General features: G+C 64.0%; 104 protein-coding genes, 1 tRNA gene, 1 pseudogene and 2 riboswitches (2 of these 108 only partly in view). Of the genes and pseudogenes, 63 read left to right on the top strand and 43 right to left on the bottom strand.

What is annotated here, in order from left to right:
* The 3 genes from ACP2YO_RS05720 to ACP2YO_RS05730 all read left to right on the top strand — a co-directional run.
* Positions 1-129: the final stretch of a cell division protein FtsX gene (locus tag ACP2YO_RS05720; RefSeq protein ID WP_426439863.1), read on the top strand. It extends 843 nt beyond the left edge of the window; 129 of the gene's 972 nt are visible here — the last part of the coding sequence; the start codon falls outside the window, past its left edge; it ends in the stop codon at positions 127-129.
* 139 nt (positions 130-268) lie between these two features.
* The gene (locus ACP2YO_RS05725) at positions 269-979 is read left to right on the top strand and encodes a YdcF family protein (RefSeq protein WP_426439865.1); all 711 of its coding nucleotides are present in this window, start codon (positions 269-271) and stop codon (positions 977-979) included.
* Positions 980-992: 13 nt separating this feature from the next.
* Positions 993-1,760: a lysophospholipid acyltransferase family protein gene (locus ACP2YO_RS05730; protein ID WP_426439867.1), complete on the top strand. Its 768-nt coding sequence runs from the start codon at positions 993-995 to the stop codon at positions 1,758-1,760.
* A gap of 23 nt (positions 1,761-1,783) precedes the next feature.
* On the opposite strand, the gene ACP2YO_RS05735 is transcribed toward ACP2YO_RS05730, so the two are convergent.
* From ACP2YO_RS05735 to ACP2YO_RS05745, 3 genes are all read right to left on the bottom strand, one after another.
* Positions 1,784-2,932 carry an ABC transporter substrate-binding protein gene (locus ACP2YO_RS05735; protein WP_426439869.1) on the bottom strand — a complete coding sequence of 383 codons (1,149 nt, stop codon included), beginning with the start codon at positions 2,930-2,932 and terminating at the stop codon, positions 1,784-1,786.
* A 154-nt stretch (positions 2,933-3,086) separates the two neighbouring features.
* Positions 3,087-6,365, bottom strand: coding sequence for an efflux RND transporter permease subunit (locus tag ACP2YO_RS05740; protein WP_426439871.1), 3,279 nt, complete (start codon positions 6,363-6,365; stop codon positions 3,087-3,089).
* 228 nt (positions 6,366-6,593) lie between these two features.
* Entirely contained in the window at positions 6,594-7,205 is a 612-nt protein-coding gene (locus ACP2YO_RS05745; protein ID WP_426439873.1) for a gamma-glutamylcyclotransferase, read from the bottom strand.
* A gap of 110 nt (positions 7,206-7,315) precedes the next feature.
* Here ACP2YO_RS05745 and ACP2YO_RS05750 point away from each other — a divergent pair, with 110 nt between their 5' ends.
* Positions 7,316-8,503, top strand: a complete 1,188-nt coding sequence (locus tag ACP2YO_RS05750) for a DUF2125 domain-containing protein (RefSeq protein WP_426439875.1) — start codon at positions 7,316-7,318, stop codon at positions 8,501-8,503.
* A 759-nt stretch (positions 8,504-9,262) separates the two neighbouring features.
* On the opposite strand, the gene ACP2YO_RS05755 is transcribed toward ACP2YO_RS05750, so the two are convergent.
* A complete protein-coding gene (locus ACP2YO_RS05755; RefSeq protein WP_426439877.1) occupies positions 9,263-10,225 on the bottom strand; it encodes a LysR substrate-binding domain-containing protein in 963 nt (320 codons plus the stop codon).
* 118 nt (positions 10,226-10,343) lie between these two features.
* Here ACP2YO_RS05755 and katG point away from each other — a divergent pair, with 118 nt between their 5' ends.
* Positions 10,344-12,515, top strand: coding sequence for a catalase/peroxidase HPI (katG, locus tag ACP2YO_RS05760; protein ID WP_426439879.1), 2,172 nt, complete (start codon positions 10,344-10,346; stop codon positions 12,513-12,515).
* A gap of 99 nt (positions 12,516-12,614) precedes the next feature.
* On the opposite strand, the gene ACP2YO_RS05765 is transcribed toward katG, so the two are convergent.
* The 3 genes from ACP2YO_RS05765 to ACP2YO_RS05775 all read right to left on the bottom strand — a co-directional run bounded on the left by ACP2YO_RS05765 (position 12,615) and on the right by ACP2YO_RS05775 (position 14,721).
* Positions 12,615-12,815, bottom strand: a complete 201-nt coding sequence (locus ACP2YO_RS05765) for a hypothetical protein (protein WP_426439881.1) — start codon at positions 12,813-12,815, stop codon at positions 12,615-12,617.
* A 361-nt stretch (positions 12,816-13,176) separates the two neighbouring features.
* Positions 13,177-14,193 (bottom strand): aldo/keto reductase, encoded by a 1,017-nt coding sequence (locus ACP2YO_RS05770; RefSeq protein WP_426439883.1) that lies wholly within the window; start codon positions 14,191-14,193, stop codon positions 13,177-13,179.
* Between the two features lie 102 nt (positions 14,194-14,295).
* Positions 14,296-14,721 (bottom strand): PaaI family thioesterase, encoded by a 426-nt coding sequence (locus ACP2YO_RS05775; RefSeq protein WP_426439885.1) that lies wholly within the window; start codon positions 14,719-14,721, stop codon positions 14,296-14,298.
* Positions 14,722-14,827: 106 nt separating this feature from the next.
* On the opposite strand from ACP2YO_RS05775, the gene ACP2YO_RS05780 reads away from it, so the two are divergent.
* Positions 14,828-15,457, top strand: coding sequence for an NUDIX hydrolase (locus tag ACP2YO_RS05780; protein ID WP_426439887.1), 630 nt, complete (start codon positions 14,828-14,830; stop codon positions 15,455-15,457).
* Between the two features lie 52 nt (positions 15,458-15,509).
* Positions 15,510-16,709, top strand: a complete 1,200-nt coding sequence (locus ACP2YO_RS05785) for a hypothetical protein (RefSeq protein WP_426439889.1) — start codon at positions 15,510-15,512, stop codon at positions 16,707-16,709.
* Between the two features lie 25 nt (positions 16,710-16,734).
* Here the strand turns inward: ACP2YO_RS05785 and ACP2YO_RS05790 are convergent, their stop codons facing one another.
* Complete coding sequence (locus tag ACP2YO_RS05790; RefSeq protein ID WP_426439891.1) at positions 16,735-17,046, bottom strand: hypothetical protein; 312 nt, start codon at positions 17,044-17,046, stop codon at positions 16,735-16,737.
* A 203-nt stretch (positions 17,047-17,249) separates the two neighbouring features.
* Between ACP2YO_RS05790 and ACP2YO_RS05795 the strand changes: the two genes are divergently transcribed.
* A complete protein-coding gene (locus tag ACP2YO_RS05795) occupies positions 17,250-17,729 on the top strand; it encodes a hypothetical protein (RefSeq protein ID WP_426439893.1) in 480 nt (159 codons plus the stop codon).
* Between the two features lie 23 nt (positions 17,730-17,752).
* Here the strand turns inward: ACP2YO_RS05795 and ACP2YO_RS05800 are convergent, their stop codons facing one another.
* Positions 17,753-18,970: an EAL domain-containing response regulator gene (locus ACP2YO_RS05800; RefSeq protein ID WP_426439895.1), complete on the bottom strand. Its 1,218-nt coding sequence runs from the start codon at positions 18,968-18,970 to the stop codon at positions 17,753-17,755.
* A gap of 459 nt (positions 18,971-19,429) precedes the next feature.
* Between ACP2YO_RS05800 and ACP2YO_RS05805 the strand changes: the two genes are divergently transcribed.
* The 4 genes from ACP2YO_RS05805 to ACP2YO_RS05820 all read left to right on the top strand — a co-directional run bounded on the left by ACP2YO_RS05805 (position 19,430) and on the right by ACP2YO_RS05820 (position 23,849).
* Positions 19,430-20,377 carry a TAXI family TRAP transporter solute-binding subunit gene (locus ACP2YO_RS05805; RefSeq protein ID WP_426439897.1) on the top strand — a complete coding sequence of 316 codons (948 nt, stop codon included), beginning with the start codon at positions 19,430-19,432 and terminating at the stop codon, positions 20,375-20,377.
* Positions 20,378-20,517: 140 nt separating this feature from the next.
* Positions 20,518-22,626: a TRAP transporter permease gene (locus tag ACP2YO_RS05810; RefSeq protein ID WP_426439899.1), complete on the top strand. Its 2,109-nt coding sequence runs from the start codon at positions 20,518-20,520 to the stop codon at positions 22,624-22,626.
* Positions 22,587-23,000, top strand: a complete 414-nt coding sequence (locus ACP2YO_RS05815) for a DUF1850 domain-containing protein (RefSeq protein ID WP_426439901.1) — start codon at positions 22,587-22,589, stop codon at positions 22,998-23,000. Before ACP2YO_RS05810 ends, ACP2YO_RS05815 begins: the two co-directional genes overlap by 40 nt.
* Positions 23,001-23,042: 42 nt before the next feature.
* A complete protein-coding gene (locus tag ACP2YO_RS05820) occupies positions 23,043-23,849 on the top strand; it encodes an SDR family NAD(P)-dependent oxidoreductase (protein ID WP_426439903.1) in 807 nt (268 codons plus the stop codon).
* Between the two features lie 76 nt (positions 23,850-23,925).
* On the opposite strand, the gene ACP2YO_RS05825 is transcribed toward ACP2YO_RS05820, so the two are convergent.
* Positions 23,926-25,518 (bottom strand): cation:proton antiporter, encoded by a 1,593-nt coding sequence (locus ACP2YO_RS05825; RefSeq protein WP_426439905.1) that lies wholly within the window; start codon positions 25,516-25,518, stop codon positions 23,926-23,928.
* A gap of 89 nt (positions 25,519-25,607) precedes the next feature.
* Between ACP2YO_RS05825 and ACP2YO_RS05830 the strand changes: the two genes are divergently transcribed.
* The 3 genes from ACP2YO_RS05830 (at position 25,608) to ACP2YO_RS05840 (ending at position 28,859) form a co-directional block, all read left to right on the top strand.
* The gene (locus tag ACP2YO_RS05830; protein ID WP_426439907.1) at positions 25,608-26,378 is read left to right on the top strand and encodes a lysozyme inhibitor LprI family protein; all 771 of its coding nucleotides are present in this window, start codon (positions 25,608-25,610) and stop codon (positions 26,376-26,378) included.
* Positions 26,379-26,528: 150 nt separating this feature from the next.
* Positions 26,529-28,439 carry a propionyl-CoA synthetase gene (locus ACP2YO_RS05835; RefSeq protein WP_426439909.1) on the top strand — a complete coding sequence of 637 codons (1,911 nt, stop codon included), beginning with the start codon at positions 26,529-26,531 and terminating at the stop codon, positions 28,437-28,439.
* 147 nt (positions 28,440-28,586) lie between these two features.
* On the top strand, positions 28,587-28,859 hold the full coding sequence (locus ACP2YO_RS05840; RefSeq protein ID WP_426439911.1) for a hypothetical protein: 273 nt from the start codon (positions 28,587-28,589) through the stop codon (positions 28,857-28,859).
* Positions 28,860-28,971: 112 nt separating this feature from the next.
* Here the strand turns inward: ACP2YO_RS05840 and ACP2YO_RS05845 are convergent, their stop codons facing one another.
* Positions 28,972-29,670, bottom strand: coding sequence for a DUF1013 domain-containing protein (locus tag ACP2YO_RS05845; RefSeq protein ID WP_426439913.1), 699 nt, complete (start codon positions 29,668-29,670; stop codon positions 28,972-28,974).
* Between the two features lie 226 nt (positions 29,671-29,896).
* On the opposite strand from ACP2YO_RS05845, the gene ispH reads away from it, so the two are divergent.
* From ispH to rnhA, 3 genes are read left to right on the top strand one after another with little or no spacing between them, the layout of a single operon-like run.
* Positions 29,897-30,871: a 4-hydroxy-3-methylbut-2-enyl diphosphate reductase gene (gene ispH / locus ACP2YO_RS05850; protein ID WP_426443080.1), complete on the top strand. Its 975-nt coding sequence runs from the start codon at positions 29,897-29,899 to the stop codon at positions 30,869-30,871.
* 5 nt (positions 30,872-30,876) lie between these two features.
* On the top strand, positions 30,877-31,857 hold the full coding sequence (locus ACP2YO_RS05855) for a homoserine kinase (RefSeq protein ID WP_426439915.1): 981 nt from the start codon (positions 30,877-30,879) through the stop codon (positions 31,855-31,857).
* Positions 31,845-32,306 carry a ribonuclease HI gene (rnhA, locus tag ACP2YO_RS05860; protein WP_426439917.1) on the top strand — a complete coding sequence of 154 codons (462 nt, stop codon included), beginning with the start codon at positions 31,845-31,847 and terminating at the stop codon, positions 32,304-32,306. The genes ACP2YO_RS05855 and rnhA overlap by 13 nt, the downstream gene beginning before the upstream one ends.
* 224 nt (positions 32,307-32,530) lie before the next feature.
* Here rnhA and ACP2YO_RS05865 read toward each other — a convergent pair whose 3' ends face one another.
* The 6 genes from ACP2YO_RS05865 to ACP2YO_RS05890 all read right to left on the bottom strand — a co-directional run bounded on the left by ACP2YO_RS05865 (position 32,531) and on the right by ACP2YO_RS05890 (position 40,187).
* On the bottom strand, positions 32,531-33,016 hold the full coding sequence (locus ACP2YO_RS05865; RefSeq protein ID WP_426439919.1) for a peroxiredoxin: 486 nt from the start codon (positions 33,014-33,016) through the stop codon (positions 32,531-32,533).
* A 148-nt stretch (positions 33,017-33,164) separates the two neighbouring features.
* Positions 33,165-33,719, bottom strand: coding sequence for a DUF924 family protein (locus ACP2YO_RS05870; RefSeq protein WP_426439921.1), 555 nt, complete (start codon positions 33,717-33,719; stop codon positions 33,165-33,167).
* Between the two features lie 24 nt (positions 33,720-33,743).
* The gene (locus tag ACP2YO_RS05875) at positions 33,744-35,426 is read right to left on the bottom strand and encodes a long-chain fatty acid--CoA ligase (protein WP_426439923.1); all 1,683 of its coding nucleotides are present in this window, start codon (positions 35,424-35,426) and stop codon (positions 33,744-33,746) included.
* Positions 35,427-35,610: 184 nt separating this feature from the next.
* Positions 35,611-36,990, bottom strand: coding sequence for a D-alanyl-D-alanine carboxypeptidase family protein (locus ACP2YO_RS05880; protein WP_426443081.1), 1,380 nt, complete (start codon positions 36,988-36,990; stop codon positions 35,611-35,613).
* Positions 36,991-37,252: 262 nt separating this feature from the next.
* Complete coding sequence (locus ACP2YO_RS05885; protein WP_426439925.1) at positions 37,253-39,031, bottom strand: glucan ABC transporter ATP-binding protein/ permease; 1,779 nt, start codon at positions 39,029-39,031, stop codon at positions 37,253-37,255.
* A 97-nt stretch (positions 39,032-39,128) separates the two neighbouring features.
* A complete protein-coding gene (locus ACP2YO_RS05890; RefSeq protein WP_426439927.1) occupies positions 39,129-40,187 on the bottom strand; it encodes an ABC transporter substrate-binding protein in 1,059 nt (352 codons plus the stop codon).
* Positions 40,188-40,442: 255 nt separating this feature from the next.
* Between ACP2YO_RS05890 and ACP2YO_RS05895 the strand changes: the two genes are divergently transcribed.
* The 8 genes from ACP2YO_RS05895 to ACP2YO_RS05930 all read left to right on the top strand — a co-directional run bounded on the left by ACP2YO_RS05895 (position 40,443) and on the right by ACP2YO_RS05930 (position 48,293).
* Positions 40,443-40,883 (top strand): hypothetical protein, encoded by a 441-nt coding sequence (locus tag ACP2YO_RS05895; RefSeq protein ID WP_426439929.1) that lies wholly within the window; start codon positions 40,443-40,445, stop codon positions 40,881-40,883.
* A gap of 136 nt (positions 40,884-41,019) precedes the next feature.
* Positions 41,020-41,421, top strand: a complete 402-nt coding sequence (gene hisE / locus ACP2YO_RS05900) for a phosphoribosyl-ATP diphosphatase (protein ID WP_426439931.1) — start codon at positions 41,020-41,022, stop codon at positions 41,419-41,421.
* Between the two features lie 64 nt (positions 41,422-41,485).
* On the top strand, positions 41,486-42,067 hold the full coding sequence (locus ACP2YO_RS05905; RefSeq protein WP_426439933.1) for a YqaA family protein: 582 nt from the start codon (positions 41,486-41,488) through the stop codon (positions 42,065-42,067).
* Between the two features lie 47 nt (positions 42,068-42,114).
* Positions 42,115-42,663 carry a hypothetical protein gene (locus ACP2YO_RS05910; RefSeq protein ID WP_426439935.1) on the top strand — a complete coding sequence of 183 codons (549 nt, stop codon included), beginning with the start codon at positions 42,115-42,117 and terminating at the stop codon, positions 42,661-42,663.
* A gap of 190 nt (positions 42,664-42,853) precedes the next feature.
* Complete coding sequence (locus ACP2YO_RS05915; protein WP_426439937.1) at positions 42,854-43,825, top strand: NAD(P)H-dependent flavin oxidoreductase; 972 nt, start codon at positions 42,854-42,856, stop codon at positions 43,823-43,825.
* Positions 43,825-44,598 (top strand): thioesterase family protein, encoded by a 774-nt coding sequence (locus ACP2YO_RS05920; RefSeq protein ID WP_426439939.1) that lies wholly within the window; start codon positions 43,825-43,827, stop codon positions 44,596-44,598. Before ACP2YO_RS05915 ends, ACP2YO_RS05920 begins: the two co-directional genes overlap by 1 nt.
* Before the next feature lie 102 nt (positions 44,599-44,700).
* Positions 44,701-46,197, top strand: a complete 1,497-nt coding sequence (locus ACP2YO_RS05925; protein WP_426439941.1) for an ATPase domain-containing protein — start codon at positions 44,701-44,703, stop codon at positions 46,195-46,197.
* Positions 46,194-48,293, top strand: a complete 2,100-nt coding sequence (locus ACP2YO_RS05930; protein ID WP_426439943.1) for an ATP-binding protein — start codon at positions 46,194-46,196, stop codon at positions 48,291-48,293. The genes ACP2YO_RS05925 and ACP2YO_RS05930 overlap by 4 nt, the downstream gene beginning before the upstream one ends.
* 161 nt (positions 48,294-48,454) lie before the next feature.
* Here ACP2YO_RS05930 and ACP2YO_RS05935 read toward each other — a convergent pair whose 3' ends face one another.
* A complete protein-coding gene (locus ACP2YO_RS05935; RefSeq protein WP_426439945.1) occupies positions 48,455-49,102 on the bottom strand; it encodes a hypothetical protein in 648 nt (215 codons plus the stop codon).
* 104 nt (positions 49,103-49,206) lie between these two features.
* On the opposite strand from ACP2YO_RS05935, the gene ACP2YO_RS05940 reads away from it, so the two are divergent.
* From ACP2YO_RS05940 to ACP2YO_RS05950, 3 genes are all read left to right on the top strand, one after another.
* Entirely contained in the window at positions 49,207-49,452 is a 246-nt protein-coding gene (locus ACP2YO_RS05940; RefSeq protein ID WP_426439947.1) for a hypothetical protein, read from the top strand.
* A gap of 120 nt (positions 49,453-49,572) precedes the next feature.
* A complete protein-coding gene (locus ACP2YO_RS05945; RefSeq protein ID WP_426439949.1) occupies positions 49,573-50,355 on the top strand; it encodes a hypothetical protein in 783 nt (260 codons plus the stop codon).
* 112 nt (positions 50,356-50,467) lie between these two features.
* The gene (locus ACP2YO_RS05950; protein WP_426439951.1) at positions 50,468-51,121 is read left to right on the top strand and encodes a hypothetical protein; all 654 of its coding nucleotides are present in this window, start codon (positions 50,468-50,470) and stop codon (positions 51,119-51,121) included.
* Between the two features lie 96 nt (positions 51,122-51,217).
* Here ACP2YO_RS05950 and ACP2YO_RS05955 read toward each other — a convergent pair whose 3' ends face one another.
* Together ACP2YO_RS05955 and ACP2YO_RS05960 are read right to left on the bottom strand one after the other, a co-directional pair.
* Positions 51,218-52,768, bottom strand: coding sequence for an alkaline phosphatase family protein (locus ACP2YO_RS05955; protein ID WP_426439953.1), 1,551 nt, complete (start codon positions 52,766-52,768; stop codon positions 51,218-51,220).
* A 272-nt stretch (positions 52,769-53,040) separates the two neighbouring features.
* Positions 53,041-53,196, bottom strand: coding sequence for a hypothetical protein (locus ACP2YO_RS05960; protein WP_426439955.1), 156 nt, complete (start codon positions 53,194-53,196; stop codon positions 53,041-53,043).
* 172 nt (positions 53,197-53,368) lie between these two features.
* On the opposite strand from ACP2YO_RS05960, the gene ACP2YO_RS05965 reads away from it, so the two are divergent.
* On the top strand, positions 53,369-55,336 hold the full coding sequence (locus tag ACP2YO_RS05965) for a thiamine pyrophosphate-binding protein (protein ID WP_426439957.1): 1,968 nt from the start codon (positions 53,369-53,371) through the stop codon (positions 55,334-55,336).
* 13 nt (positions 55,337-55,349) lie between these two features.
* Positions 55,350-55,742 carry a c-type cytochrome gene (locus tag ACP2YO_RS05970; protein WP_426439959.1) on the top strand — a complete coding sequence of 131 codons (393 nt, stop codon included), beginning with the start codon at positions 55,350-55,352 and terminating at the stop codon, positions 55,740-55,742.
* A 78-nt stretch (positions 55,743-55,820) separates the two neighbouring features.
* Here the strand turns inward: ACP2YO_RS05970 and ACP2YO_RS05975 are convergent, their stop codons facing one another.
* Positions 55,821-56,111, bottom strand: coding sequence for a DUF1330 domain-containing protein (locus tag ACP2YO_RS05975; protein WP_426439961.1), 291 nt, complete (start codon positions 56,109-56,111; stop codon positions 55,821-55,823).
* 644 nt (positions 56,112-56,755) lie between these two features.
* Positions 56,756-56,840, bottom strand: a tRNA-Leu gene (locus tag ACP2YO_RS05980).
* A 150-nt stretch (positions 56,841-56,990) separates the two neighbouring features.
* Here ACP2YO_RS05980 and ACP2YO_RS05985 point away from each other — a divergent pair.
* Positions 56,991-57,602, top strand: a complete 612-nt coding sequence (locus tag ACP2YO_RS05985) for a disulfide bond formation protein B (RefSeq protein WP_426439963.1) — start codon at positions 56,991-56,993, stop codon at positions 57,600-57,602.
* On the opposite strand, the gene ACP2YO_RS05990 is transcribed toward ACP2YO_RS05985, so the two are convergent.
* Entirely contained in the window at positions 57,599-58,663 is a 1,065-nt protein-coding gene (locus ACP2YO_RS05990) for an AbrB family transcriptional regulator (RefSeq protein WP_426439965.1), read from the bottom strand. The genes ACP2YO_RS05985 and ACP2YO_RS05990 overlap by 4 nt on opposite strands.
* Positions 58,664-58,929: 266 nt before the next feature.
* Complete coding sequence (locus ACP2YO_RS05995; protein ID WP_426439967.1) at positions 58,930-59,205, bottom strand: PsiF family protein; 276 nt, start codon at positions 59,203-59,205, stop codon at positions 58,930-58,932.
* A gap of 168 nt (positions 59,206-59,373) precedes the next feature.
* On the opposite strand from ACP2YO_RS05995, the gene ACP2YO_RS06000 reads away from it, so the two are divergent.
* Entirely contained in the window at positions 59,374-59,868 is a 495-nt protein-coding gene (locus ACP2YO_RS06000) for a hypothetical protein (protein ID WP_426439969.1), read from the top strand.
* 50 nt (positions 59,869-59,918) lie between these two features.
* Here ACP2YO_RS06000 and ACP2YO_RS06005 read toward each other — a convergent pair whose 3' ends face one another.
* A complete protein-coding gene (locus ACP2YO_RS06005) occupies positions 59,919-60,476 on the bottom strand; it encodes a TetR/AcrR family transcriptional regulator (protein WP_426439971.1) in 558 nt (185 codons plus the stop codon).
* A gap of 97 nt (positions 60,477-60,573) precedes the next feature.
* On the opposite strand from ACP2YO_RS06005, the gene ACP2YO_RS06010 reads away from it, so the two are divergent.
* The gene (locus tag ACP2YO_RS06010; protein ID WP_426439973.1) at positions 60,574-61,008 is read left to right on the top strand and encodes an acyl-CoA thioesterase; all 435 of its coding nucleotides are present in this window, start codon (positions 60,574-60,576) and stop codon (positions 61,006-61,008) included.
* Between the two features lie 5 nt (positions 61,009-61,013).
* Positions 61,014-61,457, top strand: a pseudogene (locus tag ACP2YO_RS06015) (PaaI family thioesterase).
* Between the two features lie 70 nt (positions 61,458-61,527).
* Here ACP2YO_RS06015 and ACP2YO_RS06020 read toward each other — a convergent pair.
* Together ACP2YO_RS06020 and metE are read right to left on the bottom strand one after the other, a co-directional pair.
* Positions 61,528-61,725, bottom strand: a complete 198-nt coding sequence (locus ACP2YO_RS06020; protein ID WP_426439975.1) for a hypothetical protein — start codon at positions 61,723-61,725, stop codon at positions 61,528-61,530.
* A 47-nt stretch (positions 61,726-61,772) separates the two neighbouring features.
* The gene (gene metE / locus ACP2YO_RS06025; RefSeq protein WP_426439977.1) at positions 61,773-64,118 is read right to left on the bottom strand and encodes a 5-methyltetrahydropteroyltriglutamate--homocysteine S-methyltransferase; all 2,346 of its coding nucleotides are present in this window, start codon (positions 64,116-64,118) and stop codon (positions 61,773-61,775) included.
* Positions 64,119-64,229: 111 nt separating this feature from the next.
* A riboswitch (cobalamin riboswitch) is annotated at positions 64,230-64,429 on the bottom strand.
* 133 nt (positions 64,430-64,562) lie between these two features.
* A riboswitch (cobalamin riboswitch) is annotated at positions 64,563-64,784 on the top strand.
* Between the two features lie 115 nt (positions 64,785-64,899).
* On the opposite strand from metE, the gene ACP2YO_RS06030 reads away from it, so the two are divergent.
* On the top strand, positions 64,900-67,779 hold the full coding sequence (locus ACP2YO_RS06030; protein WP_426439979.1) for a ribonucleoside-diphosphate reductase subunit alpha: 2,880 nt from the start codon (positions 64,900-64,902) through the stop codon (positions 67,777-67,779).
* Between the two features lie 19 nt (positions 67,780-67,798).
* Positions 67,799-68,929 carry a ribonucleotide-diphosphate reductase subunit beta gene (locus ACP2YO_RS06035; protein ID WP_426439981.1) on the top strand — a complete coding sequence of 377 codons (1,131 nt, stop codon included), beginning with the start codon at positions 67,799-67,801 and terminating at the stop codon, positions 68,927-68,929.
* Between the two features lie 30 nt (positions 68,930-68,959).
* On the opposite strand, the gene ACP2YO_RS06040 is transcribed toward ACP2YO_RS06035, so the two are convergent.
* Positions 68,960-70,468: a hypothetical protein gene (locus ACP2YO_RS06040; RefSeq protein ID WP_426439983.1), complete on the bottom strand. Its 1,509-nt coding sequence runs from the start codon at positions 70,466-70,468 to the stop codon at positions 68,960-68,962.
* Positions 70,469-70,579: 111 nt separating this feature from the next.
* Here ACP2YO_RS06040 and ACP2YO_RS06045 point away from each other — a divergent pair, with 111 nt between their 5' ends.
* Positions 70,580-70,756 carry a hypothetical protein gene (locus ACP2YO_RS06045; protein ID WP_426439985.1) on the top strand — a complete coding sequence of 59 codons (177 nt, stop codon included), beginning with the start codon at positions 70,580-70,582 and terminating at the stop codon, positions 70,754-70,756.
* A gap of 2 nt (positions 70,757-70,758) precedes the next feature.
* Here ACP2YO_RS06045 and ACP2YO_RS06050 read toward each other — a convergent pair whose 3' ends face one another.
* Positions 70,759-71,745, bottom strand: a complete 987-nt coding sequence (locus ACP2YO_RS06050; protein ID WP_426439987.1) for a phosphatase PAP2 family protein — start codon at positions 71,743-71,745, stop codon at positions 70,759-70,761.
* Positions 71,746-72,062: 317 nt separating this feature from the next.
* On the opposite strand from ACP2YO_RS06050, the gene ACP2YO_RS06055 reads away from it, so the two are divergent.
* Positions 72,063-72,737, top strand: coding sequence for a TetR/AcrR family transcriptional regulator (locus tag ACP2YO_RS06055; RefSeq protein ID WP_426439989.1), 675 nt, complete (start codon positions 72,063-72,065; stop codon positions 72,735-72,737).
* Between the two features lie 81 nt (positions 72,738-72,818).
* Entirely contained in the window at positions 72,819-73,247 is a 429-nt protein-coding gene (locus tag ACP2YO_RS06060) for an OsmC family protein (RefSeq protein ID WP_426439991.1), read from the top strand.
* Positions 73,248-73,312: 65 nt separating this feature from the next.
* On the opposite strand, the gene pyk is transcribed toward ACP2YO_RS06060, so the two are convergent.
* Together pyk and ACP2YO_RS06070 are read right to left on the bottom strand one after the other, a co-directional pair.
* Positions 73,313-74,749, bottom strand: a complete 1,437-nt coding sequence (gene pyk / locus ACP2YO_RS06065) for a pyruvate kinase (RefSeq protein WP_426439993.1) — start codon at positions 74,747-74,749, stop codon at positions 73,313-73,315.
* On the bottom strand, positions 74,746-75,291 hold the full coding sequence (locus ACP2YO_RS06070; RefSeq protein WP_426443082.1) for a DUF1036 domain-containing protein: 546 nt from the start codon (positions 75,289-75,291) through the stop codon (positions 74,746-74,748). Before ACP2YO_RS06070 ends, pyk begins: the two co-directional genes overlap by 4 nt.
* Before the next feature lie 260 nt (positions 75,292-75,551).
* Here ACP2YO_RS06070 and ACP2YO_RS06075 point away from each other — a divergent pair, with 260 nt between their 5' ends.
* Together ACP2YO_RS06075 and ACP2YO_RS06080 are read left to right on the top strand one after the other, a co-directional pair.
* The gene (locus tag ACP2YO_RS06075) at positions 75,552-75,854 is read left to right on the top strand and encodes a DUF1244 domain-containing protein (protein WP_426439995.1); all 303 of its coding nucleotides are present in this window, start codon (positions 75,552-75,554) and stop codon (positions 75,852-75,854) included.
* Positions 75,855-76,146: 292 nt separating this feature from the next.
* Positions 76,147-76,416 (top strand): DUF2312 domain-containing protein, encoded by a 270-nt coding sequence (locus ACP2YO_RS06080; protein ID WP_195785914.1) that lies wholly within the window; start codon positions 76,147-76,149, stop codon positions 76,414-76,416.
* Between the two features lie 180 nt (positions 76,417-76,596).
* Here ACP2YO_RS06080 and ACP2YO_RS06085 read toward each other — a convergent pair whose 3' ends face one another.
* The 3 genes from ACP2YO_RS06085 to ACP2YO_RS06095 form a co-directional block, all read right to left on the bottom strand.
* Entirely contained in the window at positions 76,597-78,189 is a 1,593-nt protein-coding gene (locus tag ACP2YO_RS06085) for a DUF882 domain-containing protein (RefSeq protein WP_426439997.1), read from the bottom strand.
* Positions 78,190-78,454: 265 nt separating this feature from the next.
* Positions 78,455-80,749 (bottom strand): L,D-transpeptidase family protein, encoded by a 2,295-nt coding sequence (locus ACP2YO_RS06090; protein ID WP_426439999.1) that lies wholly within the window; start codon positions 80,747-80,749, stop codon positions 78,455-78,457.
* A gap of 321 nt (positions 80,750-81,070) precedes the next feature.
* Positions 81,071-82,558, bottom strand: a complete 1,488-nt coding sequence (locus ACP2YO_RS06095) for a sigma-54-dependent transcriptional regulator (RefSeq protein ID WP_426440001.1) — start codon at positions 82,556-82,558, stop codon at positions 81,071-81,073.
* A gap of 143 nt (positions 82,559-82,701) precedes the next feature.
* Here ACP2YO_RS06095 and ACP2YO_RS06100 point away from each other — a divergent pair, with 143 nt between their 5' ends.
* The 13 genes from ACP2YO_RS06100 to ACP2YO_RS06160 all read left to right on the top strand — a co-directional run bounded on the left by ACP2YO_RS06100 (position 82,702) and on the right by ACP2YO_RS06160 (position 93,710).
* Positions 82,702-84,588 carry a M3 family oligoendopeptidase gene (locus ACP2YO_RS06100; RefSeq protein WP_426440003.1) on the top strand — a complete coding sequence of 629 codons (1,887 nt, stop codon included), beginning with the start codon at positions 82,702-82,704 and terminating at the stop codon, positions 84,586-84,588.
* A 138-nt stretch (positions 84,589-84,726) separates the two neighbouring features.
* On the top strand, positions 84,727-84,951 hold the full coding sequence (locus ACP2YO_RS06105; protein WP_426440005.1) for an AbrB/MazE/SpoVT family DNA-binding domain-containing protein: 225 nt from the start codon (positions 84,727-84,729) through the stop codon (positions 84,949-84,951).
* A gap of 11 nt (positions 84,952-84,962) precedes the next feature.
* The gene (locus ACP2YO_RS06110) at positions 84,963-85,355 is read left to right on the top strand and encodes a type II toxin-antitoxin system death-on-curing family toxin (protein ID WP_426440007.1); all 393 of its coding nucleotides are present in this window, start codon (positions 84,963-84,965) and stop codon (positions 85,353-85,355) included.
* Positions 85,356-85,439: 84 nt separating this feature from the next.
* Positions 85,440-85,592, top strand: a complete 153-nt coding sequence (locus ACP2YO_RS06115) for an aa3-type cytochrome c oxidase subunit IV (RefSeq protein ID WP_426440009.1) — start codon at positions 85,440-85,442, stop codon at positions 85,590-85,592.
* A gap of 142 nt (positions 85,593-85,734) precedes the next feature.
* The gene (locus ACP2YO_RS06120) at positions 85,735-86,859 is read left to right on the top strand and encodes a Re/Si-specific NAD(P)(+) transhydrogenase subunit alpha (RefSeq protein ID WP_426440011.1); all 1,125 of its coding nucleotides are present in this window, start codon (positions 85,735-85,737) and stop codon (positions 86,857-86,859) included.
* Between the two features lie 11 nt (positions 86,860-86,870).
* On the top strand, positions 86,871-87,188 hold the full coding sequence (locus ACP2YO_RS06125) for a proton-translocating transhydrogenase family protein (protein ID WP_213773539.1): 318 nt from the start codon (positions 86,871-86,873) through the stop codon (positions 87,186-87,188).
* A 43-nt stretch (positions 87,189-87,231) separates the two neighbouring features.
* Positions 87,232-88,629, top strand: a complete 1,398-nt coding sequence (locus ACP2YO_RS06130; RefSeq protein WP_426440014.1) for an NAD(P)(+) transhydrogenase (Re/Si-specific) subunit beta — start codon at positions 87,232-87,234, stop codon at positions 88,627-88,629.
* 42 nt (positions 88,630-88,671) lie between these two features.
* On the top strand, positions 88,672-88,842 hold the full coding sequence (locus tag ACP2YO_RS06135; RefSeq protein WP_426440016.1) for a hypothetical protein: 171 nt from the start codon (positions 88,672-88,674) through the stop codon (positions 88,840-88,842).
* 14 nt (positions 88,843-88,856) lie between these two features.
* Positions 88,857-89,675: an alpha/beta hydrolase gene (locus ACP2YO_RS06140; protein WP_426440018.1), complete on the top strand. Its 819-nt coding sequence runs from the start codon at positions 88,857-88,859 to the stop codon at positions 89,673-89,675.
* Between the two features lie 53 nt (positions 89,676-89,728).
* Positions 89,729-90,826, top strand: coding sequence for a calcium:proton antiporter (locus tag ACP2YO_RS06145; RefSeq protein WP_426440020.1), 1,098 nt, complete (start codon positions 89,729-89,731; stop codon positions 90,824-90,826).
* 15 nt (positions 90,827-90,841) lie between these two features.
* Positions 90,842-92,251 carry a sodium:proton antiporter gene (locus tag ACP2YO_RS06150; protein ID WP_426440022.1) on the top strand — a complete coding sequence of 470 codons (1,410 nt, stop codon included), beginning with the start codon at positions 90,842-90,844 and terminating at the stop codon, positions 92,249-92,251.
* A gap of 48 nt (positions 92,252-92,299) precedes the next feature.
* On the top strand, positions 92,300-92,584 hold the full coding sequence (locus ACP2YO_RS06155) for a cupin domain-containing protein (RefSeq protein ID WP_426440024.1): 285 nt from the start codon (positions 92,300-92,302) through the stop codon (positions 92,582-92,584).
* Between the two features lie 271 nt (positions 92,585-92,855).
* Complete coding sequence (locus ACP2YO_RS06160) at positions 92,856-93,710, top strand: hypothetical protein (RefSeq protein ID WP_426440026.1); 855 nt, start codon at positions 92,856-92,858, stop codon at positions 93,708-93,710.
* Positions 93,711-93,719: 9 nt separating this feature from the next.
* Here the strand turns inward: ACP2YO_RS06160 and ACP2YO_RS06165 are convergent, their stop codons facing one another.
* Together ACP2YO_RS06165 and rpsU are read right to left on the bottom strand one after the other, a co-directional pair.
* Entirely contained in the window at positions 93,720-94,373 is a 654-nt protein-coding gene (locus ACP2YO_RS06165) for a tetratricopeptide repeat protein (protein WP_426440028.1), read from the bottom strand.
* Between the two features lie 116 nt (positions 94,374-94,489).
* Positions 94,490-94,792 carry a 30S ribosomal protein S21 gene (gene rpsU / locus ACP2YO_RS06170; protein WP_426440030.1) on the bottom strand — a complete coding sequence of 101 codons (303 nt, stop codon included), beginning with the start codon at positions 94,790-94,792 and terminating at the stop codon, positions 94,490-94,492.
* A 262-nt stretch (positions 94,793-95,054) separates the two neighbouring features.
* On the opposite strand from rpsU, the gene aqpZ reads away from it, so the two are divergent.
* The gene (gene aqpZ / locus ACP2YO_RS06175; protein ID WP_426440032.1) at positions 95,055-95,777 is read left to right on the top strand and encodes an aquaporin Z; all 723 of its coding nucleotides are present in this window, start codon (positions 95,055-95,057) and stop codon (positions 95,775-95,777) included.
* Between the two features lie 81 nt (positions 95,778-95,858).
* Here the strand turns inward: aqpZ and ACP2YO_RS06180 are convergent, their stop codons facing one another.
* Both ACP2YO_RS06180 and purE read right to left on the bottom strand, forming a co-directional pair.
* Positions 95,859-96,962 carry a 5-(carboxyamino)imidazole ribonucleotide synthase gene (locus ACP2YO_RS06180; RefSeq protein ID WP_426440034.1) on the bottom strand — a complete coding sequence of 368 codons (1,104 nt, stop codon included), beginning with the start codon at positions 96,960-96,962 and terminating at the stop codon, positions 95,859-95,861.
* On the bottom strand, positions 96,959-97,447 hold the full coding sequence (purE, locus tag ACP2YO_RS06185; RefSeq protein WP_426440036.1) for a 5-(carboxyamino)imidazole ribonucleotide mutase: 489 nt from the start codon (positions 97,445-97,447) through the stop codon (positions 96,959-96,961). The genes ACP2YO_RS06180 and purE overlap by 4 nt, the downstream gene beginning before the upstream one ends.
* Before the next feature lie 151 nt (positions 97,448-97,598).
* Between purE and ACP2YO_RS06190 the strand changes: the two genes are divergently transcribed.
* Entirely contained in the window at positions 97,599-98,285 is a 687-nt protein-coding gene (locus ACP2YO_RS06190) for a GGDEF domain-containing protein (RefSeq protein ID WP_426440038.1), read from the top strand.
* Here the strand turns inward: ACP2YO_RS06190 and ACP2YO_RS06195 are convergent.
* From ACP2YO_RS06195 to ACP2YO_RS06205, 3 genes are all read right to left on the bottom strand, one after another.
* The gene (locus ACP2YO_RS06195) at positions 98,282-98,533 is read right to left on the bottom strand and encodes a hypothetical protein (RefSeq protein WP_426440040.1); all 252 of its coding nucleotides are present in this window, start codon (positions 98,531-98,533) and stop codon (positions 98,282-98,284) included. The two genes, ACP2YO_RS06190 and ACP2YO_RS06195, sit on opposite strands and share 4 nt — an antisense overlap.
* Before the next feature lie 115 nt (positions 98,534-98,648).
* Positions 98,649-98,858, bottom strand: coding sequence for a hypothetical protein (locus ACP2YO_RS06200; RefSeq protein WP_426440042.1), 210 nt, complete (start codon positions 98,856-98,858; stop codon positions 98,649-98,651).
* Between the two features lie 201 nt (positions 98,859-99,059).
* Complete coding sequence (locus tag ACP2YO_RS06205; RefSeq protein WP_029085523.1) at positions 99,060-99,266, bottom strand: YdcH family protein; 207 nt, start codon at positions 99,264-99,266, stop codon at positions 99,060-99,062.
* A gap of 241 nt (positions 99,267-99,507) precedes the next feature.
* Between ACP2YO_RS06205 and ACP2YO_RS06210 the strand changes: the two genes are divergently transcribed.
* Positions 99,508-99,693, top strand: coding sequence for a YdcH family protein (locus ACP2YO_RS06210; RefSeq protein WP_426440044.1), 186 nt, complete (start codon positions 99,508-99,510; stop codon positions 99,691-99,693).
* 125 nt (positions 99,694-99,818) lie between these two features.
* Here ACP2YO_RS06210 and ACP2YO_RS06215 read toward each other — a convergent pair whose 3' ends face one another.
* Complete coding sequence (locus tag ACP2YO_RS06215; RefSeq protein WP_426443083.1) at positions 99,819-100,922, bottom strand: NAD(P)/FAD-dependent oxidoreductase; 1,104 nt, start codon at positions 100,920-100,922, stop codon at positions 99,819-99,821.
* A 259-nt stretch (positions 100,923-101,181) separates the two neighbouring features.
* On the opposite strand from ACP2YO_RS06215, the gene ACP2YO_RS06220 reads away from it, so the two are divergent.
* The 3 genes from ACP2YO_RS06220 (at position 101,182) to ACP2YO_RS06230 (ending at position 107,452) form a co-directional block, all read left to right on the top strand.
* Positions 101,182-103,872 carry a sensor domain-containing protein gene (locus ACP2YO_RS06220; RefSeq protein ID WP_426440046.1) on the top strand — a complete coding sequence of 897 codons (2,691 nt, stop codon included), beginning with the start codon at positions 101,182-101,184 and terminating at the stop codon, positions 103,870-103,872.
* A gap of 107 nt (positions 103,873-103,979) precedes the next feature.
* A complete protein-coding gene (locus ACP2YO_RS06225; RefSeq protein ID WP_426440048.1) occupies positions 103,980-105,446 on the top strand; it encodes a glycerol-3-phosphate dehydrogenase in 1,467 nt (488 codons plus the stop codon).
* A gap of 188 nt (positions 105,447-105,634) precedes the next feature.
* Positions 105,635-107,452: a chloride channel protein gene (locus tag ACP2YO_RS06230; RefSeq protein ID WP_426440050.1), complete on the top strand. Its 1,818-nt coding sequence runs from the start codon at positions 105,635-105,637 to the stop codon at positions 107,450-107,452.
* A 104-nt stretch (positions 107,453-107,556) separates the two neighbouring features.
* Here the strand turns inward: ACP2YO_RS06230 and ACP2YO_RS06235 are convergent, their stop codons facing one another.
* Positions 107,557-108,786 carry a tetratricopeptide repeat protein gene (locus tag ACP2YO_RS06235; protein WP_426443084.1) on the bottom strand — a complete coding sequence of 410 codons (1,230 nt, stop codon included), beginning with the start codon at positions 108,784-108,786 and terminating at the stop codon, positions 107,557-107,559.
* Between the two features lie 295 nt (positions 108,787-109,081).
* Between ACP2YO_RS06235 and ACP2YO_RS06240 the strand changes: the two genes are divergently transcribed.
* Together ACP2YO_RS06240 and ACP2YO_RS06245 are read left to right on the top strand one after the other, a co-directional pair.
* Positions 109,082-110,182 carry an ABC transporter ATP-binding protein gene (locus ACP2YO_RS06240; RefSeq protein WP_426443085.1) on the top strand — a complete coding sequence of 367 codons (1,101 nt, stop codon included), beginning with the start codon at positions 109,082-109,084 and terminating at the stop codon, positions 110,180-110,182.
* A protein-coding gene (locus ACP2YO_RS06245) for an ABC transporter permease (protein ID WP_426440052.1) crosses the window boundary here: on the top strand, positions 110,179-111,012 show its 5' portion. Its footprint extends 81 nt past the window's final position; only the first 834 of its 915 coding nucleotides appear in the window; the start codon lies at positions 110,179-110,181; its stop codon lies beyond the right edge, outside the window. The genes ACP2YO_RS06240 and ACP2YO_RS06245 overlap by 4 nt, the downstream gene beginning before the upstream one ends.

Consider the following 111,012-nt stretch of genomic DNA (forward strand, 5'->3'; position numbering starts at 1 on the left):
CTGCTCGGCACCTTCTCGCTGCGTCCATTGGGCTATCTGGCGCTGGCGGCGCAGGCGGCGATGATCGCGATCATCACCGCCTGGGCGTCGCGGCGTACCCTGTTTGCGACGCTTGACGACATCGAGTGACGGCCGCAAGGCGGACGCGTGGCTCCATCGTTTGTGCATGTTCCCAGCGCAAACATCCCGCGACCGCTTGCGGAAAAACCGGTTTCCACTTTTCCTGATCATGCTTTAAAACTGGCAAGGGAAGGAACAGCCGCATCAGATGAGTTCGCAGACCGACGATACGTCGCCGAACGGCCGTGCCGCGCCCCCGCGGGGCTGGCTGCGCGCGGCCGTCGTCACGTCGCTGGCGCTGGTCTTCGTCGTCGCGGCCATGGGATTCGTCGGCTTTCTCTCGCAACTGCGCGGCGTCGAGACCGATCCGCCCCATGAAGCCGATGGCATCGTGGTGCTGACCGGCGGCTCGTCGCGGGTGTCAGATGCGATGGAATTGCTGGCCGCGGGCTACGGCAAGCGGCTGCTGATCTCGGGCGTGCATCCGACCAACGACGCCAGCGACATCTCGCGCTCGCTGCCGGACAGCCAGCCGCTGATGCGCTGCTGCGTCGATCTCGACCGCTCGGCGGTCAACACCCGCAGCAATGCCGCGGAGACCCGCCGCTGGGCGCATGAGCGTGGCTTCAAGTCGCTGATCGTGGTGACCTCCAACTATCACATGCCGCGTGCGATCGTGGAACTGTCGCATGCGATGCCCGAGGTCACGCTGATCCCGTTCGCCGTGGTCGGCGACAGATGGCGCGACGAGCCCTGGTGGACGAGTGGCGCGACGGTCCGTCTGCTGCTATCGGAATACGCCAAATATGTCGCCGCGGAGATGCGGGTTCGGTTGGCCGATCTCGGCCTCGATTTGACCTCCGATCTCGGCGAGCCTGCGGCCATGCCGCGCCGTCCGACCACGGCGCTGGCCAATTGAACCTGGGACAGAGATGGCTTTGATCTTCCTGCGCTCGCTCGTCTTCAACGTGCTGTTCTATCTGGTGCTGGTGCTGCTGATGATCGTCGCGATCCCGACGCTGCTGCTGCCGCGGTCGGGGGTGATGGTGCTGGAGGCCGTGTGGGCGCGCATCAGCGTGTTCCTGATGCGCGTGATCTGCAATATCAGGATCGAATACCGCGGCGCAGAGAAGATTCCGAAGGGCCCGCTGATCATCGCCTCGAAGCACCAGTCGTTCTGGGAGACCTTTGCGCTGATCCGCTTCTTCGAACAACCGCTGTTCATTCTCAAGCGCGAGCTGATGATGATCCCGGTGTTCGGCTGGTGCCTGAAGAAGGCCGGCATGATCTCGGTCGAGCGCGGCGGCGGTCCGCGCTCGCTGCTCAAGACGCTGAAGCGGGCAGCCGCCGAGGTGAAGCGCGGCCGTCAGCTCGTGATCTTCCCGGAAGGCACCCGCACGGCGCCCGGCGCTGCGCCGAATTACAAGGCCGGCGTCGCCCAGATCTATGCCGAGAGCGGCGTGCCGTGCCTTCCGGTCGCACTCAATTCCGGGCTGTTCTGGCCGCGCAGGACTTTCATGCGCTATCCCGGGACGCTGGTGGTCGAATTCCTCGATCCGCTGCCGCCGGGATTGCCGCGCGACGAATTCCTCAACCGCCTGCGCGAGCAGATCGAAACCGCCACCAACCGCATCGTCGAGGCCGCGCGGGCGGAACAGGCGCAGCTGTTCGGCGTGGTGTCGAGGCCGGCGAAGGGTTAGGTCGTTTACGTCACGCCTGCGCGCTATTTCACCAGCCTGAACTTGCCTCCCTCCACCTTGATGAGAAAGGCGGAGCGCTCGTCGTAGCCGTTATGGTCGGTGGGGCTCATCGTGGAGAGGCCGTTGTTCAGATAGACGTCCTTGCCGCGCTCCAGCTCGTCGCGCAACGCAGCCCGGAATTCCGGCGTGCCGGGCTTGGCGGTCTTCAGCGCGTTCGCCGCCGCCCGCTTGAACAGCGTGACCGCGTCCCACAGATGCGCGGCGAAGATGTTCGGCTTCTGCCCGTTCACCTTCTCGTAGGCCGAGACGAATTCGTCACGCGCCTGACGGAATGGATCGTTCGGCGGCAGATCGTCGGCGATGGTGAAGGCTTCCCCGGTGAACACGGCGCTTTCAACGTTGGCGCCGCCGAGCTTGATGAATTCTTCCGTTGCGACGCCGTGGGTCTGGAATATCTTGCCGGCATAGCCCCGCTCGCGCAGCGCTTCCTGCGGCAATACGGCCGGTGTGCCTGCGGAGGCGATGAATACCGCATCCGGATTGGTCCCCAGCACCTTCAGCGCCTGGCCGGTGGCGCTGGTGTCGGAGCGCGCATAGACCTCATGCGTCGTGACCGTGATGCCAAGCGTCGGCGCGAGCCGGGCGATCTCCTTGTAATAGCCTTCGCCATAGCCGTCCGAGACGCCGATATAGCCGAGCGTCTTGATCCCGGATTTCGCGACGTATTTGAGGATCGCCGCCGCCATCAGGTCGTCATTGGGCACCACCTTGAACGCCCATCTGCGGCGGTCATCCATCGGCTGCACGATCGCGGTGGCGGCCGCCAGCGAGATGATCGGCGTTTTGGATTCCTGGGCTACGTCGAGCATCGGCATGGTCACAGGGGTCAGCGAGGAGCCGATCAGAATGTCGACGCCGTCCTGGATCACCAGACGCCGGGCGTTCTGGGTGCCCTTGGCGGGATCGGATTCGTCGTCGAGCGCAATGTAGGTGACCTTTTCGCCTCCGATTTCTTTCGGAAGCGCCGAGATCGCGCGCATCTGGGGCTGGCCGAGGGCTGAGCCTGGTCCGGACCCGGATGCCACGATCCCGACCTTGATTTCAGCGTTCGCGTTCGAAGCCAGCAGCACCGTGCTCGCGACGATCCAAAGTCCGGCAGCAGCCAGCCTCATTGTCAATCCTCCCCCAGGGCGTCGTTTTTCTGTCCGGCCGAAACTAGCCGGTATCCCCGGTTTCACATAATTGATTTCGCAGGTCCGGTCTGTCCCCCGGATTGGGGACATTGAGCGGCAGCAGCACGGCGGCAGGCACTAGCCTGGTGTCTGCTCAGCCAGCGCTGCGCGCGGCCCGTCGGCGCTGGCGCCAGTGCCGGGCGCGGTCGAGATAGAGATAGACAACCGGGGTGGTGTAGAGCGTCAGGATCTGGCTCAGGATCAGTCCGCCGAAGATCGCGATGCCGAGCGGCTGGCGCAGCTCGCTGCCCTCACCCATGCCGATCATCAGCGGCACCGCGCCGAACAGGGCGGCCAATGTGGTCATCATGATCGGCCGGAAGCGCATTACGCAGGCCTCGAAGATCGCCTCTTGCGACGAGAGCCCGCGCTGCCGTTCGGCGTCGACCGCGAAGTCGATCATCATGATGGCGTTCTTCTTCACGATGCCGATCAGGAGAATCACGCCGATGACAGCGATGATGTCGAACTCGGTGTGCGACAGCATCAGCGCCGCCACCGCGCCGACGCCGGCCGAGGGCAAAGTGGACAGGATCGTGAGCGGGTGAACGTAACTCTCATAGAGCATGCCGAGCGAGATGTAGATCGTCGCAAACGCCGCGAGGATCAGGAACGGCTCGCTCGCCAGCGATTGCTGGAAGATCTTGGCCGCCCCTGAAAATGCGCCATGAATGCCCGTCGGCATGCCGATCTGGCGCATGGCGGTCTCGATCGTCGTGGTCGCCGTGCTCAACGAGACGCCCGGCGGGGTATTGAAGGAAATGGTGCTGGCGACCAGCCCATCCTGGTGGTTGACGGCCAGCGGCGTCTCGCCTTGTTCGAACCGCGCCACGCTGGATAGCGGAATCATCGTCTCCTGGCTGGTGCTGACGGCGGTCCCGGTCGAGGCGACGCCCTTGCCGGTGGCGCCGATCGAATTGGTCGCTTGATTGCGCACCGCATTGGCCGCGACCGAATTGATCGTGGTCGTCTGCGAGCTGGTGGTCACCGTTCCGGCCACTGCGTTGGTGGTCTGCGAGCCGCTCGCCGATCCGCCCGAGGTGCTGATATAGATGTCCTTCAAGGTCTGCGGATTCTGCGAGTAGGCCGGCGCCACCTCCATGATCACGTGATACTGGTTGCGTGCGACGAAGATCGTCGAGACCTGCCGCTGCCCGAACCCATCATAGAGCGTGTTGTCGACCTGGCTGACTGTAAGCCCGAGCCTCGCGACGGCATCGCGATCGATGATCAGATTGGATTGCAGCGCCTTGTTCTGCTGATCGCTGTTGACATCGGCGAGAGCCGGTTCCTTTTGCAGCGCGGCGACGAGCTTCGGCGTCCATTCGTTCAGCTCCTTGAACGTCGAGCCCTGCAGCGTGTATTGATAGGCCGCATTGCCGGAGCGTCCACCGGCGCCGAGATCCCCGACCGATTGCAGGAACAGGGTGGCGCCCGCCACCGTCGCCAGTTGATCGCGCAACCGTTCGATCACCTTGTCGGCGGCCAATTTGCGTTCGCTGATCGGCTTCAGCGAGGCGAACACCGTGCCGGTGTTGGTCGCGCCGCCCGGCCCTGGACCGCCACCGCCGCCGGTGAAGCCCACCGCCGTCTCGACCGCGGGATCCTGTTTGACGAGGTCGATGAACTGCGTGAGCTTCTGCTTCATCAATTGAAACGAGGTGCTCTGATCGGCCTGGATCGACCCGATCAACAGTCCGGTATCCTGCTGCGGGACGAAGCCCTTCGGCACGACCGCGTAAAGATGGAAATTCAGGTAGAGGGTCGTAGCAAGGATCAGCATCACCAGGACCGGGTGATGCAGCGCGATCGCGAGCGTCCGCCGGTAGCCGTTGAGCATCAGATCGAAGATGCGCTCGCTGCTCAGGTAGATCCGTCCGTGCGGCCGGCCGCGATCGCTGCGCAGCAGCACCGCGCACATCATCGGCGTCGTCGTCAGCGAGACGACGAGCGAGATCACGATGGCAATCGTGATGGTCATGGCGAATTCGCGGAACAGGCGGCCGACCAGGCCGCCCATCAGCAGGATCGGAACGAACACCGCGATCAGCGATACGCTCATCGACAGCACGGTGAAGCCGACCTCGCGGGCGCCGAGCAGCGTGGCCTCCATTCGCGCCATTCCGGCGTCCATGTGGCGGGTGATGTTTTCCAGCACGACGATGGCGTCATCGACCACGAATCCGGTCGCCACCGTCAGCGCCATCAAAGAAAAGATGTCGAGGCTATATCCCATGAAATACATGACGGCGAATGTCGCAATCAGCGACACCGCCACCGCCACCACCGGCACCAGCGTCGCCCGCGCGTTGCGCAGGAACGCGAACACGACCAGGATCACCAGCGCGACGGCGATCAGCAGTGTGATCTCGACGTCGTGCAGCGATGCCCGGATGGTCTTCGAGCGGTCGACCGCGAGGGTGATGTCGATAGCGGGTGAGACCGAGGCCTTGAGCTGCGGCATCAGCCCCTTCACGTGGTCGACCATGTCGATGATGTTGGCGCCGGGTTGGCGATACACGATCATCACGACCGCCGGCTTGCCGTTGGCAAGGCCGACCGTCCGCACATTCTCCACGGAATCGATGACGTTGCCGACGTCGGTGAGCCGCACCGCGGCCCCGTTGCGGTAGGCGACGACCAGCGGCTTGTAGTCCGAGGCTTGCCTCGCCTGATCGTTGGCATAGAGCTGGTAGCGCTGGGCTCCGACGTCGATACCGCCTTTGGGGCTATGGGCATTGGCGCTGGCGAGCGCGGCGCGGACATCCTCCAGCCCGATGCCGTATTTGAACAGCGCCGGAGGGATCAGTTCGACGCGCACGGCGGGGAGCGATCCGCCGCCGACCGAGACTTCGCCGACACCCTCGACCTGCGACAGCTTCTGGGCCAGCACGGTCGAGGCGGCGTCATAGAGTTCAGCCGGCGTCAGCGTATCCGACGTCAAGGTGTAGATCAGGATCGGCGCCGAGGCGGGATTGAACTTGCGATAGGTCGGATTGCTGCGCAGGTTGGTCGGCAGGTCGGCGCGCGCCGCATTGATGGCCGCCTGGACGTCGCGTGCGGCACCGTTGATGTCGCGATCGATGTCGAACTGCAGGGTGATGCGGGCGGAGCCGAGCGAGCTCAACGAGGTCATTTCAGTGACGCTGGCGATCTGGCCGAGGTGACGCTCGAGCGGGCTTGCGACGGTCGTGGCGACGTCGGCAGGGCTGGCGCCGGGCAAGGTCGCCTGCACCTGGATGGTCGGAATATCGACATCGGGCAGCGGCGAGACCGGCAGCTTGAAAAACGCGATGGCGCCTGCCACCACCAGTCCCAGCGATAGCAGGGTGGTAGCGACCGGACGGCGGATAAAAGGGGCGGAGAGATTCATAACCTTCGCGGTCGGCGTCGTTGCGGACCAGCTTCTATCTGTCGGCGCCGCGATGCAAAAGCCTAAATGTCACAGCGCGCCGCCATACGCCCGCCGCGATTGTCGTGCTGTGAGCCGCGGCGCACAGCTCCGTAGGATGGGTAGAGCGAAGCGAAACCCATCGCTTATGGCCGCCGCCACGAAGTTGGTGGGTATCGCTTCGCTCCACCCACCCTGCGCAGGAGCGTGTCAGGCGAGATCGATTCCGCCGCCCCCCGCACGCGCATCCCGATGCAGTCCGCCCGCATCATGCAGCATCACCGCGAGCTGGTGCAGGGGCGCGTCGCGAAAACCCTGCTTCTCGATCGAGGCCACAGTCGAGAGCACATAGTCGCGATTGTTGCCGGAACGGCCGTGGCCTTGCTGCACGAAGCGCAGTTGCTCCGACAGCGACAGCCGTCCCGCATACTGCACATGGCCGCGATCGACCACGTAGGCCAGCGCAGCGACCCGCTGCCGCGCCTCGTTCTCGAGCCACACCGAGCGCGTCACCTCGCGATAGACGTTGGTGGTCTGCTCGCGCGCGCGCAAATAGGCGATCGTGTCGTTGCGAAGTGTTGCTGCGACACGAAACGCGATGCCGCGGCAGGCGCCGCCGCGGTCGAGCCCGAGCACCAGGCCGGGCTTTTCCGGCGTGCCGCGGTGATCGAAGGAATAGACGCACAGCGCGCGATGCTCGCCGATCAGCCGCGCCGGCACCTGTTCGATGAACTCAAAGCCCGGCTTCCACATCAGCGAGCCGTAGCCGAACACCCAGAGGTCGCCGTCGGACAGGTCAGGGGAGGGGGCGTTTGCAGGCATTGCGGTGACGGGCTATCAGAACATCCGGGGGAAACGAAGTGAATTCCTGGCACTTTCGGCGCCGCTTTGCCGCTTCGATTTTGACAAATTCGCACGCCAAAGGACGCCGCATGTCGGATATGACCATTGCATCGCGCCGGCGCTCGCGTTTCGGCCTCTATTTCGTGCCCGTCCTGGTCCTCATCGCCGCGGTGGCGTGGAGTGGATTCTGGTTCTACGCTGCCTCCCAGGTCGGCGTGCAGGCCGACGCCTGGCGCGCGCAGGAGGCGAAGGCCGGCCGGGTCTACGACTGCGGCAACCGCTCGGTGGCGGGTTACCCGTTCCGGCTCGAGATCCGCTGCGCGGACCCGAGCGTGATGCTGGTCTCGCAAACCGCCTCGCCGCAGACATCGTTCGTCGCGCGGCTCGCCGAGATCCTGGTGGTGGCGCAGATCTACGATCCCAAGCTCGTGATCGCGGAATTCAAGGCGCCGGCCACGCTCGCCGAACATGGCGCGCCGCCGTCCTGGTCGATCAACTGGAGCAAGGGGCGTAGCAGCGTGGTCGGTCTCCCGGCGGTGCCGCAGCGCGCCTCGCTTGACTTCGATGATCTCGCCATCGACCGGATCGGCGGCGGCGCGCAGACGCCATTGGCGCGCGCCGGCCATATCGAGCTGCACGGCCGCCAGGTCGACGGGCCGACGCCGGATAGCCCTGCGATCGAAACCGTGCTGCAGATCGCTGATGGCACCTTGCAGGATGTGCATCCGCTGCTGACCCAACCGTTCAATGCCGACATCCATGCGCGACTGAACGGGCTGAAGGACTTTTCGCCGAAACCGTGGCCGCAGCGCTTCCGCGAGATCCAGGCCGCCGGCGGCAGCATCGAGATCATGCAGTCGCGGATTGAACAGGGCGATCTGCTCTCGGTCGCCGCCGGCACGCTGCGCCTCAATGCCCAGGGGCGCATCGACGGCGAACTGCAGATGACGGTCGCCGGCCTCGAGCGCGTCATCCCCGCGCTCGGCATCGACAAGATGCTCGACGACGGCGTGCCGCAGGCGACACTGGATCGCGTCGCGCCGGGCGTGAAGAGCCAGGACATCAGCAATCTGTTCGGCGCGCTCGATCGCGCGATTCCCGGGCTCGGCAAGGCGATCAAGCAGAATGCCAATGCCGGCCTGACTGCGGGCATCAATTCGCTTGGCATCAGCGCTACGCTCGAAGGCAAGAAAGCCCGCAGCTTCCCGCTGCGCTTCGCCGATGGCGCGGTGTTCCTGGGCCCGCTGAAGGTCGGGCAGATTCCGCCGCTGTTTTGAGCGTCATCCCGTGACGGGGCGGGTGCGACAAAGTAACCCGACGGGCAACTCAGTCAAACCGGTCAAGCCCCTTCGACAAAATGTTTCCGTTTATCGTAATTGAAAATCAGTGTATGAATTGACCCGTCTCACCCGATTGAGGGGCGCGTCGCGATCGTCACGAGTGTTGCGGTGAGATGCGGTGGACGCTTATTGCGCAACTGACGAGTGCGCATGCAGCGGACGGCGAAGTCGTGCAGGCCTGACGCCCTAGTGGCAGGTGTCCTGTCAGCGAGAGACTAGCGTTCCTGCTGACGGCGGTGACAAGAAAGCCCAGTCTCACCGGGGAGAGTACGTATAAGCCGGAAGACCATCGCGCAGGGAAGGCCGGGTTGTTCCCGGTTACACCTGTGGTCCTACCCCGGTGCTTTTTGTTGCACCGGGCCCATGGGTGCAATCGGCACCCGGCTTTCCCTGCGCCCTCTGCAAGATGAGAGGGCAAACGAAATGCAAGACTCGGACAAATCATGTCGCGAGAACGCGAAGCTGCGTCCCACCTACAACTGTCATCGCCCGGCCTTGTGCGCAATTGCGCACTGGGACCGGGCGACCCAGTACGCCGCGGCCCATCAGCTCAATCATAACTGTCTCTGGAATACTGGATCACCCGCATGCGCGGGTGATGACACCGCGATGTTTGGCCGTGAATCGAGAACAATCCCCAACGCCGTTCCGGCCTTCGCCGGGACGACGGCGTGGATGCGGCGCGACCTGCGTACCCTACTTGGGCCTGGCTCCCGCGACCGGCTTCTTCGTCGTATCTCCCGCCCCAGCATCCGCCTTCGGCGCGCGCAGCGCGGCGGCGGCGAGCGAGACCACTTCGGAGATCTGCTGGAGCTGGCCGGCAAGCGGGCTGCTCTTGCGCCAGACCATGCCGATGGTTCGCGAGGGCTGCGGATTCTTGAAGCGCGACACCGACACCGGCGCCGAGCGCGTCTCCACCGCGACGGCCATTTCCGGAATCAGGGTGACGCCGATGCCGGCGCCGACCATCTGCACCAGCGTCGACAGCGAGCTCGCATCCAGCACCTCGCGCGGCGGCGAGGATTGCATGTTGCAGAACGACAGCGCCTGGTCGCGGAAGCAATGACCCTCCTCGAGCAGCAACAGCCGCATCTCGCGCAGCATCTCACTCGACGGCACCGGCGTTCCCGCAGCTTCGCCCGGCCGCACCAGCAGGAAGCTTTCGGTGAACAGCGCGGCCTCGGTCAGCGACGGTTCCGACACCGGCAGCGCGACGATCGCGGTGTCGAGCCGGCCCTCGGCGACCTCCTTGATCAGCTTCGGCGTCAGCGTCTCGCGGACATGGATGTCGAGTTCGGGATGCAGCCGCGCCAGATTCTCGATCACCTTCGGCAGCAAATAGGGGGCTATCGTCGGGATCATGCCAATGCGAAGCCGGCCGGCGAGCTTGTCGCGCGAGGCGCGCGCGAAGTCGCCGAGCTCATCGACCGAGCGCAGGATGTCGCGAACCCGATGCAGCAGCTCCTCGCCGAATTTGGTCAGTGCGATCTGGCGTGCGCCGCGCTCAAGCAGCGCGCCGCCGACGGCCTGCTCCATTTCGCGGATCTGCATCGACAGCGCCGGCTGCGAGATGGCGCAGGCCTCTGCCGCGCGTCCGAAATGGCCGTGGCGGGCCAGCGCATCGAAATAGCGAAGTTGCCGCAGTGTGACGTTTATCATCAGATTATCTTATCGAAGCGATCATTAAAGTCAATTTCCCCTGATGTATTGGAGCGCGTAGAATCAATCTTGGAAGAGCTCCAGCCCATTCCAGAATCCATCACCTCGGAGAAGAAACATGGATGCAAAAACCGACGAAGGCGCGGGCAAGTGCCCGTTTACGGCGAGCCCTCGGGCGCGCACGAACCGCGACTGGTGGCCGGAGGGGCTCGACGTCCAGGTCCTGCACAAGAATTCGAACCTGTCGGATCCGATGGGCAAGGACTTCGACTACGCCAAGGCGTTCAAGACTCTCGATCTGAACGCTGTGATCAAGGACCTGACGGCCCTGATGACGGACTCGCAGGAGTGGTGGCCGGCCGACTTCGGTCATTACGGCGGCCTCATGATCCGCATGGCCTGGCATAGTGCAGGCACCTATCGTATCACGGACGGCCGCGGCGGCGCCGGAGCTGGCCAACAGCGCTTCGCTCCGCTCAACAGCTGGCCCGACAACGTCAGCCTCGACAAGGCACGACGGCTGCTCTGGCCGATCAAGCAGAAGTACGGCAACAAGATCTCGTGGGCCGACCTGATCGTCCTCACCGGGAACGTCGCCCTGGAATCGATGGGCTTCAAGACCTTCGGTTTCGCGGGTGGCCGCGTCGACGTATGGGAGCCGGAAGAACTGTATTGGGGTCCGGAAGGCACCTGGCTCGGTGACGAGCGCTACAGCGGCGAACGCCAGCTCTCCGAACCGCTCGGCGCGGTACAGATGGGCCTGATCTATGTCAATCCGGAAGGCCCGAACGGCAAGCCGGACCCAATCGCTGCGGCCAAGGACATCCGCGAGACGTTCTTCCGCATGGCGATGAACGACGAGGAGACCGTCGCGCTGATCGCCGGCGGCCACACCTTCGGCAAAACCCACGGCGCCGGCGATCCGTCGCTGGTCGGTCCGGAGCCGGAGGCGGGTGCGCTCGAGGACCAGGGCCTCGGCTGGAAGAGCAGCCACGCCAGCGGCGTGGGCGCCGACGCGATCACCTCCGGCCTGGAGGTGATCTGGACTCAGACGCCGATCAAGTGGAGTAACTACTTCTTCGAGAACCTGTTCAACTACGAATGGGAACTGGAGAAGAGCCCCGGCGGTGCCAACCAGTGGGTGGCCAAGGGCGCGGACGCCGTCATTCCGGATCCGTTCGATCCGTCGAAGAAGCGCAAGCCGACCATGCTGACCACCGACCTCTCGCTGCGCTTCGATCCGGCCTATGAGAAGATCTCGCGCCGCTTCCTGGAGCACCCGGATCAGTTCGCGGACGCCTTCGCCCGCGCCTGGTTCAAGCTCACGCATCGAGACATGGGCCCGATCGTGCGTTACCTCGGCCCGCTGGTGCCGAAGGAGACGTTGATCTGGCAGGATCCGATTCCGGCGCTCGATCACGAAGTAATCGGCGACCAGGATATCGAGGCGCTGAAGGCGAAGATTCTCGCCTCCGGCCTGTCCGTGTCCGAACTGGTGTCGGCGGCGTGGGCCTCGGCGTCCACCTTCCGCGGTTCGGACAAACGCGGCGGTGCCAACGGCGCGCGCATTCGTCTTGCTCCGCAGAAGGATTGGGAGGTCAACGAGCCGGCGCAGCTGAAGAATGTGCTGGGCAAGCTCGAAGTCATCCAGAAGGAGTTCGGCAAGAAGGTCTCGCTGGCCGATCTGATCGTGCTCGGAGGCGCCGCCGCGATCGAGAAGGCGGCGAAGGGTGGCGGCACCAATGTGAAGGTTCCGTTCACGCCGGGACGCATGGACGCCTCGCAGGAGGAGACCGACGTCCACTCCTTTGCGCCGCTCGAGCCACGAGCTGATGGCTTCCGCAACTACATCAGCGGCAAGCATCAGTTCATGATGCCCGAGGAGGCGCTGGTGGACCGCGCGCAACTGCTGCGGCTCACCGGGCCGGAGATGACGGCTCTGGTCGGCGGCCTGCGCGTGCTCGGCGCCAACGCCAAGCAGTCCAAGCACGGTGTGTTCACTGCCAAGCCGGGGACGCTCACCAACGACTACTTCCTCAACCTGCTCGATATGAGCACGAAGTGGGACCATGTCGGCGAGGGCGTTTATGAGGGCCGTGATCGCAAGAGCAATGCGGCGAAGTGGACTGCAACCCGTGTCGACCTGATCTTCGGCTCGCATTCGCAACTGCGCGCGCTTGCCGAGGTCTACGGTCAGTCCGACTCCAAGGAGAAGTTCGTGCACGACTTCGTCGCCGCATGGACCAAGGTGATGAACCACGACCGCTTCGACCTCGTCGGCCACAAATAGAGGCCGGCAAGGACAGCAATACATGAGGGCGGCGCTTCGGCGCCGCCCTCACTCATTTTGGGACTTGGAAAAAGGTCTTTCGCGCTTTGCGCATTCCCTTCAATCGTGCAGTTTCATGTCCCGGATGGTTTCCTCGATCTCGGCCGGCGTCGGAATCGCAGGCGGATCTTGCGATGCGTACCCTGTCGCGTAGGGAATGTCGCACCGTGAGGCTTCGTGCCGGGATTGCACGATCGCGGTCAGGCTTGCCCAGCAAACCAGGAGCGCCACAGTCCAGTCCAGCATGTGCGACGCGGTCATTGCAGCACCAACATCAGCTTGGTCATGCGCTGATGGTGCAGCCTGCTCATATCATGCGCAATTCGGAAGGTGCGAAGTCGGGCTTCGGCCGTGCCGAGACAAGGGGCGGTGCCGTAGATTCGTCGCTGATGCCAAAGCAGCCTAAAGGGAGGCCGAGTAACAACCGCGTCGGAGCTGCGCTCCCTCTCCCGCTTGCGGGGCGCTTGCGGGGGAGGGCTGGGGTGGGGGCTCTCTCCACGAGTCGTATCGCGGAGAGAGCCCCCACCCGCATCGCATGGCATGCGATGCGACCTCCTCCGCAAGCGGGAGAGGTGCAGCGAGTCCGCGGACAGAGCGATTTGACCTGCCTTCGTCGCTGTTGCTAAGGCCGCTCGGTGCGCGCCCGTCGCCCTTCGATCGGATAGGCGGGATCGTTGAACCCCGGCGTCGAGGGATGTCCGGCGGTGACGAGGCGGTCGATCAGGGCTTCGTCCTCCGCCGTGAATGTGTAGTCGAGTGCGCGGATGTAGTCGTCCCATTGCGCCTCAGTGCGCGGGCCGGCGATCACGGCGCTCACGAAGGACGAGTTCAGCACCCACGATACAGCGAATTGTCCGGCGGTGATGCCGCGTGCCTCGGCGTGCTGCTTGATCTCCTGCGCGAGCTTGAGCGATTCCGGCCGCCACTCGGTCTGCATCATGCGCTTGTCGTTGCGGCCGGCGCGGCTGTCGGCCGCCGGTGCCGCGTCGGGCGCATATTTGCCGGTCAGCACGCCGCGCGCCAAAGGACTATAGGGCACGATCCCGAGGCCGTAGAAGCCGCAGGCCGGAAAGTGCTCGACCTCGGGCATCCGGTTCATCGCATTGTAATAGGGCTGGCTCGCGATCGGGCGGTCGATGCCGAGCCGGTCGCAGATGTTGCAGATCTCGGCGACGCGCCAGGCGCGATAGTTGGAGACGCCGAAATAACGCACCTTGCCGGCGCGGATCAGGTCGCCGATCGCGCGCACGGTCTCATCGAGCGGCGTCGTGTGGTCTTCCTTGTGCAGATAGTAGATGTCGATGTAATCGGTCGCCAGCCGCTTCAGGCTCTCGTCGGCCGCTTGCAACACCCAGCGACGCGACAGCCCGCCATGGTTGGGATCGTCGCCGATCGGATTGGCGAGCTTGGTGGCGAGAATCCAGTTCGATCGCTGGTTGGAGATCGCGCGACCCACGACCTCCTCGGACTTGCCGCCATTATAGGCATCGGCGCTGTCGATGAAGTTGATGCCTGCCTCGCGCGCCTTGGCGACGATCCGCGACGATGTCGCCTCGTCGGTCGGTCCGCCGAACATCATGGTGCCGAGGCAGATCGGCGAAATCTTCAGGCCGCTCCGGCCAAGCTGGCGGTATTGCATCGGGCATTCCCTCCGTTTGTCATTCCGGGGCGATGCGCAAGCATCGAACCCGGAATCTCGAGATTCCGGGTCTGGTCCTACGGACCATCCCGGAACGACGGGTCAACTCTCGTTCTTCAGAATCTTGAACACGCCATTGGCCATCGCGATGCTGCGCTTGTCGACGGTCACTTCGGCCGTGATGAAGATCAGGCTGCGGGTCGAACGCACCACCCGCGGGCGGGTCGTCAGGACCTCGCCGATCTTGCCGGCTTCGACGAAATGGGTGTCGAGCTGCACCGTCGCAAGCGTCGGCTTGCCCGAGACGAAACGCGCGGTCATGCCACAGGCACGGTCGGCAAAGGTCATGATCACGCCGCCCTGCACGAGACCGCGGCGGTTGTGGTGCTTGTCCTCGGTGATCAGCGCGAGCTCGAGCGCACCGTCCGCCAAGCGTTCCCACAAGGGGCCGATCAATGTCAGGAAGCCCGTGGTGTCGGCGATCTTCCAGCCGTCGGATTTGAGCTTGTCCGCGGCGTAGGCGGTCATGTGGTGTGGTCCGTTGGTTGCACGTGATTGATGGCAGATGATTGATCGCAGGAGGCATGTGTTGGCAGTCATTTCATCAAACTCTGTTGTGTTGTAGTCAAGATCGATGGCCCGCATATTTGACGATGCCACCCGGCGGAATATCGCAGAGCTCTGCGCCGCCTTCACGCGCCTGGCGCCGGCGGACGCGGTGGCGACGCTGAAGCACGCGGCGGTCGCGATTGCGCTGACCGAAGCCGATGATGGCAACGGCACCGCCTTCCTGCTCACTCGCCGCAGCGCCAGCCTGCGTTCCCATAGCGCGCAATGGGCGCTGCCCGGCGGTCGCTGCGATGCCGGCGAGACGCAGGTCGAAGCGGCGCTGCGCGAATTGCATGAGGAGCTTGGACTCGCGCTGGATGCGGGCGACGTTCTCGGCATGCTCGACGACTATCCGACGCGCTCGGGCTATCTGATCACGCCGGTCGTGGTCTGGGCGGGCACGCGCGCCGCGATCACGCCGAACCCGGACGAAGTCGCTTCCGTCCACCGCATCGGGCTTGATGCGATCGAGACTGATGACGCGTTCAGCTTCGTCTCGATCCCCGAGAGCACACGCCGCGTGATCCGCTTCCGTCTCGGCGGCCAGCAGATCCATGCGCCGACGGCGGCGCTGATCTATCAATTCCGCGAAGTGCTGGCCGGGCGCACCACCCGTGTCGCCGATCTGGAACAACCGGTGTTCGCCTGGAAATGAGGAGGGCGATATTCCGGGCTGACTTCGCGCCCGCGCTTGCTACAACGGAAACATGCGCCCGCAATTGATTCGCCTGTGTCCCGGAATTGTCGCGCTCGCGCTGATCGCGGGTGCGCCGTCTGTCCTGGCCCGTGATGCCCTTACGCTGCCGCCGAGCACCGCGAATGCGATGGCGCAGGCGGCATCGCCCCAGGCGGTCGCGGAGTATCGCCGCAAGCTGCAGCAATATCAGGAGGCGCGCGCTGCCTTCGACCAGGATGCGAGCGCTTATTGGAGCGCGATCGCCGACAAGCGGCGCGGCCGCAACGCCAAGCGGCGCGACCGTGTGCAGATCACGCTGGACGATTATGTGCTGGAGCAGCCGCCGGTCTATCAGGGCCCGAAGCGGCCGGTGAATCCGGCGCCGGAAGAGGAGGAGGGCAAGCCGCCGCGTCCACGCAGGACGATCCCGGTGGTCTCGGATTTCGTCCAGGCCGCGGCCGAGCAGTTCCAGTTCACGCCGCAGCGTCCCGCCACCGAGGTCGAGTTCAAGCGCGCTTATGCCCGCTATGCGCGCGCGGCCGGCCTGACGCCGGAGCAGGCGGTGCGGGTCTATTCGTTCGAGACCGGTGGCACCGGCAATTACGACGTGCAGTCGGGTATCGAGCATGGCGGCAAACGCGCCATTTCGACCGCGATCGGCTACAACCAGTTGCTCACCACCAACAGCGTCGAGCTGATGGCCGAACAGGGCCACGAATTCGTGCGCGATCTGGCCGAGCGCGTCGCGGCCACGACCGGGCCGGCGCGCAAGGCGATGGAGCACAAGCTCGTGGTGCTGAAGAAGATGGTCGAGTACACCCGCACCGTACCGGACGACTGGTCGGCGCATGAACGGCTCGCCGACACGGCGCAGGGCTGGGCGGTCCATGCCATGGTGCTCGACATCGACGTCGGCCCGATGCTGCAGACCCACAAGCTGCTGACGTCGGTGATCTTCGCCCGCGCCAAGGGCTACAACCGGCCGCTGACGGCCGCCGAACTCGAGATGATGAACCTGACCGGCGACGGCACCGGGCTCGACATGGTGACCATGCCGCAGGCGATGCGCGAGCAGGTGCCGACCTCGAATTTCTTCCAGCGCTCCGGCTACGAGCGCAACCCGGTGGCGATCCGCAACAACACCGTGGCAAAGCTGCTCGCCGTCACCAACGAGCGGATGGATTACAACAGCAACAAGCCGGGCGCGAAGGAGCTCGCGGCGGCGTTCTGACTTCCCTCCGACAAACCGAAAGACGTCAATTCGACCCGAACATGAACTTGCCGTCGCCCTCGAGATAGGGGCCGGAGCGCATGTAGAGCTGGCCGTTATGTCCGATGAAGAACAGCGTGCCCTTCGGCACCTTCTTGGCTCCCTTCAGGAGCATGCCGGCATTGTTGGTGCCCATCTTGTAGGACGAGGTCTTGCCGTCCTTGTCATAGGCGTAGCCCATGTCGGTCTTCAGTTCCCACGGGGCAGCTTCCTGCGCAAATGCAGATGTGGCCAGCGCGGCAAAGGCCGCAGCCAATAACGCCTTGGTCAATAACGTCCTGGTCAATAAATTTGTCATGAACCATCCTCCGCACCCAAGAACCGCGTCGTCCGCGCGGTCTGAACAAATCACGAACGAAGACGCGCCGTCAATACGACTAACCGATAGCATCGCTCACGGCTTTCCGCGACTTTGTGATTTTCCCGATGACACTTCGCGACTATCGTCGTGTTTCCGTCTACAACAACTTATTGCCAAGAAGACTCCTGGGGACGATTCGGATGAGCCATGTCATGAAAATCGGTTTGGGTGCCGCGCTGTCGCTCATGACGCTGGCTTCGGTCGCGCAGGCGGACGACTTCAAGCTGTCGAACAACCAGCGGATTTCCTGCAGCCGCGGGCTGTCGGCCGGCAAGCTCAACACCGCGACATGCAAATCGTACGCCTATCTGTTCAACGCCAAGACCTCGGAATACTTCCGCTGCCAGGTTTCGCTGGCGCTGACGCGGGACAACAAGGAGGTCATCAACGTGCAGGCCGACGGCGGCTGCACCAAGAAGGCGCGTATTTTCGACACCGACGGCAATTATTCGTTCGACGCCACCGAGACCGAGCCGCCGAACACCAACTCGTTCTTCGGTCCCGGCGGCTATTCGATCTGGGCGAGCGACAACAACAGCCAGAAGATCCGCGGCTGCATCACGATCTCGTCCGGGCTCGGCTCCGACATTTCCAAATGCCTCGACATGACGTTTCAATGACCGGGACCTGACGCAATCCGGCGTCAGGGCGCGGCGTCCTCTTCCGTCGCAAGCTGAACGCGCGATCTTGCAAATTTCTTGACGCCCATCGGCTTGCCGAGCAGGTAACCCTGGATCAGATCGAAATTCATGTCGTGCGCGGCCAGAAAATCCGCCCGCGTCTCGACCCCCTGTGCGACGACGCGCGCGCCGTGGTCGCGGGCCAATTCGACGATGCGGCGGCACACCGTCTGCTTCAGGCGATGATCCGCGGAACCGGTGACGAATTGGTGGTCGACCTTCAGTTCGACGAAGGGAAAGTTCTGCAGTCCCATGAGGGACGGCCAGTTCGCGCCGACATTGTCAATCGAGATGGCGATGTTGTGCAGGCGCACGCGTCTGGCGACTTCGATCGCAAGGTCCAGATTGTCGATGACCTCGGCGCTATCGATCTCGATCAACAGGCCGGCGAACGCAGGATGGTCCGGTATCCGCCGGCAGAGCTCGCGCACGGCATCGGCGTCAGCGAGAAAGGAGATCGGCAGGTTGATCGAGAGATCAACCGGGCCTTTCTGCTCCACGAGATATCGCCAGTCCTCGATCGCCCGCTCGATGACGAACGCGGACAGGGCCTGGAAATGCGGGTCGCCTTCATCAGGAATGAAATAGGCCGGCGGAACGACGCCCCATGCGGGATGACGCATCCGGATCAGCGCCTCTGCGCCGTGAGGGGCCAGCGTCCGGAGATGGATCTTCTGCTGGTACCAGAGTTCGAGCCAACCGGCCTTCAATGCTTCGGGGACATCCACCGCAGGGCTCGGTGCAGGTTCGACCGGCAGCAGCGACACGAGACTGTCACGAAGGGTTCGAGTGCTGAACGGCGTCGGCAACGCTGGCAGCATCGCGATCCCGTATTCATCCCCAACTTGCCTGACCGCCTTTACGATGATCGAGTCCGGCAGGCCGATGACGAGCACCTTGCCGCCATAGTCCTTTCTCACCAAAGTCTCGAGAATTTTACTGACTTCGATGCCGTCGACGGACGCGCCCAGCACCAGCAGATCGGGCCGCTCTGCGTCCAATACGGCGTCAAGATCGCCGGCTTGAGCGCACTCGCTGGTGATGAAGCCGAGCTCGTCGAGCGCATCGGTCAGGAAGGTGCGAAGGTGCTTTTTGCTGTCCGCGATGCAGGCTCGTGGAGTCAGCTTGCGCTGCCCGAACCAGCCGGCTCGCGCTTGTCCGATGTGACTGATGTGATTCATGCCCGCCCTGTTCGGAATAGCCCCGACGAATTCGTACATCGGAGCCACGGCGGCAATCATGGAAATTCAGGGATCATACATGCATTGCTTCGCTAACCTTAAGGCCGCGAATTCGAATCAAATTGCGCCGAAAAGGCATGTGGGGTGACTATGGCGGCTGCAACAAATGCGTCATCTGGTGTTCATGAGCGCGATTGACCGGCTTTACGATCGGACCCGACAAAGCGCGCGCTGCGTTTCATCGCGAGACGGCGTTAATGCTTGTGTTGATGCGTCGATGACGGCGTGATTCTGCACCATTGTCGGACATGGTGGATGGCCGAACAGCGGATGGTTCCCGTACGCGTCACGTGACGGTGCTGGCATACTGCATGCCGGGCGCCTGCGTCGTTTCGGTGGGTTGACCCAACGACACCGTCCGGCCAATTTCCGGCCGGCTGATGGGGGAGACCAATACTGATGAATTCGAAGTTGATGGCCGCCGCGATCGTGGCAGCCAGCATTTTGTCGGCGCCTGCGACGCAGGCCGAACAATTCATAAACGTCCTGACCGGGGGGACCTCCGGCGTCTATTATCCGCTCGGCGTCGCGATCGGGAAGATCTACGGCGACAATATCCCTGGCGTGAAGACCCAGGTGCAGGCCACCAAGGCCTCGGTCGAGAACCTGGTTCTGTTGCAGCAGGGCCGCGGCGAGATCGCGTTCACGCTCGGCGATTCGCTGAAGGCTGCCTGGGAAGGCGATGCCGAAGCCGGCTTCAAGACCAAGCTCGACAAGCTGCGCACCATCGGGGCGATCTATCCGAACTACATCCAGATCGTCGCCACCGCCGAAAGCGGCATCAAGACGCTCGCCAATCTCAGGGGCAAGAGCTTGTCGGTGGGCGCGCCGAAGTCCGGGACCGAGCTCAATTCGCGCGCCATCCTCGCGGCCGCCGGCATGAGCTACAAGGATTTGGGCAAGGTCGAGTATCTGCCGTTCGCCGAATCGGTCGACCTGATGAAGAACCGCCAGCTCAACGCGACGCTGCAGTCCGCCGGCCTCGGTGTTGCCTCGCTGAAGGACCTCTCTACCTCTTCCGAGATCACCGTTGTCGCGGTGCCGAAGGAGACCGTCGACAAGATCGGGCCGCCCTTCGTCCCGGTGATCATTCCGGCCAACACCTATACCGGCCAGGACAAGGACGTGCCGACTGCCGCGGTGGTGAACTATCTCGTCACCAGCAGCGCGGTGTCCGACGATCTCGCCTATCAGATGACCAAGCTGGTCTACGAATCGCTGCCGGAACTTGCAAACGCCCATGCTGCCGGCAAGGAGATCAGACTGGAGGCTGCCGCGAACGGCAGCCCGGTGCCGCTGCATCCCGGCGCGATCCGCTACTACAAGGAAAAGGGCCTGATTAAGTAGGGGCAACTACGATTGGGCGTCGTGGCCGGGCTTGACCCGGCCGTCGATCTTTCGAAGGACTTTGATTTTTAGCGTGGCTGCGCGGGCCAAGCACCATCCAAATGCGATAAGCGTCGTTGATTCGGCGGGGGGATTTTCATATGCAGCAGCAGGCTGAGGCCGTTGAGCCCACCAAGGTCGAGTTCGATAATTTCGAGCACGGGTTTCCCGAAGGCTTCGGGCCCGGCGGCTGGGGGCGTCTGGCATACGCCATCGGTCTCGCCTTCGCGCTGTTCCAGCTCTATGTCGCGGCCTTCAACAACCTGCCGAGCCAGGTGGTGCGCGGCGTCCATGTCGGCTTCCTGATCCTGCTTTCCTTCGGCCTGATCGGCAACTTCACGGCCAAGACCGATTTCGGCCGGGCGTTAAGCTGGATCGTTGGCGGCGCCGGGTTCCTCTGCGGACTCTACCAGTGGATTTTCTACGCCGACCTGATCGCCCGCGACGGTGATCCGACCACCACCGACCTCGCAGTCGGCACGCTGCTTGCGGTGCTGATCTTCGAAGGCACGCGGCGCCTGATGGGCGCGGCGTTGCCGCTGATGTGCGGCGCGTGTCTGCTCTACTGGTTCTTCGGGCAGTATTTGCCGTCGCCGTTCAACCATCGCGGCTATGACTTCGACCAGATCGTCACGCATCTCTCGTTCGGCACCGAAGGCTTCTACGGCGTGCCGATCTACGTATCGGCGACTTACATTTTCCTGTTCATCCTATTCGGCTCGTTCCTCGAACGTGCCGGCATGATCCAGCTCTTCACCGACGTCTCGCTCGGCCTGTTCGGCCGGACCCGCGGCGGACCTGCCAAGGTCGCCGTGTTTGCCTCCGGCATGATGGGCACGATCTCGGGCTCGGGCGTCGCGAACGTCGTCACTGTCGGCCAGTTCACGATTCCCCTGATGATCAGGTTCGGCTATCGCCGCGCCTTCGCCGCCGGTGTTGAGGCAACCGCCTCGATGGGCGGGCAGATCATGCCGCCGGTCATGGGTGCGGTGGCCTTCATCATGGCGGAGACGCTCGGCCTTCCCTATTCGGAGATCGTCAAGGCCGCGGTAATCCCGGCAATGCTCTATTTCGCCTCGGCGTTCTGGATGGTGCATCTGGAGGCCGGCAAGCACGGCCTCGTCGGCATGAAGCGTTCCGAGACCCCGAGCGCCTGGAAGGCGCTTGTGGCGCGCTGGTACCTCGTGCTGCCGCTGGCCGCGCTGGTCTACATGCTGTTCGAGGGCTTCACGCCGCTCTATGCCGGCAGCATGGGCCTCGCATTGACGGTTGCGCTGATCCTCGGCGCCAGCATCACGCTCGGCTTCTCCAACACCGTCGTTCGCTACATCTTCTGGATCGGATTGGCACTCGTCGCCGCCGCCGTCTCGCGCCACGGGCTCGAGATCGTCCCGATCGGCAGTGTCGTCGTCGGCCTGATCGTGATCGCCGCGATCACCCGCGGTGGCCGCGTCACGCTCGCCGCCTGCCGCGACTCGCTCGCCGACAGCGCCAAGTCGGCACTTACGGTCGGCATGGCCTGCGCCATCGTCGGCACCATCATCGGGATGATGACGCAGACCGGCGTCGGCACCATCTTCGGCAGCTGGATCATCGGCCTCGGCGCGAAGAGCCTGTTCCTGGCGCTGATCATGACCATGCTGCTGTCGATCCTGCTCGGCACCGGCATCCCGACGATTCCAACCTACATCATCACGGCGGCGCTCGCCGCGCCGGCGCTCGCCAAGCTGGGTGTGCCGCTGATCGCGAGCCACATGTTCGCGTTCTACTACGGCATCATGGCTGACCTCTCGCCGCCGGTGGCGCTTGCAGCCCTCGCCGCGGCACCGATCGCCAGGGAGAATCCCGACAAGATCGGTTGGGAAGCGATGCGGATCGCGCTCGCCGGCTACGTCATTCCCTTCATCTTCGTCTATTCGCCGGCGCTGATGCTGCAGGCCAACGATCCGATGGCCGTGCAGCTCGGCTTCTACGGCGCGGTGGCCCTTGCGACCTTCAAGGCGCTGGTTGCGATCGCGCTGTTCGGCATCGTCGCGATCGGCTTCCTGTTCACGCGGCTGACATTGATCGAGATCGTGGTCGCCTTTGCAGCCGCGCTCTGCCTGCTCGGCGATTTCCAGTTCTCGGATACCGCGGGCTTCACGCTCGCCGCCGTTGTCGTGTCGTGGCAATGGCGGCAGCGCTCGCGCAACGCGGTGGCGGCGGCTTGAGTCTCTGCCTCGCCTCGGCGGGTGTCGTGAAGACGCTGTCGATCGCGGCCTTCACGCTTGCCTGGACGCATTCGATCGAGAAGACCGCCTGGCAGGAAGACTGGCTGGTAACGCCGGCCGGGCTCGAATTGACGCAAGCTCGCATCCAGGGTTTTGGCGCCGGAATGGAGCCGCCGCCGGACGCGCGCCTCGTCGACGGCCGGTTTCAATGGTCGCCGCCACCCTCACCACGGCCGGAGGTCGTGCTCGGCAATTCCGGCGCCGCCGGCGAATGGCACCTGTGCCACGAGGGACGCTGCCAGTCGCTATCGGAGATTTTCGAGCATCCGATCGGTGCTAATGTCACGACAATGAGTGTCTGCAAGGATCCGTAGCAAGGATCCGGACAAGAACAGAACTACAAGGGAGAACAACCCATGGATCGGCTCAAGGGCAAGGTTGCAATGGTGGTCGGGGCGGGCTCGATCGGGCCGGGCTGGGGCAACGGCAAGGCGACCGCCGTCACCTTTGCGCGCGAGGGCGCCAGCGTGTTTTGCGTCGATCGCAACACCGCGGCGGCGGAAGAGACCGTGAGCATCATCACCGGCGAGGGTGGCAAGGCGACCGCCTACACCGCCGACGTCTCGCGCGCCGCCGAGGTCGAGGCGATGGTGGCGGCCTGCCTGAAGTCCTGCGGCTGCATCGATGTGCTCGACAACAATGTCGGCATCGCCGAGGTCGGCAGCGTGGTCGAGGTGGCGGAAGCCGAATGGGATCGCGTCTTTGCCGTCAATCTCAAGAGCGCGTTCTTCACGATGAAGCACGTCATTCCCGTCATGATCAAACAGGGCGGCGGCTCGATCATCAACATCTCCTCGATCGCGTCGATCCGCCATGTCGGTATTTCCTATGTCAGCTACAACGCGAGCAAGGCCGCGATGAACCAGATGACGCGCACCACCGCGGTCGAATTCGCCTCAAAGCATGTGCGCGTCAATGCGATCTTGCCCGGGTTGATGAAGACGCCGATGGTCGAGCATTCGGCCGGCCTGGCGCAGAGCTACGCCAAGGGCGACGTGGAGGCGATGTGGCGCGCCCGTGACGCCCAGGTGCCGATGGGGCACATGGGCGAGGCCTGGGACGTCGCCAATGCGGCGCTGTTTCTCGCCTCCGATGAATCGAAATATGTCACCGGCATCGAGCTCGTGGTCGACGGCGGCATCACCAGCAAGTCCGGTGCTTGAGGCGCACGTCGCGTTTTCGACCGAAGTGGCTACCGGTTCGCGAGAAGAAAACTCGTCAAAACAAACGCCGCGCGATCTACACCTCCAGGCTGAGTTCGGCGCGGTCGAGCTCTTCCTCGACCAGATGGAACGCGTCGTCCCCGATGGCCTCAGTGCCGCGGAGCCGGAGCAGCGCCTGGCGGGCCGCTGCGACGGCGCGGCGGCGTAGCGGATCGGCCGGGAGTTCGCGCGAGATCAAGCCGCAATCGGGATCGGTCTCGGCGCGTTGCAGCACGGCGCGGTATTCGAGCCTGAGGATTTCGGCTTGCTCCGACGGGTCTGCTACGATCTCATCGAGCGCGGCGCGATAGGCGATGGTGCGGGCGCGGGCCGCCTCGCGCGCCACCGGATTGTCGTCGTCGAAGTTCAGCGCGAGGATCAATGGCCGCAGTGTCAGGCCCTGGATCACGAGCGAGCCGAACACCACGGCAAACGCCGTCAGCAGGATCAGATCGCGATACGGGAAACTCTCGGGCAGCGCGAAGGCGGCTGCCAGCGTGACGATGCCGCGCATGCCGCACCAGGATACGACGATGCCGCGCCGCAACGTCGGCACAGCCGCGACCACCTGTGGAGGAAGCATGCCGCGCGCCTTCAAGGCGCGCAGGAAGGCGCCATATGGCATCACCCAGAGGATGCGGGCGAGGATCACGACGGCGAGGATCGTGGCCGCAAAACTGCAATATTTGAACAGCACGTCGTCATCGAACCCGGACAAGATCGGACGCAACTGCATGCCGATCAGCATGAAGGCGAGCACGTTGAGCACGAAGAGGACGGTTTCCCACACCGCATAGGACGACACGCGCAGCCGCGCCGAGGTGCGGGCCGGCGCGGTACGGGCAATGGTGATCGCGTAGGCGACGATGGTAAGGATGCCGGACAGCCCGACGCGCTCGGCGACGATCCACACCATGAAGGTGCCGGCAAACTGCGTGATGATCGCACTTGGCGCTTCGGTGATGCGGCGGGTGGTCGCCGTCCAGACTTGAGCGAGCAGGAAACCGGCGGCGAGGCTCCCCAGCAACGCCACCGTGATGGACGGAACAAACTCGCGCACCTTCATGTGCTCGGCGGCGACCAGTCCGACGGCGACGCGATAGATCAGGAGCGAGCTGGCATCGTTGAGCAGGCTTTCGCCTTCAAGGATCTTCTGGATCCGATAGGGCAGGCTGACCTGCCGCAGGATCGCGGTGGCCGCGGCTGCGTCGGGCGGCGCGACGATGGCGCCGAGCGCGACCGCGACCGCCCAGGGCATGTCGGGGCGAAGCCAGCGCGCGACCACCGCGACGGCCACCGTCGTTACGCCGACCGCGACGAGCACGAGCGTCGAAACCGGCAGCCAGTTGTTGCGGAGATCGCGCAGCGAGGTGTCGAAGGCGGCGTCGAGCAGGACCGGCGCAACGAACAGCGCCAGTGCCAGTTTCGGTTCCATCGCCCAGGACGGACCCGACGGCAGCAAAGCCAGTAGCATGCCGCCGATCGCAAGGAACGCTGGGTAGGGCACCTTGAGCCGCCGTGACAGCGCCGACAGCGCAACGGCTGCGAGCAACAAGCCAATGATCCATTCGAATGTAAGCAAGTCGAGCCCCCTGCAGCCGATCGTCGCAATTGACGTATAGTCCAGCATGTGGTTTTGCGGCAAACGGCGGGCTGCCGGGATGGCAGCCGGGTCGGTTGCTTAAGGCGCAGGAGAAGGACGTATTGTCGGCGATTATGATGCGACGCAACTCTGCAAGTCTGGCTCTGGCGCTGATCGGCGTTTGCCTGTCATGCGTGCTGATGGCCGCTGCCGCGCGCGCGACAGGCAGCGAGCCGGGCAAGGATGTTCAGGCTGATCCCGGGCCCTGCATCGCCGCGGCGGCAACTGATGACGACGGCAAGACCATCGACCTCTGCAGCGTCTTCATCGGCAACGAGAAGGCGGCCAAGCCGGCTCGCGTCAAGGCCCTGGTAGCGCGCGCCGCCGCCTATGACCGCAAGCAGATGACCGATCGCGCGATTGCAGATTACGACACCGCGCTCGGGCTCGATCCGTCGCTCGCCGATGCGCACAATGCGCGCGGCGAGCTCTGGCGCAGAAAGGGCGACCGACCCAAGGCCATCATGGACTTCGGCGCCGCGCTCAAGCTCAACCCCAATCACGAGGCTGCCAAGGCCAACTACAAATCGTTGTCGCTGGAGCTGGAGCGGATGGGCGCCATGATGGCGGTCGCCGGCAAACCGAGCTTTGATTGCCGCAAGGCGCGCCGCGCGGTGGAGAAGGCGATCTGCGCCAGTCCCGAGCTCGCCGACCTCGATCGCGAGATCAACGCGTCGACCGTTCGGGCGATCCGCGAGGCGCAGAACCCGAGTCAGGCGCGCGAATTACAGCGCGATCAGGATCAGTTCATCGCCGGCCGCAATGCCGAATTCGGCAAGCCCGGCTACGACCTGCAGAAAGCGATGCGTGAGCGGCTACAACGGATCAATGGGGGCGACCGATACTAGCCGGCAGGATTTCAGCTTGAATTACCCGGTCATCCCGTGACAATGGCGCTAAAGCGAGCCACCATCCGTCGTCGTCATGCCCGGCCTTGTGCCGGGCATCCACGTCTCAAGCCCGGCCATGACGAGGTGGGACGCGCAGGGAGAAACGCCATGACCATCCAGCAGAGCAGCCGGTATCATGAGGTGCACGCCCGCTCGCTTCGAGACCCGGAGGGATTTTGGGCGGAAGCAGCGCGCGAGATCGACTGGATCGAGCCGGCGAAGAAGATTTTCGATCCCACCGCCGGTCCTTATGGACGCTGGTTCACCGGTGCGGTGGTCAATACCTGCTACAATGCGCTGGATCGCCATGTCGCCGATGGACGTGCCGAGCAAGTCGCGCTGATCCACGATTCCGCATTCACCAACAGGGTCGCGAAATTCACCTATGCCGAGCTCCTGAAGGAGGTGCAGGCTCTTGCGGCGGTCATGCAGGATTTCGGTGTGACCAAGGGCGATCGCGTCATCCTCTATATGCCGATGGTGTCGGAGGCGGTGGTCGCAATGCTCGCCTGCGCGCGGATCGGTGCCGTGCACAGCGTGGTGTTCGGCGGCTTCGCAGCGAAGGAACTCGCGAGCCGGATCGACGACGCAAAGCCGAAGCTGATCTTCTCGGCAAGCTGCGGGCTCGAGCCCGGGCGCATCGTGCAATACAAGCCGCTGCTCGACGAGGCGATCCGGCTTGCGACCGTCAAGCCCGCTGCCTGCATCATCCTGCAGCGGCCGCAGCACGCGTGCCAGCTGACCGCGGGGCGCGATCACGACTGGGCAGGCTTGCGTCGTGCTGCGCTTGATGCCGGCAAGGCCGCGCCGTGCGTGCCGGTGCTCGCGACCGATCCGCTCTACATCCTCTACACCTCGGGCACCACGGGAATTCCGAAGGGCGTCGTGCGCGACAATGGCGGCCATCTCGTCGCGCTGAAATGGTCGATGTACAACCTCTATGGCGTCAAGCCCGGCGAGGTCTGGTGGTGCGGCTCCGACATCGGCTGGGTGGTCGGCCACAGCTATATCGTCTATGGCCCGCTGATTCACGGCGCGACCTCGATCATGTATGAGGGCAAGCCGGTCGGCACGCCGGATGCGGGTGCATTCTGGCGCGTGATCTCAGAGCATAAGGCGGTGGCCTTCTTCACCGCGCCGACCGCGTTCCGCGCCATCCGCAAAGAAGACCCGGAAGGCAAGTTCATCCGGCAGTACGGTCTCTCCAAATTCCGCACCCTGTTCCTCGCCGGCGAGCGCGCCGATCCGCCGACGGTGGTGTGGGCGGAGCAGCAGCTGAAGGTGCCTGTCATCGATCACTGGTGGCAGACAGAGACCGGCTGGTGCATTGCCGGCAATCCGGTCGGCTTGGGCCAGTTGCCGGTCAAGCACGGCTCGCCGACGGTGCCGATGCCGGGCTATCAGGTCGACGTGGTGGATGAAGCGGCAAGGCCGCTGCCCGCGGGCGCCATGGGCTCGATCGTGATCAAGCTGCCGATGCCGCCGGCCTGCCTGCCGACGCTATGGCAGCAGGACGATCGTTTCATGGAAGCCTATCTCTCGGAATTCCCCGGCTACTACAAGACCTCGGATGCCGGTTACAAGGACGAGGACGGCTATATCTGGGTGATGGGCCGCACCGACGACATCATCAATGTCGCCGGTCACCGGCTCTCGACCGGCGGCATGGAAGAGATTCTCGCCTCGCATTCCGATGTCGCCGAATGTGCGGTGCTCGGCATCAAGGATGCGATCAAGGGCGAGGTGCCCTGCGGCTTCCTGGTGCTGAAGTCCGGCGTGACGACAACGTCGGCGGAGGTCGAGAAGCAAGTCGTGGCGCTGGTGCGCGACAAGCTCGGCCCGGTCGCCGCATTCAAGCTCGCGATAACAGTGGCGCGCCTGCCGAAGACCCGCTCCGGCAAGATCCTCCGCGGCACCATCAAGAAGATCGCCGACGGCGAGCCCTGGACCATGCCGGCGACGATCGAGGATCCCAAGGTGCTCGACGAAATCGGCGATGCGCTGAAAGGCAGGGTGTAGGTATTGTTGCCTCGCCCCCGCTCAAGGGAGGACGGAGCGCCCAGGAACGCATTTGGAAGCAAAACGGCCTTGATTTTGATGGATTACCGGGTCATTCCGGCGCCATGTCGCCACTACGCCACCACGCCACCACGAACGGACCCACGGATGCGATCCATTTCCGCACGCGCGCCCCTTGCACTGCTGCTCGCGCTGCCGCTGCTCGCCGGCTGCCTCGAGCGCGGGCGGTCGCCGGTCGCGGAGAGCATGGGCGACGACGACCAGTACTGCCAGGCCAACGGCACGGTCAAAGTCGGCTCGCCGGAATACGTCGCCTGCCGCAAGGACCGCGACGTCCAGAGGCAAAATGCCGAAGCGCGCTCCGATCGCAAGCAGCGCGATCTCGGCGAATACATGATGAACCATCCGGACGTGCACTGAGTGACGACCTCACTCGTCTGACGGCAGCGGGATATGCACGCTCCAAACGAAAACGCGGCAGGTTGCCCCGCCGCGTGTCGTGATCCAGCGTGAGACCCGCGCGAACGCGCGCTTACTCCTCGTCGTCGTCGGCCTTCTTGCCGCCGATCGTCTTCAGCTTGGCGAACACGGCGTCGACGTTGAGGTCCTCTTGCTGCCGTTCGGTCGGCTCGTATTCCGGCTCCTTGCGCGTGGTCTCGGAGGCCGGCAGCAGCGTGGCGCCGCCATAGACCGCGGCGGTCGGCTTTTCCTTGGCGGCGCGCTGCACTTCGAAATCGAGCTCGATCTGCGAGCACAGGCCGAGCGTCACCGGATCCATCGGTGTCAAGGTCGAGGCGTTCCAATGGGTGCGGTCGCGGACGCTCGCGATCGTGGTCTTGGTGGTGCCGACCAGGCGCATGATCTGGGCGTCCTTCAGTTCGGGATGGTTGCGCACCAGCCAGAGGATCGCGCTCGGCCGCTCGTGGCGGCGCGACACCGGGGTGTAGCGCGGGCCCTTCTTCTTGGCGGCGGTCGGCAGCACCACCTTGCTCTCCTCGAGCCTGAGGCGGTGGTTCGGGTCGCGCTCGCCCTTTTCGATCTCCTCGCGGGTCAGCTGGCCGTTCGAAATCGGGTCCATGCCCTTGATGCCCTGGGCCGCGTCGCCATCGGCGATGGCGCGGACCTCCAGGGGGTGCATCTTGGTGAAATCGGCCACCTGATCGAAGGTCAGAGCGGTATTATCAACCAGCCACACGGCAGTCGCCTTCGGCATCAGCGGTGCGTTGCTCATGGCAAATCTCCTTTGCGCTTCGCCCACCTCTGCGAGGCGAAGCTTGGTAGTCATCGGTGATGACGGGAATTATGGCGCCTATATAAGCCCTCAGGGGGGAATGGCGCAATGGGCCAGCAAAATCGCCTTGACAGAGCCCGAAAGCAGTCCCAAGTCGTTATCCAAACTGGCCGTTCCCCGCCCGCCGGCGAGGGGTGATTCGGTCCCGGGATGCCCCATGTCAGCGATGAAACCCGACCCAAAACCCGACTTGAGAATCGTGCTCTGTTCCCCGCGTGGCTTCTGCGCCGGGGTGGTTCGCGCCATCGACACGGTGGAACGGGCGCTCACCATCTACGGGGCCCCGGTCTATGTCCGGCACGAGATCGTTCATAACAAGTATGTGGTGGACAGCCTGAAGACCAAAGGCGCTATTTTCGTCGAGGAACTGGCCGAAATCCCCGACGATACCAATGCGCCGGTGGTGTTTTCCGCCCACGGGGTTCCCAAATCGGTTCCGGCCGAGGCCAAATCCCGCAATTTCTTCTCGCTGGACGCGACCTGCCCGCTGGTGACCAAGGTCCACCGCGAGGCGGCGATCCACTTCAAGCGCGGCCGCGAGATCTTCCTGATCGGGCATTCGCACCATCCGGAGGTGGTCGGCACCCTGGGCCAGCTCCCGCAAGGCGCCGTCACCCTGATCGAGACAGCCGAGGACGCCAAGACCATCGCGCCGAAGGATCCGAACAACCTCGCCTTTGTGACCCAGACCACGCTGTCGATCGACGACACCGCGGAGATCGTGTCGCTGCTCAAGGAGCGCTTCCCGAACATCAACGGGCCGCACAAGGAAGACATTTGCTACGCCACCACCAACCGCCAGCTTGCGGTCAAGAAGGTGGCTCCGGTGGTCGACGCGCTGATCGTGGTCGGCGCGCCGAACTCGTCGAACTCGCAGCGCCTGCGCGAGGTTGCCGAGCGCGAGGGCTGTCCGATTGCCGTGCTTGCCCAGCGCGCCAGCGACATCGACTGGCAGCGTTTCGAGGGCATCACGAGCCTCGGCATCACCGCGGGCGCCTCGGCGCCGGAGGTGATCGTCGAGGAGATCATGGGGGCCTTCGCCGAACGCTACGAACTTCACGTCGAGACGGTCTCGGCTGCGGAGGAGAACGAATTCTTCCCGCTGCCACGCTCGCTGCGGCCCGAAGCCGCCGCGGAATAGACCATATGGCGGTCTACACCGACGTTGCCGCCGAAGACCTCGCGGAATTCCTTGGGAGTTACGACATCGGCGAACTGCTCTCCTACAAGGGCATCGCCGAAGGCGTCGAGAATTCGAACTTCCTGCTGCACACGAGCCAGGGCGCTTACATCCTCACGCTCTACGAAAAGCGCGTGGCGGAGGATGATCTGCCGTATTTCCTGTCGCTGATGGCGCATCTCGCCGCGCGCGGCGTCTCGTGCCCGCAGCCGGCCAGGAACCGCAAGGGCGAGGTGTATAGCCGGCTGGCCGCCCGGCCGGCGGCGATCATCAACTTCCTCGAAGGCGTGTGGCCGCGGCGGCCCAACGTGGCGCATTGCGCCGGCGTTGGCGAGGCGCTCGCCAGGATGCATCTCGCCGGGCACGACTTCCCGTTGGTTCGCGAGAATCCGCTGTCGGTCGGTGGCTGGCGGCCGCTGTTCGATCTCGCCGCCGCGCGGGCCGACAGCGTACAGGCGGGATTGCACGATTTCATCGCGCGCGAGCTCGATCATCTCGAAGCAAGCTGGCCGAGCGACCTGCCGGTCGGCGTCATCCATGCCGACCTGTTCCCCGACAATGTGTTCTTCCTCGGCGACAAGCTCTCGGGGCTGATCGACTTCCCGTTCGCCTGCAACGACATCCTGGCCTACGACGTCGCGATCTGCCTGAACGCCTGGTGCTTCGAGCCGGATCATTCCTTCAACGTCACCAAGGCTCGCGCGCTGCTCAATGCTTACGGCCGCGAACGACCGTTGTCGGCGACGGAAGAGGCCGCGCTGGCGCTGCTGGCGCGCGGTGCCGCGATGCGCTTCCTGCTCACCCGTCTGGTTGATTTCCTCAACGTGCCCGAGGGCGCACTGGTGCAGCCAAAGGACCCGCTGGAATATGTCCGCAAGCTGCGCTTCCAGCAGAACGTCGCAAGCCTGCGCGACTACGGCATCACGACGGCGGGATGCGCGGCGTGAGCGACAAGCCGCATGTGATCGTTTTCACCGATGGTGCCTGCTCCGGAAATCCCGGCCCGGGCGGGTGGGGCGCGATCCTGAGATTCGGCGACACCGAAAAGGAATTGAAGGGCGGCGAGGCCCACACCACCAACAACCGCATGGAGTTGATGGCAGCGATCTCGGCGCTCGAAGCCTTGAAGAAGCCCTGCGTCGTCGATCTCACCACCGACAGCCAGTATGTCCGCCAGGGCATCACCGGCTGGATCCACGGCTGGAAGCGCAACGGCTGGCGCACCGCTGACAAGAAGCCGGTCAAGAATGTCGAGCTGTGGCAGCGTCTCGACGCCGCGCTGAAGCCGCATGAAGTGCGCTGGCACTGGATCAAGGGCCACGCCGGTCACGCCGAAAACGAACGCGCCGATCAGCTGGCGCGGGAAGGCGTCGCGATGGCGAAGTTGAAGGCGTAGGGCAGGCGTACGCCCCACGTATGCTGCGTAGGGTGGGTGGAGCGTAGCGATACCCACCATCTCAATGCGCGGCACGAAAGTGATGGGTATCGCTTCGCTCCACCCATCCTACGAGTTCTCGGTTTGTAGGGTGGGCAAAGACGCACTTGCGCCGTGCCCACCGTCAAGTGTCGCGCTCGCGATTGTGGGCACGCTTCGCTTTGCCCACCCTACGACGCGTCAGCTCAGAGCTGCCCCAGCAGCGTGTCGCCGCCGGAGACTTCGACCTTGCCCGGAGCCGGCTCCTTGTTGAGCTTCTTCACCACGCCGTCCTCGACCAGCATCGAATAGCGGTGGGAGCGGATGCCGAGCCCGTTGCCGGAGGCGTCGAGCTCCATGCCGATCGCCTTGGTGAAGTCGGCGTTGCCGTCGGCGAGGAAGGTGGCTTCGTCGCGCTGGTCGGTGTCGCGCTTCCAGGCGTTCATCACGAAAGCGTCGTTGACCGAGACGATCGCGATGGTGTCGACGCCCTTGTTCTTGATGGCGTAGGCATTGAGGAAGATGCTCGGCAGATGCATCTTGTGGCAGGTGCCGGTGTAGGCGCCGGGCACCGCGAACAGGGCGACCTTCTTGCCCTTGAAGATGTCGTCGGTGGTTTTGACCTGGGGTCCTTCGGCGGTCATCACGCGAAACTTCGTTTCCGGCAGCTTGTCGCCAACATTGATCGTCATCGTCATTCTCCCTCAGTGTGCGGAATGGTCTTAAACCCGGCGGTCGAAGGGCACAATATTGGCTGCGGTGGAAACGGCAATGGCGGCCAGCGCTCAATGTTGCGTCATTTGAGCATTTTCGCCTGAAGAAAACGCGTCAAACCATGCTCTAGCCCGAAAACCCGCCCGCATCGAGAAATGCCTGTTCTTCAGGCGTGGTCGGCCGACCCAGGATACGGTTACGGTGCGGAAAGCGGCCGAACCTGCGGATGATCTCAGCGTGATCCTCGGCGTATTTCAGGTTCTCTTCATTGTCGGACTTCCGGAACAGCGCGACGCAGCGCTGCTGGTCGGCTAGATGTTCCGAATGCATGAAGGGCAGATAGAGGAATTCGCGTAAACGCGGATCGATCCTTCCATCCACGCCGCGGTCGATGGCGCGGCCCGCGACCTCGCGCGCCAGCGCATCGCTCGCATAGGTCCGTGCGTCCTGGCGAAACATGTTGCGCGGAAACTGGTCGAGCACGATGGTCAATGCCAGCGCGCCGCCGTCGCTTGTCTCCCATGACGATAACTCGCCGGCGACCGCCGTCTGCCACGTCGTGAGGAAACGGCGATGCACCTCGGCATCGAACGCCTCGTCGCGCTTGTACCAGCGGTCGCGGTCGGCCTCGCGCCAGAACGCGAGAATCTCGGCCGGTGTTGCGACGCGTGCATCGGTCATGGTCCATCGCTCGCGCCGTTGGTCTCAGGCCGCGGCCTTCTTCTCGTCGCGCAGCTCGCGGCGCAGGATCTTGCCGACATTGGTCTTCGGCAGATCGGTCCTGAACTCGATCTGCTTCGGCACCTTGTAGCCGGTGAGCTGGGTGGCGCTGTACTTGATGATGTCGTCGGCCGTGACGTTCGGGTCCTTCTTGACCACGAAGGCCTTCACGGCTTCGCCGGACTTCGCGTCGGGCACGCCGATCACGGCGCATTCGAGCACGCCAGGATGGCTCGCGAGCACTTCCTCGATCTCGTTCGGATAGACGTTGAAGCCCGAGACCAGGATCATGTCCTTCTTGCGGTCGACGATCTTGGTGTAACCCTGCTCGTCCATCACGCCGATGTCGCCGGTGCGGAAATAGCCGTCTGCTGTCATCACGCGCGCAGTCTCGTCCGGCCTGTTCCAGTAGCCGATCATCACCTGCGGGCCCTTGGCGCAGATCTCACCGGCCTGACCGATCGGCAGCTCGTTGCCGTCGTCGTCGCGAATCGACAGATGGGTGGAGGGCACCGGCAGCCCGATCGTACCGGAGAAACTTTCGATGTCGGCGCGATTGCAGGTCAGTGTCGGCGAGGTCTCCGAGAGCCCATAGCCTTCCGACAGCGGGATGCCGGTTACCTTGAGCCACTTCTCGGCGACCGGTTTTTGCGTCGCCATGCCCCCGCCATTGGCAATCTTCAACTTGGAGAAATCCAGTTTGTCGAAGCCTGGCGTGTTCAACAGGCCATTGTAGAGCGTGTTGACCGCCGGGAAAAAGCTGACCTGGTATTTCGCCAGCTCCTTGATGAAGCCGGCCATGTCGCGCGGGTTGGGAATCAGCAGATTGGTGCCGCCGGAGCGCACCCCCAGCAGGTAGCACGCGGTCAGGGCGAAGATGTGATAGAGCGGCAACGCGCAGACGATTACCATCTGGTCGACGATCGGCGGCTTCTTCAGCGCCGGCTGCAACCAGGCGTCGTTCTGCAGCACGTTGGCGAGCACGTTCTGGTGGATCAGCGTGGCTCCCTTGGAGACCCCCGTCGTGCCGCCGGTATATTGCAGGAAGGCGACGTCCTCGCGCGTCAAAGGTGGCTTGTTGAGCTTCAGCCCGCGGCCGGCCGACAGCGCGTCATTGAAGCTGACGGCGCCCGGGATCGACCAGGCCGGTACCATCTTCTTCACGCGCCGTACCACCAGGTTGACGATCACGCCCTTGAAGCCGAGCAGGTCGCCCATGCTGCCGACGATGACGTGCTTGACAGCGGTGTTGGCGAGCACCTTCTGGACGGTGGTGGCGAAGTTCTCCAGTACGATGATCACCTCGGCGCCGGAATCCTTGAGCTGATGCTCGAGTTCGCGCGGGGTGTAGAGCGGATTGACGTTGACGACGGCATAGCCGGCGCGTAGCACCGCGGCGGTCGCGACCGGATATTGCAGCACGTTCGGCATCATCAGTGCGACGCGCGCGCCCTTCTGCAGGCCCTTGCTCTGCAGATAGGCGCCGAGCGCGGTCGACATCTGGTCGAGGTCACGATAGGTGATCGACTTGTCCATGCAGATGAACGCCTTGCGATCGGCGTACTTCTTGAAGCTCTCCTCCAGCAACTCGACCAGCGACGAATATTGCGTGATGTCGATATCGGCAGGTACGCCGGCCGGATATTGCTTGAGCCAAATACGCTCCATGGTCGTCAATCCCCTCTCGTGACTTTTGATTGGTTTGCTTTGATTAATTCGCCCGATGTCCCGGATTGCTTCCGGGTTGCTCGAGCCTCACCGCGCTATTGATGGCAGTATTGAGCGACGCCGCCACCGATGGCAAGCCGCTGCGCGCCATCGACGCATTGGACATTAAAGGGCCGGAATCCGGCTAGCTGGCCGGCTTGGCCTCGGTCTTCGGTTCAGCCTTCGGTTCAGCCTTGGGCTTGGCGGCGGCCTTCGGCTTTGCAGCCACGGGCTTTGCCGCGGCGGCTGGCTTGTCGGCGGCCGGCTTCGCAGCGGCCGCATCCGGCTTCGCATTGGCGTGGCGGGCCGGCTTGACCGCCTTCTTGGTGTCGGGTTTGGCGTCGCCCTTGACGTCACCTTTGGCATCGGCCGCAGTGTCCGGCTTGCTGGCCCTGACGACGACGCGGACGCGCTTGCCGCGCTTGACCGGCTGGTCCTTGTCGCTGTCGGCCGCGACGGCTGCGACCAGTGCGGCGCCGGTCCTGGTCGGCCCGGTGTAGACCACAATCGGCTCCGACGCCGCGGGCGGCAGGTCGAGCAACTCGGATGGTTTCGGCAACGCGGCTTGCAGGCCAGAGGCAAAGAAGGTCGCGGTGCTCTCGCCGTTGGTGGCCGAACCGCCGGCGCCGCTGGCCATGGTGTCTTCCTCTTCGTCGCTGGCGGGCCGCTTGTGCTTGCCGCCGCACATCTCGTCGCGCAGGTTCGGCGGCGAGGCATCGATCGGGACCAGATTGTCGACCGTGCCGAGCGAGGGACGCAGCCACGCCAGCCCGTTATTGGCAAAGCCGCGATCCAGCAACTGCGCGGCGCGGACCGCGCGCATGCGGCCGGAGGAGGCGCCGAGCACGACGGCGATCAGCCGCTTGCCGTCATGCGTCGCCGAGGCCACGAGATTGTAGCCGGACGCGCAGATAAAGCCGGTCTTGAAGCCGTCGGCACCCGGATAGCGGCCGATCAGCTTGTTGAAGTTCTGAGTGACCCGGCGGCCGAAGCGGATCGACGGGATGTGGACGAAATATTCGTATTCGGGCAGGTCGCGGATGATGCCGCGAGCAAGGATCGCAAGATCGCGCGCCGAGGTGATCTGGCCGTCGGCGGGCAGGCCGTTCGGGTTGACGTAGCTCGTTTGCGTCATGCCGAGCTTCTGCGCGGCCTGGTTCATCATCGCCGAAAAACCGTCGATCGAGCCGCCGACGCCTTCGGCCAGTACGACCGCCATGTCGTTGGCCGACTTCACCAGCATCATCTTCAGGGCATTGTCGACGGTGACCTGGGTGCCGGGCCGCAGGCCCATCTTCGAGGGCGATTGCGAGGCCGCGACCGGCGACACCGTGACCAGCGTGTCGAGCGATATGCGGCCTTCCTTGACCGCGGTCAGCGTCACATAGGCCGTCATCAGCTTGCTAAGCGAGGCCGGATACCACGGCATCGTCGCATTGTCGGCCTGCAGCACCTTTCCGGTGTCGGCCTCGACCACCAGCAGCGCCTCCGCCTGAGCCATGCGCGGCGCCACGATAGCGAGCATCGCGACGGCAAGAGTCCATTTCAACGACGGGTTGCGCAGCAGCGGGCGAAGAAATTGCACGAGTCCGGTTCCGGTCCTTTGAGACCCGCCTTCAAAAAGGAGGTCTTTGCGATATGACGTTCGGGTTTCAAGCCTGTCCGGGAGCCGCTTTGCGGCGGTGCAAACTCTATACCGGAGCGCCAGCGGAGAACAGGGGCCGCACAATTAAATCGTGGACGAAGTCGGCTGAATTTCGGCAGCCGCCTCAATTAGAAAGCCGGAATTATGGGGCATCTATGGCAGCCCGCGACTCCTCCTGCACCATGAACTGGGCGCGCGCGAGATCGGCAAAACGGCCACCTTTTGCGACGAGTTCATCGAAAGTTCCGCTTTCGATCACCTTTCCCTGGTCGAACATCAGGATGCGCGTGGCGTGGCGGATCGTGGAGAGGCGGTGCGCGATCACAAATGTGGTACGGCCTTTCATCACTTCATCGAGAGCGGCGTTGAGCTTGGCCTCGGTGACGGCGTCGAGCGCGCTGGTCGCCTCGTCCAGGATCAGGATCGGCGGATCCTTCAACAGCGCGCGCGCGATCGACAGCCGCTGGCGCTCGCCGCCGGACAGCATGCGGCCGCGTTCGCCGGCATGGGTGTCGAATTTCTTTTCGCTGCGTTCGATGAAATCCAGCGCCTGCGCGCGCGCCGCGGCGGTACGCAGTTCCTCATCGGTTGCATCAGGCTTGCCGACGCGCAAATTCTCGGCGATCGAGCGGTTGAACAGCAGCGCTTCCTGGAACACCACACCGATGTTCCGCCGCAGCGCCGTCAGCTTCAGCGCGCGTATATCCATACCGTCGATCTCGATGATGCCGGATTGCGGATCGAAGGCGCGATGCAGAAGCGCGATTGCGGTGGATTTGCCGGCGCCGGTCGGGCCGACCAGCGCGATGGTCTGGCCGGGCAGTGCGGTGAAGGAGAGATCCTCGATCGCCGGCCGCTTGCCGTCATAGGAGAACGAGACGTCGTTGAACTCGATCAGGCCGGAAAGCCGTCCGGGATCGACCGCACCCGGCCGGTCGCGCACCGCCGGCACCGCATCGAGCACGTCGAAGAATTCCTGCAAGCGCGGCGCTTCCATGAACACGCTGTTGATGAAGCTCACGACCTGCTCGAGCTTCTGGATCAGCATGGTCGCGAACGAGACGAACATCACGATCTCGCCGACCGTGGTCAGGCCCTGTTCGTGCAGCGCGATGCCGACGGTGAAGATCGCGAGCACCGTGATTGTGGTCGATGCGCGGGTGATGACGGTGACCAGCGCCCACCAGGACAGCACCGGCATCTGCACCGCGAGCAGCTTGTCGGCGACGTAGCGCAGGCCCTGCACCTCGGAATCGATCCGCACGAAGCTCTGCACCAGTGCGACATTGCCGAGTGCGTCGGAGGCGCGCGTCGAGAGGTCGCTGTAATAGGCCTCGACCTCGCTCTGCATACCATAAGTCTTGCGCACGACGAGTGTGGTCAGCACCGTGAAGACGACGCAGAGCGCGAACAGCAGGATCGCCAGACGCCAGTTGATGTAGAGCGCAAGCGGCAGCAGCACGATCAGCGACATGATCGCGGCGAAATGTTCGCGGAAGAAGCCGAGCCAGAGCCGCCACAGCGCGTCGGTGCCGTTCAGCATCACTTTCATCAGCCGGCCCGAATGGGTGCCGGAATGGAAGGTCAGTGGCAGCTGCATGATGTGCTCGAAATAGCTGGTCAACACGGCCTGGCGCTGGCGGTGCGCCAGCCGGTCGGCCTGCAGAGCGACTGCCGCGCTGCAGCCGATCGTAAACAGGCCGAACGCGGCCCAGGCCACCAGCAGCGGCCATGGTGAGGAAGTCGCGAACAGGCCGGTGGCCGGCCTGCCCGACAGCACGTCGACGATCTTGCCGAACAACACCGGCTCGGCGAATTGCGCGCCGGCGAGCAGCAGATTGGCCGCGGCGAGGATCCAGCCGAGCCGCGCTTCCTTGCCGAGCAATTCCAGAACGCGGGTATAGAGGCGGAGCATGGACATGCAAGCGAGACTCTTGGAAGCGATCAGCGCCCGATCAGGCGGCCCGCAATTTAATCAGGGTTCGCCACCGAGGGCCAGCGGCGAGAGCGCGTTTTGCTCAGTTGATCAGCCGGTCATCGCGCGGCGGCAGGAACGACTCGTCGAAGATGTCGGAGGCGTGCGGCCGCTTCTGGAATTTGAAATCCTCCGCGAGCTGGTCGATTGCCCGCTCGAAGCGCGCCGGATCGATTCCGCCGATCCCGTTGCGCTTCACCTCGCCGGTGAGGATGCTATCGCTGATGATGACGCGCAGCCGCGCCTGCTCCAGTTCGAGCGAACCGCCATCCATCCGGCTGACCACCTCGGTGGCGGCGCGGGCAGGATCCTTGATAGCAAGGCTGGTGCCACCGATCAGCGCCCGTACAAAGCCCTTCACCGCATCGGGCTTCGCTGCGGCGAGCCGCGGACTGACGATCACGGCAAAGCCGTAGGCCTCACAGCCATAGTCGGCGAAGCGCAGCACGGCGAGATCGTCGGCCGGCACGCCGCGATCCCGCAGGTTGATCGCCGACAAATAGGAGAAGCCGGTGACGGCATCGACCTGGCCGGCCGAGAGCATCGGCTCGCGCACCGCGGCGCTGATGCTGTTCTGCTTCACGCTTCCCAACTTGATGCCGTTGAGCTTGGCGACCGCCGGCCACAGCCGGATCGAGAGGTCGCCCTCGGCGACGCCGAGGGTTTTGCCCTGGACGTCCGACAGCGCCTTGATGCCGCGGCTCTTGCGGGCGATGATCGCGTAGGGCGCCTCGTTGAACAGCACGAACACCGCCTTTACCGGCGCGGCATGCGGCGTATCGCGAAACCGGATCAGCGAATTGATATCGACGAGGGCGAAGTCGCTCGAGCCGTCGGCGACGCGCGCAATCGCTTCCGCCGAACTGGGGGCTATGTTGGTGCCGACCGAAAGGCCTTCGGCGCTGAACAGTCCGCCCACTGCCGCCATCACGAATGGTGCAGCGGCGGCATCGAGCGGCCGGTCGAGCGTGAACTGGATTGCGAGCGGCGGTAGCGGATCGTTCGCGGCGCGCAGCGGCGCTGCTGCGGACCACACGCCGCCCGCTAGCCCGATCAAAAGAGCCAGCATCAGGCGGAGAGCAGTGGTCCGACTTAGGTGCATCATGACATCCGGGGAGCGAGACAAAGTGCCGCGCCGGCCGCGCCTGTTTCATGACATCGAATGCGTCATGGCAAGCGTCAATTTAAGGGCATTCTGCCTCATGCAAACTGAACGGACGATGACCGATTTTGCCAAGAGCTGCCAAGATCTCGCCAAGGGTTGTTCAGCTTCCATTTGGCTTGCGGAACCTAATCTAAAGCCGGTGGTTAGCTAACCAAGGCCCGTCGGGGCCGGCTTCCACAAAGGAAGACTGCAATGTTTGCGCGAAAGGGTGTTTTTTCGTCCATTGGCCGCGCCGCCACGCTGGCAACCATTGCCGCGATGGCGCTGACGGCCGTTGAGCCGACGATGGCGTTTGCGGGCTCCGTTGCAACGGGCAAGGCCGCTACTGTGACATCGTCCCACGGGACCAGCGGCGCAACCGATATCAGCGCGCGGCGCCGTTACTATCGCGGCGGTGGCGCTGCGGCGGCGGCCGCGTTCGCCGGCATCGTCGGCACGGGCATCGCTGTCATCGCCGCGCAGAACCGCCGCGCCGACTATGACGCTTACGACTACTATGGTGGCGGTCCCGGCTATTACGGTGGCGGTCCAGCTTACTATGGCGGCGGCCCGGTCTACTATGGCGGTGGTCCGTCCTACGGTTACGGCGGTTATTACGGGAGCCGTTCGCAACTGCCCTTCCAACCGAATTGACGCAGACGCTCGATCGCTGGTTCGGTTCTCACAACTGTCACAAAACATCGATCCACCGGCCTTCCGGCCGGTGGATTTTTTAATTGCCAAGCAAGCCGTTAACACGCTGGCGACGAGTTTCGATTAGGCTGGACGCATGAGTGATTCGATCGAGCGGCTGTATGAGGCGGTGATCGCGGCGAGGGATCTTGATCCGGCAACGTCGCGTACGGCACGGCTGTTTCAGCGTGGTCCGGCCAAAATGGCCAAGAAGCTCGCCGAGGAAGCCATCGAGGTCGCGATCGACGCCGTCAGCGGCAAGTCCGATGCCGTGGTCCGTGAAAGTGCCGATCTGCTCTACAATCTAACCGTCCTGTGGGCTTCGGCCGGTGTCAGGCCGGAGGATGTCTGGCACGAGATGCAGCGGCGCGAGCGTCTGCTCGGGCTCGCCGAGAAGCTGCCGAAATCACCGGTCAAATTGCCGAAAACCGCGCCCGTTCCGGTCGTTCGGCGTCGAATTGACGCGCTGGAAAGCCGCCTGCGCAAACGGCAGTCGTAAATCGCCCGAAAATCAGCCGATTCCCGGCATGGACAAATCCGCTCGATGATGGTTCATCGCGCCCATGCTGAAACGGATTTACGACTGGTGCATCGGCGCCGCCGACAAGCCCTACGCACTCTGGATTCTCGCAGCGCTAGCCTTCGCTGAGAGTTCCTTCTTCCCCGTTCCCCCGGACATCATGCTGCTGCCGATGTCGCTGGCGCAGCCGAGGCGAGCGTGGTGGTTCGCGACTGTCTGCACCATCGCGTCCGTCGTCGGCGGCGTGCTCGGCTACGCGATCGGCGCGTTGCTTTATGACTCGCTCGGGCAGTGGCTGATCCATCTCTACGGTCTTTCCGACAAGGTCGACGCGTTCCGCGCCTCCTATGCCGAGTGGGGCGCGGTGATCATCTTGGTGAAGGGATTCTTGCCGATCCCTTACAAGCTTGTGACCATCACCTCGGGCTTTGCCGGCTACAACATCTGGCTGTTCATCCTGTTCTCGATCATCACCCGGGGCGGCCGTTTCTTCATTGAGGCGGTGGTGCTCAACCGCTACGGTGATTTCATCCGCAAGGAGTTGGAGAAGCGGCTCGGCCTGTGGGTCGCGATCTTCGCGATCGTGCTGGTGCTGGGGTTTGTTGTCGCATTGAAGCTGATCTAGCGGTTGTCGGCTTTGCCGATCGCGGGCTTCGGGCTACGCTGGCCACGATGGCTGATGGAATCGACAACCTGCTAAGTCTTGCTGGCGCACGTGCCGTGATCGCAGGCCTTGCGTTGTCGATGGTCCTGGCAACAACCGACTGCGGCTGCGCCCAGACCGGGACGCCCGCGCTCGGCGTACAGTCGTCGACACAGCAACCATTGCCGCCGGAGCCGCAGCAGATTGAGCTGCCGCCTGCACCGGTCGAACACGATAATCCCGGGCTGATCAGCGAAATCGGAAAGCTGTTCGAGAAATCGAAGTCGATGCTGCCCCCGTTGAAGAGCCCGAGCGAGACCATGAACGACCTGTCGAACATCGCGCGCCCCTCGGCGATGGTCTCGGGACGCGCGGCCTGCGTCGTCGCCTCGAACGGCGCGCCCGACTGCAAGATCGGCGCTGACAGGCTGTGCCAGAGCAAGGGGTTCAAGGAGGGCAAGAGCCTCGATACCGACGCCTCCGAGAAATGCTCGCCGCTGGTCTACCTGCCGGGCCACAAGCGCGGCCCGAACGACTGCAAGACCGAAAATTTCGTGACACGGGCGCTCTGCCAATAGGCGCGGTCCGACCGAGGGCTGGGATACCAGAATGCCTGAGAAAAATGCAGCGTCTGGATGAGGTTTTGTCACTCATTTCGCAGCGCCCAAACGCAATACTTGACAGTGGAAAGATTGCCTTGTTGGTATGACGCCTGAAATCTCCAGGCCGCGACCGCGTTCCGCCTGATAACCGAAGGATCGGCTTCCAATGTCCATGCCTGCTCTGTTCAAGGGCCGTCTGTCTCTTCCCGTGATCGGGGCACCGCTGTTCATCATCTCCGTGCCCGACCTCGTCATCGCGCAGTGCAAGGCCGGCGTGGTCGGCTCGTTTCCGGCGCTGAACGCCCGCCCGCCCGAGCTGCTCGACGAATGGCTGCACCGGATCAAGGAAGAGCTCGCCGCTTACGACAAGGCGCATCCGGAGCGGCCGTCGGCGCCGTTCGCGGTGAACCAGATCGTGCACAAGTCCAACAACCGGCTCGATCACGACATGGCGCTTTGCGAGAAGCACAAGGTGCCGATGATCATTTCCTCGCTCGGCGCGCGCGAGGAACTCAATCAGGCCGTCCACGGCTGGGGCGGCATCGTCTTCCACGACGTCATCAACCAGAAGTTCGCGCACAAGGCGATCGAGAAGGGCGCCGACGGCCTGATCCTGGTCGCGGCGGGCGCCGGCGGCCATGCCGGCACGATCTCGCCGTTCCCGTTCGTGGAAGAAACACGGCAGTGGTTCGACGGGCCGATCGCGTTGTCGGGCACCATCGCCAACGGCCGCGCCATCCGCGCCGCACGCGTCATCGGTGCCGACTTCGCCTATATCGGCTCGGCCTTCATCGCGACGCAGGAGGCGAACGCGGTCGAGGGCTACAAGAGCATGATCACCAATTCGTCCGCCGAGGACATCGTCTATTCAAACCTGTTCACCGGCGTGCACGGCAACTACCTGAAACCCTCGATCGTCGCGGCCGGCATGGATCCGGAGAATCTGCCGACTTCGGATCCCTCCAAGATGAGCTTCGGCACTGATTCCTCTGGTGAACGCGCCAAGCCGAAGGCCTGGAAGGAGATCTGGGGTTCAGGCCAGGGCGTCGGCAGTATCGCCAAGGTGTTGCCCGCGGCCGAATTGATCGCGCGGTTCCGGAACGAATATGAAGCGGCGGTCGATCCGGCACTTCCCTGATGGAGCCGATCTTTCGCGTTGACGGCAATCGCGTCGTCACCAGTCCCCGCGCCGCGGGCCCATGGGACCCGCGGATGCAGCACGGCTCTGCACCGGCGGCCCTCGTGGTCTGGGCCGCCGAAGCCATTCCTGCCCCCGTGCCGATGCGGATCGCACGCGTGACGATCGATCTGATGCGTCCGGTGCCGGTCGCGCCGCTGACGATCGAGAGCGAGGTGCTGCGCGAGGGCCGCAAGATCCAGCTTTGCGGCATCAGGCTGAAGGCCGACGGCGTCGTCGTGGTCTCCGCCAGCGTGCTGAAGATCAAGGAGCAGGCGGCGGCGCTGCCGCCCGAGATCGCCGATCTGCCGCTCGATCTGCCGGGACCGGATCAGTCGATGGTTGAACCCGCCGATCATGCCGGCAGCCCGTTCACGACATGCATTTCGATGCGTGCCGCACGCGGCCGCTTTGGCATGGTCGGCCCCGGCGCGGTCTGGTTTCGGATCGACCAGCCGCTCATCGAGGGATCAAATATCTCGCAAGCGATGCGCGCCGTCGTCGCGGCCGATTTTTCCAACGGCACCTCTTCGGCGCTGGATTTCCGGGAATGGACGTTCATCAACGCCGATCTCAGCGTCAATTTCGCGCGACAGCCGGTCGGCGAATGGATCCTGCTCGATGGAGAATGCTGGATCGGCCCCGACGGCGCCGGGCTGGCGATGTCGCGGCTTGCCGACCAGCAGGGCTATTTCGGCCGCGCCGTCCAGAGCCTGGTGATCGAGAAGCGCTAGCCTCGTAGCTGATCGCAGCGAAACGGCGTGTGCTGGGGCCGATTTCCTTCCCGCGTGGAACCTATTGATCCCGCGCCGCTTTATTAGCGGTTAGGGGGCTCCATGGGTTCTTTTCAGATGCCAGGCGATATTGCAAAATCGGGAGTTTGGGGGCTCGACGACATCCTGTCCGGCGGATTTTCCCGCGGGCACCTGTTTTTGGTCGAAGGCGCACCTGGCACCGGGAAAACCACGATGGCGCTGCAATTCCTGATGGAAGGCGTCCGCGCCGGCGAAAAGTGTCTCTACATCACGTTGTCTGAGACGGAGCAGGAACTGCGCGGCGGGGCCGCTTCACATGGCTGGTCGCTCGGCGGTGGCATCGAGATATTCGAGTTGCTCCCGCCCGAAAGCCTGCTCGACTCCGAGCAACAGCAGAGCCTGCTTTACTCGTCAGACCTGGAACTTGGCGAAACCACCAAGCAAATATTCGAAGCGGTGGAGCGTATCCGGCCGAGCCGTCTCGTGCTCGACAGCCTCTCCGAAATCCGACTGCTGGCGCAAAGCTCGCTGCGATATCGGCGGCAGATTCTCGCGATCAAGCATTACTTCGCAAGATTCAACACCACCGTGATGATGCTTGACGATCTGACCGCCGAACTTGCCGACAAGACGGTCCACAGCATTGCCCATGGCGTGATCAGGCTCGAGGAATTGGCTCCGGCCTACGGCGCCGAGCGGCGGCGGGTGCGCGTCACGAAATATCGCGGGACCAAATTCCGCGGCGGTTATCACGACGTGACCATCACGACCGGCGGTCTGAACGTGTTCCCAAGGCTCGTCGCCTCCGAGCACCGCAAGGGATTTGTCCGCGGCCAGTTGTCGAGTGGGATCGGCGAACTGGACCAGCTTCTGGGCGGCGGCATCGACAAGGGCTCCAGCACACTGGTGTTGGGGCCGGCCGGTACCGGCAAATCGCTTGCCGTGATCGTCTTCGTCGTCGCCGCAGTCTCGCGTGGCGAAAAGGCCGCCATGTTCGTGTTCGACGAGGAACTTGGCTTGTTGTACGCGCGCATGAAGGGAATGGGCATCGATCTCGAAGAGATGCAGCGGTCGGGAAACCTTTTCGTCGACCAGGTCGACGCCGCCGAACTGTCGCCAGGCGAATTTGCCCACCGGGTGCGCAAGCGGGTCGACGAGGACGCGATCAAGACCGTCGTGATCGACAGCCTCAACGGCTATCAGGCGGCCATGCCCGAGGAGAATTCGCTGATCCTTCACATGCACGAATTGCTGCAATACCTCAACCGACAGGGTGCCGCGACCTTCATGACCGTGGCACAGCATGGTCTGGTCGGCGACATGAACGCGCCGATCGATGTCACCTACCTTGCCGATACGGTGATCCTGCTGCGCTACTTCGAGGCGTTGGGCAAAGTGAGGCGGGCGATGTCGATCATCAAGAAGCGCACCGGCGCGCATGAAACGACGATCCGCGAATACCGTATCAATAGCCGCGGCCTGACGATCGGAGCGCCGCTGGACGGCTTTCAGGGCGTCCTGCGCGGCGTTCCGGTCTATATCGGCGGGGGTCAGCCTCTGTTGGAGGGCGGCGAGTGAAACCGGGCGCATCGTCGGAGCGCGCCATCATCCTCGCGCCCACCGGACGCGACGCCTCCGTTGCTGCCGCCCTGATCAGGGAGGCAGGCTTTTATGCCAACCCGTGCGCTGATCTTGCCGAGCTGATGCACGAGATCGAGGGGGGCGCCGGGCTTGCCGTGATCGCCGACGAGGCGATCAAGACCGCGGACCTGCGAAGACTGGTGAATTGGCTCAACGATCAGCCCTCATGGTCGGACTTTCCGATCGTGCTGTTGACGCGCCAGGGCGGCGGCCCCGAGCGCAATCCGGACGCGGTGCGGCTCGGACAGATTCTCGGCAACGTCACCTTCATCGAGCGTCCGTTCCATCCGACCACGCTGGTGAGCATCGTCGGCTCCGCGGTCAGGGCGCGGCGCCGGCAGTATCAGACCCGCGCCATTCTGGAAGATCTCACCGAAAGCGAGGGCCTGCTGCAGACTGCGATGAACGCGGGTCATCTCGGTGCGCTGGAATTGCATCTTCCCGATTTCGAGCTCGAGGCCTCCAGCACCTGCAAATCCTATTTCGGGCGACGTGGCAGCGATCCGTTCACCTATCAGGATCTGCTCGAGGCTGTGCATCCCGACGACCGGGCGCAACGGCTCGCTATCGTGCAGGAAACCATCAACACCGGCCGGGATTACCGCATCGAGTACCGCGTGATCTGGCCCGACGGGTCGCAACATTGGGTCGACGTTCGGGCGCGCGCGGTGCGCCGTCCCGACGGCGGCATCAAATCACTGGTTGGTGTGTGCTCCGACATCACCGCGCGCAAGACTGCCGAGATCGAGCGCGAGACCTTGCTGGCGCAGCTTGCGGCCGAACGCACCGCGCTGGCGGAACTGACCGCGACGCTCGAACAGCGCGTCGAGCAGCGCACCGTGGACCTGATGAAGGAAGTTGCCGCGCGGGAGAGAGCGCAGGAGCAGTTGCGGCAGGCGCAGAAGATGGAGGCGATCGGCCAGCTCACCGGCGGCGTCGCGCACGACTTCAACAATCTCTTGATGGCCGTGATGGGCAATCTCGATCTGTTGCGCAAACGGATGCCCAGGGATCCGCGCCTGCATCGCCTGGTCGACGGCGCGCTGCAGGGTGCCGAGCGCGGCGCCTCCCTGACGCAGCGGCTGCTGGCATTCGCGCGTCAGCAGGATTTGCGCGCGGTGCCGGTCGATCTCGGTGCGCTGGTGCGGGACATGAGCAACCTGCTCGAGCGCTCGCTCGGGCCGCGCGTCGCGCTGCGGCTCGACATCCCCGACGGGCTGCCACCGGCCTGCGTTGACACCAACCAGCTCGAGCTTGCGATCCTCAACCTCGCAATCAATGCGCGCGACGCCATGCCGGATGGCGGCACGATCGACCTCAGGCTCGCGGCCTGGCAGGCGAAGAACGATCCCACGCTGCGGCCCGGCAATTACCTGAGACTGTCGGTGGTGGACACCGGCACCGGCATGACGCCCGATGTCCTGAAGCGGGCGATCGAGCCGTTCTACTCGTCCAAGCCGGTCGGCAAGGGTACCGGCCTTGGCCTGTCGATGGTGCATGGCCTCGCCGTGCAGCTCGGCGGTACGTTGCAGCTTTCGAGCGCGGTCGGCAAGGGCACGACGGCAACCCTGGTGCTGCCGGTCGCGACGTCGGCACCGCAATCGGAAACGCCCGCCGCCGTGCCGCAGAAGGTGAATCGCTCGGCGGTGATCCTGTTCGTCGACGACGATCCCCTGATCGCGACGTCGACCACGGAGATGCTGGAGGATCTCGGCCATCGCGTGATTGGTGCCAGTTCCGGCCTGCACGCGCTCGACATCCTCAGAAGCGACCAGCCGCTCGACCTGATGATGACCGATCACGTGATGCCAGGCATGACCGGCATCGAGCTCGCCGCCGCCTCGCGTCAGGTCCGCCCGCAGCTTCCGGTTCTGCTCGCCACCGGCTACGCCGAATTGCCCGACGGCAGCCAGATCGACCTGCCGCGGCTCGCAAAACCCTATCACCAGGATCAACTGCGCGAGCGGCTTGAGCAGTTGCTGGGCGGAGCTGCCACAGCATCAACCAACGCAGTTTTCTCACCGTCACACTGAGGAATCGCGCGGCCTCCTCGGGATGACGGTGACAAGGCGCTATCCACATCGCCAGCGCCGGAAATGCGGAGCGGATCGCTCATATCTCTTCCTGCCGCGCGCGTGCCGCGCAGGCCGTCGGACGCCACCTGCGGATGGAGCTGGTTTGAACTCCACCTAGGCTAGTTCGCCACGAAGTACCAGTCCTTGCCGTAGGGCACGAGCCGGCTCGGCGGCTTGTCGTCGAACTCGAAGAACTTCTTCGGGTCGCTACCTGATGGCACGTGCAGGAAGCCGCTGAAGGCGTGCTTCAGCCTGCGCATGGTGAAGAACAGCACATAGGTGCCTTCGTCCGCCTCGTCGACGACGATATCGTCGCCGAGCGAGACGTAGGGGCCGTTGTCGCCGAGCGCGATCAGGTTGCTGTTGCCATCCACATTGGGTTTCAGCTCGCCGCGTGCTATTCGCGCCACGATGGCTTCACGGGCCGTGCGGTACCAGTGGAAGTCGCACTGCAGATAGATGTCCTGCAGCGGGGCGTAGGTCAGGATCGCCAGCGTGGCTGCGCAAACCAGGAAGGGAGCGGCGAACTTCGCGCCGCCGTGCCTGACCCGCAGCAACTGCGTCAGCGACCAGACACTGCAGCCGAGGAACAGCAGCGCCGTGAGCGGCAGCAGCAGCATCTCGACGAGGCTCGATGGCCAGTCGGCCATCGACATTTCGAACGTGGCGGTCAGGAGCGTCGCGGCGCAGATCGTCACCGCCGCGGTGAGGCCACTGCGGACCGACGGCCTTGCCGCAGCTTTTGTCGTCTGGGCTTGCGAGTCCAATGTTGTCCTGCCTGCCGGCCTTAACGCGCCATTAACCACGATCGCCCCAACAATAGCGCCACAGCATGGGCCGCCGCCACGGCCGGCAATGATGGGGACACGCCATGGATTTTGAAGCGTTCTTTGCCAAGACCCCGGCGACGCTCGACGAGCTCAGGACCCGGGTCTTCTTTGCCCTGCAGCGTCATCCGCTGTGCCGCCAGGTCGAATTCGACATCGTCAGCACGCCGCGCACCCGCCGGACCAACTGGACCGTCAGCCTGCGCGCGGTCCAGCCCGGCGCCCTGTGGCCGGCCCATGAGATCGTCTCCGATATCCAGGAAGCCTATGAGCTGGCCGCTGCAGCCTGATTTTTGGCCGTTTCGGCACGATTTTCACCGAATTTGGCGGCCTGTCGCCGCCGTGGTGGCACGCTAAAGCCGCATTTTTCGCTCAGCTTCCGACGACACCGACCGGGAATGGAGACGTTTTTGACCAGAGCCATCACCCTCGTCGCGCTGACCAGCTTCCTCCTTGCCGGCGCCGCAGTCACCGCCATCCTTGGCCGCGACAGTTTGCCGGCCGCCCCCTCCAGCGTTGCGGATGTAACCGCCGAGGCGGCTCCGGTTTCCAACAAGGCCGGCAAGCAGGACAAGCTCGCGGTGGCAACGCTTGCGGCTGCCGACTATGAGCCGCCCCAGGCGGATCTATCTCAGTCCACCGCGCCGTCGCCGCTCCAGCTGCGTGCCCAAGCCAACATTCCTGGAGCCAACATTCCTGCAGCCAATATCCCTGGAGCCAATATCCCTGGAGCCGACATTCCAGGCGCGTCCGGTACCCTGCGGCAGGCCTATGCCTCTGCTGAGTCCGGTGACGTCGGTCTGCCGACGATCACCGAACCGGCTCCTGCGCCGGCCGTGGTGGTTGCGCCGAAGCCGAAGGCTGCCGCGAAGGCGGTGCCGCAGAAGAGCTACACACTGCTGAGCGACGCCCAGATCGCCGGCATCAAGGCGCGGCTCAAACTGTCGTCGGACCAGGAATCCTATTGGCCGCCGGTCGAGACCGCGCTGCGTGCGGTTGCGCGCAAGATCCACGCGAGGCGGCAGGGCGATCCCGCCGCCGGCAGCATGCCGATCGATCCCGACTCCGAGGAAGTCCAACAACTGAAATCGGCGGCGATGCCGCTGCTGTTCCAGCTTCGCGAGGATCAGAAGAGCGAAGTGCGCTCGCTGGCGCGCCTGATCGGGTTGGACAAAGTCGCCGCGATGATCTGAGCATCGCGCGCGACCGTCCTGCGCACGCCTCCACTCGGCGTTCCGTTCGCATCCGGTTCCAGGAACATCGTCTCCACTGGCACGTTGCCGGCCCGGATGAGGGAGACGAGCCATGCGCACATCAACGGCCTATTTCGCGGGTGTGGGAACCGTCGTCGCAGCCATCGCGATCGGGCTCGGCGGCGGCATGATCATGGCCGGTATCGTCAATCCGCATGAACCGAAGCAGGAGACGGGCAAGCTCGCGCGCGTCATGCCGCGTGAAACTGTCCCGGCACCAGCCGCGTCTTCGGAACCAGTACCCTACGCCGCCCAAGTGACCGCCAATCCCGTCAGCGTGGCGCCGGCACCGCAACAGAATGCATCCCCGCCGGAGACAACGGCTGCCGCGCAGCCGGCCGAACCGACATCGGCGCGCTCGACGAACCCGCCCGCACAGCCGGCTCAATCAAATACAGTCGCCGCTACACCCATTACGCCAGCGGCGCCACGCGAACCCACGGCCTCCTCCGACGCCCCTGCGAAGGCACGCGACGTCGACGTGAAGACACGCGAGGTCGACGTCAAGCGCGCTGCGTCCGATAAGCGGCGTGCCGAGCGGCGACAGCCATGGGCCGAGCGACGTCGGCAGCGCCGTCAGGACGACGAGTTGCGTAACGTCGAGCTGCAGGTGCGGGAGGAGACCGAGGCTGCGCGCATCCAGGCGCCCGAGCCGGCACGAATGGACGCGCCGCCGATCGGGATATTCGATCGCGGTGATGACTGACGACGACGCGCCGGGATGTTCAACGGACCGGGCCATGCCGCCCGGTCCGCCGTCGTCATTGCCAGCCACGAACCTTCGTTAGCAACGCAACCTTTGTCAGCGACGCGCCGCCTTCTTGGCCTTCTTCGCTTTCCGCGCCTTCTTGGCGGGCGCCTTTTGCGTTGTCGACCCACCGCCGCCCGGGCTGTGCGGCGGGCGCGGTTGCGCCGCGCGGCGAGCCCGCTTGCGCTCGAGGTGCTGGGTCCAGGCGGCGGTACGCGCCTGGATGTAATCGCCGATCTGTGCGCTCGTGGAGAGATCGGGAGGCGTGTGCTGGTCGTAGCTGCCCTGGTCGTTCCGTAGCGGCAGCAGAGAGACCTTGTGGGCGTGTATGCTTTCGATCAATGACGGGTCCGACTGTTCGGGATGAGCGACAATCGGAAGCGGCGGCAGCACGCCTTGCAGCGGATCGTCGGTGTGCGGCGTGGCGAGCGTGATCGCGTCGCCGAGATCGGCAGCCGCCTTGTCGCGCTCGGTAAGCGCCGGCACGTTCCAGCGCAGCTCGATCGTCCTCAACACCGACGTGTGATCGATGACGCCGCGCTTGGCGCGGAACACGGTGCCGGCCGCGATCCGCGGCGAGATCAGCAGCGCTGGAATCCGCACGCCGAACCGCTTGAAGTCGAAGCCAAACTCACCGATCGAATTGTCGGGCTGCGTCGCGGTCGCCGGCGGCGCGACGTGATCGAAGTTGCCACCGTGCTCGTCATAGGTGATCAGCAGCAGCGTGTCATTCCAGCCCGGCCCGCTGCGCACCGCTTGATAGGTGTCGTAGATCAGCTTTTCCCCGGCGGCGACATTGTAGTTCGGATGCTGGCTGTTGCCGCTGGCGCCGAAGCTCGGCTCCAGGAACGTATAGGCCGGTAGCTTGCCGCTCGCGCATCGATGCTGGAAATCGCGAAAATGGCCGAAATGACCTTCGTCGGCATGCTGGGTATCGGTGAAGTCGAGCCGCGTCAGCGGATCTCGGTTATAGCCGTAGACCGCCCAGTCGACGTTCTTGTCGGTCAACCGCCCGAAGATGCTCGGGCAGGTGAAGACCTTGACGTGATTGTCGAGATGGCCCTGGCTGGTGCCGGCGGCTGCGAATGTGCGGTTGGGAATCGTCTGCGTCGGCACCGAGGCGAACCACTGGTCGCAGACCGCAAATCCCTTGGCGAGCCCGGACATCACCGGCAGCATCTCCGGCGAATACATGCCCATGATCTCGGAAGGATCGGTGCCCGACAGCGTGTCCTTGAATCCCTTGGCCTGGTCGGACTGAATTGCCGCGATGAAGTTGACGACGAAGCCGCGATTGGTCGGCACTGCACCGGGCGCGGGATCGTCGGTCTCGAACAGCTGGTAGTTGGTGTTGAAGAATCCCTCGCCGGGATCGGCGCCCGGCATCAGGTAGGGATGTTTCGCGCTGGCATCGATCTTGAACACCTGGATTTCCCGGCCGGTGTCGTCCGGATTGGTCTCGTTGCCAGTCAGGCCCTCATAGGGCTGGTTGGTCGGCGAGCGGTTGCCGTTCGCCGTATAGAGGAAACCGAGCATCTGGTCGAACGACCGGTTCTCCAGCATCAATTGAACGATATGTTTGATTGCGCCAAGTTGGTTGGCCATGATCCTGCTCCACGATAGTGAATGATCCAAATATGCACCGCCGCGGAGACACTGCGCACCGCCGGCGGCTCGAAGTAGTGCCATTGGATAATGACAACCTAAGGAGGCAAACGCAAGATTGGATGAGGGACGCTGCCGCTCCAGTTGCGGGCCCAGGCCGCCATTCCGGGGCATTCGATACCCCGCAGCGGGCGTCCGGCGAGCCTCCCACAAAACCGGCACGCCTGAGGTCGTGGTGGTCGAGCAGGGCCTCAATCGAATCGCGGCCCGGCCTAGCCGGCGGCAGCGCCAAGCAGGGAGAGAACCGGCCGCAGCCAGGCCGGTGGCGTCGCGATGGTCACCGTGGGTTCGACCGACATCCCCGGTGAAATCGATCGCAAGGTATCGGGGGGACCATCGAGAACGATCTTCACCGAAATGCGCTGCACGATTTCAAGTGACGCCTTGATTCCCTGCCCCCGCTGATTTCGCGGAGCACCTCAGCCAAAGCTGCATGCACTGACGCGTCTGTGTCTTGACCATTCCTGAAGTTCAGGACGACACTCGCGCCAACAAGCAATGAGTTCGTAGGCATCTGGTGAAGCTCCCCCGGAGGAAACCATGTCGAAACGCACCGGCTCGCGCCGCGATGGCGCGCCTGATAGCACCCGTCGGAATTTCCTGAAGGGCGCAACCATCGCTGGTGCCGCGGCGTTGAGCACGCCCGCCGCGGCTAACACGACAATCTCGCCTTTTGCGGAACAGCGACCTGAAGAGCGTCCAAAGGCCGCGATACCCGGCCCAAAACTCGCCGCCGCCGATACGATGCCGCCGCCGGCCGATCCGGTCAATCAGACCTCGAGCGGCGGCGACTTCATGGTCGACGTGCTGAAGACGCTCGACATCGATTATCTCGCGATGAACTGCGCCTCGAGCTTCCGCGGCCTGCATGAGGCCGTGATCAATCACGGTGGCAACACCAAGCCCGAGATCATCACCTGTCCGCACGAAGAGATCGCGGTGCACATGGGGCAGGGCTATGCCAAGATGGAAGGCAAGCCGCTCGCCATGATCTGCCACGGCGTGGTCGGGCTGCAACATGCGTCGATGGCGATGTACAATGCCTGGTGCGACCGCGTGCCCGTCATCGTGATGGGCGGCAACATCATGGAGGCCGACAAGCGCGCGCCGGGCGCCGAATGGCCGCATTCGGCGATCGACCCGGCGGCACTGACGCGCGACTTCGTCAAATGGGACGATCAGCCCGCCTCGCTGCAGCATTTCGCGGAATCGGCGGTGCGCGCCTACAAGATCGCGACCACGCCGCCGATGGCGCCGGTGATGCTGTCGCTCGACGCGGAGCTGCAGGAAAATCCGATTCTGAACCGCGATCGCCTGCGCATCCCGAAATTCACGCAGGCGCTGCCGCCGCAAGGTGACGACGCGGCGCTGGCGCAACTCGCCAGGATGCTGGTCGCTGCGGAAAACCCGGTGATCATTTGCGACCGGGTGGGACGGACGCCGGCGGCCATGCCGCGCCTAGTGGAATTGGCGGAAACGCTGCAATGCGCCGTGATCGACAATTACGGCCGGATGAACTTCCCCTCGCGCCATCCGCTCAACCAGTCGTTCCGCCGCTCGATCCTGTCGCAGGCCGACCTGATCGTGGCGATGGAGGTCAACGACATCTGGGGCACGCTCTCCGATTTCCACGATCGCATCGTGCGTAGCTCTGAGCCACGCACCAAGAAGACCGCGAAGATCGTCACGCTCGGCACCCGCGGCCTCTACATGAAGGCCAACTACCAGGATCTCGGCCGCTATCAGGACGTCGACCTCGACATCACGGGCGATGCCGAGGCGAGTCTGCCGGCCCTGATCGAGCAGGTGAAGCGCCAGATCGATGAGGGCCGCAAGACCGCCTTCGACGCGCGCGGCAAGAAGCTCGCCGCGGCGAAGCTCGCCACCGTCGAACAGGCGAAATCGGATGCGACCATCGGCTGGGATGCAAGCCCGATCACCACGGCGCGGTTGTGCGCCGAGCTCTACAACCAGATCAAGGACGAGGACTGGTCGCTGGTCGGTACCTCGATCGGCCTGTCATGGCCGCACCGTCTGTGGAATTTCGACAAGCCGCATCAATGGAACGGCGTCGCCGGCGGCGGTGGCGTCGGCTACACTCTGCCGTCGTCGCTTGGGGCCGCGCTCGCCAACAAGCGGCACGGCCGGTTGACGGTTGCGATCGGCGGCGACGGCGACTTCATGTTCGTGCCGTCGACGCTATGGACGGCGGCGCACCATCAGATTCCCATGCTCTATATCGTGCATAACAACCGCGCCTATCATCAGGAATACATGTATCTGCAGGCGATGGCCGCGCGCCATGGCCGCGGCATCACCAGGACCGATATCGGCACCACCATCAAGGATCCCTTCGTCGACTATGCGACGCTGGCCAAGGGCTTTGGCGTCTATGGCGAGGGCCCGATCAGCGACCCGAGCGCGCTCGCACCTGCGCTGAAGCGCGCGGTCGCCATCGTCAAGAGCGGCCAGCCGGCGCTGCTCGACGTCGTGATGGATCAGCGTTGAAGCGGAGGCGAAGATGAACATCAGTCAGTCCGTGATACGCTTCGGAGCCGTCGCCGCGATCGCCGCCACTTTCGCCGCCGGCGGCGCCGTTGTCGTGTCGCGCGCGGATGACGCGCCGCCGGCCGGTGACCCCGTCAACGGCAAGCGGCTTTATCTTGCCGACGGCTGCTTCGAATGCCACGGCCGCGCCGGCCAGGGCGGCCGTTTCAACTATCAGACCCCGGCACTGGCGCAGATCGCGCTGCCGGTGGATTCGTTCACCGCCTTCCTGCGCGAGGCGCCGAACGACATGCCGTCGTTCTCCGAGCAGGTGCTCTCAGACAAGGACGCCGCCGACATCCACGCGTTTCTGAGTTCGCTGCCGGGCCCGAGGGACGCGAAGGATATTCCGATATTGAACAATTGAAGGGGGCCGGCGTTTGAAGGTCGTATGCGCAAGACGGTCCCAGGTTAGTTAAGTGCACTGTCACCGTAACTCTGCACGTCAGGCGGTTTCGACGATGAACATCCTTGCTTGTTGAGCAGCCTGGCGTTCGACTTTGATCGGCGCGTATTTTTCGGAATTATAAAAGGCGAGCGCTTGGGCCAGGGTTGGAAACTCAAACACGCCGGCCATTGGTAAAGGAGCATCATCTCCTTCCAGGATTTCGACCACTCGGCCAAAGTGCAAAATCCGTCCGCCCGCTTCGACGAGAGCTGCCTGAAATCGCGGAGTCAGCGCCGCTTGCTTGGAAGAATCTATGATGCGAAGATTGACATGTACGAAAGCTGGCACGGCACTTCTCCGAATAATGCATATGCATTATTAAGCGATCGAGGTGGTGTCAAGATGGCGGCCGTGACCAACTTTGATCCTGACGTCCTAAAACGCGTTGCAGCAGAGTGTCCGGGCTTTCAGGTCCGCGCGAGCGCCCGCGCGGTAACGCGCCTTTATAACGATGTTGGGCGAACTGGCCGAAGCTGCAGCGGCTTCTCGGGCGTAAATCAAGGATTTCGCACCGACATTACGGTGACAGTGCCGGACTGCACCCCGTAAGTGAGACACGGTAATTTCTGTGACAGGTTGTCCCTGAGGATGACCGATGACAGACAAAATGGCGATCAGAACGTTTCCGACGTCGTACATATTGAAGGCGATCAAGCGTGCCGAAGGAGGCGAAGGCGTTCTGCCTGTAGCCCGCAAACATGCGCTAGGCGTCGCCCGCTCGATCTTACTTTGCATGGGGTTGTTTTGCGGATTTTTGGGCAGCTACCTGCACCAGTGGCCGCTCGAACGAATCCCATCGGTCGGAGGTGGCTGCGCCACGCGAAGCTGTGCGCGGGGCGTCAGCCTTCGCCAAGGCTTCGGCGGGACAGCCTTCGCCGCTTCGCCTGGATGGAGTTGCGCGTGGCTCGCCCTGCCGTAGCTGCGAAGGCTGGTGGTGCCCCTGGCCGGAATCGAACCAGCACTCCTTGCGGAACTCGATTTTGAGTCGAGCGCGTCTACCAGTTCCGCCACAGGGGCATTCGCAAGGTCCGGGCCGCAAAACGGCCGGGGTCGCGAAGCGGGCGGGACTATAGCGGGCGGTCCGTCACGGTCAACCCGCGCGGAAGTGATTGTCCTGTGCCTCGACAGCGGTATTTGCGCGCGATACGACCCGGATTGAACCGGGTCATGGGCCCCGCCGGATCGGATGCTTGCAGGAGACCTGACGTGACGCTCGCCACCGCCCATCCGTCGCATGCCCCCGCAGCCGCCAATCCGGCCCTGACCGCGTCGGCGGCCATTGCCCTGATCGCAGCAGTGACGCTGGCCGGCGCCTGGTTCTTCCAACTCGTGCTGGACATCCTGCCCTGTCCGCTCTGCCTCGAGCAGCGCTATGCCTATTACTTCGCGGTGCCGTTCGGCGCTCTGGTCGCGTTGGCCGCCGCCCGGGGGGCGCCGCGGCCGGTGCTGCTCGCGGGCCTTCTGATCCTCGGTCTCGCCACACTCGCCAATGCCGGGCTCGGCACCTATCACGCCGGCGTCGAATGGGGTTTTTGGCAGGGGCCGACCGATTGCACCGGTCCGATCGTCAATCTCGGCAGCGCCGGCAGTCTCCTGGAGCGGCTCGACACCGTGAAAGTGGTCCGTTGCGATGAGGTGCAGTGGCGCTTCCTCGGGCTCTCGCTCGCCGGCTACAACGTCCTGATCTCGCTCCTGATGGCCGCGATCGCGGCGTGGGGCGTGGCGAAGACAGCGAAGGCCCGACCCGGTAGATCGGACAATCCGGATCGGAAACCCTAATCGTCCACATCCTCCTGCGGCCGTCCGAACAGATGGATGATGCCCGGCGTCGAGATGGTGACGAAGACGAAGCGCGCCAGGTGATGGGCGCCGACGAAGATCGGGTCGATATGCAAGGTCAGCGCCAGCGCCAGCATCGCGTCCATCGCGCCGGGCGCGAAGGCGACGACGACGTCGCCGACACGCACTTGGGTGGTCAGGCCGATTACTCCAACGAAGGCCGCTGAAATCAGGATCGCGATCGCAAACGAGCCGAGCCCGGCATTGACGTGGCTGAGCAGGGTCGAGGTCTTCATCCGCGCGAAGCGGGTGCCGATCACGGCGCCGATCCCGACCAGCGCCACGCTGCGCAGCCAGGGCGGCAGGCCGCCATCGACCATTTCGGCGCCGTGCAGCAGGCTGGAGGCCAGCATTGCGCCGAACATCCAGCTCGCCGGAAATTTCACCCAGCGCAGCAGCAGCGCGACGACGATCGAGCCGCCGACCAGCGCGGCAAGGCCGAGGGGGGAGGCGACCGTGGTCGGCAATGGCGGCGGCGTGGCATGCGTCACCCCGGTCAGCGCCAGCACCAGCGGCAGTGCCGCGGTGAGGATGATCACGCGGATGGTCTGCACCACCGCGATTGCGGCGACGTCGGCGCCCTTCTCGGCGGCGAGGATGGTGATCTGCGACAGCGCGCCTGGGCTGCCGGCGAGGAACGCCGAGGTCTGGTCCCAGCCATGCACGCGCTGCAGATAGAAACTCGAGCCGAAGGTCGAGCAGAATGTCGCCAGCGCCAGCAGGCCGATGGTGAGCGGATAGGAGCTCATATGTTGCAGCAGCTGCCGCGACATCAGCGAGCCCAGCGAGATGCCGAGCAGCACCAGCACCGACTGCGTCAGCACCGGCGGCACCGAAAGCGGCCGTCCTGCCAGGGCTGCGATCGCGACCGCGGCCATCGCGCCGGAGATCAGCCCGCCCGGCAACTCCGCCCACAGGAACAGCAAGCCGCCGGCAGCGCCGATGACGAGCGTCTCAAGCCCGTTCAGCAGTTTGCTGCGGTCGGGAATGGCTGATGCCATCGAATCGCGGATCAGGGTCACGCTGCGTTATGGCAAATCCGCACCGGCCGAACAATTGCATCAGCGCGTTGCAGCAATGCAGGGCCGTTCGATTTGTAACAGGGCATCGCGCTGCCTCGGCCACGGACGCTGCGAGACGGGACCGGCGATCAATACGAAGAGACCGCCCCGGCGCTTGCCAGAGGCGGTCCGATCAGTCGTTGCCGACGTCCACGCGAAAACGCGATGGACGTCCCGCGCCGTGTCTCAGCCGAACCAGTCGATTACTACTTCGCCGGAGCCGCCGCGGGCGCCGCGCCGCCCGATTTCTTGCATTCGGAGCGGAATTTCTTGCGCTCCTTGCCGTGCAGCCCCTTGGCGTCGGCTTCCTTCGAGCACTCGATCGAGGCGGCGGTGTGCGGCTTGGTGTCCTTCGACATTTTGGTCGTTGCCGCGGGGGCGGGGGTGGCGGCCGGCGCAGCGGGGGTTTGCGCAAAGGCGCCGCCCATCAGGAGCAGGGGGGCAAGGGCGGTTGCGGTCGCGAGCGTGGAAATTGTCTTCATGGTGCACCTCTAGGGAAGGGAGGCGGAACCGTCGCGCGGCGATGCTGAACCGCGGATGAACATGCGGCGTTTTGACCGCCACAATATTTTGAGCCTGCGCGTTGTCGCAAGTCCCGGTTGCGCTAGGATAATGGTCTTACACCGATGCCCCCCAAAGGGAGACCAGGGATGACCATCCAGACCAGACTGTTCTACGCGATTGCAGTGTCGGGCTTTGCGGCCTTTGTGGCGAGTGCGCCGGCGCAGGCCCTGACCATGCAGGAGTGCAGCGCCAAGTATAAGGCTGCCAAGACCGACGGCAGCCTCAACGGCGCAAAGTGGAATGATTTCCGCAAGACGCAGTGCAGCGCCGAGGCGACCCCGGCTGCGGCTCCCGCTGCTCCGCCGCCGGTCGCCGCCGCGCCGGCGCCCGCGCCAGCCGCGCCCAAGGAAGCCAAGCGGGAAGCCGCACCTGCTGCGGCGCCAGCCCCGGTTGGCAACGCCGTGTTTCCGAACGCAGTCGATCCGAAATACTCGCAGCTGTCCGCCGGCAAGCAACGCTTCAAGACCTGTGATGATCAGTACAACGCCAACAAGGCCACCGGCGGCAATGGCGGCATGAAGTGGATCCAGAAGGGCGGCGGCTATTACAGCGAATGCAACAAGCACCTGAAGGGTGCCTGAGCCGATCGATCTGAATTAGGGAAGCGGCCGGTGCAAAGCCGGCCGCTTTCTTATTGGCTGTCGTCGACGAGCTTGTCCGCCGATTTCGCCAGCAGCTGCGCCCGCCCACGCTGACCACGTTGTGGGAACAGCAGGCTCTGGCCGAAGATGAAGCAATAGAACAGAAACGCCTTGGCGTCGGCTTCCTCGGCCGCTAGCCCAGTCGCGCGATAGAGCCCCCCCACATTCTTCAGGCGCGCGGCATCGACGCTTGCGGCCGCCAGCGCGGCGGCCTCGTCGGTGCGCGCCCATTGCCGGATCGCAAGCTCGATGGCCATCGCGTCGGAGTTCATGCGCTCCGAATAGAGCTTGATGATCGTCTTCAGCCGCTCGCGCGCGCTGGCGCCGTCGAGCGCGGTCTGCTTTTCGATCGCGGCGATGCGGCCGTCGCGCCAGTTCGCGAGCATGGCCTCCAGCAGCGCGGCGCGATCCCTGAAGCGGCGGTAGAAGCCGCCCTTGGTGACGCCAAGCGCCTTCGCCAGCACCTCGACCCGCACGCCTTCGACGCCAGAATGCGCAAGTTCGGCAAAGCCGGCCGCGACCCAAGCATCGCCTTTGCCTTCCGTCATCTGCTCTCCCGCGCGCCCCTTGATACGGTACCGTATTGCTAGCCCGCTTCGTCAGTGATACGCTACCGTATCAAGAATGAAGAACAGGAGCGGCAGGATGGAGGGCGAGGCGACCTATCGCGGCACGGTGTATCCCTGGCATTGCGATCATATCGGCCACATGAACGTCATGTGGTATGTTGGCAAGTTCGACGAGGCGAGCTGGAACATGTTCGCGCGCATCGGCTTGACACCAACCTACCTGCGCGAGTCCGGCTGCGGCATGGCCGCCGTCGAGCAGACCATTGCCTACAAGCGCGAGTTGCTCGCCGGCGATATCGTCGAGGTCAGGAGCCGGCTCGTGGACTTCCGCGACAAGTCGATCCGTATCCGGCACGAGATGCGCAACGCGGAAACCGGCGAGGTCGCCGCGACCTGCGAGATCGCGGCCGTGCACATCGATCGCGGCGCGCGCAAATCGGCGCCGTTCGCGCCGGCGATCCGCTACACCGCCATGCACCATCTGGTGCCGTCCGTATCAGCGCCAGCGTGAACGCAATGCCCCGTTTTGAACCGAAAAATCCCGACTACCGCACTGTTGCGACAGATACGTTCGACCGCCAGCGCGCGATGCGGACGTTCGGCATCTCGATCGCCCGCATGGAGCCGGGCGAGGTCGACCTCGCGATGCCCTATGCGCCCGAGTTCACCTAGCAGAACGGCTTTGTTCATGCCGGTGTCATCACCGCGGGCCTCGACAATGCCTGCGGCATCGCCGCCTTCACGCTGATGCCCGCGGGCTCCGACATCCTGACCGTCGAGCTCAAGACCAATCTGCTGGCGCGGGCCAAAGGCGAGCGGTTCGTGTTCCGCGCCGTCGTGGTCAAGCCCGGCCACACGCTGACGGTCTGCGAGGGCAGGGCCTATGCGGTACAGGACGGCGTCGAGTCGCTGGTCGCGACCATGACCGGCACGCTGATGGCGCTGGCGCTGCGCGCCTGACACCGTCATCCCCGCGCAAAGGCGAAGCGGGGATGACGGGGATAGATGGCTTCAGTTCGTGACGCGCTTGTTACGTCCTCTCGATCGCCCCGAAGTGCCGTTCCAGAATCTGTTCCGGTGTCTCGCTCACCTCGATCGTTTTTCCGTCGCCGCCGACGAAGGCGAGCACGGTGCGCTCGCCGTCGCGCCACATCGAGCCGACCAGCGCGATGTTGATGTGGATGGCCTGCCCCGTTTCAAAGTTCGTACATTCGATCCAGAAGCGCATGACGTCCTCTCGATATGGCGGTTCGAACGGGGCAGGCAGTCCTTGCTCTACGCCAGCTCGCGGAGTTCGCGGGCGGCGGCGACCATGTTGACGAGGGCCGGCCGGACCTCGTCCCATTTGCGGGTCTTCAGGCCGCAATCGGGATTGATCCAGAGCTGGCCATCGGACAGCCTTTGCCGAGCCAATTTGAGCAGCTCGGTCATTTCGGTGACCTCGGGCACGCGCGGGGAGTGGATGTCGTAGACACCCGGTCCGATCTCGTTCGGATAGCGGTAGTTGCGGAAGGCGTCGAGCAGCTCCATCTTCGAGCGTGACGTCTCGATCGAGATCACATCCGCGTCCATCGCACCGATCGCGTCGATGATGTCGTTGAACTCGGAATAGCACATGTGGGTGTGGATTTGGGTCTCGTCGCGGACGCCGGACGAGCAGATGCGGAAGCACTCCACGGCCCAATCGAGATAGGTGTTCCATTCCGAGCGGCGCAGCGGCAAGCCTTCACGCAGGGCCGCTTCGTCGATCTGGATCATGCCGGCGCCCGCGGTCTCGAGGTCGGTGACCTCGTCGCGGATCGCCAGCGCGATCTGACGGCAGGCTTCGCTGCGCGGGATGTCATCGCGGACGAACGACCAGTTGAGGATGGTGACCGGTCCGGTCAGCATCGCCTTCATCGGCTTCTTGGTCAGCGACTGCGCGTATTGCCACCATTCGACCGTCATCGGCTTCGGGCGCGAGACGTCACCGAACAGGATCGGCGGCCTGACATAGCGCGAGCCGTAGGACTGCACCCAGGCATGGTCGGTGAAGACGAAGCCGGAGAGCTGCTCGCCGAAATACTGCACCATGTCGTTGCGCTCGAACTCGCCGTGAACGAGCACGTCAAGGCCGATGGTTTCCTGCCAGCGCACGGTTTCGGCGGTCTGCTCCTGCAGGAAGGTCTTGTAGTTGGCGTCGCTCAGCCCGCCCTTGGCATGGGCCGCGCGCGCCTTTCGGATTTCCGGTGTCTGCGGGAACGAGCCGATGGTCGTAGTTGGGAACGCCGGCAGATTGAAGCGCGCGTGCTGCACGTCGGCACGGTCTTCAAACGCGCTGCCCCGGCGACGCATCGCGGCGTCGACCCCGGCCAAGCGCTGCGCGACCTTCGCGTTATGAATCCGCGGTGAGGTCTTGCGCGCAGCTGCAGCGGCATCCGAGGCTTTCAGGGGCGCCTCGACCTGACTGCGGCCGCCGCCAAGCGCGGCACCCAGCGCGGCCAGTTCCTCCATCTTCTGCACGGAGAAGGCGAGCCAGCTCTTCACTTCGGCATCGAGCTTGGCCTCGAGTCCGAGATCGATCGGAACGTGCAGTAGCGAGCAGGAGGGCGCGATCTGCACGCGATCCTTGCCGAGCTTTGCGATCACGGGTTCGAGCCGGCCGAGAATCCTGCTCAGATCGGCGCGCCAGATGTTGCGGCCGTCGATCACGCCGAGCGAGACGATGCGGTCGGCGGGCAGGCGGGCGAGGTCGTCGAGCTGCTCGGGCGCGCGCACCAGATCGAGATGCAGGCCGGCGACGGGGAGCGCAAAGGCGGTGTCGCGGTTCTCACCCAGGCTGCCGAAATAGCTCGCCAGCATGATCTTGATCTGCGGCACCGCCTTGGCGATCTCCGCATAGGCATGGCGTAAGGCGCTACGTGCCGCATCGTCGAGATCGAGCACCAGGCAGGGCTCGTCGATCTGCACCCACTCGGCGCCGCGGGTGGCGAGCTCGCGCAGGACCTCGATATAGACAGGCAGCAGCCGGTCCAGCAGCGACAGGGTGTTGAGGCCGGCATCCTTGCTCTTGGCGAGCTTCAGGAACGTGACCGGACCGACCAGCACCGGGCGGGTCTGGTAGCCCAGCGCCTTGGCTTCTTCATATTCCTCGATCGGCTTGCGCGAGGCGAGGCTGAACTGCTGATCGTCAGACAGTTCCGGCACCATGTAGTGGTAGTTGGTGTCGAACCACTTGGTCATTTCCTGCGCCGGTACGCCGTGACCATGGCCGTGAGGGGCATGGCCGCAGGACGCATCATGGGTGTGACCTTCGGCGCCGCGCGCCATCGCGAAATAGGTCGCGAGCGGCACCGCGCCACCGGTCCAGCCGTAGATTTCGGGAATCGCGCCGACCATGATCGAGGTGTCGAGCACCTGATCGTAGAAGGAGAAATCGTTCGACGGAATCACCGACACGCCGAGCTTCTTCTGCCGCGCCCAATTGGCGGCGCGTAGCCCGATACCGGTTTCGATCAGGGCCTGCTGGTTTGAAGTGCCGGACCAGAAGCTTTCGAGCGCAAGCTTGAGTTCGCGGCGCGGGCCGATTCGCGGCGTGCCGAGGGTGGCAACGGCAAGTGAAGAGGAAGATGTAGAAGACATTGGCTTAACCCCAAAAGTTGGGGGCAAAGGCCGTAGTGACACGTCTGGACTCCGCAAACGCGGATAGCGCGTGCGGGGTCGCAACCGCACCACCGGGACACCCCGCCCGTGGACGTGTATGTTGTCGAGGCAGGTCTCCTGGCTCACGGGTCTCAGCTACCGTCCGGCCTTCCCGAGGCTTGCGCCTCAGTGGCTTAGGTGGACGGCGGCTCACCGCTTACAGTTGCGGGGGCAGCGCCGGCATTACACCGGCTTCCCTCTTAGCTTCGAAAGAAACTGCCTTTCGAAGAACCACGACGCGCCCACTTATCGGCAAGATCCCGCGCCCGTCAACACACGTGGGCTCGATCGAAGTTTCCCACCGATTCCCACAGGGCGCTCGACCAGAATTCGAAAATTTTTCACTGAGGCGGATCGGGCCGTTGACACGACGTCTCAAATCACACCACATGTAGGTGTCACGGTCTGCCATATCTCTAGATTTGGTAGCTAAGAGGGAAGCCGGTGGACTACGGGTTGATCCGTAAAAGTCCGGCGCTGCCCCCGCAACTGTAAGCAGTGAGTTGTTCCCGCCCTGTTAAGTCACTGATGCTAAACAGCATTGGGAAGACGAGGGAGCAACAGCGACCTGCAAGCCAGGAGACCTGCCGGGACATCGAATCTACGTCCACGGGCGGGGTGTCCCGGCGGTCGCTTGCATTGCCATGCCGGTGCTTGCCGCCGGTTGATGCAGCGTCCCCTCGACATCCAGCCCCAACAAAACATGCATGGGGTCTGCACGATGTCACTCTCTCTCGATCGCGAAGTTAAGTCAGCGCCGCTCATCCTTCTGCGTCCGGAATCGCTCGCCGCGCCGGAGACGGAGCTTCCCATGCAGGTGATTCGCCGTAACGGCACGGTCTCGAGGTTCGACGCCAGCAAGATTTCGGTGGCGATGACCAAGGCGTTCCTGGCGGTCGAAGGGCACACCGCTGCTGCGTCGCGCCGCGTGCACGAGATCGTCGAGCAACTCACCGCCGAGGTCGTCGGCGCGCTGGCGCGCCGGATGAGCGAGGGCCGCACCTTCCATATCGAGGATGTGCAGGACCAGGTCGAACTGGCGCTGATGCGCAGCGAGCACCACAAGGTGGCGCGCGCTTACGTGCTTTACCGCGACGAACGCACCCGGCAGCGCGCCGAGCAGGACGCTGCAAAGGCGGCAAAGCCCGCTGCCGCCGGGCCGACGATCCATGTCACGTTGCCGAACGGCGCCAAAGTCCCGCTCGACCAGGCGCGGCTTGCGCTGATCATCAACGAGGCCTGCGCCGGGCTCGACGGCGTCGACGCCGCGCCTGTCGTCGCCGAGACCCAGCGCAACGTCTATGACGGGATCAGCCAGGACGAACTGGCGCAGGCCTCCGTGATGGCCGCGCGTACGCTGGTTGAGCAGGAGCCGAACTATACCTATGTCAGCGCGCGCCTGCTGCTCGACAAGCTCCGCACCGAGGTACTGTCCTACGTCCATGACGTACCGACCAATGCGTCGCAGGCGGACATGGCCGTGCGCTATGCCGAGTATTTCCCGGCCTATATCAAGACCGGCATCAAGGCCGAGTTGCTTGACCCAGAACTCAGCCGCTTCGATCTGGCGCGGCTTTCGGCGGCGCTGAAGCCCGAGCGGGATCTGTCGTTCCAGTTCCTCGGCCTGCAGACGCTATACGACCGCTACTTCCTGCATGTCCGCGGCAACCGCCTCGAGCTGCCGCAGGCCTTCTTCATGCGCGTCGCCATGGGGCTCGCCGGGCGCGAGATCGACCGCGAGGCGCGCGCGATCGAGTTTTACGATCTCTTGTCGTCGTTCGACTTCATGGCTTCGACGCCGACGCTGTTCAATTCCGGCACGCTGCGGCCGCAGCTCTCGTCGTGCTTCCTGACCACCGTGGCCGACGACCTCGACGGCATCTTCAAGTCGATCAAGGACAACGCGCTGCTGGCGAAATATTCCGGCGGCCTCGGCAATGACTGGACCCGCGTTCGTGGTCTCGGCGCGCACATCAAGGGTACCAATGGCGAAAGCCAGGGCGTGGTGCCGTTCCTGAAGGTGGCCAACGATACCGCGATCGCCGTCAACCAGGGTGGCAAGCGCAAGGGCGCGGTCTGCGCCTATCTCGAGACCTGGCATGTCGACATCGAGGAATTCCTCGACCTGCGCAAGAACACCGGCGACGACCGCCGCCGCACCCACGACATGAATACTGCGAACTGGGTGCCCGATTTGTTCATGCAGCGCGTCGAGACCGACGGCGAATGGACACTGTTCTCGCCGGACGAGACGCCGGATCTGCACGATCTCTACGGCAAGCCGTTCGCCGAGCACTATGCGCATTACGAGGCCAAGGCGGCGCGCGGCGAGATGCGGGTGTTCAAGCAGGTCCGTGCCGTCGACCTGTGGCGCAAGATGCTGACCATGCTGTTCGAAACCGGCCATCCCTGGATCACCTTCAAGGATCCCTGCAATTTGCGCTCGCCGCAGCGCCATGCGGGGGTGATCCACTCCTCGAACCTCTGCACCGAGATCACGCTCAACACGTCCGACGACGAGACCGCGGTCTGCAATCTCGGCTCGATCAACCTCCTCAATCACATCCAGGACGGTAAGCTCAACGAGATCAGGCTGAAGAAGACGGTGACGACTGCGATGCGGATGCTCGACAACGTCATCGACATCAATTTCTACACCATCCCGGAAGCGCGCCGCTCCAACCTGCGGCACCGCCCGGTCGGTCTCGGCCTGATGGGCTTCCAGGACGCGCTGCACGCGCTGCGGATCGCGGCGGCGTCGGATGCTGCAGTTACCTTCGCCGATACCAGCATGGAGGCGATCTCCTACTACGCGATTTCGGCCTCGGTCGATCTTGCTGCCGAGCGCGGCCGTTATCCCTCATTCGACGGATCGCTGTGGAGCCAGGGCATCCTGCCGATCGACTCGATCGAGTTCGTCGCCGATGCCCGTGGCGGCCTCGAAATGGATCGCTCCAGCACCCGCGACTGGGGCGCCTTGCGGGGGCGCGTCACCTCGGTCGGCATGCGCAATTCGAACGTGATGGCGATCGCGCCGACGGCGACGATCTCCAACATTTGCGGCGTCGCGCAGTCGATCGAGCCCGCCTACCAGAACCTCTACGTCAAATCCAACATGTCCGGCGATTTCACGGTCGTGAACGAGTTCCTGGTGCGCGATCTCAAGGCGCGCGGACTGTGGGACGAGGTGATGGTCAACGACCTAAAATATTTCGACGGCAGTGTCGGCACCATCGACCGCATTCCCGATGATCTCAAGGCGCTCTACGCGACCGCCTTCGAGATCGACTCGAGTTGGCTGGTGGAAGCCGCGTCGCGGCGGCAGAAGTGGATCGACCAGGCGCAGTCGCTCAATCTCTACATCGCCAATCCCTCCGGCAAGAAGCTCGACGCGCTCTATCGCCTGGCGTGGTCGCGTGGCCTGAAGACGACCTATTACCTGCGCTCGCGCAGCGCGACGCATGTCGAGAAGTCGACGCTGAAGGGCACCGACGGCAAGCTCAATGCGGTGTCGTCGGCGGCGATGATGTCGCCGGCGCCGGACCTGTCGGGCGCCATCGCCTGCTCGATCGACAATCCCGACTGCGAAGCCTGCCAGTAAGCGAAAAGGACCAACAATCATGCTCGACTGGTCAGAAGCCACGACCGCTCCACGGAAGACACCGGCGCCGCTCGCGGTGGTGTCTGCCGCGCCGGCTGACGCAACCGGCCTCGGCACGATCGATCGCCGCGGCGGCCGCGTCTCGGTCGACGAGAAGCGGATGATCAACTGCCGCGCCGACGTCAATCAGCTTCTGCCGCTGAAATACAAATGGGCGTGGGAGAAATACCTCGCCGGCTGCAACAATCACTGGATGCCGACCGAGGTCTCGATGCAGGCCGACATCGCGCTGTGGAAATCGCGCGACGGCCTCACCGAGGACGAGCGCCGCGCCATCAAGCGCAATCTCGGTTTCTTCGCGGCCTCCGAAAGCTTGGTCGCCAACAACATCGCGCTGGCGATCTATCGCCACCTCACCAATCCCGAGTGCCGGCAATATCTGCTGCGCCAGTCCTTCGAGGAGGCGGTGCACACCCATACCTTTCAGTACATCGTCGAAAGCCTCGGCCTCGACGAGGGCGAGCTGTTCAACATGTACCGCGAGGTGCCCGCGATCACCGACAAGGCGGCGTGGGCGATCAAGCACACCCAGCATCTCGACGATCCCGATTTCAAGACCGGGACGCCGCAGGCCGACCAGGCATTTCTGCGCGACCTCGTCGCCTTCTACGTGATCTTCGAGGGCATGTGGTTCTACACGGGATTCGCGCAGATCCTCTCGCTCGGGCGCCGCAACAAGATGGTCGGCATCGCCGAGCAGTATCAGTACATCCTGCGTGATGAATCGATCCATCTGAACTTCGGCATCGACGTGATCAACCAGATCAAGATCGAGAATCCGCATCTGTGGACGTCCGCCTTCCAGGAGGAAATCCGCGGTATGATCCGTGACGCCGCTGAACTCGAGGCCGCCTATGGCCGCGATACGATGCCGCGCGGGTTCCTGGGGCTGAACGCCGTGTTGTGCGAGCAATACATGCACTTCATCGCCAACCGCCGCTGTGCGCAGATTGGGCTGACGCCGGTGTTCGCAGAGGCGGAGAACCCGTTCCCGTGGATGTCGGAAGCGATGGATCTGAAGAAGGAGAAGAACTTCTTCGAGACGCGCGTGATCGAATACCAGAACGGCGGCGCGCTGAACTGGGAGTGAAGTGTGCGCGCCGTCGAAAGACGGCGCGCCTCAGTCAGTTTGATTTTTCCGCGGTGGGAAGGCGCTCGTCTTCGTCTCGTCCGATCGGACGTGGATGACGGCGACGTCGTCCTTGTAGATCCGCTTCCACCCCTTCACGTGATCCAGCGCGTATCCGGCCGGCGACGTCGGGTTCAGCAGCGTGGCGTCGATCTGGTATTTGTCGAGCAGGCCCAGCAGCTGACCGACGTTGCGGGCTTCGGTCGCATCGAAATAATCCAGCACGAACTGTTCGCCGTAGAGCTCCGCGCGCCCGTCGATGAACACCTTCATGTCACGGGTGACCATGTAGCCGCCGAACGGCGCGGTGCTGAAGATGCGTTGCGCCTGTCGCTTCTGGAGCAGATCGACAGCGGCAACGGGCGTCTGGCTCGGATTGAAGATAAAGGGATGATGCGCGACGAAGATCTTCGTCGACGCCCATCCGCCGGCGATGATCGCGACCGTTGCAAGGATGGTGATGAGGGGGGCCGACCGGGTCTCCTCGATGGCGGATGTGCCGGCCTCCGCCGTTCCCCATTGCTCGGCGATCGGCTTGGCCAGGACGAGCGGCGCCAGGAACGCGAACACCTCGATGTTCCGGACATGCGAGAGCGCCATCCAGATCAGGCCGACCAGCAGCAGGATCCGGGGTATCGAGAGCGTGAGCTTGCGGTAGAAGGCGACGCCGATCAGCGTGAGCAGCGTGGCTTCAAAGAAGGTGAACTTGCTGAAGTCGACCGGCATCCATTCCCAGATCAGCGACAGCAGCTTGCCGAGGCTGAGAATATTCAGCGCGCCCATCGGCGTATTCCAGCCATATGGCGTCAGGCAACTCGCAACCAGCGCGGCGAGGCCAAACAGTCCCCAGCGCACGGCAAGCTGAAGCCTGCGGCTCGGCTCAGCGCTCCAGACCGCTTCCAGTCCGATCGGCCCGATCAACGCCAAGCCGAGCACGAAGCCGCCGTGCAGATTGGCCCATATCGTCATCAGTGGCAGCAGGAACCAGGATGGATGGGTGCGGCGATCCGCGGCTGCCATCAGCCCGCCGATGAAGGCCAGCAGGAACGGCAGCGCCAGCACGTGAGGCCGCGCGAAGAAGTGAGACGCCGATTGCAGCAGCGCCAGAGCCGCGATCAGGATCGAGCGCGCCGGGTCGAAATACGGGCTCAGCAGATAGAGGAAGATCGTGATCATCGCTCCGACCGCGAGCGAAGACAGGATCACCGGCCCGGCCCAATCCCCCGGCCCGTAGGTGATCGCATAAAGCACCTGCGACAGCCATGAACTCGAGATCCAGGGTTCGCCAAAACGAGTGAACGAGAACACGTCCGTGTAGGGCATGGTGCCGTTGGCGAGGATCCACTGCCCGATCCTGATCTGCCACATCGAATCGGAATCGCGCAGCAGGATCTCGCCCGCGGACAGGAAGAACAGATAGACGCCTGCGCCGGCGCAGAGCGGCACCAGCCCGCGGGCCATGCTTCGGTTCGTCACGCTGTTGGTGATGGAGATCGACATGGGTTTTCTTGATTTGACCGGGGACAAATTCGGGTTCGACGCCGCCGTACAGGACCACGGTTTCCTATAAATTCGGGTAAACTTCAGACCCCGCGCGGCGTGGCTACGGCGATGCGCAAATCCGCTGCGCGGGGCGATGTGCGTCCCAAGCGATCAAAGGATCAGCCGACCGCCGGAAAACTGCAGGCGCTGCGGGAAGAAATAGCTCGACTGCGAGCGATCCTGTTAGATCGCGATTTACCATGGCAGCGGATCGGCCATCGCCTGGTGTATCTGGCAGACGCCTGAGTTCAGCGGGCGTCCGCTTCGAGCTGCTTTGCCGGGAGATAGCCAGCCTCCGCGGCGCTCTCCCCGCCGCTGACGAAGGCGAGGGCGTATTTCACCGCCGCGATGCAGCCCACCGCAACCAGCACTCCGCCGATGACGTCGATGGTGTAATGGGCGCCGATGACCGGCGTTGCCGCGATCGTCAGAACGTTCATTACGGCCGCCGCGACGCCGATGCCGCCGCGCACCGGCCACAGTGCCCACGCGTAAAGCACGGCGGACGCGGCATGGAAGCTCGGGAACGAGACCACGCCTGCGAGCTTGAACAATTCGAGATCACGGAGCACGCCTGAACGCACCGCCAGGATGTCACGTAATTGTGCCGCATAGAAATGACTGTCGATGGACGGGTAGTCGGCGGGGGAGATGTTCAGACCGTAGTAGGTGCCGACCGCCGGAATAACCGCCGAGACCACGAGCGTGACGGCTAGCGCAAGGCTGAACGCGGCGACGAACAGTTGCAGCCTCACCAGCCGCAGCGTGACGGCCAGGATGATCGGAATGGCCAGCAGAAACCATTTTATGAACCCGTATCCGGTCTCGAGCGACGTCATCACCCATGCATGATCGTTCACGAACTTGATGAGTTGCTCCGGATCGATACCCATGGCGCGATCGATCGCCAGGAAGGTGTGATCCTGTAGCGGCCAGTTGATGGCGAGCGCCACATAAGTGAGCGGTCCCATGATCGTCACGATCATGAGCAATTGGGCGATCGCGCCGAGGCCAAAGATCAGTTTCGGATCGGCGGCCGATCCGCGCGCCCAGAAATACAGATAGACCATCAGCGCGAATTCGCCGGCCATTCCGCTCATCACGCCGAACGCGACGGGCTCGAGCGAGAATCCTGCGAAGAGGACTGCAAGGAGCAGCACGCCGCTCATCGCGGCGATGGGAATCCAGTTGAGATTGAAGAGCCGCCAGGCGAGGCGGGTTTCCGATTCAGCCATGACCGCACCCGGATGTGAGAGCGGTAGATTCCCTGACCTCCTTTAAGATGAGGATAACGGCGGAGCGCAATCCGCGTCGGTCCAAACCCGGTCGCACCGCGCCGGGCCCTTGTTGGCCCGCGCCAGAGGCGGCTGCAACCGCGATTCTATGACCGCGCCGCAGCTGTCGCAAATCCTTACAATTCCGCCTTGTGTTTCGGTCTGAATAGTTGTTCACTTCTTGCGGCGATTGCGGGATCAATCGCTCAAAACATTGAAGACGCGTGCGTTCTGCCGGTGGGCGCCGGCCAAGCGCGCGGTGGGGGGACGGCAACGCCATGGTCTATCGGCGAACTCATCAAGTCGTGAAACGGCTGGCTGCCCGGCGCAGCGCCATCCTGTCGGCGGCGCGGGATGCGGCGGCCGACGGCGGCATGGCGGCGGTGCAGATCGCGCCGGTCGCGGTGCGCGCCAACGTCGCGGCCGGGACCGTCTATCGCTATTTCCCGTCCAAGGCTGAACTGATCTCGGAGCTGATCGCGGAGGTCTCGCGCGATGAACTCGCCGCGATCCGACGCGCCGCCGATGGCGCGCCCGGGCCATCATCGGCGCTGGCTTCCGCCGTCACGACTATCGCGGTCCATGTGCTGTCGCAACGCAAGCTCGCCTGGGGCATTCTGGCTGAGCCGGTCGATGTCGACGTCACCGCGTCGCGTCTCGCCAGCCGCCGCGATATTTCGGGCGAGCTCGCCGCGCGTATCGATGCCGCGGTGCGTGCCGGCCACCTGCCGGCCCAGGATACGGCCCTGGCGGCCACAGCCTTGCTTGGCGCGCTGCACGAGGCGCTGGTCGGCCCGCTGGCGCCGTCACATCTCGACGATCCAGCGAAGCTGCGCGATGCGGTGCAGACCGTGACGCTGCTTGCGCTGCGCGCCGTCGGCGTGATGGATGCGCGTGCCCGTGGCCTCGTTGTGCAGGCGACGACCCCAGCGAAGGCGCTGGTCGGGGCCTGAGAGAGGCGGTCCGCGAACACTTTCCGTCGCATTGGCGTTATAGGCTGGGGGCTCGGTTCAACCGACTTCACGGAGCAACGCATGACGACGACCCATGGCTCGGCCAAATGGCAGGGCGGCATCAAGGACGGCAAAGGCGCGATTTCGACCAAAAGCGGTGCGCTGACAGATTACCCGTACGGCTTCGCCAGCCGCTTCGAAGGCAAGCCGGGCTCCAATCCTGAAGAACTGATCGGCGCGGCCCATGCAGCCTGCTTCACGATGGCGCTGTCGCTGATCCTGGGCGAGGCCAAGCTCACGGCCGAACACATGGAGACCAAGGCCGACGTGACGCTCGAAAAGGTCGGCGACGGCTTTGTCATCACCTCGGTGCATCTGGTCCTGACCGCCAAAATTCCGGGCGCCGACGACGCGACATTTCAGGAACTGGCGGGCAAGGCCAAGGCCGGATGTCCAGTGTCGAAGCTGCTGAACACCAAGATCACGCTCGACGCAACGTTGCAGGGCTGATCGCCAAGCTCGAACGCTACGGTTCCGGGTCATGCGCAGACCTGACCCGGAACGACGGGGCGCCGTCACACCTCCGCGTCGCCGTTCGGTCCCACCGAGGCGATGCGCAGCATGTTGGTTGTGCCGGGCGCACGCAGCGGCACGCCGGCGACGATGATGACGCGCTGGCCGGCCTTCGAAAAACCGTCCCTGAACGCGATCGAGCCGGCGCGGCTGACCATGTCGTCGAGATTGTGAGCGTCCTCGGCGACCACGCAATGCACGCCCCATACGACCGAAAGCTTTCGGCCGGTCTCGAGATTTGGCGTGATGGCGACCACGGGCACCTTGGGCCGCTCACGCGCCACACGCATCGCGGTCGAACCCGAGGAGGTCCAGCAGATGATCGCCGAGAGATCGAGCGTTTCGGCAATCTGCCGCGCAGCGTCCGCGATGGCGTCGCCGACGGTCGGACCCGGATCGACGCGCTGCGCGTTGATCACGCCGCGATAGTTCGGGTCGCGCTCCACTTCCTCGCCGATGCGGTTCATGGTCGAGACCGCTTCCACCGGATATTTGCCGGCGGCTGATTCTGCCGAGAGCATGATGGCGTCGGCGCCTTCGTAAACGGCGGTCGCGACGTCGGAGACCTCGGCGCGCGTCGGCACCGGCGTCTGGATCATCGATTCCAGCATTTGCGTTGCGACCACGACCGGCTTGCCGGCGCGGCGCGCCATGCGGGTCATCTGTTTTTGCAAGCTCGGCACGCGTTCCAGCGGCAACTCGACGCCGAGGTCACCGCGCGCCACCATCAGCGCATCCGAGGCTTCGATGATTTCGGGGAGGCGGTCGATCGCCTGCGGCTTCTCGATCTTGGCCATCACGGCGGCGCGGCCGCGTATCATTTTCTTGGCTTCGAGAACATCCTCAGCCCGCTGCACGAAGGACAGCGCGACCCAGTCGATCCCCGTCGGCAGCGCGGCCTCGAGATCGGCGCGGTCCTTTGGCGTCATGGCCGAGACCGGCAGATCGGTGTCGGGCAGGCTGACGCCCTTGCGATCCGACATTCGGCCGCCGATCACCACGCGCGTCACCGCGCGGTCGGGTGAAGTCTCCTCGGCGATCAGCCGCACCTTGCCGTCGTCGAGCAGCAGTGCATGGCCGGGCCTGAGTGCGGCGAGGATCTCCGGATGCGGCAGCTGGACCCGGCTGTTGTCGCCCGGCGTCTTGTCGGAATCGAGAATGAAGCTTTGGCCGTTGTTGAGCTGGGTCGACCCGCCGGTGAACGCGCCGACGCGCAGCTTGGGTCCCTGCAGGTCGACCAGGATGCCGATCGGCCGGCCGTAGCTCGATTCGACGTTGCGGATGGTCTTGACCAGCTCCCGCATCTTGTCGTGCGAGGTGTGGCTCATATTGATGCGGAACAGGTCGGCGCCAGCCTCGAACAGCTTGCGGATCATCGTGCTGTCTGACGAGGCAGGGCCGAGCGTTGCAAGGATCTTGATGCGGCGCATACGTCTCATTGTTTGTTTCCGGGCGTTGCGGCTGGCGGCAGACCCGACGCGCCCGGGGGCGCTGTCCCCGGAGGGTTGGGCAGGCCCGGCATCGTGCCGGGGCCGCCTGGTCCCACTCCGCCCGGCATTCCCGGTACTTTCTGCGGCTGTTGCTCGTTGGCTTCGGTCAGTTGGACGGTCCATGCACGCTGCTCGCCGGTGTCGACCTCGAAGAAGCCGGTGCGGTCAAACCCCCGCGCGAGGCAATTCTCGGTGCCTTTGATGGTGAATTCCTTGTCGCGCGAGCACATGAAGGCCTGGCCGGACCATTCGCCGCCGCGGTCATAGTCGAGTGCGTAGATATAGTAAAACCGCGCAACCAGATTGCCGCGCAGCAGCGTTTCGCAGGCGCGTGACGACACGTTCCACCAGCCTTCGGTGGTCCAGCCCTCGGCGTCCTTGTAGCCGAGCGCGATCCCGACCCGGCTTGCGGTGTTGTTGCACAGCCGGAAATCGGCGGCCGCCGGGCTCGCCCACAGGCATGCCGCGACGAGCGCGAGCATCGGCAGCATGCCGGCCACGATCAGGCGGGGCGCATGGCGGGCTGAGGGGGGAGAATCTGATGAATTCATGCAGCGAAGCTATATCAAATCATTGACGATTTCGCGTGCCCGGCGGGAACTGTGGGCGGGAGGGCAGCGCATTTCCCACGTGATGGGATGCTAGCGCAAGTGCCCGATGCGATCCCTATTGCGCGGCGATATGGCAAAAACTGTGACAATTCCCACCTGAGATCAATATGGTGGCTGATCACATATCGGGAAGACGGCAAATGAACATCGACGACAAAACCAGAACAGAACTCGAAGCAGCAGTTTTCCGGCGCCTGGTCAACCATCTGCGCGACCGGACCGATGTTCAGAACATCGATCTGATGAATCTGGCCGGCTTCTGCCGCAATTGCCTCTCGAACTGGATGAAGGAAGAGGCCGACGCCAAGGGCATCGCCGTCAACAAGGACGAGAGCCGCGAGGCGGTCTACGGCATGCCCTATGAAGAGTGGAAGACGAAGTATCAGGGCAGCGCGACGGCGGAACAGCTCGCGGCGATGAAGAAGACCCACAGCGGGCATTGATCGTGCCGTCATTCCGGGGCGATGCGATAGCATCGAACTACGATGCGCAATTGCGCATCTGAGAATCTCGAGATCCCCCGATGCACAATTGTGCATCTGAGGTCTGGTGCCGGCGCACCATCCCGGAATGACGACGATTGAATGAATGCGGCCCGCATCTCCTGTGGGCGCGCTGTGGATGAGCGCGATGTTTCCTTGACGGGAGGCGCCCCAAAATCGAGGGTCAGCCGCGACAAGCGGTGCGCGCGACGCGTATTCGCGCGACATTTCAATGCCAGTTCAGGAGTACGCGATGGCCACGTCTGCCGCCGTCCAGGAAGAGCCCGCAACCCGATTTGCCAAGGACCAGCTCAAGTCCATCATCGAACGCATCGAGCGGCTCGAAGAAGAGAAGAAGACGATTTCGGACGACATCCGCGACGTCTATGCAGAGGCCAAGGGCAACGGCTTCGACGTCAAGGCGCTGCGTACCATCGTGCGCTTGCGCAAGCAGGATGCCAACGAGCGCCAGGAGCAGGAAACCATCCTGGAAACCTACATGCAGGCGCTCGGAATGCTCTGAGGGCGCCGTGTAGCCCGGGTGAAGCCACCGGTCGCGCGAATGCGCGCCCGGTGACAGGCTCGGCGGAACCCGGGTCTTGAGTCACATCATGATCAGATGAATCGGCCGTGGTCCCGGATTGCGCTTCGCTCCATCCGGGCTACGGATTCCTTAAGGCGGAGCTTTGAAAGGCGTCGCGGCTCAGCGCAGCGAGGCGGTGCGGACCACGAGCGATTGAGTGGCGAGGACTGCGGTGGCAGAGCCTGAGAAGTGGTCGCAGGTCATGCCCATCATTGGATCATCCGAGAAGTTCATTGCGACGGCAGCCTGCGGCTTGAGGAAGTGCGCACGCATCAGGCTCATGTCGGTGTCGCCGAGCACCGTGGTCAGCATGCCGTTACTGGCGCTTGGCGCCAGCATCATCACGCGCATCCAGACATCGTCGCCCTTGGCGGCCGAAATACGCGCGGACGTGGTGATGACGCCCTGACCCTGCGCGCCCTTCGGAACCACCGTGTTGATCTCGGTGGGAGCGGCTTCGGCATTGCGGATCGGGCGCACGCTGCGCGGCATCGGCGCGGACGCCGCGACGATGTTGGCGCGGCTAACCGGCGAGGACGCAGCCGGGGCGTAGGCGAGCGCCTTGTTGAAGTTGTCCGTCGCGCTTCCGGTCGTTTGCGGATCGGCGGCGCCAACGGCTTCACGCGCTTTCAGTGCTGCGACCTGCGCCGGCGAGGCCTGTTTTGCAGTGGCCGGCTCGTCACCCCAGAAGCCACGGGCGTTGATGATGTCGGCGGGCGATTGCGGCTTCGAGTCGGTGTTGTCGGCAGTCTGGACCGGCGGCTTGGCCTTCGGCGCCGGAACGATCTGCGCATCGGCGGAGGCGAGCTGGATTGCGGAGATGATCTGCGGCTTGGCGCGCGGCACCGGGACGGGATCGGCGGATTTGGCCGGCGCTGCGGCCGCGACCACCATGTTGGCCGCGGACTTGTCGTTCACAGGAGCTGCAGCTTCCTCTTCATCGTCACCCGACCTGCCGCCCCCGAATAGCCTGGCGAACACGCTTGGCTTGGCGACGGTCGCGGCGTCGTCACCATTGCCGCGCCGCTCGATGTCGGCCTTGGCGAGTTCGTATCCCTTCAGCGGCGTGCCGTCGGTTGGGACATGGACGGTGCGGCCATCGGGGAACACGCGGACCAACTGGTCACGCGTCATGCGCGGCCAGTGGCGGATGTTGCCGGTGTCGAGATGGACGAATGGCGAGCCGGAGGTCGGATAGAAGCCGACGCCGCCGCGCTGCAGGCGCAAGCCGGCGAAGCGGATCTGCTCCAGCGGCACGCCGGGAATGTAAAGGTCCATCGCGTGCCCCAGCATGTGCTGGCTGTGGCGCGCCACGCCGGACGAGCGGCGGCGGAGCATGGCGTTGGTGGAGGGGGAGCGGTAGGCGGAGATGATCTGGATCGGCTGCTTGCCGTCGACGTCGCGATAGACTTCCCAGATGATATCGAAGAGGTGACGATCCATCACCGTCTCATCCTGGTTGCGCCAGTCGCGCAGATAGTGATTGATCTGCTTCAGCGCGGCTTCGTCATAGCGGCCGTCGCGCTTGAAGGTGACGGTGAGGTCTTCGCCGGAATGGGTATGGTGGAAGGAGAGGGTGCGGGTTTCGTTCAGCGCCGTCGCATCGTGAACCGATCCGGCTCCGGCAAGGAGCAACAGCGAAGCCAGACCGACTTGGTACCCGGCCTTCGGCAACGACAGCGGATTGAAGCGGCGTGCGAAAACAGCCAGCACTTATGAGCCCACCCAGTCGACGAGCGTTCGGTCGGCATCTTCGCAGACCCCCTGCAGAAGACGGTGAACGCTTTCTTAAAGCGGGAGGGTTAACCGAAGTTTACCGACCCGCCCCCAAGTTAGCCTTAACTAACCGGTCGAGTGTGGCAAAAAAGTGCTCGGTGCCGAGCAAGCGATGGATAATGGTTAACGTAAACGATCTCGCCTAGGGGACGAGATCGTTGATTTTACTTCAAAATTTACCGGAATCAGCGATCGGCCGAATTTAACGGGTAATCACCCGCCGCTGCTGCTGGGCCTGACCACGGTGGCCGGGTTGCGGTTGCTGGGCCGGCTGCTGGTTGAATCCGCCAAACAGGCGTTCGAAGAACGACGGTCCGGACGCACTGCTGCTGTCGCTCGCGAAGTTCACGCCGGCCGGCAGGCTGCTGCTCGGCGGGCGCGAATAGCTCGGCTCCGCGTGCGCGACCACCATTTCCAGATCCTTGCCGCGGCTGTTCTTGAGAATCGACAGCATGGTGGCGTCGCGGCCATAGACGTCCTTGCGGAATTGCAGCTTGCCGGCGTCGTCCACGAACGCGGTCTGGTAGGTGATGTTCACCGGGATCGGCGTCGGGAATTTCAGGTCGACCTCGCTCGTACCGTACATGCTGCGGATCTTCTCCGGCGTGTAGCGATCGTTTGCCACCGTCATGTTGAGCAGCACGGAGGCGTATTGATCCGGGTTTTGCACGCGCATGCAGCCATGGCTGAAGGCGCGCTCGTCCTTGGCGAACAGGTACTTGTCCGGCGTGTCGTGCTGATAGACCAGGAACTTGTTCGGGAAGTTGAAGCGGATGCGGCCGAGCGCGTTGGCTTCGCCCGGCGGCTGCGAGATGTGGATCGAGCCGTTGCTGTTTCGCTCGAGCTTGAGGCCCATCCGCTGCAGCACCGTCGGATCCTGCTGCAGGGCCGGGAGATACTCGTTGTAGATGATCGAGGGCGGCACGTTCCAGGTCGGGTTGACCGTGATGTACTTCATCGTCTCGGTCAAAAGCGGCGTGGCATGCTGGCCGGGCTTGCCGGTCACCACGCGTGTGGTCCAGACCTGCGCACCGTTCTGCATCACCTTCAGCGTGTAGTCGGGGATGTTGAGGATGACATAGGCGTTGCCGATATTGGCCGCGCCAAGCTGGCGCGGCAGCCAGCGCCAGCGCTCCATGTTGACGATCACGGTGTCGATCTGCTTGTCGCGCTTCGGGCTGTTGATCGCCTTGACGGTGCGGTCGTCGAGGATGCCGGTCGGCTTGAACTCGACGCTGTTCTGGAATTTTTCCACGGCTGCAGCGACCGCCGCATCGTACTTCGTGCTCTCAGGATTTTCCGTGACGCCGAGCTTGGTCCGCAGATCGGGTACGCGCGGGTCGTCCATCTCGACCGCCGCCTGCTTCTTGCCGCGGGCGGGGACGTATTTCAGCGTCGGGCCGTCGGCGATCTGGATCACCGGGCCGTCGCCCAAGCCACGCAGCTCGGCGAGCTTCTTCTTCAGCCCCTGATAGAGCTTCTGCTGCGGATTGTAGCTGTCGAGCGCGACCGACGCATCCCTGGCGGTGGTCACATTCGCCAGCACCTCGGCCGGATCGATCGGATGCTCGGGATAGAGGATGTCGGCCGACACCTGCGACCAGTGCATGCGGCCGCTCTGCGCCTGGCGCGCATAGTCCAGCATGCTGGCGGCAAGCTTCAGGTCGGCATCGGCGAGCGCGTCGGGTGAGGTGGCTGCGGTGAAGTCCGGCACCGGATAGTCGGCCGGATTGAGGCCGTCGGCGGCGGCGTCCTTCAGGCGCGCGATCACACCCTTGCCGGCTTCGGTCAGCTTGCCGGCCTGCGTGAACACCGGCGCATAGTCGCGGGTCGAGTAGAACTTCTCGGCCGCGGCGCGCTCGGCCTTGCGGTCAAAGGTGCGCAGCGACTTGCTGGCAAGCAGCTCGCGGAGCTTGTCGGCGACGGGCTGGTCTTCTGCGGGAACGGTGCTCGCGGCCTTCACCGGCTCCTTGGCCAATTCGGCTGCCGGTGCTGCGGCCGTGGCGGGAGCTGATGTCGCCGCCGGTGCTGCGGCCGTCGCCGGGGCGCTCGTCTCCGCAGGCGGCGCAACCGCGGTCTTCGGTGCCTCTGCAGGCTTGGTATCGGTGGCCGGCGAGGTCGCGACATCCGCGGGCTTCGCCTCGGCTGCCGTTGCGGTGCTCGGCGCGATCGCTTTGGTGTCGGAGGCCTTCGTATCGGCGGCCTTTATGTCGGTGGGCTTTATCTCGGCGGGCTTTGTCTCGGCGGACTTTGCGTCGCTCGTCTTCGCTGCGTCAGGTAGCGCGGCGGTGGTGTCCATCTTGAAGTCGCCGGCGGTCGGCGGCGGGACGTTGGCGGGTTCGGGGCGCGGGATTGCTGCGTCGATCGCGAGTTCTGCGGCGCTGGCGCGAGGCGCGTCCTGCGCAAGGGCGGAGGTCGCGGACACCGCAAGGAAGGTTGCCGCGACGGCCATCAATACGCGGTCAAATCCCCGACGGCTGTTCGAACAGTCACGCATCGTCAGACCCCCTGGGCGAAACTGCCCCGGCTTTGGAACAGTTCAAGTCAGTGTTCGGTTTCGTCAGCTTGCGCGAAAAGCGCCAGCCTTTCGATTGATTGGTACGCCTGTACGCAACCAACGCAGACGATACATGTGCCCCTCTCATGCAGCCAGCGCCATGCGGGGCAACTCACGACAAACTGACCTCGAACAACCCAGTTCTTATTCGGGTTGTGTACTTTTGCCACGCCGCACGGCGTTTGTCTGTCACCGCCAAGCCACGGTTCAAAAGGTTCCCTCGGCGCAGCCGTTAGGCACGTCACACTGCGCGCACAGAGCCTAATTCGCGTCGTTGGTGCGAGCGCCGGCCGCAGCTTCGTCGAGCTTGCGATAGAGCGTCGATCGGCCGATCTTGAGGCGGCGCGCGACCTCGGACATCTGCCCGCGGTAATGCGAGATCGCGAAGCGGATGATTTCGTTCTCGAGGTCCTCCAGCGGTCTGACATCCCCGGAGCCGTTGAGCATCGAAAGACCGCCCGCAGCGGTCGAGGGTGCTATAGGTATTTCGTTACCGGATGCCATGGCAGGTGCCGTGGAGGGTGACACGACCAGTGGTTCGCCGTGCGGGGCCTTGCCATCTGCCGCGGCATGCGCCGCAGGCTGCGGGAAATCGGCGAGCCCGAGCTGATCGCCCTCGCTCATCACCACGGCGCGATACACCGTGTTCTCGAGCTGGCGGATGTTGCCGGGCCAGTCGAGCTGCGCCAGCTGCGCCATCGCCTCGCCGCTGATGGCGGTGATGTCGCGGTTCTCCTCGGCGCAGAACCGCGCCAGAAAATGCCGCAACAGATGCGGGATGTCTTCGCGCCGCTGCCGCAGGGCGGGGATGGTCAGCGGCAGGACATGCAGGCGGTAGAACAGGTCCTCACGAAATTGGCCGCCCTTTACGAGGTCGAGCAGTTTGCGGTTGGTTGCCGAGATGATGCGGACGTCGACCTTGACCGGCTTGCGTCCGCCGACCGCCTCCACGGAGCCTTCCTGCAGCGCGCGCAACAGCTTCACCTGCGCGGCGAGCGGCAATTCGCCGACCTCGTCGAGAAACAGCGTGCCGCCATGGGCCTCGACGAACTTGCCCTGATGGCGTTCGGTGGCGCCGGTGAAGGCGCCCTTCTCGTGGCCGAACAGGATCGATTCGACGAGATTGTCGGGGATCGCACCGCAGTTCACCGCCACGAACGGCTTTGCCTTGCGCTCGCTGCTGCCGTGGATGGCGCGTGCGAACAATTCCTTGCCGACACCGGACTCGCCCTCGATCAGCACGGGAATGGTCGAGGACGCAGCCTTCTGCGCAGTGCGCAGCACACCGGTCATGGCTTCGCTGCGGGTGATGATGTCAGAGAAGGTCAGCCGGCCCTCGCGGCTGTGCCGGATGCGCTGCAATTCGCCCTTCAGCGCAGAGGCATTGAGCGCGTTGCGCAGCGAGACCTGCAACCGTTCGAAGCTGGCCGGCTTGACTACGAAATCCTGGGCGCCGGCGCGCATCGCCGACACCACATTGTCGATCCCGCCATGCGCGGTCTGCACGATGACCGGAACGTTCAAACCAGCCTCACGAATCTTTGCGAGAACGCCGAGGCCATCGAGGCCGGGCATCACGAGATCGAGCACGACAGCATCGATCGTCCGGCCGTCGGAGGCGGTCAGTGCCAAAATCGCCGCATCGCCACTGTCCACGACGAGAGACTCATAGCCGCATTTCTGCACCATGTTTTCAACCAAACGGCGCTGTACTGCGTCGTCATCGGCGATCAAAATGGTGGCAGCCATGGTCTTCCCCGCACATTACGATTATCTGTCTCGAATCGGGGCACTGTCGCCGATGCCGATTAACGCCCTCTTAAATGTTGCCATCCCGGGCTTATTCCGCCTTCCGCCGCCGTCTTTCCGACTGAAGTAAGGTTTCGAACAAGATGACCTCGCGCTCCAAATCTGCCCTCCGCAAACAGTCTGCTCTCCGCAAGACAGCCACTCAACGCAAATCCGCCGCTGCCAAGCCCGTGGCGAAAAAGGCGGTCGGCAAGACCGGCAGGCTGCCCGAATGGAATCTGGCAGATCTTTACTCCGGTATCGACGCGCCAGAAGTCGCACGTGATTTGCAAAAGATGGATGCAGATTGCGTCGCGTTTGAGACCGACTACAAGGGCAGGCTCGCGGAAAGTACCGCCGCCGAAGGCGGCGGCAAATGGCTTGCCCGGGCTATCCGGCGCTATGAAGCGATCGATGATCTTGCCGGCCGTCTCGGCTCTTATGCCGGCCTCGTGCATGCCGGCGACAGCGTCGATCCCGCGATCTCGAAATTCTACGGCGACGTATCCGAGCGGCTGACGGCGGCGTCGGTGCATCTGCTGTTCTTCTCGCTCGAGCTCAACCGTGTTGACGATGATGTGATCGAGCGCGCGATGGCCGAGCCCGAGCTTGGCCATTACCGGCCCTGGATCGAGGATCTGCGCAAGGACAAGCCGTATCAGCTCGAGGATCGCGTCGAGCAGCTGTTTCACGAGAAGGCGCAGAGCGGCTACGCCGCCTGGAACCGGCTGTTCGACCAGACCATCTCCAGCCTGCGCTTCAAGTTCGGCGGCAAGGAGTTCGCGATCGAGCCGACGCTGAACCTGCTGCAGGACAAGGCGGGTGACAGGCGCAAGGCCGCGGCGCAGGCGCTGGCGAAGACCTTCAAGGACAATGAGCGCACCTTTGCGCTCGTTACCAATACGCTCGCCAAGGACAAGGAAATCTCCGATCGCTGGCGCGGCTTCCAGGACGTCGCGGATTCGCGTCATCTCAACAACCGCGTTGAACGCGAGGTGGTAGATGCGCTGGTTGCCTCGGTGCGCGCGGCCTATCCCAAACTGTCGCACCGCTATTATGCGTTGAAGGCGGGCTGGTTCAAAAAGAAGAAGCTGCCGCATTGGGACCGCAACGCGCCGCTGCCGTTCGCGGCGACTGGCACCATCGCCTGGCCCGAGGCGCGCAACATGGTGCTGTCGGCCTATCGCGGCTTCTCGCCCAGGATGGCCGAGATCGCCGAGCGTTTCTTCGCCGATCGCTGGATCGATGCACCGGTCCGTCCCGGCAAGGCGCCCGGCGCGTTCTCGCATCCGACCACACCGTCGGCGCATCCCTACGTGCTGATGAACTATCAGGGCAAGCCGCGCGACGTGATGACGCTCGCCCACGAGCTCGGCCACGGCGTCCATCAGGTGCTGGCGGCCAAGAACGGCGCGCTGATGGCGCCAACGCCGCTGACGCTTGCGGAAACCGCGAGCGTGTTCGGGGAGATGCTGACCTTCAAGCGGTTGTTGTCGCAGACCAAGAGCGCCAAGCAGCGCCAGGCGCTGCTCGCCGGCAAGGTCGAGGACATGATCAACACCGTGGTGCGGCAGATCGCGTTCTATTCCTTCGAGCGCGCGGTTCATACCGAGCGCAAGAACGGCGAACTCACCGCCGAGCGCATCGGCCAGCTCTGGCTCAGCGTGCAAGGCGAGAGCCTCGGCCCGGCGATCGAGATCAAGCCGGGCTACGAGACGTTCTGGATGTACATCCCGCACTTCATCCACTCGCCGTTCTACGTCTATGCCTATGCGTTCGGCGATTGCCTGGTGAACTCGCTCTATGCGGTCTACGAGCACGCCTCCGAAGGCTTCGCCGAGCGCTATCTCGACATGCTCGCCGCCGGCGGCACCAAGCATTATTCCGAACTGCTCAGGCCGTTCGGTCTCGATGCCAAGGACCCGAAATTCTGGGACGGCGGCCTTTCCGTCATCGCCGGCATGATCGACGAGCTGGAGGCGATGGGCTGATCAGTCCGCCTCGCGGGCTCCAGGATTACAAGTTCACCGTAAAACGCCTGTTGAACGGATGGAGGAAGTGCGTTATACAGATGTATAACGCACTTCCTCCGGCCGCTCGCTGAGCTGCCGTGCCCGAGAGCTACGACCATGAAAATCGAAATCAAAAAGATTGGCAATTCCGACGGGCTGCTGCTTCCGCGCGAATTGATGCAGCGGCTTGATCTCAAGCGCGGTCAGCAACTTCATATCCAGGAGCTTCCGGGAGGCGGCTTTCAGGCGCTGCCATACGATCCCGATTTCGAGCAGACCATGGAAATTGCCGACGAGATTATGGACAAATATCGCGACACGCTGGCGACGCTCGCAAAGTAACGGGCTCCCGGATGAGCGAACCGAAAGAGCCGCTTTGGATTACTGTTGACCAAGCGATCGCAATGCACGCCCGCCAACTCCGCCGCTTTGGCGGCGCGCCAGGCCTGCGCGACGAGGGGATGCTGCAATCGGCCCTTGAGCGTCCGGTCAACAAGTGGCGTTATGAGCAAGCGGAGTTGTCTGAGCTTGCCGCAGCCTATGCTTTTGGGCTGGCGAAAAATCATGCCTTCGTCGATGGAAACAAGCGGATCGCTTTCATGGCGATGATGGTTTTCCTTCATAGGAACGGTGTTCGGTTCAGCCCGGAGCCGACCCATGCGACGACCATCATCCTCTGCCTCGCCGCGGGCGAAGTTAGCGAGAAAAGCCTGACCCGCTGGATCAGGGACAATTGGCCTTCCTGATCGTCCGATAGGGACCGCGCCGTTGCCCTGCCACCCCGTTTGCGGTAATGGCTCGCGAACGAGAATTTCTGACTGGGGACATCGATGGCAGACCATAGCGAAGTGGCCTACACGACCGCCGACGGTAACGACTACGTGGCGCACGAACAGACCTATGAGGGATTCCTCATGCTCGTCAAATACGGCTCGATCACCGTCGCCATCATTCTCTGCCTGATGGCCTATTTCCTCGTCTGATCCCTGATCTCCGCTGTGGTCCTGCCGTCCGCGGCGGGACCCGGAATAAGTACCGAGCCCGGTTGCAGAAACCGGGTATCCAACCTGGCGAAAATAACGCTAGTTTGAAGACGCGTGCGCGGCTCATGCCGCCGGAGGGCCCATGAAGATCGCCATTGCCAAGGAAATCGATCCGTCCGAGCCGCGGGTAGCGGCGTCACCCGATACCGTGAAAAAGTTCAAGGCGCTCGGCGCAGAGGTCGCGGTCGAGCCGGGCGCGGGCGTCAAGTCGGGCCTGCCCGATTCGGAATTTACGGCGGCCGGCGCCATCGTCAGCGCCGACGCATTGAAGGACGCCGACATCATCATCAAGGTGAAGCGGCCCGAAGCCTCAGAGCTGTCCCAATACAAGCGCGGCGCGCTGGTCATCGCGATCATGGACCCGTACGGCAATGACGCCGCCCTGAAGGCTATGGCCGACGCCGGTATCTCCGCCTTCGCGATGGAGTTGATGCCGCGCATTACCCGCGCACAGGTGATGGACGTGCTGTCCTCGCAGGCTAATCTGGCCGGCTACCGCGCGGTGATCGAGGGCGCCGAAGCCTTCGGCCGTGCCTTCCCGATGATGATGACAGCAGCCGGCACCATTCCGGCCGCAAAGGTGTTCGTGATGGGCGTCGGCGTCGCCGGCCTGCAGGCGATCGCGACCGCGCGGCGGTTGGGTGCCGTGGTCACCGCGACCGACGTGCGGCCAGCCACCAAGGAGCAGGTAGAGAGCCTGGGCGCGAAATTCCTGGCCGTCGAGGACGAGGAGTTCAAGAACGCACAGACCGCCGGCGGCTATGCCAAGGAGATGTCCAAGGAGTACCAGGCCAAGCAGGCTGCGCTGACTGCCGAGCACATCAAGAAGCAGGACATCGTGATCACCACCGCGCTGATCCCCGGCCGTCCCGCGCCAAAGCTTGTGACCGGCGAGATGGTAAAGTCGATGAAGCCGGGCTCGGTGCTGGTCGATCTGGCGGTCGAACGCGGCGGCAACGTCGAGGGGGCCAAGCCCGGCGAGGTGGTCGAGACCGATGGCATCAAGATCGTCGGCTACACCAATGTCGCCGGCCGGGTCGCCGCCTCCGCCTCCAGCCTGTATGCGCGCAATTTGTTCTCGTTCATCGAGACGATGGTCGACAAGGCCAACAAGACGCTCGCGGTCAACTGGGACGACGAACTGGTGAAGGCCACCGCGCTGACCAGAGACGGCGCCGTCATCCATCCCAACTTCCAGCCGAAATAAGGAGACCAGCCATGGAGCATATCGCGCAGGCCGTCGATCCCTTCGTGTTCCGGCTGTCGATTTTCGTCCTCGCCGTGTTTGTCGGCTATTTCGTCGTGTGGTCGGTGACCCCGGCGCTGCACACGCCCCTGATGAGCGTGACCAACGCGATCTCCTCGGTGATCGTGGTCGGCGCGCTGCTCGCGGTCGGCGTCGGCATGATCTCGAGTGGCTCAGGCTGGGCACGCGGCTTCGGCTTCGTTGCCTTGATCTTCGCTTGCGTGAATATCTTCGGCGGCTTCCTTGTCACCCAGCGCATGCTGGCGATGTACAAGAAGAAGGCAAAGTGAGCGGCGTGCACCTCGGGGTGACGAAGACAAAGGGGGACCTGAGATGAACGCCAATCTGGCAGCTGTTCTTTACCTCGTGGCGGGTGTGCTGTTCATCCTGTCGCTGCGCGGCCTGTCCAGTCCCGCGACGTCGCGCCAGGGCAACTTCTTCGGCATGATCGGCATGGCGATCGCGGTCGCCACCACGCTGGCCAGCCATCCACCGGCAGACGGCGTCGCCTGGTTGCTGGTCATTCTCGGTATCGCGATCGGTGGCGGCGTCGGCGCGGTGATCGCGCGCCGGGTGCCGATGACCTCGATGCCCGAACTGGTCGCCGCCTTCCATTCGCTGGTCGGCATGGCCGCGGTGCTGGTCGCTGCGGGCGCGTTCTACGCGCCGGAGGCCTTCGATATCGGTACGCCCGGCAACATTCATCCGCAGAGCCTGGTCGAAATGTCGCTCGGCGTCGCGATCGGCGCCCTGACCTTCACCGGCTCGGTGATCGCGTTCCTGAAGCTCTCGGCGCGGATGAGTGGCGCGCCGGTCATCCTGCCGTTCCGCCACGTCATCAACATCGTGCTGGCGCTGGCGCTGGTGTTCTTCATCGTCGGCCTCGTGATGTCGGGCAACGCGCTCGACTTCTGGCTGATCGTCATCATTGCGCTGACGCTCGGCGTGCTGATGATCATCCCGATCGGTGGCGCCGACATGCCGGTCGTGATCTCGATGCTGAACTCCTATTCCGGCTGGGCCGCGGCCGGCATCGGCTTCACGCTCGGTAACTCGGCGCTGATCATCACCGGCGCGCTGGTCGGCTCCTCCGGCGCGATCCTGTCCTACATCATGTGCCACGCGATGAACCGTTCCTTCATCTCGGTCATCCTCGGCGGCTTCGGTGGCGAGACGGCTGCGGCCGGCGCCGGCAGCGGTGAAGTGCGCCCGGTGAAACTCGGTTCGGCAGACGATGCCGCCTTCATCATGAAGAACGCGCAGAAGGTCATCATCGTGCCCGGTTACGGCATGGCGGTGGCACAGGCGCAACACGCGCTGCGCGAGATGGCGGACACGCTCAAGAAGGAGGGCGTTGAGGTGAAGTACGCAATTCACCCGGTCGCAGGCCGCATGCCCGGCCACATGAACGTGCTGCTCGCCGAAGCCAATGTGCCCTATGACGAGGTGTTCGAACTCGAGGACATCAACTCGGAGTTCGCCCAGGCCGACGTCGCCTTCGTGATCGGTGCCAACGACGTCACCAATCCGGCCGCGGAGGAAGACAAGACCTCGCCGATCTACGGCATGCCGGTGCTGCAGGTCTGGAAGGCCGGCACTGTGATGTTCATCAAGCGTTCGCTCGCCTCGGGCTATGCCGGCATCGACAATCCGCTATTCTACCGCGACAACACCATGATGTTGCTCGGTGACGCCAAGAAGATGACCGAGAACATCGTCAAGGCGATGTAAGGCAAAGCGATACAAGGCAAGGCGATACGAGGTAGGGCGCCGATGGCCCTGAACAAGGAGTGGCATCGACAAAATCGCATGCCGCTCCGGGCCTCGCGCGAACAGCGGATCAAGTGGCACGCGGCGCATGCGGCGGCCTGCTCGTGTCGACCCGTTCCCGACACCATCAAGCTCGATGTCGAGAAGCTGCTGAAGGCTGGACTCAGGAAATAGGTGCGGCAGACGGCATGCATGTGGCCCTGACGATCCTGAAATGGCTTCTGATCGTCGCGGCCGTCGTCTATCTCGGCGGCCTTGCGGTGCTGTTCTTCAAGCAGCGCGAGATGCTGTTTCCGATTCCGCCGGTCGGACGGACGCCGCCTGCCGCCGCAGGGTTTCCCGAAGCGGAAGAGCATGTCCTGACCACGGCTGACGGTGAGAAGGTCATCGTCTGGCACGTCCAGGCAAAGCCGGGCCGGTCCGTTGTGCTGTTCTTTCCCGGCAATGGTGATTTCCTCGCCGGCCGCGTGGCACGCTTCAAGGGCATCACGGCCGATGGCACCGGGCTGGTCGCGCTGTCCTATCGCGGCTACGCCGGCTCGAGCGGATATCCGAGCGAGCAGGGCCTGCTGCAGGATGCCGCGGCGGCCTACGCCTTTACCGCCGAGCGCTACGCTCCGGATCGGATCGTGGTCTGGGGCTTTTCACTCGGGACCGGCGTCGCGGTCGCCATCGCGGCCGAGCATCCCGTCGGCAAGCTGATCCTGGAAGCGCCCTACACCTCGACGGCGGACGTCGCGGGCGCGTTGTTCAAGTTCGTGCCCGTCAGCCTATTGATGAGGGATCAATTCCATTCCGACCGGCGCATCATCAGCGTCACAGCGCCGCTCCTGATCATGCACGGCACCAATGATCCGGTGATCCCGATCGGTTTCGGGGAGCGCCTGTTCCGCCTTGCGCACGAGCCCAAGCAATTCGTCCGCTTCCCAGGTGGTGGGCACGACAATCTTGATGATTTCGGTGCAATCGTGACGGCGAGGCAGTTTATCAATGCGCCAAAAGGCTGACGGCGGCGATCGTCTGGCGCATAATCAGGGTCACTGAACCGAGGACCGATACAATGAGCGCACATGGACCGATGCCGCGGTCGGCCTGGCTGTTTCCCGTTCTGGCAGTGTTGTTGTTTGCCGCGGTCTCGGCCTCGGGCTACGCATTCGCGCCATCGGCCGGAGGGTGGCTGTTTGCGGCCGTGCTGCTCATCGTTCTGTTCGGAACGGTGTTCGCGGCAGTCCACCATGCTGAGATGATCGCCGAGCGGATCGGCGAGCCGTTCGGCACGCTGCTCCTGACGCTCGCCGTAACCGTCATCGAGGTCGCGCTGATCGCAACCATCATGCTTGGCGACACGCCGGCTCCGACGTTGGCGCGCGACACCGTCTTTGCCGTGGTGATGATCGTCTGCAATGGCCTGGTCGGGCTGTGCATCTTTATCGGCGGCATCCGATACCGCGAGCAGGATTTCCAGATCACAGGTGCGAACCTTTACCTCAGCGTGTTGTTCGTGCTGGCGACCATTACGCTAGATATGCCGAATTTCACGCTGACCGCGCCAGGGCCGGTCTATTCCACGGTGCAACTGGCTGTCGTGAGCATCGTCACCTTGCTCCTCTACGCGGTGTTTCTCTACACCCAGACCATCCGTCACCGCGACTATTTCGTCAGCGGCGCCAACGAGGCGGCCGAGCACGGCGAGGTGATGTCGGACCGCGAGCTGACGATCAGCATCGCGCTTCTGCTGGGGGCGCTCCTGGCGGTGGTGCTGCTGGCCAAGAAGTTCTCCATCGTGGTCGATGTCGTCACCGTAAAGATCGGCGCGCCGCCGGCCTTTGCAGGCGTCGTGGTCGCGCTGTTGATCCTGCTGCCGGAGAGCGTGGCCGCGGTGTCGGCGGCACGCAAGAATGATCTGCAGAAAAGCATCAACCTTGCGCTCGGCTCGTCGATCGCCACCATCGGGCTCACGGTTCCCGCCGTCGCCCTCGCCGCCTACGCGCTCGACAAACAGCTGGTGCTCGGGCTCAGCAACCAGCATATGTTGATCCTGTTGCTGACCTTCATGATCAGCATGCTCACCTTCGGCACCGGCCGCACCAACATGATGTTCGGGCTCGTGCATATGGTGGTGTTCGCCGTGTTCGTGTTCATGGTATTCGTGCCGTGACGCCGGTGTGCTGAGATGCGATTTCTGGCGTCTGCCGCCTTCCTGCTCGTGCTTTTTCCTCATTCGGCCGACGCCGCTACGCTCGATGGCGCGTCGATGCGCTGGCCCTTTGCGCTTCCCTTCATCGGGTTGCTGCTCTCGATTGCTACCGGACCACTGCTGTTTCCGAAGCTCTGGCATCACCACTATGGAAAGATAGCCGCCGCATGGTCTGTGCTGACGATCGGCTCGATTCTGTGGTTTGCAGGTGGCGCCGTGACGCTGGCCGCCGTCACCCATGCGCTGCTCGCTGAGTATCTGAGCTTCATCGTGCTGCTGTTCGCGCTCTATACGGTTGCAGGCGGCATTGTCGTGAGCGGCGACATCAGGGGCACGCCGCTCAGCAATACCGCCATCCTCGCGCTGGGCACGGCGATGGCAAGCGTCGTCGGCACCACGGGCGCAAGCATGATCCTGATCCGGCCGTTGATCCGTGCGAACCTTTCGCGACCCCACAACACGCACGTGATCATCTTTTTCATCATTCTCGTGGCCAATGTTGGTGGCGCCCTCAGTCCGCTGGGTGATCCGCCGCTGTTCGTCGGATTTCTGAACGGCGTGGATTTCTTCTGGACGATACGGGATCTGTGGCTGCAGACGCTCATCGTGGCCAGCTTGCTGCTGGCGATCTTCGTCATCTTCGACGTTTGGCGTTTTCGTGCTGAACCGCTTAACCCCGCCAAACCCTCCTCTGCCCCGATCAGGATCCGGGGGCTGCTCAATGTCCCGCTGATCGCCGCCATCGTGGGCTGCAAATTGCTGTCGGCCGGCTGGAAGCCCGGGATCAGCGTCGACATTGCCGGCACGCATCTCGAGCTGCAGAATCTGGTTCGCGACGGAATGCTGATTCTGATCGCGCTACTGTCGGTTTGGCTGACGCGCGAGGAGCATCGCGAGGCAAACGGGTTTAACTGGGAGCCGATCCGGGAGGTCGCGAAATTATTCGCTGCGATTTTCGTCGCCATCATTCCGGTGTTGGCCATGCTCGACGCCGGCAAGGACGGCACGTTTGCATGGCTGTTGTCGGCGGTGACGGAACCGAACGGCAACCCCAAGCAGGTCGCCTATTTCTGGTACACCGGCGTGATGTCGGCGTTTCTCGACAATGCGCCAACCTATCTGCTGTTCTTCAAGCTTGCCGGGGGACACGCAGAGACGTTGATGAATGCGCTTTCGGGAACGCTGGCAGCGATTTCGATGGGAGCGGTGTATATGGGCGCCCTGACCTATATCGGGAACGCACCCAACTTCATGATTGCAGCAATCGCCACGGAACGTGGCATCAAGATGCCGAGTTTCTTCGGCTATCTGTTTTGGGCTTCCATTATTCTCGTTCCGCTGTTTCTGCTCTTGACGTTCCTTCCGATAGCCCCTGTTCTCCGTTGACGCCGAATCCGATATTTGCCTGACATCGAACTAGCTTGGAGAGGTATCATGCTCAGTGCTGCATCAGACGTTCAGGTTGATACGGCGGAGGTGCGGGTCACCGAATGGCGGCTGGCGCCGGGCAGCGCCACGGGTCCCCACACCCATGAGATGGATTATGTCATCGTGCCGGTCACCGCGGGCGTGATGACCATCGTGGCGCCGAACGGCGAGCGCTCCAAGGCACAGCTCGGTGTCGGTAAATCCTATTTCCGCAAGGCCGGCGTCCAGCACGACGTGCTCAACGAGACCGCCAGCGAAATCGTGTTCCTTGAGGTGGAACTGAAGCCCTGAGGCGGCGATCGCCGCTTCCATGGCTAAACAGCAGGGCCGGAATGGCAGATTTCGGCCGGCGGACCCGGAAATTCATCGATCATTAACGGCTTCACGATGATCTGGAAGCCGGATGCGTCCCGTGATTTCCCGCGCGGAGGCGCTCCGGCTGAAACCGATGTGACACCAAAGGTTACGGCGGAACAGGCGTTTGCCACCGATCTGTCGCAGTTGATCCCTCAATGTGCCTCAAAGTTCCAGCATGAAATCCGGGGCGGGGAGTTGGCAGGCCATGCTGAGTTACTTGAAGAAATTCACGATGGACATCCTACCCTCGGTGGCTGCGACCATCATCGGGGCGTACATCGTTAACCATTACATCGTCGCCAAGCCGGACGTGCCGACGGCAGCAGCGATGTCGGCCGCCACTGACCCCAAGGCCACCGTCAAGCCGACCGAGAAGCCCACCATCTTCAGTAGCCTTCCCGAGGCCGGTGTGAAGGCCAAGGGCATGTCGGAGCGGAAGCTGATCGAGCGCTCGGCGTCCGAGAGGGCCACCGTAACCGAGAAGCCCGCCGAGAAATCCGCCGACCTGAAGGCGGCCGATGCGCCGGCCGAGACGGCAAGCATTCCCACCGATACGCGCCATCGCCCGGTTGCGCCGAAGGCCGTGGCGAAGCTGGCCCCGGCTGCAGCGCCGGTCGAGGCCGCGCTCGCTCCCGAGGAAGGCCGTGACGCCAACGACCTCGCACGCGCCGCAATCGAGCGGCTGCGCAAGGAGCGTCCGCAGGAGGCCTCGCGCCCCCAGGAAGCGCCGCGTGCAACCGATGCCGCCCGCCAGCCCGAGGCGCAGCGTGCAGCTGCGGTACCAGCGATCAGGCCGTTGCCGCCGACGATCATGGTGTCGAATCCATCCAGCGAGACGGTCGACCAATCCTCGCAGGCGCGTCCGCCCTATGCCGCCGATGCCCAGGATTCGAACCGGCTGACGCCCCCGGCCGACATTCCGGTTCCGGTGCTCGTGGTTCCGCCGCTCGATCTGCGCGCCGAGGCGTCTGAACCGCCGCCCGCGAAGCAGCATACCTCCGTGGCCGACGACATGCTGTCCGCCGCCAAATCGGTATTCCACGCCGTTCTTCCCAAGTAAGGGGAAGCGCTACCCGCCGGTGCGGGCGAGCCCGTTCCGTGCGGCCTCGTCTCTCGGCCGCAGCGCCAGCGCGCGGTTGTAGGACGCCGCCGCCTTGGCCTTCTCGCCGAGCCGCTCATAGGCCTGCCCGCGGGCGCTCCACGCCGCACCGCTGTTCGGGTCGGCCTGCACGGCCTCGTCGAGGTCGGTCGCGGCCTCCTTGGCCTTGTCGAGCGCGAGGTAGCTGGTGGCGCGTCCGAGCAGGGGGTCGACCTTCTGCGGCGACAGCCCGGTGGCCGCCGTGAAATCCTCGATCGCCTGCTGATGCTGGCCCTGGCCCTGATAGATCAGGCCGCGGCCGTAAAGGGCTTGAATGTTGTAGGGATCGGCCGCCAGCGCCTGGTCGAACTCTGCGAGCGCTTCATCGGTCTTGCCTGAGCGCACCAGCACCTGGCCTCGTGTCGCATGGTCCTTGGCGTCGCTGATATTCTGCGCCGTGATGGTGTCGGCCGGCTTCTCGGCCGCGGTCGGCGCCTTGGGCTTGTCGTCCGAGCCCCACGATCCGAGGTCGAACGAGCAGCCCCCCAGGGGCAGGGCGAGCACGACCGCAGCGACGACAAGTTGTTGCGCCCGATGGCGGCGGTACGCAGGTCCGAGGCGGGAGCGTAGCGCCGGAACAGCCATTATGCAAAACGCTCTCGGAGGTGATTTTGCATTGATAACCCGGAACACAGCCTGCTTCAAAACAACAACGCGGGCCCTGGGCCCGCGTTGTTAGACTTCCAGATCAGCAAAACGGTTCAGCGCGGGCCGCGACCAGCGCCTGCGCCACCACGGCCACCAGCGGCGCCGCGGTCGGCACCCGGACCGGCGCCGAACACCGGCTTCGGCTTCATGGGCAGCAGACCTTCGCGCTGCAGCTTCTTGCGCGCCAGCTTGCGCGCGCGGCGCACAGCCTCGGCCTTTTCACGGGCCTTTTTCTCGGAGGGCTTTTCGTAGTGACCGCGGAGCTTCATCTCGCGGAAAATGCCCTCGCGCTGCATCTTCTTCTTCAGCGCCTTGAGAGCCTGGTCGACATTGTTATCGCGGACGAGAACCTGCACGCGGCATCCTCTTTTGAATTGATCGGTTCGGAATTCTGGCAGGTGAAGAGGCGACAAAGGCCTGCCCCTTAACCCTGAGCGCGCGCGTGTATCAGACAAATGCGCAGATGTCCACCGGTGGTGTGACTTTCGGGCCTAGTAAAGCCACGAAATGAGGCGAAAATACCCTTGTACGGCCCTGATTTGGGAGGTTTGGCGCCAGGATCGCGGCCGTTCCCGGAGTTGTGAGAAACCCGGACATTGGAAATAGGGGAGATGCGACATGGATACGAAAAAATACGCGGCCGAGGCAATCGGTACGTTCTGGCTGACATTCGCCGGTTGCGGCAGCGCGGTGATCGCGGCTGCCTTTCCGCAGGTCGGAATCGGCTTGGTCGGCGTGTCGCTGGCATTCGGCCTGAGCGTGGTCACCATGGCCTACGCGATCGGTCATGTCTCGGGTTGCCACCTCAATCCGGCCGTCACGGTCGGGCTGGCCGCGGGCGGGCGTTTCCCGGCCGGCCAGATCCTGCCCTACATCATTGCGCAGGTCGCCGGTGCGATCGTTGCCGCGGCGCTGCTCTACGTGATCGCGAGCGGCGCGCCCGGCTTCGACGTCACGAAGGGCTTTGCCTCGAACGGCTATGACGCGCATTCGCCGGGCCATTACAGCATGGTGGTGTGCTTCATCACCGAAGTCGTGATGACCATGATGTTCCTGTTCATCATCATGGGCTCGACCCATGGCAAGGCGCCTGCGGGCTTCGCGCCGCTCGCCATCGGCCTTGCACTGGTGATGATCCATCTGGTTAGCATTCCCGTCACCAACACCTCGGTGAATCCGGCGCGTAGCACCGGACCGGCGCTGTTCGTCGGCGGCTGGGCGCTGTCACAGCTCTGGCTATTCTGGGTTGCTCCGCTGATCGGCGGCGCGCTCGGCGGCGTGATCTATCGCTGGCTCAGCGACGAACCGGCCGGCATCGTTGCCGGCGTGAAGACGGCCTAGTCTAGGCTGTGAACGGGATCGTGGCAGCCACGATCCCGCTTCCATCGATATGTCGAGAGTGTCGACGCGGGCCTTAATGGATCAAGGCTTGCGGGCGGGCGTCACTTCGATGACGTGGCCCATTTTGCGGCCGGGGCGCGGCGCGCCCTTGCCGTAGAGATGCACGGTGGCGCCGGGGACGGTGAGCCACTGTTCGTAGCTCAGGATGTCGTCACCGATCAGGTTGGTCATCGTGACCTCGCCGTGGCGGACCGGCTTGCCCAGTGGCCAGCCGGCGATCGCGCGGATGTGCTGCTCGAACTGCGAGATCGAGGCGCCGTCGAGGGTCCAGTGCCCGGAATTATGCACCCGCGGCGCGATCTCGTTGACCAGCACGGTCGGCGCGCCGTTGCCTGACACCACGAACATCTCGACCGCGAGCACGCCGATATAGTCGAGCGCTGAAGCAATCTTCTCCGCGATCGCCCGGGCCTGCGCGGCGACATCGTCGGGAATCGCCGCCGGCGCGCGGGATATCTTGAGGATGTGGTCGCGATGCTCGTTCTCGGTGACGTCGAAACATTCGACCTCGCCGGTGGCCGAGCGCGCCGCGATCACCGAGATCTCGCGTTCGAACGGCACGAACGCCTCGAGGATCGCCGATTTGGTGCCGAGGTCCTCCCAGATCTGATCGAGGTCATCGCCGTCGCGAATGATCGCCTGGCCCTTGCCGTCATAGCCGAAGCGACGGGTCTTGATCACAGCAGGCAGGCCGATGCGCGCGATCGCGGCGCGCAGCGTGCCGATCGAGGAGACATCGGCATAATCAGCGGTGCCAATGCCGAGCTTGCTGACGAAATCCTTTTCGATCAGCCGGTCCTGCGTGGTCTCGAGGATTTTTTGCGCCGGCAGCACCGGGCGTCGCGCAGCGAGCACCATGGCGGTGGCCGCCGGCACGTTCTCGAACTCATAGGTCACGACGTCGACGTCGTTGGCGAACAGTTCGAGCGCCTCGACATCCGCGTATTCCGCGCAGGTCGCATTCTGGACGACCTCGAAGGCCGGCGAATCCGGATCGGGTGAGAAGATCTGACATCTCAGCCCCAGGCGTGCCGCCGCCATGGCCAGCATCCGGCCCAATTGGCCGCCGCCGAGGATTCCGATGGTGTCGCCCGGCTTCAGCTTCACTGGAGCAGAAGCTGTCACGCCGAAGCCTCCGGACGGTCCTTGACCGCGTCGGTCTGTTGCTGGCGCCAGGCCGCCAGGCGGGCCGCCAGCGCGGGATCGTTGAGCGCGAGCACGCTCGCTGCGAGCAGCGCGGCATTGATCGCGCCGGGCTTCCCGATCGCGAGCGTTCCGACCGGAATCCCGGCCGGCATCTGCACGATCGAATAGAGCGAATCGACGCCGGACAGCGCCTTCGACTCGACGGGAACTCCAAACACCGGAAGCTCCGTCAGCGCGGCCGTCATGCCCGGCAGATGCGCAGCGCCGCCGGCGCCGGCGATGACCACCTTGTGGCCGGCCGCCTTGGCGCCCTTGGCGAAGGCAAAGAGCCGATCAGGGGTGCGGTGGGCGGAAACGATCCGGGTCTCGCAGGCGACACCGAGGGCAGCCAGCGTGTCGGCGGCATGGCGCATGGTCTGCCAATCGGACTGGCTTCCCATGATGATGGCGATCGGGGCGGTCATCTCGTCAATTCTGTGCAGGAATCCAAAAACATAGGCCGATTATAGGGGCGGCCCGGGCATCATCCAAGGCGTGGCAAGGGAGTTAGAATGCACTATCCTGTCTTGGTAAATCCCGGCAAGCCTTCATAAGCAGGCCTCAACAAGGATGCGCATGAAGAAGAAAACCAGTGCGACGGCCTCCGGGGCCGCAAAACGGCGGAAAAGTGCCGTGGTCGCGCGCAAACCAGGGCCGGGCCGGGCTGGAACCGCGCCCCCGTCGCGGAGCCGGGTCGCCCCCGACGACAAATCGACGATTCGCCGGTTGCGGGTGCAGCTGGCGCGGGCCCAGGCTCGGATCGAGGAACTGCAGGCCTCCGCCGAGACCGATTTTCTGCTCGATATCCTGAACCGGCGCGGCTTCGAGCGCGAACTCGCGCGCTCGATCGCGTTCATCAAGCGCTATCACGCCAGTGGCGCGCTGATCGTGCTCGACGTCGACCGTCTGAAGCCGATCAACGACGCGTTCGGGCATGCGGCCGGTGACGAGGTGCTGAAGGCGGTCGTCGCCGCGGTGTCGAGCCAGACACGAGCCTCCGACGTGATCGGCCGGCTCGGCGGCGACGAGTTTGCGCTGCTGTTGTGGAATCTCAGCGAGACCGACGCCAGGGCCAAGGCCGCCGCGCTGGAGGAAATGATCGACCGCTTGAGTTTCGTCTTCCGCGGCAGCCACGTTACTGCGGGCGCGTCAGCGGGCGTTGCGCTCCTCAGCCCGCATTCCGATGTCGAGCGCGCCCTCGATGAGGCCGATCGCGCGATGTATGTGCGCAAGGCGCAGCGGCGGCACGAGCCCCGAAGCTAGAGCGTGCTCAAATCCTCCGGCACATTGCCGAAGGCCCGCAACAGCTTGGCGTCGCCGAATTCGCCGACCGCGGGATCACCGCTGCGGCTGAACGCGACGGCACCGATACTGCCGGGCATGCGCGACATCATCTCGGCGCGCCGCAACGCGGTCGCCGAACTCTGGCATTCCTCGGCATTGCCTGCGATCGGCGTGCCGTCATCGTCCTGCATGAACGGCAGCGCCACGTAATAGGTGACATCGGCCATCGCTTTGCTCCCTTAGCGATTTCGAGCGAAGTGGATACCGGTTCGCGTGAAGAAAACGCGCTAGAACAGGAATCGAGAGCCCCGTTCCGATTCCATTGGAGCGGAGCTCTCGAGGTCAGGCGGCGTCGCTCGCCGCATGGGTCGGTGCAGATACGCGGCCTGCGGTAATCGCCGCCTGCAATTCCTCCAGCTCGGTCTCCAGATATTCGTTGGCCATGATCAGCGCCTTGATGGTGCTGCGCAGATTGCCGTCGCACATCGCGATCGCCTGATCGCAAGCCTGCTCGTAGCGGCGGTTGTCGGGCAGGGAAGACGGTGCGGACATGGCGAAACTCCCTTTGTCTGAATCTGGTTTCTGAATCTGGCGGCTGGAAATTTATGTTCTCTTTTTGTTCTGATAGAGTCAAGGGCTGAAAATCGCCTCCGCCGGCATGTTGCCGCGAACGTGAAGCGGGCCGCCGCTGTGGATCACGGGGAAAAAACGGCCTGACCGCGACCGGGCCGGCCGGATCGCGCGATGGGCGCTTCAGGCGATGATGTCGGGCGTGATCTGGTCTTCGATGAAGGCAATGCGATCGCGCAATTGCAGCTTCCGCTTCTTCAACCGCTGCAGCATCAGGAGATCCGGTGCCGGCGACTGATGCAGCGCGTCGATCGCGGCGTCGAGGTCGCGGTGCTCTTGTTGCAGACGCGCGAGCTCGGCGTGCAGTTCGCGCTCATCTTGATCATTCATGGTGTACGTTGACTGAAAAGCACGATTAGGTTGTGACGGACGAAGCGGCCGCTGCTTGCCGAAATATCGTCCCTGGGCGCGCGCCGCGCAAGCTGGACCGGTTCCATACTCACGATCGGTTACAGATAAGCTTGAAAAGCTGACTGCGGCATTTTGCTTCCCCCATCGACAGCTCCTTCCACTCGTGTACACTCACTCGTCCGGCTCGAATCTGAGGTTTAACCCACCGAGGGAGTTCGTAATGGCAATACAGGCGCATCTGGTTGAACTGGAACGCAAGCACAAAATACTCGAAAATGAGTTGCACGAAGCGCTCGTGCATCCCTCCGTAGACGACCTGCAAATTTGCGAGCTGAAGCGCCGCAAGTTGATGGTCAAGGACCAGATCGAGCGGTTGAGACATACCGCGGCAGAAACGATCCACTAGTCAATCCCCCGCATAGTTGCCTGGCTCACCTTTTCGCCGCTTGGATGGACGCTAGATCGCCCATCCGCCGAAAGAGGTATGCTGCATCCGCTCACAACCTTGATTTGCTCAGAGCCTTAATTTGATCAGAGCTTTGCGAGTTCGCCGACATGATCGGCGATCGCAAGCGATGATGTGAGGCCGGGCGACTCGATCCCGAACAGGTTGATCAGGCCGCTCACGCCATGTTCGCGCGGGCCCTGGATCAGGAAATCCTGGGTTGCGACCGCCGGCGGCACGATCTTGGGCCGGATACCCGAATAGCTCGGCATCAGTGCGCCGTCCGGCAGCGTCGGCCAGTATTTCCGGATCGCCGGATAGAACCGCTCGGCCCGCGCCGGGTCGACGGCATAATCGACATGATCAATCCATTCGACGTCGGGACCAAACCTCGCCTGTCCGGCCATGTCGAGGGTGAGGTGCACGCCGAGCCCGCCGGGTTCTGGGACCGGGTAGATCAGCCGCGAGAACGGCGCCCGCGTGCTGCAGCTGAAATAATTGCCCTTGGCCAGATAGGCCGTCGGGATCAGTTCGATCGGCATGCTCTCGATGCTGCGGGCGACGGCCGGTGCCCCGAGGCCGGCGGCATTGACCAGGACATCGCATGCGAGCGTCATCGGCGCCTCGCCGCCCGCCTCGATCTCGATCCTGTCAGCCGTGGCTTTCGCGCGCAGCAGCGGCGTGTGGAATGCAAAGGCAGCGCCGGCGTCTTCGGCATCGCCGCGCAACGCCAGCATGTAGGCATGGCTGTCGACGATTCCGGTGGAGGGCGACAACAGCGCCGCGTCACAGTTCAGCGCCGGCTCGAGCGCGCGCGCGGCCGCTCCGGACAACAGCTGCATGTCGTCGACGCCATTGGCCGCGGCATGGGCGCGGATCGACTGCAGCTTTTCGGTTTCCTTTGCCGTGGTAGCGACGATCAGCTTGCCGCAATTCTTGTGCGGGATGCCGTGCTCGGCGCAGTACCGATACAGCGCGCGCTTGCCACTGACGCACATCTGCGCCATCAGGCTGCCGGCGCGATAGTAGATGCCGGCATGGATCACCTCGCTGTTCCGCGACGAGGTCACGGTGCCGATCCCTTCGGCCTCCTCGATGACGACCACTTCGCGCCCGGCCTGTGCCAACCGCCGCGCCACTGCGAGGCCGACCACCCCCGCACCCACGATCACGCAATCAACCCTGTCCATCTCGTCCTTCAGATCAGCAAATTCCGGTGCAACGACCGCCGCCGTCACGCGTGAATAGCATCGTTTGCCCAGCAAACTCTGTCGAGCAAGTGCTTGGGCCGTCTCGGCTAGTTCCAGAGCCGCCTCGCGTTAGTGAACTATTAATCATGTCAGGGCAATTGCCATAAATTGACTCACATTTTCCAGTTGCATCGGAACGCGTTTACCCGATCCAAACTGCAAAAGTCGGACACTCGGCACGGTAATCCGCGGGTGACTGATGGCTGGCAGGAAGTGGCAGGCGGGCAGGAAGGATTCGATTCCGGCAAAGGTCGCGCTTTGCCTGATCGCCGTCGTCACGCCATGCAGCGTCGCCTGGGCGGTATCCGACGCGTTTGCTCCTTCGAGCTACCTCGGCGACCTCGATCCCAACGCGGTCTGGGAGCTGTTGATCGGCGGCGTGGTGGTAGCGTCCTTCGTCGGCGCCGTCGGGCTCTGGATCCTTTCGGCCCTGCGCCGGGCCAAGCGATCGCAACTGCGGCGCAACGTGTTCATTTCCTCGGCACTCAATCACCTGAACCAGGGCGTGGTGATGACCGATGTGCGCGAGCGGATCGTGTTCTGCAACGACCGCTATCTCGACATCTACGGCCTGTCACGCGCCGACATTCCGCGCAACATGACCGGTCCGCAGCTTCTGGAGTTGCGTCGCAGCCGCGGCGTGCTCGACGTCAGCGTTGACGATTTTTATGCAAGGGCCGCGACACCGGAGGGACTGGTTACCGAACTTCCGAACGGCAAATCGGTGCTGGTCAAATACTTCCCGCTGCCGAATGGCGGCTCGGTCGCGACCCATCTGGATTGCACCGACCAGCGCAAGCTGTCGCGCAAGCTCGCTTCGACGACGCAATTCCTGGAATCGGTGCTCGACAACGTCCCGGTCTGCGTCGCCGCCAAGAATATCGAGGACGGCCGCTATATCTTCGCCAACCGCGCGTTCGAGCGCTTTTCGCGTTTCTCGCGCGATCACATCGTGGGCAAGCGGGCCGATGAGATCTTCCGTCCCGAGACTGCGGTCAGCATCGAAGCCGCCGACCGGGCGGCATTGAATGCGCCGCAAGGCTATCACCGCAGTGAATTCTTCGTCGAGCGCGGTTCGGAGAAGCGCATCCTCGCATCCAACCGCGTCATCGCCCGCAACGAGGCCGGCGAACCGGAATTCCTGATTGCCCTGTTCGAGGACGTCACCGACCGCCGTTCGCTGTCGCGCGAACTCGAAAACAACAAGAAGTTCCTCGAACTCGTGGTCGACAATATTCCGGTCTCGCTGATCGTCGAGCGCATCAGTGACGGCCGCTATCTGCTGGCCAACCGCAGCGCCGAGACGATCCTCAACCGCCGCCGCGAGGACGCCACGGGCCTGACCGCCGCCGACATCTTCAATCCGCGCGAAGCCAAGCTGATCATCGCCCGCGACGAGGCTGCAATCAGGAAGCGCGGCATGATCGCCGAGGAGCACCCGATTTCGACCAAGGACGGCTTGCGGCTGTTCCTGACCCGCCGCATGACCGTGCTCGATGACAATGGCGAGCCGCAATATCTGATCAAGACACATGAAGACGTCACCGACCGTCGCCAGACCGAATCGCGCATGGCGCACATGGCCTATCACGACGGCCTGACCGATCTGCCGAACCGCGCCGCCTTCCTGCAGGCACTCGCCCAGATGATCGAAGCCTGCGCCGGCACCGACGAGGAATTCGCCGTGCTCTGCGTCGACCTCGACGGGCTGAAGGAGGTCAACGACGTCTTCGGTCATGCGACCGGCGACAAGGTGCTGATCGAGGTCGCGCAGCGCCTCCAGTCCGTGGCGCGTGGCGGCGTGGTGGCGCGGCTGTCGGGCGACGAATTCGGCCTTATCATCGACGGCAAGCAGCCCTCGGCGGGCATCGCACTAGCCGAACAGGCGGCCGAGGCGCTGGGACTGGATTTCAGCATCGACGGCAAGTCGGTTCGCACCGGTGTCAGCACCGGCATCTCGGTGTTCCCGCATAACGGGTCCGACGCAGCCTCGCTGCTCGCCAATGCCGGCGCAGCGCTGTTCCGCGCCAAGGCAAAGTCGCGCGGCACGATCTCGATCTATGAGCCGGAGATGGACCAGCAGATCCGCGATCGTCGGGTGCTGCACCAGGAGCTGTCCGTCGCGATCAAGAACGGCGAATTGTCGCTCTATTACCAGCCGCAGGCCACAGCCGGCGCGACGGTCGAGGCGAGCGAGGCCATCGGTTTCGAAGCACTGGCGCGCTGGCACCATCCGGTGCGCGGTTTCGTGCCGCCCGGCGACTTCATTCCGCTCGCGGAAGAGAGCGGCCTGATCGTCGAGATGGGCGAATGGATCCTGCGCGAAGCCTGCCGGGAGGCGGCCTCCTGGACGGCGCCGCTGCAGATCGCCGTGAACCTGTCACCGGCACAATTCACCCATGGCGACCTGGTCGGCCGCGTTCACGCGATCCTGCTCGAAACCGGGCTTGCACCTGATCGGCTCGAACTCGAAATCACCGAAGGCGTGCTGATCGAGGATCTCGACCGCGGCCTGTCGCTGCTGCGCCGGCTGAAGGCGCTCGGCGTGCGCATCTCGATGGACGATTTCGGCAGCGGCTATTCCTCGCTGAGCTACCTGCAGGCGTTTCCGTTCGACAAGATCAAGATCGACCGCGCCTTCGTCATCAATCTCGGCCGCAACCCGCAATCGGCCGCGATCGTGCGCGCCGTCATCAATCTCGGTCACGGCCTGGAAATGTCGATTGTCGCCGAGGGCGTCGAGACCGAAGAGCAGCTCGGCTTCCTGTCGGAGGAGGGCTGTGACGCCGTGCAGGGCTACCTGCTCGGCAGGCCAGCGCCGATCGGCCACTATGCGGCCCTGATCGCGGGCAGCGGCAACCTCGTGGAGCCGGTGCGCAAGTCCGCGTAATCCGCACGGCACGGGCCAGAAAACCAGGGCGCTTGCCTTCACGCACCTTGTTGCATTTTTTTGCGAACGCGTAGTCTGTTCGCACAGAAATGCGATAGGCCTTGCGGATGGCGGACTATGATCTTGCGATCATCGGCGGCGGCTTGAACGGCACGAGCGTGGCTCGCGATGCCGCCGGCCGCGGCCTGCGCGTCGTCTTGCTTGAGCAAGGCGATCTTGGCTCCGGCGCCTCGTCGGCCTCGCCGCGGCTGGTCCACGGCGATCTGGCGGGGCTGGAGCGGCGGAGTTTCTTCCGCGTCCATGCCGCGTTGAAGGAGCGTGATGTGTGGCTGCGCATCTCGCCGCATCTGGTGCGGCCGGCGCGCTTTGCGATCCCCGCGCATGCCGAGGAGCGGCCGCCATGGCAGCTGCGCTCGTGGCTGTTGCTCTACGACCGGCTGGCGTCGCGCGGGGGCCTGCCGCGGTCGGCGACCGTCGACGTCACCCACCATCCGGTCGGCAATGCGCTGAAGCGGCCGTTCGGAACTGCGTTCGAGTATTCCGATTGCATCGTCGACGATTCCCGGCTCGTCGTGCTCAACGCTGTCGACGCTGCTGCGCACGGCGCCGATATCCGGACTGGTGCGCGCGTGACGCGCGCGGATCGTGGTGCGACCTGGCGGCTGATCGTGATCGATCGTGGTTATCGCCAGGTGATCACGGCGCGATCGCTGGTCAACGCGACCGGCGCCTGGGCAGCGTCCGTCACCGATACCATTCTGCGCGTGCCCGCGCCGCCGCTCGACACCGTGCAGATCAGCCAGATCGTGGTGCGCAGGCTGTTCGACAGCGACAATGTCTATGTGTTTCAGAACCGCGACGGACGGCTGATCTTCGCCAGCCCTTATGAGCGCAATTTCACCCTGATCGGCACTTTCGGTCGACCGTTCAAGGGCGATCCGGCTGTTGTCGCGATGGGCGTCGATGATGTCGCCTATCTCTGCGATGCGGCCAATCGCTACTTTCGCGAGCAGGTCGCCCCGGTCGACGTGGTGCGGACGGTCACCGGTGCCAACTCCGTCGCCGCACCCGCCCGCCGGCGCACCGCCGATGGGGCGACGAGACTCGATTTCAGGCGCGGCAAGGCGCCGCTGCTCACGATCCTGGGCGGTGACGTCACCACCTCGCGGCGTCGCGCCGAGAAAGTCGTCTCGGAATTCACGCGGTTCTATCCGATGACGCCGCGCTGGACTGCAAATGCGCCGTTGCCTGGCGGCGACTTCGCGTGGCCCCGTTTCGAGACCGAGGTCGATATCGCGCGCGACCGCTGGCGCTTTCTCGGCGAGGAGCAGGCGCGGCGGCTCGTCGCCGCCTATGGGCTGAACGTCAAGGACATCCTGGGAGACGCCAAGGAGAAGGCCGATCTCGGCCCCGCCTTCGGTCCTGAACTGACGGGCGCGGAGGTTCGCTATCTCATGCAAAGGGAGTGGGCGCGCTTTCCTGATGATATCCTGTGGCGGCGCTCGAAGCTCGGGCTGAGCATGCCGCAAGCCGATCACGAGGCTCTCGCCGCATTCATGGCTGCGAGTCCGTGAGCACGCAGATGCTAGCGGATTCGCGGTTGATTTGTTTCTGCCGAAACATTGTTCATTTCAATGATCGAAAACGCGTCTTTGTTTCAGGTCTGCGGTGGGCGCATGCGCGCGGGGGCAATAAGCGCTTTCATCTGCGGCGGATTGGTATATTCGTGCCTTGAAAACGTCTCAGCCAACGGTGAATCCGAATGCCCGCCGTCATGACTTCCGGAGCCGAACCAGCGCTCCTCGGTTCCAGAAGCAAACCGGCCAGCGAGGAACGGCGGGTCAGCCTGCTGACGCTTTGCGGGCTCGCTTTGGTGATCGGGATCATGACCGGGTTAGGCGCGGTCGTGTTTCGGGCGCTGATCGCCATGGTGCACAACCTCTCTTACAATGGCACGCTGAGCTTCTTTTATGACGCCAATGTGAGCGATGGTCCGAGCCGTTTCGGTGACCTGGTGCTGTTCTCGCCCATCATCGGCGGCCTCATCGTGGTGTTCCTCGTGAGGCGTTTCGCGCCGGAGGCCAAGGGCCATGGCGTGCCCGAGGTGATGGACGCGGTGTTCTACAAGCGCGGCAACATTCGCGGTATGGTGGCCGTCGTCAAGGCACTGGCCTCCGCGATCTCGATCGGCACTGGCGCGGCGGTCGGGCGTGAAGGGCCGATCATCCAGATCGGCTCGGCACTTGGGTCCTCCTTCTCGCAATTCATCGGCCTGTCGACCTGGCAGAAGATCACGTTGCTGTCGGCGGGCGCAGGCGCGGGAATCGCCGCGACCTTCAACACGCCGCTCGGCGGCGTGCTGTTTGCGCTCGAGATTCTCCTGCCGGAAGTTTCCAATCGCACGTTTCTCCCCGTCGTCGTGGCGACGGGGGCTGCGACGACGGTCGGCCGGATCCTGATCGGGCCGGATCCGGCCTTTGCCGTTCCGAATGTCCAGTTTTCGCTGGCCAGCGTGAACGCTCCGGTCGAAATCCTTGGCTTTGTCCTGCTCGGCTTGCTCTGCGGCGTCGCCGCGTGGGCCTTCATCCGCATGCTCGTGTTCATGGAGGACGGGCTTCCGAAGCTGCCGGGCGGCGAGTACATCCAGAACATTGTCGGAATGACCATCATCGGGCTCATGATGGTGGCGCTCACCCACATGTTCGGCGAGCCCTACGTCAATGGCGTCGGCTATTCGGTCATCCAGTCGATCCTCAATCAGAAGATGACGGCAGTGGGCCTGCTCGCCCTGCTGTTCGTGCTGAAGATGGTCGCGACCACGGTCAGTCTCGGCTGCGGCGCCTCGGGCGGCATCTTCTCACCCTCGCTTTATCTCGGCGCCACGCTCGGTGCTGCCTTCGCCGCAGCGATGGGCATGGTCTTTCCGCATTCCGGCCTCTCGTTGCCGTCGGCGGCGATCATCGGCATGGCCGCGATGGTCGGCGCCGGCACCGGCGGCGTCATGACGGCGATCGTCATGGTGTTCGAGATGACCCGTGACTACGCGATCATCGTGCCAGTGATCATTGCGGTGGCGCTCGCCGCCGGTGTCCGGCGCGCGCTGATCGGGGAGACGATCTACACGGTCAAATTGCGGCATCGCGGCCATCGCATCCCCAAGGAGCGCCACATCAACCTGTATCTGGTGAAGCAGGCGCAGGACATCATGGAGCGCAAGTTCATTATCGCCAAGGCGGGAACGACGTTGCGGCAGGCCATGCTTCCGGAGGATATCGACGATGTTCGTGCCATCGTGGTCGAACGCGACGGCCACATCGTCGGGCTCGTTCCCCCGCGTTCGGGCCTCTGGCTCGAGGCTCGCACCAATCCGGACGTGATGGTCGAACGCTATGCCGAAAGCCGGCTCGTCATCTGCCGTGACGAGGATCTCCTGAGCCAGGCGTTTGCGCGGCTGAAGCGTCACCGTGCCGGTGCCGCGATCGTGTTTCGCGGCAAGGCGCGACCGCGCGTCAATGACGTGGTTGGCATCATCACCAAGCGTGCCGTCGCCGACGCTGTCATCGACAGCTACGAGGACTGAGCGGGAGATCATGAAGCGATTACGAGAAATCGCATCATGATCTCGTCTCTTGTTTGAGCATGATCTTTTCGGAAAACCGGTTTCCACTTTTCCGGATCCATGCTCTATTGCCGTGCGGCCTCCTGCGACCAATCGAGGTCGCGCCGGGATGGACGGCGATGCAGCCGCTCCGAGATCAGGCCTGTCGCTTGCCGGCCCTGGCCGGCGCGCAGGCACGCCACAATGAAGGTGTCTTCCCACAATTCGCGTTGGGCGTGGCTGCCGCCGATCCGCACCAGCTCGGGCATCAACGGTGCGAGGATGCGGACGGCGTCGCCATGGTCGCCCGCAGCGAAGGCCGCGATCCCGCGGCAAAGACCGATCGCGGAGGGGCCCGGCGCCAGTCTGCCGTCGGCGTTACGCGCTTCCATTTCGGCAAGCCGCGTCTGCAAGGCGCCGCCACTCGTCGTGGCCGCGACCAGCGCATGGTGCACGTCGGCGAAATGCGCGCCGGCTTTCGGGAAATATCTGTCGCCATAGGCGGCGACATCCTGCCAGTGCGATTCAAGGCCCGTCTTTCCGGCGAGTAACAGCCGCCAGAGCAGCGAGGCTGTATCGGTATAGATGTTGAGCGGCGGATAGGGGCGCCCCGCCGGCTTGAGATGGCGCTCGTAGATGTCGAGCGCGCCATCGGCATCGCCTTCTTCAAGGGCGATCAATGCGAGGTGCCATGCCAGGTGTCCCTGCAGGAAGCTCGTGCGATTATTTGCCGGCAGCCAGCCCGACAGGAACGCGCGGCCCTCCGTCCCGTCGCCCTGCTCGAACAGCGCATGCGCGACGGCGTGCGCCGCGCTGGCGTTCTCCGGCTTCAGGGCGTAGCCGCGCTCCGTGATAGTGCGTCCGGAGACGACATCGCCCGCTTCGGTCTTCGACCAGCCGAGATAGGTGAGAAACCACCAGTCTTCGCCATAATCGCCGGCGTAGCGTTCGCAGACCGCGAGCCGCGCCGCGTCGTGATCGGCCCGGCCGGAGAAGGCATAGAGGCCGAAGGCGCCGAGTAGCAGCGAGAGGACCTGGGCGTCACGCGGATACTCCGCCAGATGCTGCTCGGCGGCCGTCATGGCCTTCTTGGCCTGGCTCTCGATCGCGGACGCCATGATCTCGATATGCTGGCGTTCGCGCGGGCTCGTAGCTGCCGCGTGCTCCCGGGCCTTTGCCGCCTTGGCGCGGGCCTCAGCGCCTTCCATGTTGAGCTGGTGCACACGGGCGCGCCCGATATGGGCCATTGCGAAGTCCGGATCTTCGGCAATCGCGGCGTCAAACGCCGCATCCGCGCCATGCAGGGCCGCAAGCATGCGATCGACGCCGTCGACATAGTATGCGGCGGCGCGGTCCGAGGTGGTGGTCAGCGGCAGGCCGTAGCGGTCGAGCTTCATCGGTTGTCCTCCCGAGTTCGGCCTGAAGTGTAGCAGAGACGCGGGAGGCGACAATATTGCGGGAGTTGCCGCGTGAAGCGGTTGAGCCGATGTCGATCCGCCGCTAGCTTGCGGCCATTGTCGGACCGGCGGGGAATCGGGGCTGAAGGACGTGACATCCAGCGAAGCGAGTGTGGAGGCGGCCAGGCCGCTGCCTGAACCGGCTGCGCCCGACATGCCCCTGCTGCGCATCGAGAGTGTCGCCAAATCGTTCGGCAATTTCCGCGCCGTCGACCAGCTCTCGCTCGATATCCGTGCCGGCGAGTTCTTCGCGCTGCTGGGCCCAAGCGGCTGTGGCAAGACCACGCTGCTGCGCATGCTCGCCGGCTTCGAGACGCCGGATGAGGGCCGCATCCTGCTCGGCGGCAAGGATATCGCTGCGGTGCTGCCGCATGAACGGCCCGTCAACATGATGTTCCAGAACTACGCGCTGTTCCCGCATTTGTCGGTGCGCGACAACATCGCCTTCGGCCTGAAGCGCGCCGGCATGGCGCGGACCGATATCGCAACCCGCGTCGCGGAGATGGTGGCGCTCGTCAAGCTCGAGGGACTCGAGAAGCGCAAGCCGGACCAGCTCTCGGGCGGGCAGCGGCAGCGCGTGGCACTGGCGCGCTCGTTGGCGCGCCGCCCGCAGGTGCTGCTGCTCGACGAGCCACTGGCCGCGCTCGACAAGAAGCTGCGCGAGAGCACGCAAGCCGAACTGACGGAGCTGCAGCGGAGGCTCGGCACGACCTTCATCATCGTCACCCACGACCAGGAAGAGGCGATGACGATGGCTGACCGAATCGGGGTGATGGACGCCGGCCGTCTCGCGCAGGTCGCGACGCCGCGCAATCTCTACGAAGCGCCGGCCTCGCGCTGGATCGCCGAGTTCGTCGGTGACATCAACCTGTTCAATGGCCGGGTCGTGTCGCGCGAACATAGTCGCCTGACAGTCTCGACATCGGAGGCAGGGTCGCTCGTGGTCAGCGAGCTGTGGCCGCCGGTGACGAAGGACGTCGTCAGTGTCGCGATACGGCCTGAGAAGGTGAAGCTATCCCGCCGCGCGCCGGCATCGGAGGAGGGCGGTTCGATCGGGATCAATCGGCTGGAAGGCGTCGTTGCCGACGTCAACTATCTCGGCGGCGTCACTACCTACAGAGTGAGGCTGGAATCGGGGGCCATGGTACGCGCGTCGATGGCCAACACCGCGCGGCTCGATGTCGATGCCTATCTGGCCGGCCAGCGCGTGGTGGCGTGGTTCACGGCCGACGACTGCATGGTGCTCGAGCAATGAGCGCGCGCCGCATCTTCGCCCGCCCGGCGCGGCTTGCCGCGATCGCGCCCTATCTGTGGATGGTGCTGTTCTTCCTGGTGCCGTTCGGTTTCGTGCTGAAGATCAGCCTGTCGCAGACCGTGATCGCGCAGCCGCCCTACACGCCGGTGTTCGACTTGACCCAAGGGCGTGCGGCGCTGGCCGCGGCCTTTGCACAATTGTCGTTCGACAATTTCAGGCTACTGCTACAGGACGACCTCTACATCCTGTCCTATCTCCGCAGCCTCATCGTCGCGGTGACCTCGACGATGATCCTGCTGCTGATCGGGTACCCCATCGCTTATGGCATGGCGCGGTTGCCGCAGCGCTGGCAGGGGGTGGCGATGATGCTCGTCGTCGTGCCGTTCTGGACGTCGTTCCTGATCCGCATCTATGCCTGGATCAATATCCTGCAGCACGACGGGCTGCTCAACAAGATCCTGCTGGCCTTGCACATTGTGTCCGCACCGGTGGTCTGGCTGTCGACCGACAGCGCGATGTATCTCGGCATCGTCTATTCGTACCTGCCGTTCATGATTCTGCCGCTCTACGCGACGCTCTCCAAGATGGATGCGTCGCTGCTGGAAGCCGCCGGCGATCTCGGCGCCTCGCCGCTTCAGGCGTTCTGGCTGGTGACGTTCCCATTGTCGCTGCCGGGCGTCGGCGCGGGCGCGCTACTGTGCTTCATTCCGATCGTCGGCGAATTTGTGATTCCCGATCTGCTCGCCGGCTCCGACTCGCTGATGATCGGGCAGACGCTATGGCTGGAGTTTTTCACCAACAAAGACTGGCCGGTTGCCTCGGCTGGGGCG

This window comes from Bradyrhizobium genosp. P (genome assembly GCF_049949265.1).
In the GTDB taxonomy this organism is placed as follows: domain Bacteria; phylum Pseudomonadota; class Alphaproteobacteria; order Rhizobiales; family Xanthobacteraceae; genus Bradyrhizobium.

Bases quoted from the DNA above. Each gene is read 5' to 3' on its own strand.
- ACP2YO_RS05725 (WP_426439865.1), top strand. From the start codon at position 269: ATGAGTTCGCAGACCGACGATACGTCGCCGAACGGCCGTGCCGCGCCC.
- ACP2YO_RS05730 (WP_426439867.1), top strand. From the start codon at position 993: ATGGCTTTGATCTTCCTGCGCTCGCTCGTCTTCAACGTGCTGTTCTAT.
- ACP2YO_RS05735 (WP_426439869.1), bottom strand. From the start codon at position 2,932: ATGAGGCTGGCTGCTGCCGGACTTTGGATCGTCGCGAGCACGGTGCTG.
- ACP2YO_RS05740 (WP_426439871.1), bottom strand. From the start codon at position 6,365: ATGAATCTCTCCGCCCCTTTTATCCGCCGTCCGGTCGCTACCACCCTG.
- ACP2YO_RS05745 (WP_426439873.1), bottom strand. From the start codon at position 7,205: ATGCCTGCAAACGCCCCCTCCCCTGACCTGTCCGACGGCGACCTCTGG.
- ACP2YO_RS05750 (WP_426439875.1), top strand. From the start codon at position 7,316: ATGTCGGATATGACCATTGCATCGCGCCGGCGCTCGCGTTTCGGCCTC.
- ACP2YO_RS05755 (WP_426439877.1), bottom strand. From the start codon at position 10,225: ATGATAAACGTCACACTGCGGCAACTTCGCTATTTCGATGCGCTGGCC.
- katG (WP_426439879.1), top strand. From the start codon at position 10,344: ATGGATGCAAAAACCGACGAAGGCGCGGGCAAGTGCCCGTTTACGGCG.
- ACP2YO_RS05765 (WP_426439881.1), bottom strand. From the start codon at position 12,815: ATGACCGCGTCGCACATGCTGGACTGGACTGTGGCGCTCCTGGTTTGC.
- ACP2YO_RS05770 (WP_426439883.1), bottom strand. From the start codon at position 14,193: ATGCAATACCGCCAGCTTGGCCGGAGCGGCCTGAAGATTTCGCCGATC.
- ACP2YO_RS05775 (WP_426439885.1), bottom strand. From the start codon at position 14,721: ATGACCGCCTACGCCGCGGACAAGCTCAAATCCGACGGCTGGAAGATC.
- ACP2YO_RS05780 (WP_426439887.1), top strand. From the start codon at position 14,828: ATGGCCCGCATATTTGACGATGCCACCCGGCGGAATATCGCAGAGCTC.
- ACP2YO_RS05785 (WP_426439889.1), top strand. From the start codon at position 15,510: ATGCGCCCGCAATTGATTCGCCTGTGTCCCGGAATTGTCGCGCTCGCG.
- ACP2YO_RS05790 (WP_426439891.1), bottom strand. From the start codon at position 17,046: ATGACAAATTTATTGACCAGGACGTTATTGACCAAGGCGTTATTGGCT.
- ACP2YO_RS05795 (WP_426439893.1), top strand. From the start codon at position 17,250: ATGAGCCATGTCATGAAAATCGGTTTGGGTGCCGCGCTGTCGCTCATG.
- ACP2YO_RS05800 (WP_426439895.1), bottom strand. From the start codon at position 18,970: ATGAATCACATCAGTCACATCGGACAAGCGCGAGCCGGCTGGTTCGGG.
- ACP2YO_RS05805 (WP_426439897.1), top strand. From the start codon at position 19,430: ATGAATTCGAAGTTGATGGCCGCCGCGATCGTGGCAGCCAGCATTTTG.
- ACP2YO_RS05810 (WP_426439899.1), top strand. From the start codon at position 20,518: ATGCAGCAGCAGGCTGAGGCCGTTGAGCCCACCAAGGTCGAGTTCGAT.
- ACP2YO_RS05815 (WP_426439901.1), top strand. From the start codon at position 22,587: ATGGCGGCAGCGCTCGCGCAACGCGGTGGCGGCGGCTTGAGTCTCTGC.
- ACP2YO_RS05820 (WP_426439903.1), top strand. From the start codon at position 23,043: ATGGATCGGCTCAAGGGCAAGGTTGCAATGGTGGTCGGGGCGGGCTCG.
- ACP2YO_RS05825 (WP_426439905.1), bottom strand. From the start codon at position 25,518: ATGCTGGACTATACGTCAATTGCGACGATCGGCTGCAGGGGGCTCGAC.
- ACP2YO_RS05830 (WP_426439907.1), top strand. From the start codon at position 25,608: ATGCGACGCAACTCTGCAAGTCTGGCTCTGGCGCTGATCGGCGTTTGC.
- ACP2YO_RS05835 (WP_426439909.1), top strand. From the start codon at position 26,529: ATGACCATCCAGCAGAGCAGCCGGTATCATGAGGTGCACGCCCGCTCG.
- ACP2YO_RS05840 (WP_426439911.1), top strand. From the start codon at position 28,587: ATGCGATCCATTTCCGCACGCGCGCCCCTTGCACTGCTGCTCGCGCTG.
- ACP2YO_RS05845 (WP_426439913.1), bottom strand. From the start codon at position 29,670: ATGAGCAACGCACCGCTGATGCCGAAGGCGACTGCCGTGTGGCTGGTT.
- ispH (WP_426443080.1), top strand. From the start codon at position 29,897: ATGAAACCCGACCCAAAACCCGACTTGAGAATCGTGCTCTGTTCCCCG.
- ACP2YO_RS05855 (WP_426439915.1), top strand. From the start codon at position 30,877: ATGGCGGTCTACACCGACGTTGCCGCCGAAGACCTCGCGGAATTCCTT.
- rnhA (WP_426439917.1), top strand. From the start codon at position 31,845: ATGCGCGGCGTGAGCGACAAGCCGCATGTGATCGTTTTCACCGATGGT.
- ACP2YO_RS05865 (WP_426439919.1), bottom strand. From the start codon at position 33,016: ATGACGATCAATGTTGGCGACAAGCTGCCGGAAACGAAGTTTCGCGTG.
- ACP2YO_RS05870 (WP_426439921.1), bottom strand. From the start codon at position 33,719: ATGACCGATGCACGCGTCGCAACACCGGCCGAGATTCTCGCGTTCTGG.
- ACP2YO_RS05875 (WP_426439923.1), bottom strand. From the start codon at position 35,426: ATGGAGCGTATTTGGCTCAAGCAATATCCGGCCGGCGTACCTGCCGAT.
- ACP2YO_RS05880 (WP_426443081.1), bottom strand. From the start codon at position 36,990: ATGCTCGCTATCGTGGCGCCGCGCATGGCTCAGGCGGAGGCGCTGCTG.
- ACP2YO_RS05885 (WP_426439925.1), bottom strand. From the start codon at position 39,031: ATGTCCATGCTCCGCCTCTATACCCGCGTTCTGGAATTGCTCGGCAAG.
- ACP2YO_RS05890 (WP_426439927.1), bottom strand. From the start codon at position 40,187: ATGCACCTAAGTCGGACCACTGCTCTCCGCCTGATGCTGGCTCTTTTG.
- ACP2YO_RS05895 (WP_426439929.1), top strand. From the start codon at position 40,443: ATGTTTGCGCGAAAGGGTGTTTTTTCGTCCATTGGCCGCGCCGCCACG.
- hisE (WP_426439931.1), top strand. From the start codon at position 41,020: ATGAGTGATTCGATCGAGCGGCTGTATGAGGCGGTGATCGCGGCGAGG.
- ACP2YO_RS05905 (WP_426439933.1), top strand. From the start codon at position 41,486: ATGCTGAAACGGATTTACGACTGGTGCATCGGCGCCGCCGACAAGCCC.
- ACP2YO_RS05910 (WP_426439935.1), top strand. From the start codon at position 42,115: ATGGCTGATGGAATCGACAACCTGCTAAGTCTTGCTGGCGCACGTGCC.
- ACP2YO_RS05915 (WP_426439937.1), top strand. From the start codon at position 42,854: ATGTCCATGCCTGCTCTGTTCAAGGGCCGTCTGTCTCTTCCCGTGATC.
- ACP2YO_RS05920 (WP_426439939.1), top strand. From the start codon at position 43,825: ATGGAGCCGATCTTTCGCGTTGACGGCAATCGCGTCGTCACCAGTCCC.
- ACP2YO_RS05925 (WP_426439941.1), top strand. From the start codon at position 44,701: ATGGGTTCTTTTCAGATGCCAGGCGATATTGCAAAATCGGGAGTTTGG.
- ACP2YO_RS05940 (WP_426439947.1), top strand. From the start codon at position 49,207: ATGGATTTTGAAGCGTTCTTTGCCAAGACCCCGGCGACGCTCGACGAG.
- ACP2YO_RS05950 (WP_426439951.1), top strand. From the start codon at position 50,468: ATGCGCACATCAACGGCCTATTTCGCGGGTGTGGGAACCGTCGTCGCA.
- ACP2YO_RS05955 (WP_426439953.1), bottom strand. From the start codon at position 52,768: ATGGCCAACCAACTTGGCGCAATCAAACATATCGTTCAATTGATGCTG.
- ACP2YO_RS05965 (WP_426439957.1), top strand. From the start codon at position 53,369: ATGTCGAAACGCACCGGCTCGCGCCGCGATGGCGCGCCTGATAGCACC.
- ACP2YO_RS05970 (WP_426439959.1), top strand. From the start codon at position 55,350: ATGAACATCAGTCAGTCCGTGATACGCTTCGGAGCCGTCGCCGCGATC.
- ACP2YO_RS05985 (WP_426439963.1), top strand. From the start codon at position 56,991: ATGGGCCCCGCCGGATCGGATGCTTGCAGGAGACCTGACGTGACGCTC.
- ACP2YO_RS05990 (WP_426439965.1), bottom strand. From the start codon at position 58,663: ATGGCATCAGCCATTCCCGACCGCAGCAAACTGCTGAACGGGCTTGAG.
- ACP2YO_RS05995 (WP_426439967.1), bottom strand. From the start codon at position 59,205: ATGAAGACAATTTCCACGCTCGCGACCGCAACCGCCCTTGCCCCCCTG.
- ACP2YO_RS06000 (WP_426439969.1), top strand. From the start codon at position 59,374: ATGACCATCCAGACCAGACTGTTCTACGCGATTGCAGTGTCGGGCTTT.
- ACP2YO_RS06005 (WP_426439971.1), bottom strand. From the start codon at position 60,476: ATGACGGAAGGCAAAGGCGATGCTTGGGTCGCGGCCGGCTTTGCCGAA.
- ACP2YO_RS06010 (WP_426439973.1), top strand. From the start codon at position 60,574: ATGGAGGGCGAGGCGACCTATCGCGGCACGGTGTATCCCTGGCATTGC.
- ACP2YO_RS06020 (WP_426439975.1), bottom strand. From the start codon at position 61,725: ATGCGCTTCTGGATCGAATGTACGAACTTTGAAACGGGGCAGGCCATC.
- metE (WP_426439977.1), bottom strand. From the start codon at position 64,118: ATGTCTTCTACATCTTCCTCTTCACTTGCCGTTGCCACCCTCGGCACG.
- ACP2YO_RS06030 (WP_426439979.1), top strand. From the start codon at position 64,900: ATGTCACTCTCTCTCGATCGCGAAGTTAAGTCAGCGCCGCTCATCCTT.
- ACP2YO_RS06035 (WP_426439981.1), top strand. From the start codon at position 67,799: ATGCTCGACTGGTCAGAAGCCACGACCGCTCCACGGAAGACACCGGCG.
- ACP2YO_RS06040 (WP_426439983.1), bottom strand. From the start codon at position 70,468: ATGTCGATCTCCATCACCAACAGCGTGACGAACCGAAGCATGGCCCGC.
- ACP2YO_RS06045 (WP_426439985.1), top strand. From the start codon at position 70,580: ATGCGCAAATCCGCTGCGCGGGGCGATGTGCGTCCCAAGCGATCAAAG.
- ACP2YO_RS06050 (WP_426439987.1), bottom strand. From the start codon at position 71,745: ATGGCTGAATCGGAAACCCGCCTCGCCTGGCGGCTCTTCAATCTCAAC.
- ACP2YO_RS06055 (WP_426439989.1), top strand. From the start codon at position 72,063: ATGGTCTATCGGCGAACTCATCAAGTCGTGAAACGGCTGGCTGCCCGG.
- ACP2YO_RS06060 (WP_426439991.1), top strand. From the start codon at position 72,819: ATGACGACGACCCATGGCTCGGCCAAATGGCAGGGCGGCATCAAGGAC.
- pyk (WP_426439993.1), bottom strand. From the start codon at position 74,749: ATGAGACGTATGCGCCGCATCAAGATCCTTGCAACGCTCGGCCCTGCC.
- ACP2YO_RS06070 (WP_426443082.1), bottom strand. From the start codon at position 75,291: ATGCTGCCGATGCTCGCGCTCGTCGCGGCATGCCTGTGGGCGAGCCCG.
- ACP2YO_RS06075 (WP_426439995.1), top strand. From the start codon at position 75,552: ATGAACATCGACGACAAAACCAGAACAGAACTCGAAGCAGCAGTTTTC.
- ACP2YO_RS06080 (WP_195785914.1), top strand. From the start codon at position 76,147: ATGGCCACGTCTGCCGCCGTCCAGGAAGAGCCCGCAACCCGATTTGCC.
- ACP2YO_RS06090 (WP_426439999.1), bottom strand. From the start codon at position 80,749: ATGCGTGACTGTTCGAACAGCCGTCGGGGATTTGACCGCGTATTGATG.
- ACP2YO_RS06095 (WP_426440001.1), bottom strand. From the start codon at position 82,558: ATGGCTGCCACCATTTTGATCGCCGATGACGACGCAGTACAGCGCCGT.
- ACP2YO_RS06100 (WP_426440003.1), top strand. From the start codon at position 82,702: ATGACCTCGCGCTCCAAATCTGCCCTCCGCAAACAGTCTGCTCTCCGC.
- ACP2YO_RS06105 (WP_426440005.1), top strand. From the start codon at position 84,727: ATGAAAATCGAAATCAAAAAGATTGGCAATTCCGACGGGCTGCTGCTT.
- ACP2YO_RS06110 (WP_426440007.1), top strand. From the start codon at position 84,963: ATGAGCGAACCGAAAGAGCCGCTTTGGATTACTGTTGACCAAGCGATC.
- ACP2YO_RS06115 (WP_426440009.1), top strand. From the start codon at position 85,440: ATGGCAGACCATAGCGAAGTGGCCTACACGACCGCCGACGGTAACGAC.
- ACP2YO_RS06120 (WP_426440011.1), top strand. From the start codon at position 85,735: ATGAAGATCGCCATTGCCAAGGAAATCGATCCGTCCGAGCCGCGGGTA.
- ACP2YO_RS06125 (WP_213773539.1), top strand. From the start codon at position 86,871: ATGGAGCATATCGCGCAGGCCGTCGATCCCTTCGTGTTCCGGCTGTCG.
- ACP2YO_RS06130 (WP_426440014.1), top strand. From the start codon at position 87,232: ATGAACGCCAATCTGGCAGCTGTTCTTTACCTCGTGGCGGGTGTGCTG.
- ACP2YO_RS06135 (WP_426440016.1), top strand. From the start codon at position 88,672: ATGGCCCTGAACAAGGAGTGGCATCGACAAAATCGCATGCCGCTCCGG.
- ACP2YO_RS06140 (WP_426440018.1), top strand. From the start codon at position 88,857: ATGCATGTGGCCCTGACGATCCTGAAATGGCTTCTGATCGTCGCGGCC.
- ACP2YO_RS06145 (WP_426440020.1), top strand. From the start codon at position 89,729: ATGAGCGCACATGGACCGATGCCGCGGTCGGCCTGGCTGTTTCCCGTT.
- ACP2YO_RS06150 (WP_426440022.1), top strand. From the start codon at position 90,842: ATGCGATTTCTGGCGTCTGCCGCCTTCCTGCTCGTGCTTTTTCCTCAT.
- ACP2YO_RS06155 (WP_426440024.1), top strand. From the start codon at position 92,300: ATGCTCAGTGCTGCATCAGACGTTCAGGTTGATACGGCGGAGGTGCGG.
- ACP2YO_RS06160 (WP_426440026.1), top strand. From the start codon at position 92,856: ATGCTGAGTTACTTGAAGAAATTCACGATGGACATCCTACCCTCGGTG.
- ACP2YO_RS06165 (WP_426440028.1), bottom strand. From the start codon at position 94,373: ATGGCTGTTCCGGCGCTACGCTCCCGCCTCGGACCTGCGTACCGCCGC.
- aqpZ (WP_426440032.1), top strand. From the start codon at position 95,055: ATGGATACGAAAAAATACGCGGCCGAGGCAATCGGTACGTTCTGGCTG.
- purE (WP_426440036.1), bottom strand. From the start codon at position 97,447: ATGACCGCCCCGATCGCCATCATCATGGGAAGCCAGTCCGATTGGCAG.
- ACP2YO_RS06190 (WP_426440038.1), top strand. From the start codon at position 97,599: ATGAAGAAGAAAACCAGTGCGACGGCCTCCGGGGCCGCAAAACGGCGG.
- ACP2YO_RS06195 (WP_426440040.1), bottom strand. From the start codon at position 98,533: ATGGCCGATGTCACCTATTACGTGGCGCTGCCGTTCATGCAGGACGAT.
- ACP2YO_RS06200 (WP_426440042.1), bottom strand. From the start codon at position 98,858: ATGTCCGCACCGTCTTCCCTGCCCGACAACCGCCGCTACGAGCAGGCT.
- ACP2YO_RS06205 (WP_029085523.1), bottom strand. From the start codon at position 99,266: ATGAATGATCAAGATGAGCGCGAACTGCACGCCGAGCTCGCGCGTCTG.
- ACP2YO_RS06210 (WP_426440044.1), top strand. From the start codon at position 99,508: ATGGCAATACAGGCGCATCTGGTTGAACTGGAACGCAAGCACAAAATA.
- ACP2YO_RS06215 (WP_426443083.1), bottom strand. From the start codon at position 100,922: ATGGACAGGGTTGATTGCGTGATCGTGGGTGCGGGGGTGGTCGGCCTC.
- ACP2YO_RS06220 (WP_426440046.1), top strand. From the start codon at position 101,182: ATGGCTGGCAGGAAGTGGCAGGCGGGCAGGAAGGATTCGATTCCGGCA.
- ACP2YO_RS06225 (WP_426440048.1), top strand. From the start codon at position 103,980: ATGGCGGACTATGATCTTGCGATCATCGGCGGCGGCTTGAACGGCACG.
- ACP2YO_RS06230 (WP_426440050.1), top strand. From the start codon at position 105,635: ATGCCCGCCGTCATGACTTCCGGAGCCGAACCAGCGCTCCTCGGTTCC.
- ACP2YO_RS06235 (WP_426443084.1), bottom strand. From the start codon at position 108,786: ATGCTTGCGGCCCTGCATGGCGCGGATGCGGCGTTTGACGCCGCGATT.
- ACP2YO_RS06240 (WP_426443085.1), top strand. From the start codon at position 109,082: ATGCCCCTGCTGCGCATCGAGAGTGTCGCCAAATCGTTCGGCAATTTC.